101 protein-coding genes, 1 tRNA gene, 2 pseudogenes and 1 riboswitch (2 of these 105 only partly in view) are annotated in these 113816 nt (G+C 71.6%); of the genes and pseudogenes, 57 read left to right on the plus strand and 47 right to left on the minus strand.

What is annotated here, in order from left to right; all coding sequences use genetic code 11:
* From lysA to ACZ69I_RS16895, 3 genes are all read right to left on the minus strand, one after another.
* On the minus strand, positions 1-1062 hold the 5' portion of the coding sequence (gene lysA, locus ACZ69I_RS16885) for a diaminopimelate decarboxylase (protein ID WP_467671326.1). It extends 330 nt beyond the left edge of the window; the window shows 1062 of its 1392 coding nt (coding positions 1-1062); its start codon is at positions 1060-1062; its stop codon lies beyond the left edge, outside the window.
* 78 nt (positions 1063-1140) lie between these two features.
* A complete protein-coding gene (gene nrtL / locus ACZ69I_RS16890) occupies positions 1141-2235 on the minus strand; it encodes an ArgS-related anticodon-binding protein NrtL (RefSeq protein ID WP_470832920.1) in 1095 nt (364 codons plus the stop codon).
* 96 nt (positions 2236-2331) lie between these two features.
* Positions 2332-2943, minus strand: coding sequence for a response regulator (locus ACZ69I_RS16895; protein WP_470832921.1), 612 nt, complete (start codon positions 2941-2943; stop codon positions 2332-2334).
* Positions 2944-3142: 199 nt separating this feature from the next.
* Here ACZ69I_RS16895 and ACZ69I_RS16900 point away from each other — a divergent pair.
* Positions 3143-3214 (plus strand) — tRNA-Arg (locus tag ACZ69I_RS16900).
* A gap of 143 nt (positions 3215-3357) precedes the next feature.
* Here ACZ69I_RS16900 and ACZ69I_RS16905 read toward each other — a convergent pair.
* The 4 genes and pseudogenes from ACZ69I_RS16905 to tatA form a co-directional block, all read right to left on the minus strand.
* Positions 3358-4032, minus strand: coding sequence for a hypothetical protein (locus tag ACZ69I_RS16905; RefSeq protein WP_470832923.1), 675 nt, complete (start codon positions 4030-4032; stop codon positions 3358-3360).
* A gap of 103 nt (positions 4033-4135) precedes the next feature.
* Positions 4136-4627: pseudogene (locus tag ACZ69I_RS16910) on the minus strand (tyrosine-type recombinase/integrase); the annotation flags it as partial.
* Positions 4628-5124: 497 nt separating this feature from the next.
* Positions 5125-5406, minus strand: coding sequence for a hypothetical protein (locus ACZ69I_RS16915; RefSeq protein WP_467671320.1), 282 nt, complete (start codon positions 5404-5406; stop codon positions 5125-5127).
* A 135-nt stretch (positions 5407-5541) separates the two neighbouring features.
* Positions 5542-5730, minus strand: coding sequence for a Sec-independent protein translocase subunit TatA (gene tatA / locus ACZ69I_RS16920; protein ID WP_470832925.1), 189 nt, complete (start codon positions 5728-5730; stop codon positions 5542-5544).
* A gap of 105 nt (positions 5731-5835) precedes the next feature.
* On the opposite strand from tatA, the gene ACZ69I_RS16925 reads away from it, so the two are divergent.
* Positions 5836-7302, plus strand: coding sequence for an LCP family protein (locus tag ACZ69I_RS16925; RefSeq protein ID WP_470832926.1), 1467 nt, complete (start codon positions 5836-5838; stop codon positions 7300-7302).
* On the opposite strand, the gene ACZ69I_RS16930 is transcribed toward ACZ69I_RS16925, so the two are convergent.
* Positions 7293-10265 carry a cation-translocating P-type ATPase gene (locus tag ACZ69I_RS16930; RefSeq protein ID WP_470832928.1) on the minus strand — a complete coding sequence of 991 codons (2973 nt, stop codon included), beginning with the start codon at positions 10263-10265 and terminating at the stop codon, positions 7293-7295. The two genes, ACZ69I_RS16925 and ACZ69I_RS16930, sit on opposite strands and share 10 nt — an antisense overlap.
* 7 nt (positions 10266-10272) lie before the next feature.
* Positions 10273-10632, minus strand: a complete 360-nt coding sequence (locus ACZ69I_RS16935; RefSeq protein ID WP_470832929.1) for an ArsR/SmtB family transcription factor — start codon at positions 10630-10632, stop codon at positions 10273-10275.
* A gap of 344 nt (positions 10633-10976) precedes the next feature.
* Between ACZ69I_RS16935 and ACZ69I_RS16940 the strand changes: the two genes are divergently transcribed.
* Positions 10977-11741 carry a thioesterase II family protein gene (locus ACZ69I_RS16940; RefSeq protein WP_470832930.1) on the plus strand — a complete coding sequence of 255 codons (765 nt, stop codon included), beginning with the start codon at positions 10977-10979 and terminating at the stop codon, positions 11739-11741.
* A gap of 40 nt (positions 11742-11781) precedes the next feature.
* Here ACZ69I_RS16940 and ku read toward each other — a convergent pair whose 3' ends face one another.
* On the minus strand, positions 11782-12957 hold the full coding sequence (gene ku / locus ACZ69I_RS16945; protein WP_470832932.1) for a non-homologous end joining protein Ku: 1176 nt from the start codon (positions 12955-12957) through the stop codon (positions 11782-11784).
* A gap of 108 nt (positions 12958-13065) precedes the next feature.
* On the opposite strand from ku, the gene ligD reads away from it, so the two are divergent.
* On the plus strand, positions 13066-13950 hold the full coding sequence (gene ligD, locus ACZ69I_RS16950) for a non-homologous end-joining DNA ligase (RefSeq protein WP_470832934.1): 885 nt from the start codon (positions 13066-13068) through the stop codon (positions 13948-13950).
* Between the two features lie 134 nt (positions 13951-14084).
* Entirely contained in the window at positions 14085-14513 is a 429-nt protein-coding gene (locus tag ACZ69I_RS16955; RefSeq protein WP_467671304.1) for a nuclear transport factor 2 family protein, read from the plus strand.
* Positions 14514-14526: 13 nt separating this feature from the next.
* Here the strand turns inward: ACZ69I_RS16955 and ACZ69I_RS16960 are convergent, their stop codons facing one another.
* Positions 14527-15336, minus strand: coding sequence for a nuclease-related domain-containing protein (locus ACZ69I_RS16960; protein WP_470832935.1), 810 nt, complete (start codon positions 15334-15336; stop codon positions 14527-14529).
* 244 nt (positions 15337-15580) lie between these two features.
* Between ACZ69I_RS16960 and ACZ69I_RS16965 the strand changes: the two genes are divergently transcribed.
* The 7 genes from ACZ69I_RS16965 (at position 15581) to ACZ69I_RS16995 (ending at position 22134) form a co-directional block, all read left to right on the plus strand.
* Positions 15581-15940 (plus strand): hypothetical protein, encoded by a 360-nt coding sequence (locus ACZ69I_RS16965; protein ID WP_470832936.1) that lies wholly within the window; start codon positions 15581-15583, stop codon positions 15938-15940.
* A 149-nt stretch (positions 15941-16089) separates the two neighbouring features.
* Positions 16090-16680, plus strand: a complete 591-nt coding sequence (locus ACZ69I_RS16970) for a class F sortase (protein ID WP_470833146.1) — start codon at positions 16090-16092, stop codon at positions 16678-16680.
* Between the two features lie 52 nt (positions 16681-16732).
* A complete protein-coding gene (locus ACZ69I_RS16975) occupies positions 16733-17476 on the plus strand; it encodes a hypothetical protein (RefSeq protein ID WP_470832938.1) in 744 nt (247 codons plus the stop codon).
* On the plus strand, positions 17473-18774 hold the full coding sequence (locus ACZ69I_RS16980; RefSeq protein ID WP_470832940.1) for an ATP-binding protein: 1302 nt from the start codon (positions 17473-17475) through the stop codon (positions 18772-18774). The genes ACZ69I_RS16975 and ACZ69I_RS16980 overlap by 4 nt, the downstream gene beginning before the upstream one ends.
* Positions 18775-18875: 101 nt before the next feature.
* A complete protein-coding gene (locus tag ACZ69I_RS16985) occupies positions 18876-19226 on the plus strand; it encodes an SH3 domain-containing protein (protein WP_470832942.1) in 351 nt (116 codons plus the stop codon).
* A gap of 86 nt (positions 19227-19312) precedes the next feature.
* Positions 19313-20677 carry an FtsW/RodA/SpoVE family cell cycle protein gene (locus ACZ69I_RS16990; protein ID WP_470832944.1) on the plus strand — a complete coding sequence of 455 codons (1365 nt, stop codon included), beginning with the start codon at positions 19313-19315 and terminating at the stop codon, positions 20675-20677.
* Positions 20674-22134 carry a penicillin-binding transpeptidase domain-containing protein gene (locus ACZ69I_RS16995; protein ID WP_467671290.1) on the plus strand — a complete coding sequence of 487 codons (1461 nt, stop codon included), beginning with the start codon at positions 20674-20676 and terminating at the stop codon, positions 22132-22134. The genes ACZ69I_RS16990 and ACZ69I_RS16995 overlap by 4 nt, the downstream gene beginning before the upstream one ends.
* 7 nt (positions 22135-22141) lie before the next feature.
* On the opposite strand, the gene ACZ69I_RS17000 is transcribed toward ACZ69I_RS16995, so the two are convergent.
* Positions 22142-23248 (minus strand): ferritin-like domain-containing protein, encoded by a 1107-nt coding sequence (locus ACZ69I_RS17000; RefSeq protein WP_470832947.1) that lies wholly within the window; start codon positions 23246-23248, stop codon positions 22142-22144.
* Between the two features lie 125 nt (positions 23249-23373).
* Here ACZ69I_RS17000 and ACZ69I_RS17005 point away from each other — a divergent pair, with 125 nt between their 5' ends.
* The 4 genes from ACZ69I_RS17005 (at position 23374) to ACZ69I_RS17020 (ending at position 26726) form a co-directional block, all read left to right on the plus strand.
* Positions 23374-24312, plus strand: a complete 939-nt coding sequence (locus ACZ69I_RS17005) for an AurF N-oxygenase family protein (protein ID WP_470832948.1) — start codon at positions 23374-23376, stop codon at positions 24310-24312.
* Between the two features lie 80 nt (positions 24313-24392).
* The gene (locus ACZ69I_RS17010) at positions 24393-25118 is read left to right on the plus strand and encodes a TetR/AcrR family transcriptional regulator (protein WP_467671284.1); all 726 of its coding nucleotides are present in this window, start codon (positions 24393-24395) and stop codon (positions 25116-25118) included.
* Positions 25119-25154: 36 nt separating this feature from the next.
* Positions 25155-25460 carry a hypothetical protein gene (locus tag ACZ69I_RS17015; RefSeq protein WP_470832950.1) on the plus strand — a complete coding sequence of 102 codons (306 nt, stop codon included), beginning with the start codon at positions 25155-25157 and terminating at the stop codon, positions 25458-25460.
* A gap of 102 nt (positions 25461-25562) precedes the next feature.
* Positions 25563-26726 (plus strand): C40 family peptidase, encoded by a 1164-nt coding sequence (locus ACZ69I_RS17020; protein ID WP_470832952.1) that lies wholly within the window; start codon positions 25563-25565, stop codon positions 26724-26726.
* Here the strand turns inward: ACZ69I_RS17020 and ACZ69I_RS17025 are convergent.
* The 5 genes from ACZ69I_RS17025 to ACZ69I_RS17045 all read right to left on the minus strand — a co-directional run bounded on the left by ACZ69I_RS17025 (position 26696) and on the right by ACZ69I_RS17045 (position 32405).
* Positions 26696-27934 carry a styrene monooxygenase/indole monooxygenase family protein gene (locus tag ACZ69I_RS17025; protein ID WP_470832953.1) on the minus strand — a complete coding sequence of 413 codons (1239 nt, stop codon included), beginning with the start codon at positions 27932-27934 and terminating at the stop codon, positions 26696-26698. The genes ACZ69I_RS17020 and ACZ69I_RS17025 overlap by 31 nt on opposite strands.
* 68 nt (positions 27935-28002) lie before the next feature.
* A complete protein-coding gene (locus tag ACZ69I_RS17030; protein ID WP_467671276.1) occupies positions 28003-28620 on the minus strand; it encodes a GTP-binding protein in 618 nt (205 codons plus the stop codon).
* Positions 28601-29020, minus strand: a complete 420-nt coding sequence (locus ACZ69I_RS17035) for a DUF742 domain-containing protein (protein WP_389715147.1) — start codon at positions 29018-29020, stop codon at positions 28601-28603. The genes ACZ69I_RS17030 and ACZ69I_RS17035 overlap by 20 nt, the downstream gene beginning before the upstream one ends.
* A complete protein-coding gene (locus ACZ69I_RS17040) occupies positions 29017-29613 on the minus strand; it encodes a roadblock/LC7 domain-containing protein (protein ID WP_470832955.1) in 597 nt (198 codons plus the stop codon). Before ACZ69I_RS17040 ends, ACZ69I_RS17035 begins: the two co-directional genes overlap by 4 nt.
* An 8-nt stretch (positions 29614-29621) precedes the next feature.
* On the minus strand, positions 29622-32405 hold the full coding sequence (locus tag ACZ69I_RS17045) for a sensor histidine kinase (RefSeq protein ID WP_470832957.1): 2784 nt from the start codon (positions 32403-32405) through the stop codon (positions 29622-29624).
* 567 nt (positions 32406-32972) lie between these two features.
* On the opposite strand from ACZ69I_RS17045, the gene ACZ69I_RS17050 reads away from it, so the two are divergent.
* Entirely contained in the window at positions 32973-33818 is an 846-nt protein-coding gene (locus ACZ69I_RS17050) for a protein phosphatase 2C domain-containing protein (RefSeq protein WP_470832959.1), read from the plus strand.
* Positions 33819-33936: 118 nt separating this feature from the next.
* Here the strand turns inward: ACZ69I_RS17050 and ACZ69I_RS17055 are convergent, their stop codons facing one another.
* Positions 33937-34425: a MarR family winged helix-turn-helix transcriptional regulator gene (locus ACZ69I_RS17055; protein ID WP_467671267.1), complete on the minus strand. Its 489-nt coding sequence runs from the start codon at positions 34423-34425 to the stop codon at positions 33937-33939.
* A 259-nt stretch (positions 34426-34684) separates the two neighbouring features.
* On the opposite strand from ACZ69I_RS17055, the gene ACZ69I_RS17060 reads away from it, so the two are divergent.
* The gene (locus tag ACZ69I_RS17060) at positions 34685-35521 is read left to right on the plus strand and encodes a lysozyme (protein WP_467671265.1); all 837 of its coding nucleotides are present in this window, start codon (positions 34685-34687) and stop codon (positions 35519-35521) included.
* A gap of 60 nt (positions 35522-35581) precedes the next feature.
* Here the strand turns inward: ACZ69I_RS17060 and lon are convergent, their stop codons facing one another.
* Positions 35582-38002, minus strand: a complete 2421-nt coding sequence (lon, locus tag ACZ69I_RS17065) for an endopeptidase La (protein ID WP_470832960.1) — start codon at positions 38000-38002, stop codon at positions 35582-35584.
* A 228-nt stretch (positions 38003-38230) separates the two neighbouring features.
* Between lon and ACZ69I_RS17070 the strand changes: the two genes are divergently transcribed.
* Both ACZ69I_RS17070 and ACZ69I_RS17075 read left to right on the plus strand, forming a co-directional pair.
* Complete coding sequence (locus ACZ69I_RS17070; RefSeq protein WP_467671247.1) at positions 38231-39265, plus strand: methyltransferase; 1035 nt, start codon at positions 38231-38233, stop codon at positions 39263-39265.
* Between the two features lie 137 nt (positions 39266-39402).
* Positions 39403-40041, plus strand: coding sequence for a GNAT family N-acetyltransferase (locus ACZ69I_RS17075; protein ID WP_470832962.1), 639 nt, complete (start codon positions 39403-39405; stop codon positions 40039-40041).
* On the opposite strand, the gene ACZ69I_RS17080 is transcribed toward ACZ69I_RS17075, so the two are convergent.
* Entirely contained in the window at positions 39971-40759 is a 789-nt protein-coding gene (locus ACZ69I_RS17080; RefSeq protein ID WP_470833148.1) for a rhomboid-like protein, read from the minus strand. The two genes, ACZ69I_RS17075 and ACZ69I_RS17080, sit on opposite strands and share 71 nt — an antisense overlap.
* Before the next feature lie 459 nt (positions 40760-41218).
* Here ACZ69I_RS17080 and ACZ69I_RS17085 point away from each other — a divergent pair, with 459 nt between their 5' ends.
* From ACZ69I_RS17085 to ACZ69I_RS17100, 4 genes are all read left to right on the plus strand, one after another.
* Entirely contained in the window at positions 41219-41896 is a 678-nt protein-coding gene (locus ACZ69I_RS17085) for a spermidine synthase family protein (RefSeq protein ID WP_470832963.1), read from the plus strand.
* Positions 41897-41961: 65 nt separating this feature from the next.
* Positions 41962-42702 carry a response regulator transcription factor gene (locus ACZ69I_RS17090; RefSeq protein WP_062782102.1) on the plus strand — a complete coding sequence of 247 codons (741 nt, stop codon included), beginning with the start codon at positions 41962-41964 and terminating at the stop codon, positions 42700-42702.
* 13 nt (positions 42703-42715) lie between these two features.
* Positions 42716-43795 (plus strand): HAMP domain-containing sensor histidine kinase, encoded by a 1080-nt coding sequence (locus ACZ69I_RS17095; RefSeq protein WP_389715163.1) that lies wholly within the window; start codon positions 42716-42718, stop codon positions 43793-43795.
* A gap of 275 nt (positions 43796-44070) precedes the next feature.
* A complete protein-coding gene (locus ACZ69I_RS17100; RefSeq protein ID WP_470832965.1) occupies positions 44071-47868 on the plus strand; it encodes a multifunctional oxoglutarate decarboxylase/oxoglutarate dehydrogenase thiamine pyrophosphate-binding subunit/dihydrolipoyllysine-residue succinyltransferase subunit in 3798 nt (1265 codons plus the stop codon).
* 82 nt (positions 47869-47950) lie between these two features.
* Here ACZ69I_RS17100 and ACZ69I_RS17105 read toward each other — a convergent pair whose 3' ends face one another.
* The 4 genes from ACZ69I_RS17105 to ACZ69I_RS17120 are packed head-to-tail and all read right to left on the minus strand — an operon-like array spanning position 47951 to position 54735.
* Positions 47951-51118: an SAV_2336 N-terminal domain-related protein gene (locus ACZ69I_RS17105; protein ID WP_470832967.1), complete on the minus strand. Its 3168-nt coding sequence runs from the start codon at positions 51116-51118 to the stop codon at positions 47951-47953.
* A gap of 6 nt (positions 51119-51124) precedes the next feature.
* Positions 51125-52138 carry an AAA family ATPase gene (locus ACZ69I_RS17110; RefSeq protein ID WP_470832968.1) on the minus strand — a complete coding sequence of 338 codons (1014 nt, stop codon included), beginning with the start codon at positions 52136-52138 and terminating at the stop codon, positions 51125-51127.
* Between the two features lie 28 nt (positions 52139-52166).
* A complete protein-coding gene (locus ACZ69I_RS17115; RefSeq protein WP_470832969.1) occupies positions 52167-54377 on the minus strand; it encodes a VMAP-C domain-containing protein in 2211 nt (736 codons plus the stop codon).
* Positions 54378-54396: 19 nt separating this feature from the next.
* Positions 54397-54735 (minus strand): CU044_2847 family protein, encoded by a 339-nt coding sequence (locus ACZ69I_RS17120; protein WP_470832971.1) that lies wholly within the window; start codon positions 54733-54735, stop codon positions 54397-54399.
* 155 nt (positions 54736-54890) lie between these two features.
* On the opposite strand from ACZ69I_RS17120, the gene ACZ69I_RS17125 reads away from it, so the two are divergent.
* Positions 54891-55073 (plus strand): DUF6104 family protein, encoded by a 183-nt coding sequence (locus ACZ69I_RS17125; RefSeq protein WP_003961784.1) that lies wholly within the window; start codon positions 54891-54893, stop codon positions 55071-55073.
* A 90-nt stretch (positions 55074-55163) separates the two neighbouring features.
* Here the strand turns inward: ACZ69I_RS17125 and ACZ69I_RS17130 are convergent, their stop codons facing one another.
* Positions 55164-56012 (minus strand): hypothetical protein, encoded by an 849-nt coding sequence (locus ACZ69I_RS17130; RefSeq protein ID WP_470832972.1) that lies wholly within the window; start codon positions 56010-56012, stop codon positions 55164-55166.
* 201 nt (positions 56013-56213) lie between these two features.
* On the opposite strand from ACZ69I_RS17130, the gene ACZ69I_RS17135 reads away from it, so the two are divergent.
* Together ACZ69I_RS17135 and ACZ69I_RS17140 are read left to right on the plus strand one after the other, a co-directional pair.
* Entirely contained in the window at positions 56214-57164 is a 951-nt protein-coding gene (locus ACZ69I_RS17135) for a DUF4097 family beta strand repeat-containing protein (protein ID WP_470832973.1), read from the plus strand.
* 1 nt (position 57165) lies between these two features.
* Positions 57166-58347, plus strand: a complete 1182-nt coding sequence (locus ACZ69I_RS17140; protein ID WP_470832974.1) for a PadR family transcriptional regulator — start codon at positions 57166-57168, stop codon at positions 58345-58347.
* A 168-nt stretch (positions 58348-58515) separates the two neighbouring features.
* Here the strand turns inward: ACZ69I_RS17140 and ACZ69I_RS17145 are convergent, their stop codons facing one another.
* From ACZ69I_RS17145 to ACZ69I_RS17160, 4 genes are all read right to left on the minus strand, one after another.
* A complete protein-coding gene (locus ACZ69I_RS17145; RefSeq protein WP_470832976.1) occupies positions 58516-59139 on the minus strand; it encodes a Clp protease N-terminal domain-containing protein in 624 nt (207 codons plus the stop codon).
* Entirely contained in the window at positions 59139-59348 is a 210-nt protein-coding gene (locus ACZ69I_RS17150; protein WP_355802881.1) for a sigma factor-like helix-turn-helix DNA-binding protein, read from the minus strand. Before ACZ69I_RS17150 ends, ACZ69I_RS17145 begins: the two co-directional genes overlap by 1 nt.
* A 59-nt stretch (positions 59349-59407) precedes the next feature.
* Entirely contained in the window at positions 59408-60370 is a 963-nt protein-coding gene (locus ACZ69I_RS17155; protein WP_467671220.1) for a zinc-binding dehydrogenase, read from the minus strand.
* Positions 60371-60488: 118 nt separating this feature from the next.
* Entirely contained in the window at positions 60489-61703 is a 1215-nt protein-coding gene (locus ACZ69I_RS17160; RefSeq protein WP_470832978.1) for an NAD(P)-dependent malic enzyme, read from the minus strand.
* A 667-nt stretch (positions 61704-62370) separates the two neighbouring features.
* On the opposite strand from ACZ69I_RS17160, the gene ACZ69I_RS17165 reads away from it, so the two are divergent.
* From ACZ69I_RS17165 to ACZ69I_RS17175, 3 genes are read left to right on the plus strand one after another with little or no spacing between them, the layout of a single operon-like run.
* Positions 62371-63327, plus strand: coding sequence for an ABC transporter substrate-binding protein (locus ACZ69I_RS17165; RefSeq protein WP_470832980.1), 957 nt, complete (start codon positions 62371-62373; stop codon positions 63325-63327).
* A gap of 41 nt (positions 63328-63368) precedes the next feature.
* A complete protein-coding gene (locus tag ACZ69I_RS17170) occupies positions 63369-64313 on the plus strand; it encodes an amino acid ABC transporter permease (protein ID WP_467671214.1) in 945 nt (314 codons plus the stop codon).
* Complete coding sequence (locus ACZ69I_RS17175) at positions 64313-65074, plus strand: amino acid ABC transporter ATP-binding protein (RefSeq protein ID WP_467671212.1); 762 nt, start codon at positions 64313-64315, stop codon at positions 65072-65074. The genes ACZ69I_RS17170 and ACZ69I_RS17175 overlap by 1 nt, the downstream gene beginning before the upstream one ends.
* 126 nt (positions 65075-65200) lie before the next feature.
* On the opposite strand, the gene ACZ69I_RS17180 is transcribed toward ACZ69I_RS17175, so the two are convergent.
* Complete coding sequence (locus ACZ69I_RS17180) at positions 65201-65986, minus strand: class I SAM-dependent methyltransferase (RefSeq protein ID WP_470832981.1); 786 nt, start codon at positions 65984-65986, stop codon at positions 65201-65203.
* Between the two features lie 92 nt (positions 65987-66078).
* Between ACZ69I_RS17180 and ACZ69I_RS17185 the strand changes: the two genes are divergently transcribed.
* Positions 66079-66729: a CGNR zinc finger domain-containing protein gene (locus ACZ69I_RS17185; protein ID WP_467671208.1), complete on the plus strand. Its 651-nt coding sequence runs from the start codon at positions 66079-66081 to the stop codon at positions 66727-66729.
* On the opposite strand, the gene sodX is transcribed toward ACZ69I_RS17185, so the two are convergent.
* Positions 66612-67046, minus strand: coding sequence for a nickel-type superoxide dismutase maturation protease (sodX, locus tag ACZ69I_RS17190; RefSeq protein ID WP_470833150.1), 435 nt, complete (start codon positions 67044-67046; stop codon positions 66612-66614). The two genes, ACZ69I_RS17185 and sodX, sit on opposite strands and share 118 nt — an antisense overlap.
* Positions 67047-67190: 144 nt before the next feature.
* On the opposite strand from sodX, the gene sodN reads away from it, so the two are divergent.
* From sodN to ACZ69I_RS17205, 3 genes are all read left to right on the plus strand, one after another.
* The gene (sodN, locus tag ACZ69I_RS17195) at positions 67191-67586 is read left to right on the plus strand and encodes a superoxide dismutase, Ni (protein ID WP_078075133.1); all 396 of its coding nucleotides are present in this window, start codon (positions 67191-67193) and stop codon (positions 67584-67586) included.
* A gap of 179 nt (positions 67587-67765) precedes the next feature.
* Positions 67766-68509, plus strand: coding sequence for an ANTAR domain-containing protein (locus ACZ69I_RS17200; RefSeq protein WP_470832982.1), 744 nt, complete (start codon positions 67766-67768; stop codon positions 68507-68509).
* Positions 68510-68585: 76 nt separating this feature from the next.
* A complete protein-coding gene (locus tag ACZ69I_RS17205; RefSeq protein WP_470832983.1) occupies positions 68586-69317 on the plus strand; it encodes an ANTAR domain-containing protein in 732 nt (243 codons plus the stop codon).
* A gap of 24 nt (positions 69318-69341) precedes the next feature.
* Here ACZ69I_RS17205 and ACZ69I_RS17210 read toward each other — a convergent pair whose 3' ends face one another.
* Both ACZ69I_RS17210 and ACZ69I_RS17215 read right to left on the minus strand, forming a co-directional pair.
* Entirely contained in the window at positions 69342-70013 is a 672-nt protein-coding gene (locus ACZ69I_RS17210; protein WP_470833152.1) for a response regulator, read from the minus strand.
* Positions 70013-72538: a sensor histidine kinase gene (locus ACZ69I_RS17215; RefSeq protein ID WP_470832984.1), complete on the minus strand. Its 2526-nt coding sequence runs from the start codon at positions 72536-72538 to the stop codon at positions 70013-70015. The genes ACZ69I_RS17210 and ACZ69I_RS17215 overlap by 1 nt, the downstream gene beginning before the upstream one ends.
* Before the next feature lie 118 nt (positions 72539-72656).
* Here ACZ69I_RS17215 and ACZ69I_RS17220 point away from each other — a divergent pair, with 118 nt between their 5' ends.
* A complete protein-coding gene (locus ACZ69I_RS17220; RefSeq protein WP_470832986.1) occupies positions 72657-73844 on the plus strand; it encodes a lysostaphin resistance A-like protein in 1188 nt (395 codons plus the stop codon).
* Positions 73783-75625, plus strand: a pseudogene (locus tag ACZ69I_RS17225) (GTP-binding protein). The gene ACZ69I_RS17220 and the pseudogene ACZ69I_RS17225 overlap by 62 nt, the downstream one beginning before the upstream one ends.
* Before the next feature lie 65 nt (positions 75626-75690).
* On the opposite strand, the gene ACZ69I_RS17230 reads toward ACZ69I_RS17225, so the two are convergent.
* Positions 75691-76662 carry a sigma-70 family RNA polymerase sigma factor gene (locus tag ACZ69I_RS17230; protein WP_470832987.1) on the minus strand — a complete coding sequence of 324 codons (972 nt, stop codon included), beginning with the start codon at positions 76660-76662 and terminating at the stop codon, positions 75691-75693.
* Between the two features lie 79 nt (positions 76663-76741).
* Between ACZ69I_RS17230 and ACZ69I_RS17235 the strand changes: the two genes are divergently transcribed.
* The gene (locus ACZ69I_RS17235) at positions 76742-77218 is read left to right on the plus strand and encodes a carboxymuconolactone decarboxylase family protein (protein WP_470832988.1); all 477 of its coding nucleotides are present in this window, start codon (positions 76742-76744) and stop codon (positions 77216-77218) included.
* Positions 77219-77324: 106 nt separating this feature from the next.
* The gene (locus tag ACZ69I_RS17240) at positions 77325-78257 is read left to right on the plus strand and encodes an aminoglycoside phosphotransferase family protein (protein WP_470832990.1); all 933 of its coding nucleotides are present in this window, start codon (positions 77325-77327) and stop codon (positions 78255-78257) included.
* Positions 78258-78391: 134 nt separating this feature from the next.
* Here ACZ69I_RS17240 and ACZ69I_RS17245 read toward each other — a convergent pair whose 3' ends face one another.
* The 4 genes from ACZ69I_RS17245 to ACZ69I_RS17260 form a co-directional block, all read right to left on the minus strand.
* Entirely contained in the window at positions 78392-79021 is a 630-nt protein-coding gene (locus ACZ69I_RS17245; protein WP_470832992.1) for an HAD-IA family hydrolase, read from the minus strand.
* A gap of 618 nt (positions 79022-79639) precedes the next feature.
* Positions 79640-80290 carry a GNAT family N-acetyltransferase gene (locus ACZ69I_RS17250; RefSeq protein ID WP_470832994.1) on the minus strand — a complete coding sequence of 217 codons (651 nt, stop codon included), beginning with the start codon at positions 80288-80290 and terminating at the stop codon, positions 79640-79642.
* A gap of 248 nt (positions 80291-80538) precedes the next feature.
* A complete protein-coding gene (locus tag ACZ69I_RS17255; RefSeq protein WP_470832995.1) occupies positions 80539-81726 on the minus strand; it encodes a family 2 encapsulin nanocompartment cargo protein polyprenyl transferase in 1188 nt (395 codons plus the stop codon).
* A 111-nt stretch (positions 81727-81837) separates the two neighbouring features.
* Positions 81838-83244 carry a family 2B encapsulin nanocompartment shell protein gene (locus tag ACZ69I_RS17260; RefSeq protein ID WP_470832996.1) on the minus strand — a complete coding sequence of 469 codons (1407 nt, stop codon included), beginning with the start codon at positions 83242-83244 and terminating at the stop codon, positions 81838-81840.
* Positions 83245-83432: 188 nt separating this feature from the next.
* On the opposite strand from ACZ69I_RS17260, the gene ACZ69I_RS17265 reads away from it, so the two are divergent.
* The 4 genes from ACZ69I_RS17265 (at position 83433) to ACZ69I_RS17280 (ending at position 88138) form a co-directional block, all read left to right on the plus strand.
* Entirely contained in the window at positions 83433-86042 is a 2610-nt protein-coding gene (locus tag ACZ69I_RS17265) for a bifunctional lysylphosphatidylglycerol flippase/synthetase MprF (protein WP_470832998.1), read from the plus strand.
* Positions 86043-86177: 135 nt separating this feature from the next.
* Positions 86178-86414: a hypothetical protein gene (locus tag ACZ69I_RS17270; RefSeq protein ID WP_467671177.1), complete on the plus strand. Its 237-nt coding sequence runs from the start codon at positions 86178-86180 to the stop codon at positions 86412-86414.
* A gap of 139 nt (positions 86415-86553) precedes the next feature.
* Positions 86554-87144, plus strand: coding sequence for an N-acetylmuramoyl-L-alanine amidase (locus tag ACZ69I_RS17275; protein ID WP_470833000.1), 591 nt, complete (start codon positions 86554-86556; stop codon positions 87142-87144).
* A 79-nt stretch (positions 87145-87223) separates the two neighbouring features.
* The gene (locus tag ACZ69I_RS17280) at positions 87224-88138 is read left to right on the plus strand and encodes a 1-aminocyclopropane-1-carboxylate deaminase/D-cysteine desulfhydrase (protein ID WP_470833002.1); all 915 of its coding nucleotides are present in this window, start codon (positions 87224-87226) and stop codon (positions 88136-88138) included.
* Positions 88139-88355: 217 nt separating this feature from the next.
* Here ACZ69I_RS17280 and ACZ69I_RS17285 read toward each other — a convergent pair whose 3' ends face one another.
* The gene (locus ACZ69I_RS17285) at positions 88356-89954 is read right to left on the minus strand and encodes a Na+/H+ antiporter (protein ID WP_470833004.1); all 1599 of its coding nucleotides are present in this window, start codon (positions 89952-89954) and stop codon (positions 88356-88358) included.
* A gap of 44 nt (positions 89955-89998) precedes the next feature.
* Between ACZ69I_RS17285 and ACZ69I_RS17290 the strand changes: the two genes are divergently transcribed.
* The 3 genes from ACZ69I_RS17290 (at position 89999) to ACZ69I_RS17300 (ending at position 91944) form a co-directional block, all read left to right on the plus strand.
* The gene (locus ACZ69I_RS17290) at positions 89999-90259 is read left to right on the plus strand and encodes a UBP-type zinc finger domain-containing protein (protein WP_355802944.1); all 261 of its coding nucleotides are present in this window, start codon (positions 89999-90001) and stop codon (positions 90257-90259) included.
* 246 nt (positions 90260-90505) lie between these two features.
* Complete coding sequence (locus ACZ69I_RS17295; RefSeq protein WP_030780840.1) at positions 90506-90919, plus strand: ATP-binding protein; 414 nt, start codon at positions 90506-90508, stop codon at positions 90917-90919.
* Complete coding sequence (locus ACZ69I_RS17300; protein ID WP_467671168.1) at positions 90916-91944, plus strand: RNA polymerase sigma factor SigF; 1029 nt, start codon at positions 90916-90918, stop codon at positions 91942-91944. Before ACZ69I_RS17295 ends, ACZ69I_RS17300 begins: the two co-directional genes overlap by 4 nt.
* A 95-nt stretch (positions 91945-92039) precedes the next feature.
* On the opposite strand, the gene ACZ69I_RS17305 is transcribed toward ACZ69I_RS17300, so the two are convergent.
* The gene (locus tag ACZ69I_RS17305) at positions 92040-92498 is read right to left on the minus strand and encodes a hypothetical protein (protein ID WP_470833006.1); all 459 of its coding nucleotides are present in this window, start codon (positions 92496-92498) and stop codon (positions 92040-92042) included.
* 80 nt (positions 92499-92578) lie between these two features.
* On the opposite strand from ACZ69I_RS17305, the gene ACZ69I_RS17310 reads away from it, so the two are divergent.
* Together ACZ69I_RS17310 and ACZ69I_RS17315 are read left to right on the plus strand one after the other, a co-directional pair.
* Positions 92579-93547, plus strand: a complete 969-nt coding sequence (locus ACZ69I_RS17310; RefSeq protein WP_467671164.1) for a diacylglycerol/lipid kinase family protein — start codon at positions 92579-92581, stop codon at positions 93545-93547.
* A gap of 316 nt (positions 93548-93863) precedes the next feature.
* Positions 93864-94121 (plus strand): WhiB family transcriptional regulator, encoded by a 258-nt coding sequence (locus ACZ69I_RS17315; protein ID WP_016639615.1) that lies wholly within the window; start codon positions 93864-93866, stop codon positions 94119-94121.
* 219 nt (positions 94122-94340) lie between these two features.
* Here ACZ69I_RS17315 and ACZ69I_RS17320 read toward each other — a convergent pair whose 3' ends face one another.
* Both ACZ69I_RS17320 and ACZ69I_RS17325 read right to left on the minus strand, forming a co-directional pair.
* Positions 94341-95807 (minus strand): sensor histidine kinase, encoded by a 1467-nt coding sequence (locus ACZ69I_RS17320; RefSeq protein WP_467672014.1) that lies wholly within the window; start codon positions 95805-95807, stop codon positions 94341-94343.
* 388 nt (positions 95808-96195) lie between these two features.
* Entirely contained in the window at positions 96196-96816 is a 621-nt protein-coding gene (locus ACZ69I_RS17325; protein WP_470833008.1) for a TetR/AcrR family transcriptional regulator, read from the minus strand.
* A gap of 93 nt (positions 96817-96909) precedes the next feature.
* Between ACZ69I_RS17325 and ACZ69I_RS17330 the strand changes: the two genes are divergently transcribed.
* Both ACZ69I_RS17330 and nagB read left to right on the plus strand, forming a co-directional pair.
* On the plus strand, positions 96910-97668 hold the full coding sequence (locus ACZ69I_RS17330) for an SDR family oxidoreductase (RefSeq protein WP_470833009.1): 759 nt from the start codon (positions 96910-96912) through the stop codon (positions 97666-97668).
* 267 nt (positions 97669-97935) lie between these two features.
* Complete coding sequence (nagB, locus tag ACZ69I_RS17335; protein WP_470833010.1) at positions 97936-98721, plus strand: glucosamine-6-phosphate deaminase; 786 nt, start codon at positions 97936-97938, stop codon at positions 98719-98721.
* Between the two features lie 182 nt (positions 98722-98903).
* Here the strand turns inward: nagB and ACZ69I_RS17340 are convergent, their stop codons facing one another.
* From ACZ69I_RS17340 to ACZ69I_RS17355, 4 genes are all read right to left on the minus strand, one after another.
* Positions 98904-100403: a glycoside hydrolase family 3 protein gene (locus tag ACZ69I_RS17340; protein WP_470833012.1), complete on the minus strand. Its 1500-nt coding sequence runs from the start codon at positions 100401-100403 to the stop codon at positions 98904-98906.
* A gap of 6 nt (positions 100404-100409) precedes the next feature.
* Positions 100410-101240: a carbohydrate ABC transporter permease gene (locus ACZ69I_RS17345; RefSeq protein ID WP_467671154.1), complete on the minus strand. Its 831-nt coding sequence runs from the start codon at positions 101238-101240 to the stop codon at positions 100410-100412.
* Entirely contained in the window at positions 101237-102226 is a 990-nt protein-coding gene (locus ACZ69I_RS17350) for a carbohydrate ABC transporter permease (RefSeq protein WP_467671152.1), read from the minus strand. The genes ACZ69I_RS17345 and ACZ69I_RS17350 overlap by 4 nt, the downstream gene beginning before the upstream one ends.
* Positions 102227-102379: 153 nt before the next feature.
* Positions 102380-103654, minus strand: a complete 1275-nt coding sequence (locus ACZ69I_RS17355; RefSeq protein WP_467671150.1) for an extracellular solute-binding protein — start codon at positions 103652-103654, stop codon at positions 102380-102382.
* Between the two features lie 286 nt (positions 103655-103940).
* Between ACZ69I_RS17355 and ACZ69I_RS17360 the strand changes: the two genes are divergently transcribed.
* From ACZ69I_RS17360 to ACZ69I_RS17395, 8 genes are all read left to right on the plus strand, one after another.
* Positions 103941-104723 (plus strand): GntR family transcriptional regulator, encoded by a 783-nt coding sequence (locus tag ACZ69I_RS17360; RefSeq protein ID WP_467671148.1) that lies wholly within the window; start codon positions 103941-103943, stop codon positions 104721-104723.
* A 111-nt stretch (positions 104724-104834) separates the two neighbouring features.
* The gene (locus ACZ69I_RS17365) at positions 104835-106994 is read left to right on the plus strand and encodes a carbon starvation CstA family protein (RefSeq protein WP_470833015.1); all 2160 of its coding nucleotides are present in this window, start codon (positions 104835-104837) and stop codon (positions 106992-106994) included.
* A complete protein-coding gene (locus ACZ69I_RS17370; RefSeq protein ID WP_467671144.1) occupies positions 106991-107191 on the plus strand; it encodes a YbdD/YjiX family protein in 201 nt (66 codons plus the stop codon). The genes ACZ69I_RS17365 and ACZ69I_RS17370 overlap by 4 nt, the downstream gene beginning before the upstream one ends.
* A gap of 110 nt (positions 107192-107301) precedes the next feature.
* The gene (locus ACZ69I_RS17375) at positions 107302-107571 is read left to right on the plus strand and encodes a DUF3311 domain-containing protein (RefSeq protein ID WP_470833017.1); all 270 of its coding nucleotides are present in this window, start codon (positions 107302-107304) and stop codon (positions 107569-107571) included.
* Positions 107572-107651: 80 nt separating this feature from the next.
* Positions 107652-109211, plus strand: a complete 1560-nt coding sequence (mctP, locus tag ACZ69I_RS17380; RefSeq protein WP_470833154.1) for a monocarboxylate uptake permease MctP — start codon at positions 107652-107654, stop codon at positions 109209-109211.
* Positions 109212-109293: 82 nt separating this feature from the next.
* Positions 109294-109824, plus strand: coding sequence for a GNAT family N-acetyltransferase (locus ACZ69I_RS17385; protein WP_470833018.1), 531 nt, complete (start codon positions 109294-109296; stop codon positions 109822-109824).
* Positions 109825-109870: 46 nt separating this feature from the next.
* Positions 109871-109993, plus strand: a riboswitch (cobalamin riboswitch).
* Positions 109994-110124: 131 nt separating this feature from the next.
* Entirely contained in the window at positions 110125-112554 is a 2430-nt protein-coding gene (locus tag ACZ69I_RS17390; RefSeq protein WP_470833020.1) for a ribonucleoside-diphosphate reductase subunit alpha, read from the plus strand.
* Complete coding sequence (locus ACZ69I_RS17395) at positions 112554-113573, plus strand: ribonucleotide-diphosphate reductase subunit beta (protein ID WP_467671136.1); 1020 nt, start codon at positions 112554-112556, stop codon at positions 113571-113573. Before ACZ69I_RS17390 ends, ACZ69I_RS17395 begins: the two co-directional genes overlap by 1 nt.
* A 67-nt stretch (positions 113574-113640) precedes the next feature.
* On the opposite strand, the gene ACZ69I_RS17400 is transcribed toward ACZ69I_RS17395, so the two are convergent.
* Positions 113641-113816 carry the 3' portion of a bifunctional albaflavenone monooxygenase/terpene synthase gene (locus ACZ69I_RS17400; RefSeq protein WP_470833022.1) on the minus strand. It continues 1201 nt past the right edge of the window, so 176 of the gene's 1377 nt are visible here — the last part of the coding sequence; the start codon falls outside the window, past its right edge — the gene reads right to left on this strand; its stop codon occupies positions 113641-113643.

Here is a 113816-nt window from a genome sequence, read left to right on the forward strand (position 1 = left end):
GCCGCCGTCCACGGACACGTACGTCCGCAGCCCTTCGAGGGGCTTGATCGTGCCGACCTCGTAGAGGGTGAAAGCGGTCGGGCCGACGATGGCGCGCCCCGGCTCGACGGAGATCCGGGGCGTACGCAGGTTCGCGGCCGCGCACTCGCGCGAGACGATCTCGTTCAGCGCCTTCGCGATCTCGTGCGGCTCGCTGGGGTCGTCCTCGGAGGTGTACGCGATGCCGAGCCCGCCGCCGAGGTCGATCTCGGGCAGCTCCACGCCGTGCTCGTCCCGCACCTCGGCGAGCAGCTGCACCACGCGCCGCGCGGACACCTCGAACCCGGCCATGTCGAAGATCTGCGAGCCGATGTGGCTGTGGATGCCGATGAGTTCGAGCCCGTCGAGCTTGAGGGCGCGCCGCACGGCCTCGGCGGCCTGCCCGCCGGCCAGCGCGATCCCGAACTTCTGGTCCTCGTGCGCGGTGGCGATGAACTCGTGGGTGTGCGCCTCGACGCCGACGGTCACCCGGATCTGCACGGGCTGCCGCTTGCCGTGCCGCTCCGCGATGTGCGCGACGCGCACGATCTCCTGGAAGGAGTCGAGCACGATGCGCCCGACACCGGCCACCACGGCCCGCTCGATCTCGTCCGGGGTCTTGTTGTTGCCGTGGAAGGCGATGCGCTCGGCGGGCATGCCCGCGTCGAGGGCGGTGGCGAGCTCACCGGCGCTGCACACGTCCAGGTTGAGCCCTTCCTCGTGCAGCCACCGCACGACGGCCCGCGACAGGAACGCCTTGCCTGCGTAGAAGACGTCGGCGTCGTCGCCGAAGGCGTCGCGCCAGGCCTGGCAGCGGGCGCGGAAGTCGGCCTCGTCGACGAAGTACGCCGGGGTGCCGAACTCCTCGGCGAGCCGGGTCACCGGGATGCCGGCCGTGCTGACGACGCCGTCGGCGGAGCGGGTGACGGTGCGGGACCACACCTTGGGGTCCAGCGCGTTGAGGTCGGCGGGCGGCGCGCTGTAGTGACCCTCGGGGTACACGTCGGCGTGGCGGGGGCCGGCGGGGTGTGCGGAACGGCTCATGGCTCTGTCGTCTCGTCTCTCACGTATGTCACATCCGTAGCACTCATCGCGTCGGACTCGTCCTCTGGCTCACGGATGTCACAGCTGTTCGGGTGCGCTGATGCCGAGCAGGGACAGGCCACCGGCCAGCACCGTCCCGGCGGCTTCGGCGAGCGCGAGCCGGGCGCGGTGGGCGGCCGAGGGTTTCTCGTCACCCAGCGGCAGGACGGTCCCCTGCAGGGCGAGAACCTCGTCGGCGGTGGCCACGAGGTGCCGGGCGAGGCGGTCCGGTGCGCGGTGGCGCGCCGCGGCGGCGAGGACGGCCGGGTAGGCCTCGATCTGCCGCAGCAGCTCGGTCGCGTCGACCTCGCCGTCCCCGGGGACGGCGCCGAAGCCGAGGTCGGCGGCGTTGTGCACAAGCCTCCGACAGCGGGCGTGCGCGTACCGGACGCGGAAGAGGGGGTTGCCCTCCCGCTGCACGAGGTGCGCGTCGCCGCCCTGCTCGGAGGTGACGCGGGGGTGGTCGTGCGCGGCGGGATGCAGCAGCGCCCACCGTCCGGCGTCCCGGCCGAGGCGCAGGACGGCTCCCGCCGGGGCGGGGACGGGGCGCAGCGTGGGAAGCGGCTCGGGCGGCCGACCGTGCCCGTCGACGCGTACGCCGAGACCGCCCTCCCCCACCGTGCTGGTCCACGCGGGTTCCGGCGCGGCGTCACACGTCACACGGACGAGGACGCCTTGCGAGCGCAGAATCCGCCGGGCACTGTCGGCGACGACGACGGCCCGGACCTCGTGCGGCACGTGGATCTGGGCGAGCTCCCCGGTGTCGGGGTGGACGTGCCCGTAGCAGCGCCCCTGCTCCAGCACGTCGCGCACGAGCGCTTCGGCCGCTTCGCCGGGCGCCCCCGCGAGCGTGATGTTGAGGAACCCGCCCCCGGTGATGTCCACCCCAGCGATCCCGGGCTCGTCGACGAGCCGCGCGGACAGCACCTCGGCGACCTGCCGCGGCGGCCGCCCGACGGCACCGGCGATCTGCAGGGCGAGGTTGGTGGCGTAGTCCCCACACCCCCCGGGCCGCGGCCGCTCGACCCGCACGCGCCCGTCACCGAAGGCCGCGACATCCCCCCGAAGCTCCCCGGCATCGACGGCATGGCGCATGGCGCGCAGCACGGTGCGGGAGAGCTCGACGGGGGTCACGGCACCAGCGTATGGGAGGAGGGGGGTGGGGACGCGAGTCGGTTTGGCGGATGGTCCGGGATGTGGACGGGGCGTTGCCCCCCGGGGAGGGACGGCTCAGCCTCCGGGGTGTGCGGCGCGCTCGGTCTCGCCGGCGCAGCCGGAGCCCGCTTCTCCGGATCCATTGCCCCGGCACTCGCTCCCTACGGACCCGCGCTCACGCTCACGTACGTGCCCCGGGTGAGCCGGACAGCTCTGCTGCCCCTGCTGCCCCTGGCGCCCCTGTTGTCCGTACTGCTGCCCCAGATGGCCTTGGCGCCCGAGCCCGGCGCTGTCCCCGCTCTCCGCACTGTCCGCCCCCTCCATCAACTGCTGCACGATCCCGACGAGTTCGCTGGGTTCGAAGGGCTTGGCGAGAAACGCGTCGACGCCGACCTCGAGACCGTTCTCGACCTCGTACTGCGTACACGCACTGATGACGACGATCGGCAGATGGCGGGTCCCCGCGTCGGACCGCAACCGCGCCGCGGTCCGGAGCCCGTCGAGCCGGGGCATCACGACGTCGAGGGTGACCACATCGGGCTGGACCTGCTGCACGACGTCCAGGCACTCGACACCGTCGGCCGCGGTCACGACCTCGAAGCCCTCCAGCTCGAGGTTGACCCTGATCAGTTGCCGGATGACCTTGTTGTCGTCCACAACAAGCACGCGGCCGGGCACGCCTGGCACACCTCGAGAGTAGGTCCGCGCCCACGGCCGCGTCCCGGTTTTCCCCACTTCCGCCCCGCGCGCGGTGCCTGCGGGGGCCGGCGCAGGAGGGCGGGGGAGGCGCCGCCGAGCCTCCCTCGGGGACAACGAAATACCTGTTCATGGGGAGCCCCGGAGAGCTGGTAGGGTTCTACCCGTCGCCGCGCAAGCGGGTCGATACGCCCCCGTAGCTCAGGGGATAGAGCAACGGCCTCCGGAGCCGTGTGCGCAGGTTCGAATCCTGCCGGGGGCACTCGCCAGACCACCTACGAAAATCCGTAGGTGACCAGGGCGGATGCCGACACGAGAGAGCGGGAGTCAGTCTCACTGACTCCCGCTCTTTCTCGTTGCCTCTCAGTGTTCACGCACTATTTGCGATACGCCTCGACACAGCGCTCAGGGGTCCTTCCGGTTCCTGCCATCCGGGGTGCCCCCCTGCGCAATGACGCTGGCGGCCACGGCATCGAGTGCCTGCACCGCCGCCTCCGGACCGTCACCCTCCACAGCCTCGGGGACATTGCGATATGCGATGTAGTTGCCTGGGTGCACCAGGCGATCAGCGTGCCATGTGAAGGCAATGAGCTGACGCCAACCCTCCTCGTGCCCCACAAGCGCTTCGATCACGACTCGATACGGGCGCGCTTCCGGGACGAAATGGCGAGGCTTACTCGTACCGAACTCGATGAACAACTGCTCAGCCGTCCTACCTGGTACCGCAAAGGCAGCGGGCATCTTCACCTCATCGTTTTCGTCGGGACGGAGGTGGGACCGCGACGATGTCCACGGCAATGGCGTCGTTGACGCCAGTTCGTCGTCATGGAAGGCAAGCCGCAAGTCTCGGACGACAAGCGGCTTGGCGCCCGTGTTGTAGAGAACAACAGGGAAGCGGAGACGCGACTGACTGACCGTCACGGCCCCGGCGAAGGTGAGAGGCTCCCAAGACTTCAGCCGGCCTTGTCGTGCATTGAGCCACCAAAACGAGGCGACCGTGAACACAAGGGCACAGGCCGCGACGAAAGCAGCGGCTGGCAGGGACGACTGTTGCTCCGTAATGACCGCCAGTGAAAACATGGCACGAGTCTGCCAGTTTGAGTCGATCCTCGAAGAGCTCTCGGCCTTTTCCACGCGACCGTTAGCACTCGTCGAACGCTACATCGGAGGGCGCGAGCGACCATTAGGCAACGTCGCCATCGTCTTCTAAAGCAGCCGAGATTTTCGAGTTGGCCATTTCCTTGTGCCCATCGATACAGCCGTGGTACCGACGGTGTTTCACCTCCGGGGAGTTGCCGACCCGCCGGGCCACTTCCGCGATCGGGACTCCCGCGTTCAGCCACCGCGTGATGCACGCGTGCCGCAGGTCGTACGGGCGTCCGGCCAACGGCGAATCGACGCGCTCAGGCGGGATGGCGAAGCCTCGCTTCCTCCCACACACGCCAGTACGTGGATGAGCCGACGACTCCCCCGCGCTCGTTTCCGAACACCCGTCCTTCGGTGGCGGTCCCGAACTCCTTCAGGTGGGCCCGGAGGATGGCGACCAGGAGAGGCGGGACTTAGCGGAGACGGGACGTGTCTCCCGCAGCGTCAGCGTGCCCCACCCTGCGTCCGGCAGGTAGCAGTCTGCGCCCCTCAGCCCAACCGCCTCTGCGGGCCTGAGCCCCGCGTAGTAGTACAGCACGTCCTCGAACACCTGAAGGTCGACCAGGTCGGCAACCGGCCTGCGTGACGATAACCGGCACGGATACGCCGAGTGTTGTCACCGCCGATCCGGCCGCTCCCACCAGCCAGCGCACAACGGTCGGGCGCGGCTACGTGGCGCCTCGTCTCGCACTATCTGCGATACAGGTAGGCATCGACTATCTGTCACGATCAAGGAACCTGCTGCTCAGGCCGCATTCACAAGCCGAAATCTGATTGTGCTCCGGAGCCGTGTACGCAGGTTCGAACCCTGCCGGGCCACCTTGTATTAGGTGTCCAAGACCCCGTCACCAGTGGAAACGCTGAGGCCGGGGTCTTCGCGTATCTACGGGCACCCCCGGGCAGCTCCCGCCGAACGCCGAAGACCCCGGAAACATCCAAGGGCCCGCCATGGTGGCGCACCCGGTACCGTCACGGAGTCGACAGACTCCGCTGATCGCGTGGCAATTCCGAAACTCGGGCGCCCGATCACGCCGGAGGGGTGGCGCGCATAGGGCCGCCTGTGCGGTCGACCTCGGAGAGTGCCTTCTTGGTGATGACCTTGGACAGGTATCCGGAGCCGAACGCGATGTTCATCACGACATACCAAAACTTCTCCGCTCCCGTCATCTCGGTGAGACCGTATTCGCTGAGCGCCTTCTTGGCCGGGACCTTTGCGAAGTAGGACGCCCCAAAGGTGATGCATCCGAGGATGTACCAGAAGCTTTCAGCGCTCGTGGGGTGACCATTGCCGAGAGTCTGTTGCGTCATGGGGCTACCTCCGAACGCTGGCCGGTTCGACCGGGTCTAGGGCTCCATCTTGCGCCTGCTTGATGGACATGCGGCCCAGCCGTCTGCTGTCTGTTACAGACGCGCTCCGGCGGCAGGGGGAAAGTCAGCCTCGCCTCAGTCGTTGTGGGCCCGTTCGCGGGGCTCTTCGTTCTCCTCCCTCATCGCTTTCGTCTCGCTCTTGAGGATGCGGAGGGATTTGCCCAGTGAGCGGGCCGTGTCCGGGAGGCGTTTGGAGCCGAACACGATGATGACCACCAGCGCCACGATCAGTAGGTGCCAGGGCTCCAGGGCGTTGCGGATCACTGTTGGTCCTCCGGCTTCTCGGCGGTGCACGGGAAGTGATAGTTGCTATATTGCGCAACTGTACAACCATGGAGCGACGGGGCGGCAGTGAGGTGTGGTGGGCAGATGGGTGGGGTTCGGCGTAAGCGGGGGCGGGCTCGGCGGCGGAGGCGGGTGGGGCTTGGTGTCGTGGGGGTGCTGGTGGGGGTGGTCGTCGGCGGGGGTGGCTGGGTCTATCTGAAGTTGAACGGGAGCATCGAGACCTTCAGCGCCGACGGGGTGTCCGGGGACCGGCCACCGGCCGGGAGTTCGCGGGGGCAGAACGTTCTCGTCATCGGGTCCGACGCGCGGACCGGAGGCAACCGTGCGCTCGGCGGCGGGGATGCGGATGACGTCGGGCGGTCCGACACCGCCTTCCTGCTGCACGTCTACGCCGACCGGCAGCACGCCGTCGCCGTCTCCATACCCCGTGACGCCCTCGTCGACATACCGCCCTGCAAGCTGCCGGACGGGAAGTGGACCGAGCCGCAGCGTCACGTGATGTTCAACGCCGCGTACTCCGTCGGGGAGACCGCCCAAGGGAATCCCGCCTGCACGCAGAACACCGTGGAGAAGCTGAGCGGGCTACGGGTGGATCACACCGTCGTCGTCGATTTCAAAGGGTTCTCCGAACTTACCGATGTCGTCAGGGGCGTTGACGTCTGTCTGCCCAAGGATCTCTACGAAGGCGACCTCAATCCCCATCGCGGCAGCCCCGGCAGGCGCGTGTTCCGCAAAGGGGTGCAGAAGGTTTCCGGGCAGCGTGCCCTGGACTACGTACGCATTCGGCACGGCATCGGCGACGGGTCCGACATCGGGCGCATCAAGCGTCAACAGGCATTCGTGAGCAGTCTGTTGAAGAAGGTGAAAGGGGAAGGCCTCAGTCCCGGGAATCTGTTTCCCCTCGCCGATGCCGCCGTTCACTCCATGACCGTCGATCCCGGGCTCGGGTCCGCCGACAAGCTCATCTCCTTCGCCATGTCCCTGAAAGACATCGATCTGCACAACACCAAGTTCGTCACCCTTCCCTGGCGTTACGACGGCGCCCGCGTCGCCGTCGTCGAGCCCGATGCGTCGGAGCTGTGGGCTGCTTTGAAGAAGGACAAGGGGGTTGGGGGTGGTGAAGGTGATGCGGGTGGTGAAGGTGGTTCCCGGGGGGCCTCCGGAGAGGTTTCCGGAGAGGTTTCCGGAGAAGGTAGCGACGTCAGTGTTCTTAACGGCACCAGCGTTGACGGACTCGCCGCCAAGGCCGCCCGGTCGCTCACCTCGCACGGCTTCAACGTGACCGGCACCAGCACCGCCGCAGGGCAGGAACGCGCCACCACCGTGGTCGAGTACGGGGCCGGGAAAGGGATGAAAGCCCGGGCCCAGACCGTTGCCCGGCTCTTTCCCGGCGCCGAGGTGCGGGCAGTTGCCGAGGCGGGCGGGGTCAGGGTGGTCCTCGGGCAGTCGTACGCGCGGCCGTCCACGGCGGACGGTGCGGGTAGCGGTGGTCATCGGGGCAAGGCTCGGGCCGCCGATGACGGGCCCTGTTCCGATCTGTCCTACGGCTGAGCGGTGGAGCAGCGGCGCCGCAGCGTGTGCTTCAGGGTGGTCAGGGCCAGCGCGTACAGGGCCAGGACCGCGGCCAGGAGCAGGTAGTAGAGGGGCGGCAGCGGGGTCATCGCAAGGAGCGGGCCCAGGGGCGTGAGTGGGAGCAGGAGGCCCGTGACCGCCAGGGCTGTCGCCGCCCATGTGATCGGCGCGGGTCTGCCAGACCTGGCAGACCTGTCGGGGTTTCCGGGGTTGCCAGGCCTGTCGGGGTTGCCGGAGCCGGCGGGCCGCATGGTGCCGCGCGTCGTGCGCAGGAGCAGCATCACCAGTGCCTGGGTGAGCAGGTTCTCCGTGAACCAGCCCGAGTGAAACACCGATTCGTCCTCCGTGCCCGTCGGACCCGGCACCGCGAGCGCGAGGATCGCGAAGGTCGCCAGGTCCGCGACGGCGTTGAGGGCGCCGAAGCCCGTGATGAAGCGGAGGAACGCGCGCGGGCGCAGGGACGTGGGGCGGCGCAGGGCCTCGCGGGCGGGGCGTTCGTAGGCGAAGGCGAGTTGGGCCGCGTCGAAGCAGAGGTTCTGTGCCAGCACCTGTGCCGGGAGCATCGGCAGGAAGGGGAGCAGCAGACCCGCGGTGAGCATGGCTATGACGTTGCCGAGGTTCGAGGAGAGCGTGCTGCGCAGGTAGGTCGCGATGTTCGTGCCGGCGGCCCGGCCCGCCGTGACGGCGTGGTCGATCGCCGTCAAGCCTGCGGGGTCGGCGGGCGCCGTTTCCCCGGCGTCGCTCCCCGCACGCCTGGGCAGCACCAAATCCGCCGTCTCCCTCGCCACCGGAACCGCGTCGTGCGGTGCCACGCCCACGTCGGCCGCGCGCAGGGCCGGCAGGTCGTTGACGCCGTCGCCCAGGAAGCCCGTCGTGTGGCCGTGGGCGCGCAGGGCGGCCACGACGCGGGCCTTGTGCTCGGGCGTGCAGCGGGCGAAGACCGTGGTGCGGTGGGCCAGTTCGGAGAGGGCGGAGGGGGTGAGCCCCTCGATGTCGGCGGCGGTACGGACGTCTGCCTCGTCGACCTCCAGGCCCAGTTCACGGCAGGCGCGGGCCGCCGTGCCCGGGTGGTCGCCGGTCAGGATCTTGACCGTGACGCCCCGGTCCGCGAGGCCGCGCAGCGCCGGTCCCGCGGCGGGCGTCAACGCGTCCCGCAGGGTGACGAAGCCGCGAAAGGTCAGGCCCCGTACGTCCGCCGGGGTCCAGGCGCGGTGCCGTGCGGGGCGGTCGGCGGTGGCCACGGCCAGCAGGCGCAGGCCCGTCGCCGCGTGCCGGGCCGCGTCGGCGTGGAGGCGGGCGCGCTCCTCGGCGGGCAGGGCGCAGCGCTCCAGTACGTTCTCGACGGCGCCCTTGACCACCAGCGTGTGGACGCCGAGACCGGCGCCGGGGCGCGACACGACGGCCGTGGAGAGGCGGCGTACGGGGTCGAAGGGGAGAGCCTCTATGCCCTCGATGCCCTCGATGCCGTCGATGCCGTCGATGCCGTCGATGCCGTCGGCGCCCTCGTACTGCGTCGCCGTCTCCTCGTCGGCTGCGTCCAGGATCACCTCGTCCAGGGCGTCGGGCACGGGCAGGTCGGCGAGGTGGAGCGTCCACCAGGCGTTCACGGCCGCCCAGCGCAGCACCTCGGGGGCGTCCCGGCCCTCCGCGTCGACGGCCCGCTCGACGACCGGGCGGTCCTGGGTGAGCGTGCCGGTCTTGTCCACGCACAGGACGCCCATGGCGCCGAGGTCGTGCAGGGCGGGCAGCCGTCTGACGATGACGCCGTGGGTACGGGCGAGGCCTACGGCGGCCCGCGCCAGGCACGTGGTGACGACGACCGGCAGCATCTCGGGGGTGAGCCCGACCGCCACCGCCACGGCGAACGGCAGCGTCTCCAGGCCCCGGCCCCGCAGCGCGGCGTCCGCCATCAGCACCAGCGGGGGCGTCAGCAGCATGAAACGGATGAGGATCCAGGAAATGCCGTGCACGGAGCGGTCGAAGGCGCTGGGAGGGATCGGGGCTTCCCTCGGTGGGGCGGGTGCCTCGCGCGGTCGGGTGGGTGGTGCGGCGCCACTGGCCTCTCCGGCGGCTCCGGCAACTCCCTCGACGGCTCCGCCCGCTCCGACGATCCCGGCCGCTCCGCCCGCTCCGACGGTCCCGGCCGCTCCGCCCGCTCCGGCAAGCGCCGCGTACCCCGCCGCGAAGCGCGTCCCGCTCCCCGTCGCCGTCACCACCGCCGTCCCGCTGCCCGCCGTGACACTGCTGCCCTGGAAGCAGGCGTACGGGACACAGGCGTACGGGACACAGGCGTACGACGTGTCGCGCGGGGCGGCGGACGGCGAGGGCCTGGACCCCGTGTCCTTCGGTACCGGCGCCGACTCCCCCGTCAACGGGGCCTCGTTCACGTACAGGCCCTGGGACCTGAGCAGGTGGACGTCGGCCGGGACCAGGTCTCCCGCGCCGAGGCGGACGATGTCGCCGGGGACGAGCTGGTCCACCGGGAGTTCGCGGGGCACCGGCGGGGCGTCGGCGGCAGGGCGGCGTACGACCGTCGCCGTCGTCGTCACCAGGTCCCGCAACGCCGCCATCGCGCGGTCCGCGCGGTGTTCACCCGTCGCCCGGAGCGCGCAGCTGACCGCCACCAGCAGCGTGATCACGCAGGCCGTTCCCCAGGCCGCGACGGAGGCCGAGACCAGGCCGAGGCAGAGCAGGACGGCTGTGAAGGGGTCGCGCAGGCCGCGTACGAACCGGCCGGGCCACGGCACGGTCCGCCGGACCGGCAGGGCGTTCTCGCCGTGGCGGGTCAGCCGGGCTTCGGCCTCGTCCTCGGTGAGGCCGCGCGGTCCGGTGTCCAGGGAGCGCAGGACCTCCAGGGCAGTCGGCGCGGGTGCCCGGCCGCCGTGCTCGACGGCCACCGACCCCCCGTACACCGGTTCCTCGGGCAGCGGTTCCTCGGGCACGGGACCCTCAGGCACCGGTTCCGCGGAGGCGCCGGGCCGCGGGGGACGTCTCGGCCCGGGACGCGAGCTGGGTGACCATCAGGCGCACCACCGTCACCACGTCGGGGTCGGCGACGAAGTACACCACGCGTCGGCCCTCGCGTCGGGAGCCCACGAGTCCGGCGAGCTTGAGCTTGGTCAGGTGCTGGCTGACGGCGGGCAGCGCGCCGCCCACCCGTTCGGCGAGGCCGCTCACGTCGCTCTCGCCCTGGGCGAGGGCCCACACGATGTGCAGCCGCGCGGAGGAGGCGAGCAGGCCGAACGCGGCGGCCGCCTCCGTGAGCAGTTCGGCGGGCGGATCGTCGTAGCCGTCGGCGCCCGTCGTCACCTGTCGGCCTCCCGCTCCCACCACCGTCGTCCTTCTTCTCGTCGGTCCGGCCCGTCCGCACCGTCGGGACCGGCTCCGGTCGGGACCGGCTCTCCCGGCTCAGCGGTCAGTCTAGGTGGATGCGGTGCGGCCAGGGCCGCGGGCATGATCAAGACTGTGGGGGTGCCTTGAGGCATGCTGGCGGACGTCGGCGGAGCCGATCGGGCACAGGCCGTACGAGACGGCGGGCCCGATCGCGCGCGCCGTACGCGTCGGCCGACCGATGGCGCGTACGCCGTGCGCGTCCGCCCCCGACCACAGACACACGACGTCGCGCCGTACGCGGCCGCGAAAGGAGAGCGCCCGTGGGCAACTGGATACGTTGCTTCCACCCCGCACCCGATGCCGGGACCCGGCTGGTCTGCTTCCCGCACGCGGGCGGTTCCGCCAGCGCGTACCACCCGCTGTCGGCCGCCGTCGCCGGTGTCGTCGAACCGGTCGTCGTGCAGTACCCGGGCCGCCAGGAGCGGCTCGGCGAGCCGTTCGCCGAGCGGGCCGACGAGGTCGTGGACGCCGTGCTCGCCGCGCTTCCCGGGTGGGCCGCGGGCGAACCGACGGCGCTGTTCGGGCACAGCATGGGCGCGCTTCTCGCGTTCGAGACCGCGCGGCGCATGACGGCCGAGGGGCGGCCGCCCGCGGCCCTGTTCGTCTCCGGGCGACAGGCGCCCTCGCTGCCCTGGCGACCTGCCGCGGCCCGGGTGCCGGTGAGTGAGATGTCCGACCTCGAACTCGTCGAGGACATGCGGACGTTGTCCGGCACGGCCGACCGGCTGCTCTCCTCACCCGAACTGCTGCCGCTCATCCTGCCGCCGGTACGCGCCGACTACCGGCTCCTGGACGAGCACGTCCACCGCGGCGGGCCCCCGCTCGACTGTCCGGTCATCGCCCTGACCGGTGACGCCGACCCGCGCGTCGACGTCGAGAAGGTGCGGCGCTGGGAGAGCGAGACGCGGGGCGCCTTCTCCTGCCACGTGCTGGCCGGCGGCCACTTCTTCCTCGACGGGCACCTGCCGTACGTCGCCGAAGTCGTCGCCTCCTCGCTGCGGGGCAGGAGCGCTACGAGGCCCTGAGACGGGGCCGGGACGGAGGCGGCCAGGAGGGCGGGAAGCGTCAGGCGGATGCCCGGCGCTTCGAGGTCGATGCCGTAGTTGTCTTCTTCGCCGCCGCGGTCTTCTTGCCTGTCGTCGCCTTCTTGGCCGCCGTCCTGCCGGAGGCCGTCTTCGTCGATGCCCTGGACCCCGACCCCGCCGCCTTCGACACGGACGCCTTCGACACCGACGCCTTCGGCTCCGAGGGCTTGGCCGCCGCCGTCTTCGTCGTCCTCTTCTTGGCGGGGGCGGCCTTCTTCTTCGCCGAAGCCGCCGACGCCGACGATGCCGTCGACTTCTTGCCGCCCACCTGTTTCGGCGTCGCCCGGGACGACTTGCGCGCGATCGGGGTCACGTCGGCCACCTTCTCGTCCGCCGCGCCGCCGTCGTCCGCGTCGCCGCCGTCCGACGCCTCGCCCCGCGCCGTGCGGGCCGCCCGCACGCTGCTCTCCAGCGCCGCGATCAGGTCGATGACCTTGCCGCCGCCCGCCTCCGCCGCCGGGGTCCGCTCCGCCGGGGTCGCGCCCTCGACCTTCGCGGCGATGAGTTCCTCGACCGCGTCGCGGTAGTCGTCGTGCAGGGTGGAGATGTCGACCTCGCCGAGGGTGTCCATCAGGGCGTCCGCCAGGTCGAGTTCGGCGTCGCGGACGGTGACGTGCGTCTCGGGGGCCACCCCTTCCGGCGCCCGGATCTCGTCCGGCCAGAGCAGGCCGTGCATGGCGATCACGTCGTCGACCACCCGCAGCATGCCGAGCCGCTCGCGGCCCCGCAGCGCGTACTTCGCGATGGCCACCTTCTGGCTCCGCTTGAGCGCCTCGCGCAGCAGCGTGTACGGCTTGGCGGCGGGGACTCCGCTCGCCGAGAGGTAGTACGCGGCGTCCATCTGGAGCGGGTCGATGCGGTCCGCGGGGACGAAGGCGACGATCTCGATCGTCTTGGCCGTCGGGATGGGGAGCGCGGCCAGGTCCTGGTCCGTGATCGGGATGATCGAGCCGTCCGCGTCCTGGTACCCCTTGCCGATCTCCGCCGACGGCACCTCGCGCTCCTCCAGCTCGCACACCTTGCGGTAGCGGATCCGGCCGCCGTCCTCGGTGTGGATCTGGCGGAAGGAGACCGAGTGGTTCTCGGTCGCGTTCACGAGCTTGATCGGGATGCTGACCAGACCGAAGGAGATCGCACCGTTCCATATGGATCGCACGTCGACACCTCTCTGCGGGGAGGGGCAAGGGAAAGGCAGAGGCAAGGGCAAGGGACAGGTCTCGAAGGGTTTCGTGGCGTTATGGGTGTTTTATGGGACTCTCATCGTATGACGCCTATCACCGAGGTGGAGGGGCGACGGCTCCCGCTCAGCAACCTGGACAAGGTGCTGTATCCCGCGACCGGCTTCACCAAGGCCGAGGTGCTGCACTACTACGCGAGCACGGCCGAGGCCCTCCTCCCCCACCTCCGCGACCGGCCCGTCTCCTTCCTGCGCTATCCCGACGGACCCGACGGCCAGCGCTTCTTCGCCAAGAACGTGCCGCCGGGGACCCCCGACTGGGTGCACACGGCCGAGGTGCCCCGCTCCGAGGGAGGCGTGCGGCAGATCCTCGTACAGGACCTGCCGTCCCTGATGTGGGCCGCCAATCTGGTGACCGAGTTCCACGTGCCGCAGTGGCGGGCGGACACCCCGGCGCGGGCCGACCGGATGGTGTTCGACCTGGATCCGGGGCACCCCGCCACCGTCGTGGAGTGCTGCCGGGCGGCGCTCTGGCTGCGGGAGCGGCTGGCGGCCGACGGGTTCCACGCGTACGCCAAGACGTCCGGCAGCAAGGGCCTGCACCTGCTCGTACCGCTGGAGCCGACCCCCTCCGAACGGGTCACGGCCTACGCCAAGGGGCTGGCCGTCGAGGCCGAGCGCGAGCTGCCCGAGCTCGTCGTGCACCGCATGACGCGGAGCCTGCGCCCCGGCAAGGTCTTCGTCGACTTCAGCCAGAACGCCGCCGCGAAGACCACCGCCGCGCCCTACACGCTGCGGGCCCGCCCCGAGCCGACCGTCTCCGCCCCGGTGACCTGGGCCGAGGTCGAGGGCTGCGGGGAGCCGGGGCAGCTGGTCCTCACCGCGGACGACGTCACGGCCCGGCTGCGGCGGGACGGCGATCTGCTCGGCCCTCTCCTCGACCCCGAACTGGCCCGGCCGCTGCCCACATGAGCCACCACCCCGCGGCTCCTGCCACTCCTGCGGCTCCCCAGCGTGACCGACGTCACGACTAATCAAGTTTGACTAGGCGCCCATCGAGGCATACCTTCTTCATCAGTAGTCAAACTTGACGACGAGGAGACCGCGTGACCTTCCTTCCCGAGACCGGATACGTCCCGACCCCCGAGGACCGCGCGAGCCTGGACGCCTGGTTCGCCGAGTACGACGGGCACAGCGCACGGCGCGACGTGGAGCGCATGGCCGACCTGGCCGTTTTCCCGCTCAACCTGGTCAGCGACGACGCGGCGGGGGACGGGCGCTCGGCGCAGTGGGACCGGGAGCGGTTCGTGGCGACCATGACGCACGTGATGGGGAGCGGCGGCGACGACATCACCTTCGAGTCGACGCGCACGCCCGTCTTCCTCTCCCCCGCGATGGCCGTCGTCTTCACCGACTCGGTGATGACGGCGAACGGCGAGACGCAGCAGCTGCGCTACGCCGACATCCTGATCAGGCGCGGCGGGTCCTGGGCCTTCCAGACCATGATCCAGGGCGGCTGGGGCGACAACCTGTGACCTGACGGCCGGTTCAGACCTGCAGCCAGGTGCGGCGGTCCCTGGCCAGGGCGTGCAGCGCCTCCACGTCGGCCGGTTTCAGCACCCCGCCGAGGCGGGCGAGCCCCGGCAGGTCCGCCTCACCCAGCACCCGTACGTCGCGTGGCGGCGCCGCCACGGCGAGGTCGGCGGCGCCGGTCCCCGCCAGCGCAAGGACCGGGCGGACCTCGGCGGTCAGCGCGAAGGAGGCGCGGCCCGCGTCGGAGCGGATCGAGCGCAGCAGCGGCACCGGCTCCGCGCGGCCGACCGTGACCATCGGATCGGCGATGCGCACCCGCTGCCTGCGGACCGCCAGGGCGCCCACACAGAACAGGCCACCGGGGCCGATCAGCAGATGGTGGATGCGGGCGCCACCGGGCAGCGGTACGGAGTGCAGCACCCGCCAGCCCGCGCCTTCGAGTTCGTCCAGGGCCTCGCCGACCGCCTGCTCCGCGGCCAGCGCGCGGTGGCGGGCGTCGGCGCGGAGCCTGCGGGCGGGCGCCGGGTCGCGGTCGAGGGAGACGCGCAGGGCCTCGCCGGGGCGGTTGGGGGCCAGGTCGTCGTCCGGGTGGAGGGCGAGGCGGGCCAGCTCGGCGGGGGTGGGTACGGGCGGAGGCCCCACCGTGAACGGGCCGGTCAGAAAGGGGGCGAGGGCGTCGAGCACGTCCTCTTCGCGGTCCTCGCTGAGCAGGTTCACCCGGGACGAGTCCCGGTCGTACCAGGCCACGTTCCTGCCGTCCGCGAGACATACGTACAACCGCTCGTTCCCCTGCCGCCAAGCCGGTACGACGCGCAGTCCGGTCATGCGTCATCACCCCCTCGACCATGGGAACAGCCCGTGGCCTCCCGCGGCAAGAACCCGGTTGCGGCGGAGGCAAGTCGAGGGCGCCTCGCGCGGAGCACCCCTCCGGCCCCGTAACGGCACTGCCCGCACAGCTATGGCCTGCCGTTACATAGACGACGAATTGCCGCAATAGCGGACATCTAGCGTCGTAGCTGTCCACCGATCAGCCCGGAGCGCCCAGCCGACCGACCGTAAGGAACGTCCCGTGAGCACCCCTCGCCGCCACACCCTCCTGCGCGCCGCCGCCGTATCCACCCTCGTCGGCGGGGCGCTGCTCGTCCCGGCCGCGGGTGCCTTCGCGGCGGCCTCACCGGCCCCCGAACCGACGGCGTCGCAGAGCCGGGCGCCGCAGCCGGAGCAGGGGGACAGCAAGGACGTCAAGGCCGACAAGGACGGCGACCACGGCGGCAAGACCGTGGCCCCCAAGGGCGGCGTCAAGGCCGGTGCCGAGCACCTACGGGACGCCGGGGACCCCGCGTTCCTGGTGGCCGGGGGCGGCATGGCCGCGGCCGGTGCGGCGGGGCTCGGCTTCGCCATGATGCGCCGCGGCCGCAGCGAATCCTGATCCGCCCTCCCGGTACTCCCCCGCCCCCCTCCCCGGCCGTCCCTCCCTCCGCCCCACAGGAGTTCCCCGTGAGCACCTCCACCGGTTTCGAGCCCGGCGCCCCCGACGAGACGCAGGTCGCGGCCCGGCAGCGCCGTCGCACCACCCGCATCGCGGCCGCCGCGGCCCTGACCGCGGCACTCGGCATCGGCCTGATCGCCTGCGGCCAGGGCGGCACGGGCGACCCGGCCCCCGACGTCAAGGTGAACAGCGCCGCCACCACCCGGGCCGCGCAGGCCGTCTCTCCCTTGCGGGCGTCCAGGCCGACCGGGCTGCGCATTCCCTCGGCGGGTGTCGACGCGACGTCGATGCTCGACCTGGGCGTCGGCGCGGACCAGGAGCTGGAGGTGCCGCCGGTGAACAAGGCGGACGAGCCCGGCTGGTGGACCGGCGGGGTCACGCCCGGCGAGAAGGGCGCCGCCGTGATCGTCGCGCACTACGACACGGCGAACGGTCCCGCGCTGCTGAAGAACGTCGCGAAGGTGAAGGTCGGGGACACTGTCCAGGTCCCGCGCGCGGACGGCAGCACGGCGACGTTCAGGGTGCGGGAGATCCAGCAGGTCGACAAGAAGGACTTCCCCACCAATAAGGTGTACGGGGCGACGGGCCGGCCCGAACTGCGCCTGCTGACCTGCGGCGGGCCGATCGTGGACGGTCACCGCTCGGACAACATCATTCTCTACGCAGACCTGGTGTCGTAACAACAGGCCTGTTGACACGACAGGCCGCACCCCCGCGGCAGGCAGGAGTGCAGTGACCCGCAGCCGGCTCGCGCCCGCCGCCTTCGCCGTCCTCGCCGCGCTCCTCGTCGCGGGCTGCGGCGATCCCGGCGGGCTGCGGAGCGCCGGCGCGACGCCGACCGCCGACGGCCCCACCCACCTCTGGCCCGACCTGCCCTCGCCCTCGGTGCCCGCCGAGGACTACGGCGCCATAGAGAGCGTCAAGGTCAAGGGCGTCGAGGTGCCGAAGGGCGACCTGCACAAGGTGGACCCGGCCGACGTCGTGCGCGCGGACTTCGCCGAGAACCCGGGGACGTACGAACCCTCCGACCGCGCGTACAAGGAGACGGTCGAGCGGCTCAAGGACTGCGCCGAGGACGGCTCGCCGAAGCGCTGCCCGGTCCTCAAGGCGTACTACCGCGACCTGACGGGCGACGGCAGGGACGATCTGATCGTCGGCGTCTCGACGCCCGACGACAACCTCGACATCCGCGTCTACGCCGAGGAGAAGCGGCAGCTGACGCAGATCATGGAGATGAGCGACGCGGTGCTCGGCGTCGAGCTCGCCGGGCGGGACCTGATCATCCGCGCCGTCTCCAGCCTCGCGGGGTACGAGTACCACACCGTCTGGTCCTGGGACGCGCACCAGAAGGCGATGCTCCCGAGGAGCGACGAGATCGTCCGCTCCTCCCACGCGCCCCGCGCCAAGTCGCACCGGCCCAAGACGCCCGGGCCCGCCACGCCCCGCCCCTCCCCCTCCGCGGGCGGCGGGCGATGAGCCACCGGCAGCCGCGCGGGCCGCGGCTCCCCGCCTGGACGGCGACCCTCACCTGGAAGGCCGCCGTCTTCATCACCGTCATGTGCTGCGCGCTCGCCGCGCTGCTCGGCGCGCTCGTCCACGTCTCGGTGACCAACCAGACCGTCGGCCAGGCCCGCGAACAGGCCCTCGTCCGGCTGAGGGAGGTCACCGAGCGCTACGAGGCGGGCGACCGTCTCGGGCCCGGCGCGGGCGTCGATCCGGCGGGTCTGCCGGACAGGCTGCGCGACCTCGCGGCGGACGGGGAGCGCGGCACGATGGTCGCCGCCCACGAGTCGCGGCCGACGATGTGGGCGGCGGGGCCCGCCGACGGGCGGCGCGCCATCGCCGTCCAGGTCGACTACGCGCAGGGCGCCCGCACCATCGACGGCCTCGACCGGGCGATCCTCGGCTCCTCCGTGCTCGCGATCGGCGCGACGCTGCTCGTCGGCGCGTTCGCCGTGACGCGGGTGACGCGGCGGCTGCACCAGACGGCGCAGGTCGCGCGGCGGATCAGCGCGGGCGACCTGGACGCGCGCGTCAAGGATCCGCACTCCGGGCCGGGCGCGGGCGGGGCTCCGCGCCACCAGGACGAGGTGGCCGCGGTCGCGGGCGCCCTGGACACCATGGCCTCCACGCTGCAGGGCAAGCTCCTGAGCGAGCAGCGGTTCACCGCGGACGTGGCGCACGAGCTGCGCACTCCGCTGACCGGACTGCACGCGGCGGCCGAACTGCTGCCGCCGAGCCGGCCGACCGAGCTGGTGCGGGACCGGGTCGCCGCGCTGCGCACGCTGACCGAGGACCTGCTCGAGATCTCCCGGCTCGACGCGAAGAGCGAGCGGGTGGACCTCGACGCCCATCAACTCGCTCCACTGGCGGAGCGGGTGGTGCGTTCTTCCGGTGAGGGCACGGAGCTCGTCGTCGTGCGCGACGTGTGTGTGGAGACCGACCGGCGGCGCCTGGAGCGGGTGCTCGGCAATCTCGTCGCCAACGCGCACAAACACGGGCGGCCGCCGGTCCTGGTGACGGTCGACGGGCCGGTGGTGACAGTGCGGGACCACGGGGACGGCTACCCCGACTACCTGGTGGAGCACGGGCCGCAGCGCTTCCGCACCGAGGGCACGTCCTCCAAGGGGCACGGCCTCGGGCTGACCATCGCGCTCGGTCAGGCGGCGGTCCTCGGCGCGCGGCTGACGTTCTCGCAGGCCCCCGGCGGAGGCGCCGTGGCCTCGCTCCGGCTGCCGTTCGAGGAGGCCGACGCCTCGGGTGACGCGATGTGAGGTTGCGGGTGCGTATCGCGCCGCTTTAGGTGTGATTGCGGCCTGCGAGCGCCTTGCCCGAAGCCGCTCGACCCGCCCCTCCCTCCCCCCGAGGAGTCCCCATGTCCCCGCGGACCACCACCACCCGGCTCGGCGCCCTCACCGCGGCCGGCGCCCTCGCCGCGCTCGCCCTCGCCGGACCGGCCGCCGCCCTCGACGACTCCCCCCACAACCCGCGCGTCTACAAGGGCCGCGTCACCGCCAAGAACGGACTGCTGCTCCGCACCTCGCCGACCCGCGGCAGCAAGGTGGTCCGCACCGTGCCGCGCGGCAAGGTCGTCACCATCTTCTGCAAGAGCAAGGGCGACCGCGTGGGCCGCAGCAACCTCTGGTACCTGCTCACTGACGGGACCTGGGCCTGGGGCTCGGCGTACTACATCGCGAACATCGGCCCGGCGCCGCGCTGGTGCTGACGCCCCGCGGCGGCGTCCCGCACACCACTCGGCCGACATAGTCGACATAAGCGGACTTTAGGCCGATTGCTTGCTACGTTCCCGGCATGGCCGGAACGAGCACGGGCGCCGCACCCCCCGCGCTCCCCGCTGCCCGCGTCCCCCGGCGCCGGGGCACCGAACTCGCCCTGCTCGTCGTCGCCGTCCTGCTCTGCGTGTACGGCTACTGCGACGTCGGCCTCGCCCAGCACGGCACCGTCCCGCCCGGCGCCGCCGGTTACGGCGCCGGGCTCGGCGCGCTCGCCCTCCTCGCCCACCTCGCCGTCCGCTTCCGCGCCCCGTACGCGGACCCGCTGCTGCTGCCCATCGCGGTGCTGCTCAACGGCCTGGGCCTGGTGCTCATCTACCGGCTCGACCTGGAGACGCCGCACGACGAGGCCGCGCCCGCCCAGCTGATCTGGTCGACCGTCGGCGTGGGGCTCTTCACCGCCGCCGTCCTCTTCCTGCGCGACCACCGCGTCCTGCAGCGGTACGCCTACCTCTCCGTCGTCGGCGCGCTGATCCTGATGATCGTGCCGATCTTCTTCCCCGCGGTGAACGGCGCCCGGATCTGGATCAGGGTGGGCGGCTTCTCCATCCAGCCCGGCGAGTTCGCCAAGATCCTGCTCGCCGTCTTCTTCGCCAGCTACCTCGCGGACAACCGCAACGCCCTCGCGTACACCGGCCGCACCCTCTGGCGGTTCAAGCGCCTGCAGCTCCCCACCGGACGCGTCCTCGGCCCGATCGTCGCGATCTGGCTGCTGAGCGTCGGCGTCCTCGTCCTGGAGCGCGACCTCGGCACCTCGCTGCTCTTCTTCGGCCTCTTCGTGATCCTGCTGTACGTCGCCACGGGCCGCACCGGCTGGATCGCCGTCGGCCTGGTGCTCGCCGCGCTCGGCGCGTTCGCGGTCGGCTCCCTCGAACCGCACGTCCACAGCCGCGTCGAGGACTGGCTGCACCCCTTCGCCTCCATCGACGCGGGACAGGGAGCCAACCAACTCGCCCAGTCCCTCTTCGCGTTCGCGGCGGGCGGGATGCTCGGCACCGGCCTCGGGCTCGGGCACTCCATCCTCATCGGCTTCGCCGCGAAGTCCGACTTCATCCTGGCCACGGCGGGCGAGGAGCTGGGCCTATCGGGGCTCTGCGCGATCTTCCTGCTCTACGCCCTGCTCGTGGAGCGCGGCTTCCGTGCCGGGCTCGCCCTGCGCGAGCCCTTCGGGCGGCTGCTCGCGATCGGGCTCGCGTCCATCGTCGCGCTCCAGGTCTTCGTCATCGCGGGCGGCGTCATGGGCCTCATCCCGCTCACCGGCATGGCGATGCCCTTCCTGGCGCAGGGCGGCTCGTCGGTCGTCACCAACTGGATCATCGTGGCGCTGCTGATCCGGGTCAGCGACTCGGCGCGCAACCAGCCCGCGGGAGAGGGAGCCCCGTGACGCGGTACATCCGGCACGCGGCCGCGTTCTGCGCGCTGCTGCTCATCGCCCTGCTCGTGAACGCCACGCGCGTGCAGGTCTTCCGGTCCGACTCCCTCGACGCCAACCCGGCCAACCGCCGCAACGCCATCGTCCGGTTCGACCAGCCGCGCGGCGACATCCTGGTCGACGGGCGGCCCGTCACCGGCTCCAAGGACACCGGGGAGCAGCTCCGCTACGAACGCACGTACAAGAACGGGCCGTTGTACGCCCCGGTGACCGGCTTCGCCTCGCAGGTGTACGGCACGGCCTTCCTGGAGAACTCCGAGGACGGCATCCTCTCCGGCACCGATCCGATGCTCGCCCCGTTCCCCCTGTGGAACGACATCACGCGCACGCAGAACCCCGGCGGTCACGTGCAGACCACCATCAGGGCGGCGGCGCAGCGGGCCGCGTACGCGGGTCTGGGCGGGAAGCGGGGTGCGGTCGCCGCGCTCGAACCGTCGACGGGCAAGATCCTCGCGCTGGTCAGCGCCCCCTCGTACGATCCGGAGCGGCTCTCGGGGACCAGCGCGCCGGTCGCGCGGGCCTGGGCGGAGCTGAACGGCAGCGCGAGCAAGCCGATGCTGAACCGCGCGATCCGCCAGACCTATCCGCCCGGTTCGACGTTCAAGGTGGTCACCGCCGCCGCCGCGCTCGACGCGGACACGGTGACGGACCTGGACGCGCCGACCAAGTCCCCGAGCCCGTACACGCTGCCGGGCACCAGCACCCAGCTGACCAACGAGGTGGACGGCTGCGCCGACGCGTCGCTCCGCTACGCCTTCCGGTGGTCCTGCAACACGTTCTTCGCGAAGCTCGGCGTCGACACGGGGCTCGGCCGGATGTCGGGCACGGCGCGGAACTTCGGGTTCAACGACCGCGGTCTCAAGATCCCCTCGTCCGTCGCCCCGAGCAACTTCGACACCTCGATGGACAAGGCGCAGCTCGCGCTCTCCGCCATCGGGCAGTACGACACCCGGGCGACGCCGCTGCAGATGGCGATGGTCGCGGCGGCCGTGGCCAACGGCGGCTCGGTCAAGTCGCCGCATCTGGTGGACCGCACGACCACCGACGACGGCGACGTGGTCGACACCACGGGGGTCAAGTCCCTGCGCCAGGCGATGAACCCGAACACGGCGATGCGGCTGCGCGAGATGATGCAGCAGGTCGTCGAGGAGGGCACCGGCACGAACGCGGCGATCCCCGGCGTGACGGTGGGCGGCAAGACGGGCACCGCCCAGCACGGCATCGACAACTCCGGTACGCCGTACGCCTGGTTCATCTCCTGGGCGCAGGCGCCGGGCGACGGGGAGCCCTCGGTGGCGGTCGCGGTGGTCGTCGAGGACGCCTCGGCGGACCGCGGGGACATCAGCGGGGGCGGCAGCGCGGCGCCGATCGCCAAGGCGGTCATGGAAGCGGTGATCGGCGCCCGCTGACCCGGGTTCAGCCGGCCCCGCCGGACGCGATCGCGTCCGTCACCTCCGTCACGCGCTCCTGCTCCTCGGCGGCGAAGCGCTCCGCGTCGAGCTTCTCGGCGAGCTCCTCGTCCTGCGCCATGAGCTGGTCGAGGTTGGCGTTGCCCATCTCGAAGACGCCCATGTCGACGTACGCCTCCTGCAGTCGCTTGCCCCACAGGCCGATGTCCTTGACGCACGGCACGATGCGGGAGAACAGCAACTGCCGGAAGAGCGCGAGGTATTCGGAGTGCTCGCTGTACTCCTCGGCCTGCGCCTTCGGGATGCCGAAGTTCTCCAGGACCTCGGTGCCGCGCAGCCGGTCGCGCATCAAGTAGCAGCCCTCGATGACGAATTCCTCGCGCTCGCGCCGTTCCGCGTCGCTGAGCTGCTTGTAGTAGTCGCGCAGCGCCATCCTGCCGAAGGCCACGTGCCGGGCCTCGTCCTGCATGACATAGGTGAGGATCTGTCGGGGCAGCGGCTTGTCCGTGGTGTCGCGGATCATGCCGAACGCGGCGAGGGCCAGGCCCTCGATGAGGACCTGCATGCCGAGGTAGGGCATGTCCCAGCGGGAGTCGCGCAGGGTGTCGCCGAGCAGCGCCTGGAGGCTGTCGTTGATCGGGTAGAGCATGCCGATCTTGTCGTGCAGGAAGCGGGCGTAGACCTCGGCGTGCCGCGCCTCGTCCATGGTCTGGGTCGCGGAGTAGAACTTCGCGTCCAGGTCGGGGACCGATTCGACGATGCGGGCGGCGCACACCATCGCGCCCTGCTCGCCGTGCAGGAACTGGCTGAACTGCCAGGAGGCGAAGTGCTTGCGCAGCTCGCCCTTGTCCCTGTCGGTCATCTTGGCCCAGTGGGGCGTGCCGTAGAGCGTCATGGACTCATCGGGGATGCCGAGCGGGTCGAGCGGGTCGACCTCCAGGTCCCAGTCGATGCGCTTGGCGCCGTCCCACTGCTTGTCCTTGCCCTTCTGGTAGAGGGCGAGGAGCCGCTCGCGCCCTTCGTCGTACTCCCAGCTGAATCGGGCCGAACTCGCCGACGGTACTTGCCAGTTGAGATCCGCTGGTGGACTCGTGTAAAGCTCGTGCGTCGCCATGACGGCAGGCTCACACGTTGCTGGACAAGGGGTCAACAAGTCGTGCGCAAGGGATTGACGGCCTTACTGACAAGCAGTCTCATAAGACCTGACCGCCGGTAACCCGCGACAAGGCAGGAACAGTCATGAAGACCGTGACGGAAGACGTTTCCCTGGACGGGCTGCGGGACGCGCTCGGACTGCTCAAGGACCGGGAGCAGGTGGCCGTGCGGCTCCTGGAGTCGTCCGCCAAGCACTCCTTCGATCCGGACAGGGAGCTCGACTGGGACGCGCCGCTCGAGGAGGGCAAGTGGTTCTGGCCGCCCGAGCTCGTCTCCCTCTACGACACCCCGCTGTGGAAGCGGATGTCCGAGGAGCAGCGGCTCGACCTCGCCCGGCACGAGGCCGCCTCGCTCACCTCGCTCGGCATCTGGTTCGAGATCATCCTGATGCAGCTGCTCGTCCGGCACATCTACGACAAGTCGGTGACCAGCGCCCACGTGCGGTACGCGCTCACCGAGATCGCCGACGAGTGCCGGCACTCGATGATGTTCGCGCGGGTGATCGAGAAGGGCGGCGCGCCGACGTACCCCGTCACGCGCCTCACCCACAACCTCGCGCGCGTCCTCAAGACGGTCTCCACCACCCCCGGCTCGTTCGCCTGCACGCTGCTCGGCGAGGAGGTCCTCGACTGGATGCAGCGCCTCACGTTCCCCGACGAGCGCGTCCAGACGCTGGTGCGCGGCGTGACCCGCATCCACGTCGTCGAGGAGGCCCGCCACGTGCGGTACGCCCGCGAGGAGTTGCGGCGCCAGATGGTCACCGCCCCCCGCTGGGAGCGGGAGCTGACGCGCATCAGCTGCGGCGAGGCCGCCCGCGTCTTCTCCATCGCCTTCGTCAACCCCCAGGTGTACACGAACGTCGGGCTCGACCGGCGGGAGGCCCTCGCGCAGGTGAAGGCGAGTGGCCACCGGCGTGAGGTCATGCAGACGGGGGCGAAGCGGCTGACGGACTTCCTCGACGACATCGGGGTCATGCGGGGGGTCGGGCGGCGGCTCTGGCGCAGTTCGGGGTTGTTGGCCTAGCTCTTTCCGCCGCGGGCCGCTCGGAGCTGATCGCGCAGCTCCTCGCGCCCCTTAGAGCCTGCCCAAGTACGCTGCCAGGCATGACCTCGCCTGCCAGCACCCCTGCGTACCGCCGCCTGAGCGTCGAGGCGCGGCGGCGGCAGCTCCTGGACTCCGCGCTCACCCTCTTCGCGCACCGCGCGCCCGAGGAGGTCAATCTCGACGACGTCGCGGAGGCGGCCGGGGTCTCGCGACCACTCGTCTACCGCTACTTCCCGGGCGGGAAGCAGCAGCTGTACGAGGCCGCGCTGCGCTCCGCGGCCGACGACCTGGAGCAGTGCTTCGCGGAGCCGCCGGACGGTCCGCTCACCCGGCGGCTCTCCCGGGCACTCGACCGGTACCTGGCCTTCGTCGACCAGCACGACACGGGGTTCAGCGCGCTGCTGCAGGGCGGCAGCGTGGTGGAGACCTCCCGGACGACGGCCATCGTGGACGGCGTGCGCAGGGCCGCCGCCGAGCACATCCTCAGCCACCTGGACGTGCCGGAGCCGGGTCCGCGGCTGCGGATGACCGTGCGGATGTGGATCACGGCGGTCGAGGCGGCCTCGCTGATCTGGCTCGACGAGGACAAGCAGCCGCCGCTGGACGAACTGCGGGACATGCTCGTGGAGCAGTTCATGGCGGTGCTCGTGGCGACCGCGGGGCGCGACGCGCAGACGGCGGAGGTCGTGCGCCGGGCACTGACCCTGGAGACCCCGGAGGGGCCCGTCGGCGCCCTCGCCCGGCACGTGCTGCCCGTGGTGGCCGACGCGGCGCACCTGCTCTGACCTCCTCGGCGTGCCGCCGGGTGTGACACTGGGGGCGTGAAGAGCGAAGACACCCCTTTCGTGGGCGGTCCCCTGGACGGCCGGGTGCTCCCGGTCCTGCTCGGGCCGACCGGGCACCCTCCGAAGGTCTACCGCGTACCCGTACCGGACGACTCGGGCGGCCCGCCGACCGTCCTGGTGTACCGCCGGACGGCCGCCACCCCTGAAAGGCGCCTCTCCCTCACCCCGAAGTGGCACTACGAGTACGACGCCGAGGGCGACACGGGCGGCGGCCTGAAGTGGCCGTGGTCGAAACCGGACAGGCCGGAGGGCCGAAAGCACCCGACTGCCCCGGACGAGTGACCTCATTGCGCCGACCGCCCCCCGCCGGGAGGCGGCCCTCCTCGGCCGGGCCGATGCTCGCGGTGCGTGCCGGAGGTCCCGCCACGCACCGGAGGTGATGGCGTGTCAGGAAGGCTGTTGCGGTGGGTCTGTACGGGTGCCGCGGTCGGCGCCCTGGTCACCACCCCCCAAGGGGCGAGCGCGGCGCCCGCACCCGCACCGGGCCCCGGAGAGCGCCCGGTCTCCCAGCTCCTGACGGACCTTCAGCGGCTGTACCGGTCCGCGGAGGAGGCCACGCGGACGTACCACGCGACCGGCGAGAAGCTGAAGAAGCAGCGCGCCAGGGCGGCGGAGCTCGACAGGAAGCTGGCGAAGGCCCGTGCGTCGGTGCACGACAGCCGGGGCGACGCCGCCCGGTTCGCCCGGCAGCAGTACCAGGGCACCACCGAGCTCTCCCCCTACCTGCGCCTGCTGCTCGCCCACGACCCCCAGCGCGCCCTCGACCAGAGCCACGTCGTCCGGCGCGCCGCCACCCACCGCGCCGCCACGGTGCAGCGCCTCGTCGGCGGCGAGAAGAAGGCCGACGCCCTCGCGGCCGAGGCCAAGAAGGCCCTGGACACCGGGGCCGCCCTCGCCGCCCGGCAGAAGAAGCAGCGCGACGAGGCCGACGGCCGGCTGAAGGAGGTCGAGGAGCTGCTCTCCTCCCTCACCCCGGACCAGCTGGCGGCGCTGCGGCAGGCGGAGGAGACGGACACCACCGCGGCGCAGCGGCAGTTCGTGACGCCCGGCGCGCGGAGCGGCAGCCCGGCCCGGCGTGCGCCCTCCCGGCAGGGCGACAGGGCCCTCGACTACGCGGTACGGCAGATCGGACGGCCCTACGAGTGGGGCGCCGAGGGCCCCGAGAAGTTCGACTGCTCGGGGCTGACCCAGCGGGCCTGGGCGCACGCGGGCCGGGAGATCCCGCGGACCAGCCAGGAGCAGTGGGCCGAACTGCGCCACATTCCACTGGCGCGGCTGCGCCCCGGCGACCTGGTCGTCTACTTCCCCGAGGCCACGCACATCGCTCTCTACCTGGGCGACGGCAAGGTCGTCCAGGCGCCGCGGCCCGGCGCCCGCGTCAAGGTCTCCCCGATCGCGGCGAATCCGGTCCTCGGCGCCGTGCGGCCCGACCCCCGGGGCCGGGCCATGCACGGGTACACCCCGCCGAGGCTGCCCCCGGGCGCCACCGCGGGCAGCGACCTCGGGTACGGGTCGGCTCAGGCGCCGGGCGCGACCGACTCCAGGTAGGCGGCCGCCTTGTCCGGGTCGAAGAAGAAGTTCTCGAAGTCGGCCGGGTCGTTGAAGCCGTTGGCGAACCGGTCGGCGACCGGCTGGAGCTGACCGGCCGCGCCCAGGATGTTCAGGACGTGCTCCGGCGGGGCGCCCAGCATCGCGTTGGTCCACTTGGTGACGTGCCGCGCCGTCTGCCAGTAGCGGTCGAAGGCCGACTGCATCCACTCCTCGTCGAACGGCTTGTCGCCGTGCTCGACGATGGAGGAGAGGTACGAGGCGGCGCACTTGGACGCCGAGTTGGAGCCCTGGCCGGTGATCGGGTCGTTGGCGACGACCACGTCGGCGACGCCGAGGACCAGACCGCCGCCGGGCAGCCGCCCGATCGGCTTGCGCACGGTGGGGGCGTACCGCCCGGCCAGCGTGCCGCCCGCGTCGGTCAGCTCGACCTTGGTGGCGCGCGCGTACTCCCAGGGCAGGAACTTCTCCAGGAGTTCGAGGGTGAGCGCCAGGTGCTCGCTCGGGTCCTTGATGCCCTGGAAGACGTCGAGGGGGCCGCCGGGGATGCCCTCCCAGAAGAGGATGTCCGCGCGCCCGGAGGTGGTGAGCGTCGGCATGACGAAGAGTTCGCCGACGCCGGGCACCAGGTTGCAGCGCACCGCGTCGAACTCGGGGTGCTCGGGGCGCGGGCCGAGGCCGTGCACGTACGCGACCGAGAGCGCGCGCTGCGGCTCGGCGAACGGGGAACGCGCCGCGTCCCGCTCGAACATCGAGACCAGCTCGCCCTTGCCCGCCGAGACGAGCACCAGGTCGTAGGCGCGCGAGAAGTAGTCGAGGTCGCCGACCGCGGCACCGTGGATGACCAGCTGGCCGCCGCGCTGCGCGAACGTGTCCATCCAGCCCGCCATCTTCACGCGCTGGTCGACGGACTGGGCGTACCCGTCGAGCTTCCCCACCCAGTCGATGACGCGGGAGGAGTCGGGCCCGGCGACGGAGACGCCGACGCCCTCGATCCTCGGGGCCTGCGACTCCCAGAAGTTCGCCTGGATGTCGCGCTCGTGCTGCAGCGCCGTGTGGAACATGCACTGCGTGGACATGACCCGGCCCGACCGGATCTCGTCCGCCGTTCGGTTGGACATGAGGGTGACCTCGTACCCCTGTCCCTGGAGTCCGAGGGCGATCTGGAGCCCGGACTGACCGGCCCCGACGACAAGTATCTTCCGCATGCGGTCCTTCTCCTGCTCGGGCTCTTACTCGGGTGGTGCTGGGGGTACGTCTGCTGGGGGGGGTACGTCTACTCGGGGGTGACGTCGAGCGCGTGGCCGACCAGGGCCAGCAGCGACTCGATCGCCGAGATCCGGCGCCGTGCGTCCATGATCAGCACGGGGATGTGCGCGGGCACCGTCAGCGCCTCGCGCACGTCGGCCACCTCGAACTCCTCGCTGCCGTCGAAGTGGTTGACGGCCACGATGTACGGCAGGCCGCAGCTCTCGAAGTAGTCGAGCGCCGGGAAGCAGTCGGAGAGGCGGCGGGTGTCGGCGAGCACGACGGCGCCGATCGCGCCGCGCACCAGGTCGTCCCACATGAACCAGAAGCGCTGCTGGCCCGGCGTGCCGAAGAGGTAGAGCACCAGGTCGTCGTCGAGCGTGATGCGGCCGAAGTCCATGGCGACCGTCGTGGTCGTCTTCTCCGGGGTCCCGCTCAGGTCGTCGGTGTCGGCGCTCGCCTGCGTCATCAGCGCCTCCGTCTGGAGGGGCGTGATCTCGGAGACGGCGGTCACCAGCGTCGTCTTGCCGACGCCGAAGCCGCCCGCCACCACTATCTTCGTGGCGATCGGGGCACGTGACCTGTCCGTCTGCCAGGCCTGCAACTGACCCTCGTTCTCGAGGAGTTCAGAGACGGCGGAGTCCACTCAGCACCCTTTCCAGCAGTGCGCGGTCGGGCTGTCCCGGGCCGTGGCCCGTTCCGTACACCCGGATCTTTCCCTGGTCGGCGAGGTCGCTGAGCAGGACGCGGACCACGCCCAGCGGCATCTTGAGGAGCGCGGCGATCTCCGCGACCGTGCGCATGCGGCGGCAGATCTCGACGATCGCCCGCATCTCCGGCATGACCCTCGCCAGCGTGCCCTTGGGCAGCTCGCGGCGCTCCTCGGGCGCTTCGAGCGCGGCGACGAAGGTCTCGACGAGCAGGACGTGACCGAACCTGGTCCGCCCGCCGGTCAGCGAGTAGGGGCGGACGCGAGCGGGTTTTCGCTCGCCGCCGCGCTGCGGGAGCTTCGGCGGCTTGCGGCTGCCGCGACTGCTGCTGCTCATCGGGCGCTCTCCATCGACTGGCGCAGTTCGCTGCGGAGTTCGGGGGTGAGGACGTGCCCGGCGCGGCCGACGAAGAGCGCCATGTGGTACGCGACGACGCTCATGTCGCAGTCCGGGGTGGCGTGCACGCCGAGCAGCGAACCGTCGCTGATCGACATGACGAAGAGGCTGCCCTCCTCCATCGCGACCATGGTCTGCTTGACCGCGCCGCCGTCCATCAGCCTGGCGGCGCCGATGGTGAGGGAGCCGAGACCCGACACGATGGTGGCGAGGTCGGCGCTGGAGCCCCTGGGTCCCGTGGGGTTCGCGGCGGGGCGCTCGACGTTCCTGCCGGGGTCGGAGGAGAGCAGCATGAGCCCGTCGGAGGAGACCACCGCGACGGAGAGGAGCCCGGGCACCTCCTCCACGAGGTTCGTGAGCAGCCAGTGCAGGTTGCGGGCCTCGCTGCTCAGGCCGTACGCGACGGGTTCCGCGGGCTCCGGGGAGCCTGCGGATGCCGCGGGTCGTGCGGGTGCCGCGGGTCGTGCGGGTTCAGCGGGCCCTGCGGGTCCTGCGGATTCGGCGGGTGCGGCGGAAGAACTGGGCGTGCGCATGGGCGCAGTCAACTGCTTGCCTCCTCGACTGAGTCCCCCATTACGTCTGCGACTTGTGTGGTCTTTTCGTTACGTTCGGCCGGGTCTGCGGGGTCCGCCTCGGCGGCGAGCTCGGCCTCCACGTCCCGTCGGCCGCTCTGCGCGCCCTGGTGGAAACCGCCGAGGCGGCGCCGGAGCGCGTCGGCGTCCACGGAACCGCTGCGCGGCTTGGGCGGGGCGGCCGGGGCGGTGATCTTCGGCGTCCGCTTGGGCAGCCCCTTGTCGGTGACACGCTCCCACTTGGGCGCGGCGGGCGCTTGCTCGGGCTGGGGCTCGGGCTGGGGCTCCGTGTCCCGCTGTACCGGGTCGGGTGACGGCGGCTGCACGAGCTCCATGGTCGTCTCGGCCGACGGCTCGGGCTCGGAAGCAGGCTCATGTTCGGGTTCGGGTTCGGGCTCGGGTTCGGGCTCACGGGCAGGCGCGGGCCCGGCCTTCGGCAGCTCCGTCTCCAGCGTCCGCTCCGCCGCGGCGATCAGCGGATCCTCCCCCTCGCCGGAGGCGGGACCACCCACCAGCCGCCCCGGGATCACGTTGGAGTTGGCCTCGGCCTCCGAGCCGGGCAGGTGCACGAGCCCGGTCTCCGCGGCCCTCGGCACCCCGCCCACGTCGGAGGGCGCCGCCGCCAGGGTCGGCGCCTCCGCCAGGATCGCGGTGGGCAGCACCACGACCGCCGCGATCCCGCCCTGCTTCTGCTCCCGCAGCCGCACCCGCGCCCCGTGCCGGGCAGCGAGCCGCGCGACGACGTAGAGGCCGAGGCCGAGGCCGTCGCCGCTCTCCTGGTCGTACACGTCGTCGGGGTCGAAGTCCGCGAGGCGGCCGTTGAGCTCCCGCATCCGCTCCTGGGAGACGCCGATGCCCTCGTCCTGGACGGAGAGCATGACCTCGCCGTTCTCCAGGAGCCAGCCGGAGACCTCGACGGCGGCGTCCGGCGGCGAGAACGACGTCGCGTTCTCCAGGAGTTCGGCGGCGAGGTGGCTGATGTCGTCCGCGACGAAGCCCGCCACGTGCGCGTGCGGCGGCAGTGTGGCGATGCGGACGCGTTCGTACCGCTCGATCTCGGAGACGGCCGCGCGCACGACGTCGACGAGCGGGACCGCGCCGGGGTGCTGATGGCCGTGCTCGGCGCCCGCCAGGACCAGGAGGTTCTCGCTGTGCCTGCGCATGACCGTGGCCAGGTGGTCGAGCTTGAAGAGGGTGGCGAGCCGGTCGGGGTCCTGCTCGCGCTCCTCCAGGTTCTCGATGACGGCGAGCTGGCGCTCCACCAGGCCGAGGGTGCGCAGGGCGAGGTTGACGAAGGTGCCGTGGATGGATTGGCGCACCCGCTCCAGGTGTGCGGAGGCCTCGGCGAGCTCCTCGCGCAGCGCCGCGCGCTCGTCGGCCATGGACTGCCGCTGCCCGATGAGGTGCTTGCGGTCCGATTCGAGGGTGGCCAGGCGCTCGGCGAGGGCGGCCGCGTGGCCGTGCAGCGCGTTGACATGGCGGACGACCTGCGCGAACTCGTCGTCGCGGCCCGTGAAACGGATCGGCTCCTGGGGGGCGGGCTCGGTGGCGAGGCGGCCCGATCCCAGGCGCAGGACGGCGAGCGGCCGGGTCAGCGAACGGGCCGCGCCCATGGCGACCCCGACCGCGACGAGCAGGCAGACACCGACGAGCGCGATACGGATCTCCAGCGCCGTGACGTCGTCGTCGCGCAGCCGGGCGAGCTGCTTGGTGCGCTCGACGCCGAGCGCGGACTCGGCGCCGCGCATCGTCTCGATCCGGGCGGAGAGCGCGGCGTCGACCTTCTCGGCGCTGTAGTTCCGCTCGGCGGCGGAGAGCGTGGGCTGGTCGGTGAGGCGCTTGAGGTACTTCTCCGCGGCGGTGACCTCGGAGCCCGTCACGGTCGACTCGTACGTGGCACGGGCGGGGTCGCCCGCCGCGTCCCGGAAGTCGGCGAGCGCGGCGAGCTCGCGGACGCGGGCCTGCTGGGCGGCGGAGCTCAGCTCGTCGCGGCGCTTGGTCTCGGCCGGGGAGCCGTCGGTGGCGCCGGTCGGCAGGCCGGTGACCGGGTCGAGCGAGGTGGTGCCGGTGGAGTCGGGCAGGGCGAGGGCGGCGAGGAGGAGGCCGCGGGTGGCGGCCGCCTGCTCGACGGCGTGGTCGAGGTCGGCGAGGGCGAGGGCGCCGCCGTTCGCCTCGGGGGGCAGCCGTTCGGCCAGGTCGCGGGTCAGTCCGTGGAGTTCGGCGATGACCGCGGTGTACGCCTCATGGGCTTCGAGAGCGGTGCTCTTGCCGGTGAGCGCCGCTCTGCGCACGGCGGCGATGTCGGCGAGGTCGTCGCGAAGCCCGGCGGGCGCGTCGGCGCCGCGGAGCTCGTCGATCTGCCGGTCCACCCGGGCGCTGCGGCTCTGCGAGAGCCCCTTGCCCTGGGGGCGCCCCGACGCGATGAACGTGGTGACCTCGTCGCGCTCGTCGGCGAGGGAGTGACCGAGGGAGACCGCCTCCTGGGTCTGCTCGGCGAGCGTCACCAGGCGCTGCGTGTCGTTGAGGTGGCCGGACGCGGCGATGACGGCGGGCGCGCCCGCGCCCGCGATGGCGGCGGCCACGACGGCCACGGCGACGATCAGCCGATTGCGCACCCGCGCGGTGGGCGCCTTGTTGACCGGAGGCGCGGGGGCCGCAGCGGCGGCCGGTCCGGCGGAGGCGTCAGCAGCGGCGGGCGCGCTCTCGCCCGTTCCGGGGCCCGATCCCGAGCCCGATCCCGACCCTGCGCCCACTCCCGCGCTCGCTCCCGATCCGGAGCCTCCGCCCGTCCCGGATCCCGTCCCGGATCCCGCGCCAAGTCCCGCTCCGGCGTCCGGGGAGGGAGCCGTGGCGGTGCCCTCCGGCACACGCTCGGTCGGAGTCGTCGCGCCCGGCGTGGCCCCTTCCGGGGCCGTCTGCTTGCCTTTGCGCCGAGGCCGAATCTTCTGCACCGGTGCTCGCATTCTTGTTTTCGTCTGCCCTTGGGCCCGGGTGACGGCCTGTCAACACGAGCGCTCCCCCGGTACGGCTCCCGACCCTTCCAGTGCCGGTGAGTGACGTTCGTGCATCGCCTGCCCGGCCACCCGAAGGAGTGAACATCGGCGGGGAGTTGGCGAGCAAGTCCCGGCGGGAGGGCCGTGCGGCCGGTGCGGTGTGCCGGTTGGACGTCTCCCGAAGGCTTTGGCAGGATGCGCCGCCACACCCCGACGGAGGTGATCATTCCGGTCGAATTCCGACGGGTGCTCCGGCGGCAGAGGCCCTCCCCGCTCCCCTTTTCCACTCCCCCTGACCTCCGTGAAGGCCTCGGGCAGACTGGCCGGATGCGTATCGAACTCGCCACCGAGCCCGGCGACCCCGCACGCCCCAACGAGGACTTCGCCTCGGTCGCGCTTCCCGCGTCCGGACAGGGCGGTTCGCTCGTCCTCCTGGACGGCGTGACGCCACCCGAGGGGGCGGTGGGCTGTCCGCATTCCGTCCCCTGGTTCATCGCGCGACTCGGCGGCGCCCTGGGTGAACTGTCCGTTTCACGCCGGGATATGACGCTCACTGAGGTGCTCGCGGCCGCCATCTCGCGTACGGCCGACGCCCATCGTTCAACCTGTGACCTTTCTCACCCCCGCACCCCACAGGCAACCGTGGTGCTCGTGCGGTGGGACGCGGAGCGCGTGGAACACCTGGTCCTGTCCGACTCGGCGCTGCTCATCGCGGGCCGCGACGGCGCGGTAACCGCGATCCTCGACCGCCGCCTGGCCGAACTGCCGCCCACCGTGTGGGCCCTGCGCGACCAGGTGCGCGCCCTCCCGCGCGGCTCGGCCGAGCGGGACGTGGCGGCCCGCGCCTACGGAGCGGCGGTCGAGGCGCTGCGCAACGCGGAGGACGGCTTCTTCACGGCCGCCGCCGACCCCTCGGCCGCCCTGCGCGCGGTCACCGGCGAACTGCCGCGGGCCGACGTGACGGCGGTGGCGGCGCTCACCGACGGAGCCGGCCGGTGGGTCGAGACGTTCCACGAGGGCGACTGGGCCGACTGCTTCACGCTGCTGCGCAAGCAGGGGCCGCAGCACCTGGTGGACCGGGTGCGGGAGTTGGAGCGCGCGGACCCGGACCGCCTGGCCTTCCCCCGCGGGAAGCGGCACGACGACGCGGCGGTCGTGTACGCGGAGTGGTGAGGCGTAAGGACACCGGTACGGGCACGGGTGCGGGCACCGGTACGGGCATGGGTGCGGGCACCGGTACGGGCATGGGTGCGGGCACCGGTCCGGGTAGGGGCGCCGGTACGGGTACCGCTCAGTTGTCCGCGCTCTCGTTCAGCCGCCCGAGCAGCCGGGCGAGTTCGGCGACCTCCGCCCGGTCCCAGCTCGCCAGCCTGCGTACGTAGCGGGCACGGCGCCCGGCGCGCACCGTGCGGAAGCGGGTGCGGCCGTCCGGTGTGAGCTGGATGAGCCAGGCGCGGCCGTCGGCCGGGTCGGGCTCCCGGGAGACCAGGCCGAGCTCCTCGAGCGCCCGCAGCTGGCGGCTCATCGTGGCCTTGCCGACGCCGATGTAGGCGGCGAGTTCGGTGGCCCGCTGCGGTCCCGAGTCGTCGAGGCAGACGAGCAGTCCGTACGCGGCGGGCTCCAGGTCGGGGTGGACCTGGCGCGCCATCTCGCCCGACGAGGCCCGCGCGCGGCGCATCAGCAGGGACAACTCCCGTTCGAGGGAGAGGAACTCGCGGTCCGTCCCCTGCTCCACGTCGCCCTGTGCGCCACGCTTCGCGTCCTCTTCTGCAGCACCCATGTCCCGCTTTCCCGTTTCTGAAAGTTGTCGCCGGAAGGACCTCGCGCCACTGCCGTGGCGACAGCGGCCTGACCAGTATTTCGCAAGGTGACGCCCGTGCCGCCGCGAAGGCACCGTCACAGGAGTGGACCAACGGCAGAAGACGGACCCTCTTCCCTAGCCGCGGTCTACGTGCGTAGCTTTTCAAGTGACATGTTCACACCACTCACATGTCGACAGGTCCCCACCGAGCACCACCGAGGCCTTCGGAGGCACGCCCATGCCCGTGCACAGACCCGGAACGGCCCGCCGCTCGCGCTTGTCGCCGGCGGGGGTCCTCCTCGCAGCACTGTCCGCACTCTCCCTCCTCCTGACGCTCCCCACAGCGGCCCGGGCGGACGACGACGTCCCCGCGCGCGGCTCCGCCCGCCTCGGCCAGGGCGTCATCGAGCACGACGGCCAGGGCGGTCTGCCCGCCGGCGGTGACGCCACGCAGACCGAGGGCGTCGACGTCAGCAGCCACCAGGGCAACGTCGCCTGGTCGACGCTCTGGAACAGCGGCGTGAAATGGGCCTACGTCAAGGCCACCGAGAGCACCTCGTACAAGAACCCCTACTTCGCCCAGCAGTACAACGGTTCGTACAACGTGGGCATGATCCGCGGCGCGTACCACTTCGCGACGCCCGACACCTCCAGCGGCGCGACGCAGGCCAACTACTTCGCGAGCGGCGGCGGGGGCTGGTCGCGGGACGGCAGAACGCTGCCGGGCGCCCTCGACATCGAGTGGAACCCGTACGGGGCGGCCTGCTTCGGCAAGTCCCAGTCCGCGATGGTGAGCTGGATAAGCGACTTCCTCACCACCTACAAGTCCCGCACCGGACGCGACGCCGTCATCTACACCGCCACCAGCTGGTGGAAGCAGTGCACCGGCAACTACAGCGGCTTCGGCGCCAGCAACCCGCTGTGGATCGCCCGCTACGACACCGGCCCGGGCGAACTCCCCGCGGGCTGGGACTTCCAGACCATGTGGCAGTACACCTCGTCGGGACCGACGGTCGGCGACCACAACAAGTTCAACGGCGCCCTCGACCGGGTGGTGGCACTCGCCAACGGCTGAGCGCGCGGACGGCGGCCACCCCGGTGGGGTGACCGCCGTCTCCCTGTGCCGCCCCGGACCCTACGCCGCGACCGGGACCCGCACCTCGGCCTCCGTCAGGGCCAGTTCGAGCACCTGGCGGACGTCCGTGACCGCGTGCACGTCGAGCCTCTCCAGGACCTCCGCGGGGACGTCGTCGAGGTCCGCCTCGTTCCGCTTCGGGATGATCACCGTGGTGATCCCCGCGCGGTGCGCGGCGAGCAGCTTCTGCTTGACGCCGCCGATCGGCAGGACGCGGCCGGTCAGCGAGATCTCGCCGGTCATCGCCACGTCCGTACGGACAAGGCGTCCGCTGAGCAGCGAGGCGAGGGCGGTCGTCAGCGTGACGCCCGCACTCGGGCCGTCCTTCGGCACGGCGCCCGCCGGGAAGTGGATGTGCACGCCCCGGTCCTTCAGGTCGCCCACGGGCAGCTCCAGTTCGGCGCCGTGCGAGCGCAGGAAGCTCAGCGCGATCTGCGCCGACTCCTTCATCACGTCTCCGAGCTGACCGGTGAGCGTGAGCCCCGAGGCCCCGGTCTCCGGGTCGGCGAGCGACGCCTCCACGAACAGCACGTCGCCGCCCGCCCCGGTGACCGCGAGGCCGGTGGCCACGCCGGGCACCGCCGTGCGCCGCTCGGCCGGGTCCTGGGCGGACTCGGGCACGTGGTGCGGCCGCCCGATGAGCTCGCGCAGGTCCGCGTCCGTGACCGTGAACGGCAGCTCCCTGTCGCCCAGTTCGTGCTGGGCGGCGATCTTGCGGAGCAGCCGTGCCACGGAGCGCTCCAGGTTGCGCACGCCCGCTTCGCGCGTGTACTCGCCGGCGAGCTTGCGCAGCGCGCTCTCGTCCAGCGTCACCTCGTCCTTCTCCAGGCCCGCCCGCTCCAGCTGGCGCGGCAGGAGGTGGTCGCGGCCGATGACGATCTTCTCGTCCTCGGTGTAGCCGTCGAGCCTGACGAGCTCCATGCGGTCGAGGAGGGGCTCGGGGATGGCTTCCAGGACGTTCGCCGTCGCGAGGAAGACGACGTCGCTCAGGTCGAGCTCGACCTCCAGGTAGTGGTCGCGGAAGGTGTGGTTCTGCGCCGGGTCGAGGACTTCGAGGAGGGCGGCGGCCGGGTCGCCCCGGAAGTCCGAGCCGACCTTGTCGATCTCGTCCAGGAGCACCACCGGGTTCATCGACCCGGCCTCCTTGATGGCCCGCACGATCCGCCCGGGCAGCGCCCCCACGTACGTACGACGGTGGCCGCGGATCTCCGCCTCGTCGCGCACACCGCCGAGCGCGACCCGTACGAACTTGCGGCCCATGGCGTGCGCGACGGACTCGCCGAGCGAGGTCTTGCCGACGCCGGGCGGGCCGACGAGGGCGAGCACGGCGCCGCCGCGGCGGCCGCCGACGACCCCGAGACCGCGGTCCGTGCGGCGCTTGCGCACCGCGAGGTACTCGGTGATGCGCTCCTTCACGTCCTGGAGCCCGGAGTGCTCGGCGTCGAGGATCTCCTGGGCGCCCTTGATGTCGTACTCGTCCTCGGTCCGCTCGTTCCAGGGCAGTTCGAGGACGGTGTCGAGCCAGGTCCTGATCCAGGAGCCCTCGGGCGACTGGTCGCTGGACCGCTCCAGCTTGTCGACCTCCTTGAGGGCGGCCTCGCGGACCTTCTCGGGCAGGTCGGCGGCCTCGACGCGGGTGCGGTAGTCGTCGGACTCCTCGGCCGCGTCCTTGCTGTCGCCGTTGAGCTCGCGCAGTTCCTTGCGGACGGCGTCGAGCTGGCGGCGCAGCAGGAACTCGCGCTGCTGCTTGTCCACGCCCTCCTGCACGTCCTTGGCGATGGACTCGGCGACGTCCTGCTCGGCGAGGTGCTCGCGCAGCTGCTCGGTGGCGAGCTTGAGGCGGGCGACCGCGTCCTCGGTCTCCAGGAGCTCGATCTTCTGCTGGACGGTCAGGAACGGCGAGTACCCGGAGTTGTCGGCGAGCGCGGCGACGTCGTCGATCTGCGTCACGCGGTCCACGACCTGCCAGGCGCCGCGCTTCTTCAGCCAGCTGGTGGCGAGCGCCTTGTACTCCTTGACGAGCTCGGTGACGGCGCCCGGCAGGGGCTCGGGCACGGAGTCGTCGATCTTCTGGCCCTCGACCCAGAGCGCCGCGCCGGGTCCTGTCGTGCCCGCGCCGATGCGCACGCGGCCGCGGCCGCGGATGAGGGCGCCGGGGTCGCCGTCGGAGAGCCGGCCGACCTGCTCGACGGTGCCGAGGACACCGGTCGCGGCGTACGTCCCGTCGATGCGCGGAACAAGCAGCACCTTCGGCTTGCTGTCGCCACTGGACCGGGCGGCGGCCTGCGCGGCCTCCACCGCGGCCCGTACCTCCGCGTCGGACAGGTCGAACGGCACCACCATGCCGGGCAGGACGACCTCGTCGTCGAGCGGCAGCACGGGCAGAGTGAGCGGCGTGTACGTGGTGGACTCAGCAGCCATGATCTCCCCTTCGGCATTCAAGTTGAGCTATACCGACTCAATGCTTATGAGCTTCGGGATGTTCCCCCAAGCCTGTTCGCTGTGAGCGATCACCCGGAGACGCTCGGAGCGGGGCGCGTGGCGAGGGGCCGTTTCCAGTCACGCGGGGTGCGGATGTCCACCGGGCGGCGTTCCCCTGCGGCCGTTCCGTTGGGACCGTGGATACTCCGACTCTCACGGAGGGCAGCCATGGTGGACACACCGGGGACCGGCGACGGCGGCACGCAGGAGGTGGCCGGGGAGCTCGTGGAGCACGCGCTGGGGCACCTCTTCTCCGCGGCGCTGCGCACGGCGGCGCACTGCCGGATAGCCGACCGGCTCGCGGCGGGCCCGCGCACCGCCGGACAACTGGCCGAACTGACCGACACCCACGCCGGGCATCTGCGCCGCGTCCTGCGCTATCTCGCCACGCGCGGCATCTTCCGCGAGGACGCGACGGGCGCGTTCCACCTCACGCCGCTCGGGGACGCCCTGCGCACGGACGCGCCGAATTCCCTGCACGAGGCGGTCCTGCTGCTGACCGACACGATCTTCCTGCGGACCTCGGCGGGCCTGGAGGAGACGGTGCGCAAGGCGGGCCCGTCCTTCGAGCGCCTCTTCGGCAAGCCGTTCTTCGACCACCTCGCCGACGACCCGGCCCTCGAGGAGCTGTTCGACACCGGCATGGCCGCGCTCTCGGGCCCGATCGACGCGGTGATCGCCGGGACGTACCCCTTCCCGGAGAAGGGCACCGTGGTGGACGTGGGCGGCGGCCGCGGCGGGCTGCTGCGCGCGGTCCTGCGCGGGCGCCCCGGCCTGACGGGCGTCCTCTTCGACCGTCCTGCCGCGGTGAGCACCCACATGCTGGCCGACGACGACGCGTTGCGGGGCAGGTGGCGGGCCGACGCCGGGGACTTCTTCACCGAGGTCCCCGAGGGCGGCGACCTCTACGTGATCAAGCACGTCCTGCACAACTGGCCGGACGACGGCTGCCTGCGGATCCTGCGCAACTGCCGGGCGGCGATGGCACCGGACGCGCGCCTCCTGATCGTCGACGCCGTGCTGCCCGGCGGCAACGCACCGCACCTCGGCAAGACCCTGGACGTGGTGATGTCGGCCGTGCTCGGCGGCCAGGAGCGGACGGAGGACGAGTTCTCGGCGCTGCTGACGGTGGCGGGGCTGCGGCTCACGCGCATTCTGCCCACCGAGATGCACCCGTCGATCGTGGAGGCGGAGGCGGCATAGGCCGCGGCTGCTGTGCCCGTCCGCCCCGCGACGCCCACCACGTTCGCGGTGCGGGCGGCCCGCGTGCCCCGCCCGGGTCGCCCGCCATCGGGCGCGCTCCGACCCCCGCCCCTGTATCCAAGATCATCATGTGCAGAATGACCCGTATGCCGATGACGAACGTTCAGCAGCCGGGCCCTGTCGCCCCGAAGGCGGCGACGCCCGAGGACGCCTCACCGATCGGCCGCATACTGGCCCGCGCCTTCGACGACGACCCGATGATGCGCTGGTTCTTCCCCGACGGCGCGACGCGCGAGGCGGGCCTCGGCCGCTACTTCGCGACCCTCTTCACCCGGCAGTACGTGCGCCACGGCGTCTGCGAGCACACCCCGTCGGCGGCGGCCTACTGGGTGCCGCCGGGCGCGCAGGACAAGGCCGTGCCCGACGCGGAGACCGTCGAGCAGCTCGCGGAGATCCTGGGCGACCGGGCCGCGCTGTTCCGCGAGGCGGCGGCCGCGGCCGCCGGGCACGGTCCCCATGAGCCGCACTGGTACCTGGCCGTCCTCGGCGCCGACCCGGCCGCCCAGGGCCGGGGCCACGGCGCCGCCCTGCTCCGCTCGGGCCTCGCCAAGGCCGACGCGGCCGGCCTGCCCGTCCATCTGGAGTCCTCCAAGCCGGAGAACCTGCCCTTCTACGAGCACTTCGGCTTCACGGTGCTCGACGAGGTCAGGCTCCCGGGCGGTGGCCCGCTCCTGTGGGCGATGCGCCGCGCACCGGGCCGTCCGGCCGGCGCCTGAGCCCGATCAGCGGCCAGGTGGCGACGCCGATCAGGAGCGCGAGCAGGTGGCCCCAGTTGGTCATCGGATCGGTGAACGCGATCAGGTCCTGGACCAGCATGCAGCCGAACCCGGCGAGGACGGCCCAGCGCAGCCACGGCGTGAGGAGCCCCGCGAGCGCGCCGACGCTGGCGGCCACGCCGAAGCTGATGCCGTAGTCGAGCCGGTGCAGCGAACTGTCGGGCAGGTGGCCCGCCAGGACGGAGAGGGCCACGGGGACCTCGGTCACGAGCGTCGCGACGACGTGGCCGAGGAGGAAAACCGCCGCGGTGCGGATGCCGCCGATGCGGCGCTCCAGCGCGGTGAGCACCAGCAGGAAGCCGACCGCGTACGGGGACGTGATGCCGCCCGCGATCCACAGGGCGCTGGCGACCAGGACGAGGACGGGGTTCTGCGCGAGGTGCGCCACATCGGTGCTCGACCCGCGCAGGAGCGAGGAGACGAGGTCCGGGTCGGCGTACCGGGCGACCATCGAGGTGGCGGCGAGCACGAGCGCGTACCCGAAGGTGAACGGCGTCCCGGTGGGGGTGGGCAGCAACCGCCCGAGCCGCGCCAGGAAGCGCGAAAGGGGACGGCGCGGGAGGACGGCGCCGACGGCGGTGGCGCCGGGGGCGACGGTCACGGCGGCAGCGGCGCCCGCATCCGGGACGGCGGCGGCCTCGTCGGCAACGGCGCCCACGCCAGGGACAGCGGCGGTCACGACGGCGGCGGCACCCACGCCCGGGACGGCAGCGGTCACGACGGGGGCGGCACCCACGCCCGGGACAGCAGCATCCTCGACCGCAGCACCCACATCCGCGGCGGCAGCCGCCTCGACGGCAGCGGCGCCCGCATCCGGGGCGCCATCTCCGGCGTGCGCTGCGCGCGCCGGGTCCGGTGGGGGCCGGTGCGCCGGCTGGCGCGGTATTCCGTTCAGGGTGCCCGGCGTCGCCGCGTCGGACGCGGCCGCGGCGGGCCGCACGCTCTGGTTCACGGGTGAGGCGCTCCTTCCGTCCCACCCCACCCTTTGCCCACTTTTCCGCCGCTGTCTATGACGGGCGCCACGTGAGGTGCGTCTCACAGGCAACCCACGGGGTGGTTTCTGCGTCGCCGGGGAAATCGCCTGGGCCGCGGCGGCCCGTCGAAATACGCTGCCGCCATGCACACCCACACCACCGCCCCCGTCGTCCTCGACCGGCGCGAGGGCCCGTACGGAGAGGTCGTCCTGCGCCGCCACGGCGAGCTGTTGCAGATCATCGCCAACGGCTGCTTCCTGATGGACACCTCCGACGGCCGCTCCGAGCGGCTGCTCGTCGACGCGGCCCGCGACGCCCTCGACGACCGCCCGTCCCCCGCCGTCCTCATCGGCGGTCTCGGCGTCGGGTTCTCCCTCGCGCACGCCGCCGCGGACCCCCGCTGGGGACGCGTCGCCGTCGTCGAGCGCGAGCAGGCGATCATCGACTGGCACACCGCGGGACCGCTCGCCGAACTGTCCGGTGCCGCGCTCGCCGACCCACGTACGCAGATTCTTCACACCGACCTCGTCACATACGTCCGCGAGGCACCGGAGACGTACGACGCGCTCTGCCTGGACATCGACAACGGCCCCGACTGGACGGTGACGGAGGGCAACAACTCCCTTTACTCGCCTGCCGGTCTGGCCGCCTGCAAAGCCCGTCTGAACCCCGGCGGAGTGCTCGCCGTATGGTCCGCCCAACCCTCGTCCGCTTTCGACGACGCTCTACGGAATGCCGGATTCCAGAGGGTACGGACGGAAGAGATCCCCGTTGCCCGAGGCGTCCCGGACGTGGTCCATCTCGGCGTCAGGGCTGCGTAGCCGAGGTGCCTTCGCGACCCGTACTCTGCTGACCGAACACAAGCGATCAGTGTCAGGGGCGGGCGATGGAGCAGACACACACCTCCCAGAACGGCGCCACGGCGGCGACGCCGGGCGCCCAGCGCCGGGTGCTGGTGGTCGAGGACGACCCGACGATCGTCGACGCCATCGCCGCCCGGCTGCGTGCCGAGGGTTTCGTCGTGCAAACGGCGGTCGACGGTCCTTCGGCGGTGGACACCGCCCAGGCCTGGCAGCCCGACCTGCTGATCCTGGACATCATGCTGCCGGGCTTCGACGGCCTGGAGGTGTGCCGCCGGGTGCAGGCGCAGCGCCCCGTACCCGTCCTGATGCTCACCGCGCGTGACGACGAGACGGACATGCTGGTCGGGCTCGGGGTCGGCGCGGACGACTACATGACCAAGCCGTTCTCGATGCGCGAGCTCGCGGCCCGGGTGCACGTCCTGCTGCGCAGGGTCGAGCGGGCCGCGCTCGCCGCGACCACGCCCCGCAGCGGCATCCTGCGCCTGGGCGAGCTGGAGATCGACCACGCCCAGCGGCGTGTGCGAGTGCGCAGCGAGGACGTCCATCTGACGCCCACCGAGTTCGACCTGCTGGTCTGCCTGGCCAACACCCCGCGCGCCGTGCTCTCCCGCGAGCAGCTGCTCGCGGAGGTCTGGGACTGGGCCGACGCGTCCGGCACCCGCACCGTCGACAGCCACATCAAGGCGCTGCGCCGGAAGATCGGGGCCGAGCGGATCCGTACGGTGCACGGCGTCGGATACGCCCTGGAGACCCCCACCCCGTGAGGCGGGCCGTGCGATGAGCGGACCCTTCGGAGGACTGCGGCCGTTCTCCATCAAGACCAAGCTCGGCGCCCTGGTGGTCGTCTCGGTGTTCATCACCACGGGCCTGCTCCTGGTGGCGACGAAGACCGAGACCGAGCTGCGCTTCATCACCGTCTTCTCGGTGATCGCCACCCTGCTCATCACGCAGTTCGTGGCGCACAGCCTCACCGCCCCGCTGGACGAGATGAACGCGGTGGCCCGCGCCGTCTCGCACGGCGACTACACGCGCCGGGTGCGCGGCGCCGACCGGCGCGACGAGCTGGGCGACGTGGCCTCCACGATCAACGCCATGGCGGACGACCTGGAGGCCCAGGACACCCAGCGCAAGGAGCTCGTCGCCAACGTCTCGCACGAGCTGCGCACGCCCATCGCGGGGCTGCGCGCGGTCCTGGAGAACGTCGTGGACGGCGTCTCCGCGGCCGACCCCGAGACGATGCGCACGGCCCTGAAGCAGACCGAGCGCCTGGGCCGGCTCGTGGAGACGCTCCTCGACCTGTCCCGCCTGGACAACGGCGTCGTCCCGCTCAAGGCCCGCCGCTTCGAGGTGTGGCCGTATCTCTCGGGCGTGCTGAAGGAGGCCAACATGGTCGCCTCCGCGCGCGCGGGCATCGCTTCCGGCTCCGGCAGCCACACCCGTACGGACGTCCACCTGCACCTCGACGTCTCGCCCCCGGAGCTGACGGCCCACGCGGACGCGGAGCGGCTCCACCAGGTCGTGGCGAACCTCATCGACAACGCGGTGAAGCACAGCCCGCCCCACGGACGTGTGACGGTGCTCGCCCGGCGCGGCCCCTACCCCGAGTCCCTGGACCTGGAGGTGCTCGACGAGGGCCCCGGCATCCCGGAGTCGGAGTGGCACCGCGTCTTCGAGCGCTTCAACCGCGGCAGCCACGCGGGCGCCCTCGCGCCGGGCTCCGGCAACGACGGCGGCACGGGTCTCGGCCTCGCCATCGCGCGCTGGGCGGTCGATCTGCACGGCGGGCACATCGGGGTGGCCGAATCCCCTCGCGGCTGCCGGATCCAGGTCACCCTTCCGGGCCTGCCCCCGGCGTGAAGTTGACGTAGGGTTCGAAGTGGAAGCGGAGAACAGGGCTGCTCAAGGGCGCCTGGAGGCCGCCGCCGCGCGTAGACGTCGTACCGACGCACCCGCGCGGCCATCTGGCGTTGCGGAACCTCGCTTGTTTCCCGCCATTTACAGCGCCGAAACCATTGCTCCAGTGTGACTTACGCGACGGATGCCCGGCCCGGTCTGCACCTCGCGCTCCGGGAGGCGTAGCCTTTATTTCCGCTGTCCATCACCTTGTGAAGCGGAAGAGGGCGGTTACCGCCGTGTCGTCACAGTCCCCCAGTAGCTCGAGCATCTCGACCGACCAAGACGGGCAGGGCAAGGACCCTGCCGCAGCCTTCGGTCCCAATGAGTGGCTCGTAGACGAGATCTATCAGCAGTACCTCCAGGACCCGAATTCGGTCGACCGAGCCTGGTGGGACTTCTTCGCCGACTACAAGCCAGGCGCGGGCGCCTCCACGGCCGCCGCCCCGGCGAAGCCGGCGGGTGACGCGGCCGCGGGGGCTGCGGCCACCAACGCTCCCGCCGCCCAGGCCGCGCCCGCCCCGGCGAAGCCCGCGGCTCAGGCCGCGCCCGCCACCGCCGCCCCGGCCGCTCCCGCGAAGCCCGCGGCCGCCGCTCCGGCTCCCGCCGCGAAGCCCGCCGCTGCCAAGCCCGCCGCCAAGGCGGAGCCCGCGACGGAGGCCCCGGCCGGTCCCGAGTACGTGACGCTGCGCGGCCCCTCGGCCGCCGTCGCGAAGAACATGAACGCCTCGATCGAGGTCCCGACGGCCACGTCGGTCCGCGCGGTCCCGGTGAAGCTGCTCTTCGACAACCGCATCGTCATCAACAACCACCTCAAGCGCGCCCGCGGCGGGAAGATCTCCTTCACGCACCTCATCGGGTACGCCATGGTGCAGGCCATCAAGGCCATGCCGTCGATGAACTACTCCTTCGTGGAGAAGGACGGCAAGCCCACCCTGGTCAAGCCGGAGCACATCAACTTCGGCCTCGCCATCGACCTGGTGAAGCCCAACGGCGACCGCCAGCTCGTGGTCGCGGGCATCAAGAAGGCCGAGACCCTGAACTTCTTCGAGTTCTGGCAGGCCTACGAGGACATCGTCCGGCGCGCCCGCGACGGCAAGCTCGGCATGGACGACTTCACCGGCGTGACGGTCTCGCTGACCAACCCCGGCGGCCTCGGCACCGTCCACTCGGTCCCGCGCCTGATGCCCGGCCAGTCGGTCATCATGGGCGTCGGCTCGATGGACTACCCCGCGGAGTTCCAGGGCACCTCCCAGGACACCCTGAACAAGCTCGGCATCTCGAAGGTCATGACGCTCACGTCGACCTACGACCACCGGGTCATCCAGGGCGCCGCCTCCGGCGAGTTCCTGCGGATCGTCGCGAACCTCCTCCTCGGCGAGAACGAGTTCTACGACGAGATCTTCAAGGCGCTCCGCATTCCTTACGAGCCGGTCCGCTGGCTCAAGGACATCGACGCCTCGCACGACGACGACGTCACGAAGGCCGCCCGCGTCTTCGAGCTGATCCACTCCTACCGCGTCCGCGGCCACGTCATGGCCGACACGGACCCGCTGGAGTACAAGCAGCGCAAGCACCCCGACCTGGACATCACCGAGCACGGCCTCACCCTGTGGGACCTGGAGCGGGAGTTCGCGGTCGGCGGCTTCGCCGGCAAGTCGATGATGAAGCTGCGCGACGTCCTCGGCGTGCTGCGCGACTCGTACTGCCGCACCACCGGCGTCGAGTTCATGCACATCCAGGACCCGAAGCAGCGCAAGTGGCTGCAGGACCGCATCGAGCGGACCCACGCCACCAAGCCCGAGCGCGAGGAGCAGCTGCGCATCCTGCGCCGGCTGAACTCGGCGGAGGCCTTCGAGACCTTCCTGCAGACGAAGTACGTCGGCCAGAAGCGCTTCTCCCTGGAGGGCGGCGAGTCCGTCATCCCGCTGCTCGACGCCGTGCTCGACAGCGCCGCCGAGTCGCGCCTTGACGAGGTCGTCATCGGCATGGCCCACCGCGGCCGCCTGAACGTCCTCGCCAACATCGTCGGCAAGTCGTACGCCCAGATCTTCCGCGAGTTCGAGGGCAACATGGACCCCAAGTCCATGCACGGCTCCGGCGACGTGAAGTACCACCTGGGCGCCGAGGGCACCTTCACCGGCCTGGACGGCGAGCAGATCAAGGTCTCGCTGGCCGCGAACCCGTCCCACCTGGAGACGGTCGACCCGGTCATCGAGGGCATCGTCCGCGCCAAGCAGGACATCATCAACAAGGGCGGCACGGACTTCACGGTCCTGCCCGTCGCCCTGCACGGTGACGCGGCCTTCGCGGGCCAGGGTGTGGTCGCCGAGACGCTCAACATGTCGCAGCTGCGCGGCTACCGCACGGGCGGCACGGTCCACATCGTCATCAACAACCAGGTCGGCTTCACCGCCGCCCCGGAGTCGTCGCGCTCCTCCATGTACGCCACCGACGTGGCCCGCATGATCGAGGCGCCGATCTTCCACGTGAACGGCGACGACCCCGAGGCCGTCGTCCGCGTTGCCCGCCTTGCCTTCGAGTTCCGGCAGGCGTTCAACAAGGACGTCGTCATCGACCTCATCTGCTACCGCCGCCGCGGTCACAACGAGTCGGACAACCCGGCGTTCACGCAGCCGCTGATGTACGACCTGATCGACAAGAAGCGCTCGGTGCGCAAGCTGTACACCGAGTCCCTCATCGGTCGCGGCGACATCACCCTGGAAGAGGCCGAGCAGGCGCTGCAGGACTTCCAGGGCCAGCTGGAGAAGGTCTTCACCGAGGTCCGCGAGGCCGTCTCGCAGCCCGCGCAGGCCGACGTGCCCGCGCCGCAGGCCGAGTTCCCGGTGCACGTCGAGACCGCGATCTCCCAGGAGGTCGTCAAGCGGATCGCCGAGTCCCAGGTCAACATCCCCGACCGGGTCACCGTCCACCCGCGTCTGCTGCCGCAGCTGCAGCGCCGCGCGACGATGGTCGAAGAGGGCACGATCGACTGGGGCATGGGCGAGACCCTCGCCATCGGCTCGCTGCTCCTGGAGGGCACCCCGGTCCGCCTGTCGGGCCAGGACTCCCGGCGCGGCACGTTCGGTCAGCGCCACGCGGTCCTCATCGACCGGGCCACGGGCGAGGACTTCACGCCGCTGATGTACCTCTCCGAGGAGCAGGCGCGCTACAACGTCTACGACTCGCTCCTCTCCGAGTACGCGGTGATGGGCTTCGAGTACGGCTACTCGCTGGCCCGCCCCGAGTCCCTCGTGATGTGGGAAGCGCAGTTCGGTGACTTCGTCAACGGCGCGCAGACGGTGGTGGACGAGTACATCTCCGCCGCCGAGCAGAAGTGGAACCAGCACTCCGGCGTCACGCTGCTGCTGCCGCACGGCTACGAGGGCCAGGGCCCGGACCACTCGTCCGCCCGCATCGAGCGCTTCCTCCAGCTGTGCGCGCAGAACAACATGACGGTCGCGATGCCGACCCTGCCGTCGAACTACTTCCACCTCCTGCGGTGGCAGGTGCACAACCCGCACCACAAGCCGCTGGTGGTCTTCACCCCGAAGTCGATGCTGCGCCTGAAGGCGGCGGCCTCGAAGACGGAGGAGTTCACGACGGGCGGCTTCCGCCCGGTCATCGGCGACGACTCGGTCGAGGCGTCGGCGGTCCGCAAGGTCGTCTTCTGCTCCGGCAAGCTGTACTACGACCTGGAGGCCGAGCGGCAGAAGCGCGGCGCCAAGGACACGGCGATCATCCGCATCGAGCGGCTGTACCCGCTGCCCGGTGCCGAGCTCCAGGCCGAGATCGCCAAGTACCCGAACGCCGAGAAGTACCTGTGGGCGCAGGAGGAGCCGGCGAACCAGGGCGCGTGGCCCTTCATCGCCCTCAACCTCATCGACCACCTGGACCTGGCGGTCGGCGCGGACATCCCGCACGGCGAGCGCCTGCGCCGCATCTCGCGGCCGCACAGCTCGTCCCCCGCGGTCGGTTCGGCCAAGCGTCACCAGGCCGAGCAGGAGCAGCTGCTCAGCGAGGTCTTCGAGGCCTAGCCCCGGCTGTCGTACGTGGATGGGCCCGGCCCCGAGCACTTCTCGCTCGGGGCCGGGCCCATCGGCGTAACTCCCCGAGAGGTCAGCCGCCGAGCCGGGCGATCTCCTCGCGCAGGGCGGCCGCCTCCGGTGCCGCCGCACCGGCCGCCTCCAGGATCTCCAGGGCCCGCACGCAGGACGCCAGGGCCGCCTTCGGCCGCCCCGACCGCTCCAGCGCCCCGGCGCGGTCCCGGAACGCCCGGGCCGCCACCACGGGCTCCGCAGCGTCGAGGGCGTGGACCCCGGCCATGCGGAAGCAGTGCGCGATGTGGTCGAGCGTCGCGCCGCGGTCCGCCCAGGGCAGGCGCTGGTGCCCCACCTCGGCCCGCAGCAGCCAGGCCCTGGCGAGGCCGTGCGAGTCGTGCACCGCACGCAGCGACACCTGCATGAGCTGGTCCGCCTCTTCCAGATCGGCACGGTCGCCGTACCGCGCGTACCGGGCGAGGAGGGCCCGGCCGAACAGGAGGCGTCGCCGAACGGTCGCCGGATTGCCTTCCGGCGTGCCCCACAGGCACTCCCTGAGGACGATCACGGCCCGCGTCGCCACGTCGTAGTGCTCTGCGAAGCCGTCGACCGGGCCGTCCGCGTCGGCCGTGGCCGCGAGGTCGAGCAGCGTCTCGCCCCAGGCCTCGCGCACGTCCGCCGACTCCGGGGTGTGCTCCGTCACCTCCTCCATCGCCGCCTCCTGAACGGCGAGCGCGCGCCGCAGCGGTTCGGCGTCCGGTGCGCCGGGACGGTACGCGGCCCGCAGCGACCGCGCGACGCGCAGCAGGAGCGCCACCCGGTTCTCCGGGTCCGCGTACACGACATCGCGCAGCGCGTCGTCGAGGGTCCGCGGCAGCGCGTCGTGGCCGCCGCTCAGGTCGTGGGCCTCCGCCAGTTCCAGGAGCAGCGCCGCGCTGTGGCGCAGCCCGTCCGGCTCGGCGACGAGCAGGTCACGGGCGAGCGCCAGCTCCTCCACCGCGTCCGCCGCGTACCGGGCCGCGCGGGCCGGGCGCCGCTCCGCGCGGGCGAGGGACAGCAGGGTCTGCCCCAGCCGGCGGTGCACGTCCGCCATGCGCGGCGCCCAGCTCAGCCCGGCCCCCGCCACGGCGCGCAGCCCGCCCACCGCCTCGTGCAGCGCCTGGACGTCGTCGGGGCGCAGCTCCCACAGCTCCCGGAGCAGGTCGGCCCGTTCGAGCACGGACTCCAGCACGGTCCCGGGGCCGGGCGCGGGCAGCCGGGCGGCCCGGTCGAGCTCCCTGATCGCGGACTCCAGGAGCTGTTCGGCGCCGGGGACGTCGCCCCGGCCCAGCCTGGTCCGCGCCCTGGCCCGCAGCACCCGTGCCGTCAGCCGCCGCGCCACGGCGCCGCAGGGTTCCGTCCCGGGGCCCGCATCGGCCCCCTCGGCCGCGGCCTCCATCGCCTCGTCGAGCAGCGTCTCGTCGCCCTGGTACTCCCAGAGGCTCAGCAGCGCCCCCGCGAGTTCGGTGGCGGCTTCGGCGCGGGCCTCCGGAGTCGCGGCGCCGGACACCAGGGGACGCAGCACGTCCACCGCGCCCTGCAGGGCGTCGGGGCCTGCGCCGCGGCTGTGGCGCGCGAGCAGCTCACGCGCCAGGGCGAGGTGCCGGTCCGGCGTGCCGTCAGGGAGGCCGGGCTCCGGCAGGTAGCGGCGGAGCACCCGGGCCGAGACCCAGGCGAACGGCGGCGGGACGGCGTCGTCCGGGCCCTGCGCCACCAGCGGTACCCGCCACTCCGTGCCGTCGCCGGGCTCGACGCCGGTCAGCCGGGCGTGCGCCAGCGCCGGAAAGTTCGGGGCACCTCGTCCCATCGCCCGCTCGACGTAGCGCGAACACTCGCTCAGGATGGCCGCCGCCTCGTCCCTGCCGAGCCTGCGGAGCAGCGCCTCCTGCACGTCCGGGGCGAACTCGTACCACTGGGCGCCGTCCGTACCCGTGGGGTTGGAGTGCGAGAGCAGCCCGCTGAGCAGGACCTCGGCCATCGCCTCGGGACCGGTGTCCGGCAGCATGACCCGCTGCACGATCGTCATCAGCGGCAGCACCAGCGGAACGGCCGCCAGGTAGGTGGCCAGTTGCTGGGCCGCGGGTGACGCGCCGGCCCGGAACCGGGCCACCCGGTCCGGCCCCGGGAGCGGCGTCCTGCCCTGCCCGGCGTCGCCGAGCGGCGGGTGGTCGGGGCGTACCCAGGCGGCCGCGGCCCTGATCCGCGTGGGCGCCGTTCCGGTGAGCAGCCGTGCCCAGACGCCGAGCGCCTCGACCGTGGGCGGCAGCACGGGGACGGGCGCCCCCTCGGCGGCCGCCCGCGGATCGCCCTCGGGGGTGAAGCGGAAGCCGAGGCCGGACGCCGCGCGCAGCCGCAGGGTGCCGGGCCGCGGCCGCAGGGCGGTCCGCGACCAGAGCCGCTGGGGCAGCGGCTGCAGCACCGCGACGGGCGCGCCGAGCGTCGTCAGGCGGTGCAGGAACCGCTGGGCCCGGCCGGTGCGCCACACCGGCCCCGCGCAGTCGCTGATGACCAGCGTGAACGTGTTTCCGGTGGGGTCGCAGAGCTGGTCGGCGGAGCCGAGCACCTGGTTCTGCCCCTGTCCCGCCCCCACCAGGAGTCCACTGTCCGGGCCTTGATGCAGCCGGTAGAGCCGTACGTCCTGGAACGCCCCCGTGCTGGCACACACCTGCCGCAGCTCCTCGGCCATCCGCGACCAGACGACCATCGAGGAGGAGGAGTCGAGGATCACCTGCATGGCGGCGGACCTGCGCTGTCGGCTGGCCCGGAAGACAGGGGTGACGATGCCGGTGCGGGCCAGGTGCTCGGCCGTGGCCTCTTCGTCCAGGACGTGCCAGGAGGGCCGCGACGCGCCCCGGTGGCGCTGCAGCGGACGCAGGGCCCGCTGCGCGCCGAGCAGGCCGGGCAGCGCGCTGGGCACCTCCGCCGCCGTGAACGGCACATGGCGCGGCGGGTCCCCGCCCCGGCGCGGCAGGGCCGGCGGGGCGAGCGGTTCCCGGGCGGGGGGCTCGGGGGCGGTCTCGTCGGGGGCGGCCGGGTCCGGCCGCCCCTGGAACGGGGAGGACCGTCCGGGGAGCGAGTGGGAGGTCCGCCCGGGGGCGGGCACCGACCACCGGGCCAGCCAGAGCGCGTCGGCGAGCGAGACGGCGTCCGGGTCGTGGCCGAGCCCGCGCAGCCCCGCGATGAGTTCGGCGAGTGGCTCCCGCTCCATCAGCGGTTACCTCGGCCGGTTCAGGGGGCGCATCAGCATCTCCGCGAGCCTCTCCCTGCTGCTCCGCCCGGAGGCGGAGAACGTGGTCAGGTAAAGGGCGTTGAGCAGTTGGTCGGCGGCGAGCAGCTCTTCCCGGTCGCGGGACAGGAAGAGGTCGATGAGGTCCTCTCCGGCCCGCGCGACCTCGTCGCCCAGGTGTGCCCGCACCATGGCGGCGAGCCTGTGCTGGTCGGGCCTGGCGAGTTCCAGGTGCAGACACCTGCGCATCAGCGGCGCGGGGAAGTCGCGCTCGCCGTTGCTGCTCAGGACGACGAACGGGAACGCGCGGCAGCGGACCCGCCCCGCCCTGACCTCCACGCGGCCGCCGTCGTCGGTCATCACCCGCACCGACTCCTGGCCCGGCTGGTCGGCGACGCGCTCCAGCTCCGCGATGGCGAACTCCCCCTCCTCCAGGACGTTGAGGAGGTCGTTGGGCAGATCGACGTCACTCTTGTCGATCTCGTCGATGAGCAGCACGCGCGGCCTCTCGTACGGAAGCAGCGCGGTGCCCATGGGGCCGAGCCTGAGGTAGCTTCCGATCCCGCCGACCCCCGCTCCCCCGGCCGCGGCCGCGCTCCCGAGCTGCGAGTCCTGGAGGCGGCCGAGGGCGTCGTAGTCGTACAGCCCCTCCCTGAGCGTGCTGCGGCTCGTGATCGGCCAGCGAAGAACCCGGCCGAGGCCCAGTTCGTACGCCACGGAGTGCGGGATGGTGCTCTTGCCCGTGCCGGGGCTCCCGGTGACCAGGAGCGGACGGCGCAGGTACAGGGCCGCGTTGATGATCTCCAGCTCCTCGGCGCGCGGGCGGAACGCCTCGACCATCCCCCGCCAGGCGCCGAGGCGGCGGGACGAGGCCGAGTCGAGCCCGGCGTCGGGCGCGACCGCCGGGCCGCCGTCGAAGTCGCGCCACGGCGGTGGCTCGGGCAGCCTCTCGATGCCGTCGTGCGGCTCTCCCGCTCCCCGGTAGATGAGCCATTCGTTCACTGTCGCTCCTCGGCTTTCGGTGCGGACGTCACGGTGTGTCCAGGAGGTCGAGGACTCCGGAGAGGCGCTGGCCGGAGTCGTGGTGCAGCAGCGCGATGTCCCGCGCCCACCGGGCCGCGGGGTCGCCGTCGCGGGCTCGGGCCCGCAGTCCGACCGTGTCCGGGGCGAGGTGCGCGAGCGTCCGCCTGCCCTCGACCCAGGCCCGGGCCGCGCTCTCGAAGGCGGCGCGCTCCGCGGGTGTGCCCGCGCTCCTGCGCCACAGCAGGGTGGTGGCACCGGCGTCGAGCGCCTCGCGCAGCAGCCCGGCGGCGGGCCCGCCACCGACGGGACCGCAGTGGGTCAGCACGGTGCCGGGAGCCGTACGGTGCCCGGACGCGCCGAGCGGGACGGCGACCGGGCTGTCGGCGCCGCACACGTCCGGTCCCGGGGCGGGTGGCGCCTCGCCCGAAACGAGCCGGTCCACGTACGCCTGGTCGACCACGATGACGCTCCTGACCTCGCCCAGGGGCGTGGGAGCGGCGCGGTCGTGGGGGCCGCGGGAGGGCCACCGGTCGACGGGCAGGTCGAACAACTCCTGGGGAAGCAGTACGTGGAGGGGCGCCACGTGGCTCCCGGCGTCGGCCCGGAGGAAGGCGTCGGCGAGCGCCCCGGCCAGGGCCCGCGGCGGGTCGGTCAGCGCGCGGACGTCGAGGGCGCCGGCGCCCTCCTCGATGGCCATGAGCTCGACGCCGCCCGCCTGGTCGACGAGGCGCACGCTCCAGGCGTACCGCCGCTCGGCCCACCAGTCGGCGCGCAGTTCGAGGACGGCGGCGCCGCGTTCGCCGACCTCGAAGACCTCGATGCCGAGCTCCGGGAGGGGCGGGTGTGCGGCGGCCGCGGCCGGTTCGGGCCACGGCAGGGCCGCCGGTCGGGGGTGCGGCCGGGGGGCGGGTACGAGGGCGGGTCCGGCGGCGGTCGCGGGGGCGGGGCGCGCGTCCGGCACGGGGGCGGGCACCGGCTCGGGGGCGGGAACGGGCGGCGCTCCGGGGTCGAGGGCGGGCGCGGGCTCACGGGCCGTGACCGGCTCCGGGACCACCTCCCTCACCACCACCGGCATCGCGGCCAGCCGCGACAGTTCCCTGCGCCAGACCGGCTGGAGCGCGTGCCCCCGCTCGACGGCCCACCTCTGGAGGGCCTCGGCGGCGAGCGGCTTCTCGGCGTGCACGCTGCGGGCCACCCGGAGCAGGAAGGAGAGGAACACCCCCAGCTCGTCCTTGGCGGGCGGGTCGTACAGCAGCCCCGCCCCGTCACGCCAGCCGCGCGGCGGCGCCGCACGGGGCAGGAGCTGGTCCGCGCACGTCTCGGCCACGAGACGTTCGACCGTGCCGACGTCCGGCGCGTGCGGCAGATCGGCGAGCATGGCGAGCGCCCGGGCCCGGTCGGTGGGCAGCCAGAGCCGGTTCGGCGGGGTCAGCTCGGTCTGCGCGTCGGCCCAGGTCGGCCCCGCGTCCTCGTGGGGGCGCTGGCTCGCCCAGTGCCAACGGTCGTGGTCGGCGACCAGTTCCTGGTAGGGGTCGGGCCCCGGCCCCTCGGGCCCCGGCTCGCCCCCCGGCAGCTTCCTGAGGGCGGTGAGCTGCACGGCCTTGCCGCCGTCCGCCTTGGTGCGCTGGGCCTTGATCACGCCGATGACGGCGCCCTTCTCCAGGTCGACGACCGGGCCGCCCGAGACGCCCAGTTCGATCTGCCCGGCCTCGCCCCCGAGCCGGAAGGCGTGGTCACCGACGACACCGGCGACGCCGCACTCCCCGGTCCAGCTCTCCACCCCGCCGTCGCCGTCGGGCGCGAAGCCCTGCAGGAGCAGCCTGCCGCTCGCCCCGTTCGGCCGGGAGGACAGGTCCGACAGCCATACGCAGGGGTGGTCGGCGGGCTCTGTCAGCTCCAGGACGGCGAGGTCGGGCAGGGGCCAGGAGCGCCCCGGTTCGCGCGGCCTCTCCTCGGCTGCGGGCAGACAGTGCCGCAGCCGCGCCGCGGCCGTGCGCAGGCCGCCGCTCCCCCAGTAGCTGATGCCGCACTCGGCGTCGCCCGCCCAGACGTTCCCGCGCTGGAAGACGTGCGCGCAGGTCAGCACCTTGCCGGGGGCGACGAAGAAGCCGCTGCCCCACAGGTCGCGGGGCGCGTCCGCGCCGGGAGCCGGTGCGCCGTGGATCCAGACCGTGGCGCCGTACACCAGGTCGCGCAGCATCTCGTCGGCGGCGGCCACCGGGACCCCGGGCCTTCCGTCAGTGCCCGCCGCCGTCGCGCCAGGTGAGGGTGACGGTGACCGAGCCCTTCAGCTCACCGTCCGCCAGCACGCTGACGACCCTGCCGGGCTTCGCCGCGAGCTCCACGCCGAAGGCGACGGTCACCTCGTCGGGCGCCGCCGCCCTGGTGGCCGCCCGCATGGTCGTGGCGACCCCCTTCACGAGCTCGGTGAGCCCTTCGACGCGTGCCGTGAACGTCTCCGCCAGGCCGGTGTCCGTGTAGTCGCCCGCGCCCTGCCGGAGCACGTCGGCATCGGAGACCCGGGCCGACACGACCGTGCCGTCCGGCAGCTCCACCTGAGTCACTTCGTCGGCCATCGGCCCACCCTCCCCGCATGCGACGGTCAACTGACCTTGTAGCACAGGCTTTTGGCCGTACGGGCGATTATCCGGCGCCCGGCCCTCGACGGGCGAGACGGCTGCGCCGGTTAACCTTGCGGAGCACATCCACCACATCCCCGACGGAGAGCGTCTTGTACTTCACCGACCGTGGCATCGAGGAGCTGGAGAAGCGGCGCGGCGAGGAGGAGGTCACCTTCGAGTGGCTCGCCGAGCAGCTCCGTACCTTCGTGGACCTCAACCCCGACTTCGAGGTGCCCGTCGAGCGCCTGGCCACGTGGCTGGCGCGGCTGGACGACGAGGACGAGGACGAGTAGCGCTCCCGCAGAGCCCGTGGCCCGGACGGGGAGCCTGTAGCCCGGACGGGGAGCCTGTAGCCCGGACGGGCGGGGGTACGACGCGGGCTCTCAGTCCCCGCGGCCGCGCGCCCGCAGCCGGTCGTACGCGAGTCCGGCCGCCCCCTGCGCCAGCAGCAGCGCGGCCGCCGCGGCCCAGCCACCACTGCGGCGCCGTACGGACCACACCGCGAGCGGCAGACCCGCCGCGACCTGGGCGGCGGCCAGCGCCCGCGCCCTCGGCCCGCGCACCCAGGGGCCGAGCGGCCCCTTGTCGACCTGGCCGAGTTCCGCGCGCACCACGTCCCGCCAGCCGGGCCAGTCGACCTGCCGCGCGCCCCGCTGGGCCCGCGCGGCCTCGCGCAGCCGGTCGGCCGGTTCACCGGGGCCCAGGCCGGGCGGCAGCCGGAGGCCCGTGCGCGTGAGGACGGCGAGGAGTCCGAGCATCCGGGCGCGCGCGTCGGCTTCGGTGTCGGGCCGGGTGAGCGCGTCCAGGGACTGCAGGTCCAGTACGGGGTCCAGGGCCAGCCGGGCGGCGAACGTCCGCATCGCCTCGCCCTCCCCGACGGGCGTCCCGTTCGCCAGCCACTCGTATCCGACGGTCCTGCGGAAGCCCGCCGCGAGGGTATAGCCGGACCGGTCGCCGTCCCACCACAGGGCGAGCACGGGCCAGCCCGAGCCGACGGCGAGCGCCGTGGCCCACCCGGTCAGGACGCGGTCGACGGGCTCGTCGCCGTGCAGCCACGGCTTGCCCTCGGGGACCAGCACGCTCCAGCCCGCACCCGCCTCGGCGAGCAGCATCCGCTCGCGGAGCAGCTGGGCGGCGGGCTCGACGACGTCGGGCTCGGCCCGGCAGAGCAGCAGCGCGCCCGCGGCCCTGGCGTCCGCCGGGGCGCGGGGCGGAGAAGCGTCGAAGGACATGGCCCCACGCTAGGACAGATCCGGTCATTTGGCGCATAGATCCTGCGTTCACCCTTCCGGACCCCGCATGCGCCTTCCCGGACCCTGCGTTCACCCTCCCGGGTGTCTTGACTTCCCGTATCCGCGATATATCGTGAATGACAGAGAACGCGATATGGCGCGTCACATGCGGCCGCCGAGGCCCGTCAAGGAGGTCAGCTCATGTCCGAGTGGTCCGTCGCCGAGCCGCGGAAGCTCACGTTCGAGGCCCCCGTGACCGCACTGCACGTGCGCATCGTCAACGGCACGGTGAACGTGGTGGGGACGGATGAAGGTTCCGCCCGCCTTGAGATCTCCGAGATCGAGGGCCCGCCCCTGCGGGTCACCGTGGAGGACGGCATCCTCACCGTCGCCTATGAGGACCTGCCCTGGAAGGGCTTCCTCAAGTGGCTCGACCGCAAGGGCTGGCGCCGCAGCGCGGTGGTGTCCCTGGCCGTGCCCGCCGGGACCGATGTCGAGGTGGGCGTGGTCGGCGCGGGCGCCGTGGTCTCCGGCGTCGAGGGCCGCGCGCAGGTGAAGGGCGTCACCGGCGACACGACCCTGCTGGGACTCGCCGGGCCGGTCCGCGCGGACACGGTCTCCGGGAGCCTGGAGGCGCAGGGCGTCACCGGCGACCTCCGCTTCAACTCCGTCTCCGGCAACCTCACGGTGGTCGAGGCCGCGGGCCCCTCCGTCCGGGCCGACTCCGTGAGCGGCTCGATGGTCGTGGACCTCGACCCGGCGGGCACCCCGACAGATGTCGCCCTGACGAGCGTCTCGGGCGAGATCGCGATCCGGCTCCCGCACCCGGCGGACGCCGAGGTCGAGGTGGACACGGCGAGCGGATCGGTGTCGAACGCCTTCGAGGACCTGCGGGTCGGGGGCCAGTGGGGCGCCAAGCGGATCACCGGGCGGCTGGGCACGGGCCGCGGGCGGCTCAAGGCGACGACCGTCTCCGGATCCATCGCGCTCCTGCGCAGGCCACCGACGGAGGACGACCCGTACGACGACGTCCCACTCGATGTCGCCCCGGCGGACGCCGTCCCCTTGCAGACGGACGGCTCGACCGAAGGCCCGATCGACGGCCCGACCCAAGGCCCGACCCAAGGCCCGACCGACAAGAAGGTGCTCTGACATGCCCCCCGTGTTCGCCCACGGCCGCCTGCGCCTGTACCTCCTCAAGCTGCTCGACGAGGCCCCCCGCCATGGGTACGAGGTGATCCGTCTCCTCGAAGAGCGCTTCCAGGGGCTGTACGCACCCTCCGCAGGCACGGTCTACCCCCGCCTCGCGAAGCTGGAGGCCGAGGGCCTGGTCACCCACACCACCGAAGGCGGCCGCAAGGTCTATGCCATCACGGACGCCGGCCGCGCCGAACTGGCAGGCCGCAGCGGCGAGCTGGCCGATCTGGAGCTGGAGATCCGCGACTCGGTCGCCGAGCTCGCCGCCGAGATCCGCGACGGCGTCCAAGGCGCGGCCGGTGAGCTGCGCCGCGAGATGCGGGCGGCCGCCAAGGAGGCGCGCGCCACGAGCGGTCCGGCCGTGCCTCCGCCCTTCCCCGACCCGGCCGACTTCTTCGACGGCACCCTGGGCGACAAGGAGAGCTGGCGCCAGGCCAAGGAGGAGTTCAAGCGGGCCAGGCAGGAGTGGAAGGAGCAGGCCCGGCGGGCGAAGGACGAGAGCCGCCGCGCCCGCGAGGAGGCCCAGCGGGCCCGCCGCCAGGCCAAGGACGCCCAGGACAGGGCCCGCGCCCAGGCCCAGGAGGCCCGGGAGGAAGTGCAGCGCATCGCCAGGCGGGTCCAGGAGCAGGTCCAGGACCACTTCCAGCGGGGCGACTGGCCCACGGGAGTACGAGAAGGCCTGACGGAACTGGCCAAGGAGTTCGGCGAGTTCGGCAAGGACTTCGGCCGGGACTTCGGCAAAGGCTTCGGCTCCCGCCCCGAGGAGGGCGCCGGAACCGGCACAGGCACCGGCACGAGCACCGGCACGAGCACTGGTCCGGACACCGACACGCGCACCGCGGCGCCGCATGACGCCGCCGAGGAGGCTGCCGAGCGGAAGGCCGCCGCCGGAGCCGGTCCCAAGTTCAGCTCCGCCCCCGAGGACTTCCCCGTGGAGTACGCCCCCGAGTGGTCCCACGAGGACTCCACGGGCAACCCCGGCAGGGACCTCGACCGCCTCCTGGACCGCTTCCGCGACGACATCCGCGACGCGGCCCGCGACCACGGCGTCACGGAGGACCAACTCCGCGAGGCCCGCAGCCACTTGTCCCGGGCGGCGGCACACATCGGCGCCACCCTGCGCACGCCGAGCCACTGACACCGGCGGCACGCGGTGGGCGTGGCCCCGCCCCGAACGGGGTCGCACCCACCGCACCCGACAGAGCACCCCAAGCCCGTGCGGGCCCGCGCAGGCTCACGCCGGAAGCCCCACCCATCAGGCCCTGCTCAAGAAGCCACCCAGCAGGCCCCACCCGACAAGCCCCGCTCAGGAAGCCGAGCCGAAGAGGATCCGCTCCAGGTCCGTGTACGTCACCCCGTGATCCGCGAGCGTCTCCGAGGCCACCCCGGGCCGGACCGTGATCGCCAGAAGAATGTGGTGCCCCCCGATGGTCCGGTCGCGCCGCGCGGTGGCGATCCGCAGGGACTTCACGAGGACCTCCTTGGCGTCCCGGCCGAACGGCACCCGGCCGAGCCGGGCCCGCCAGCCCTTCCGCTCACCGCTCGCCCCGACTCCCCCGCCCTTCCCGGACGCCCCACTCGCCGCGGCGCCCGCACCGGCCAACACTCCGGCCCCGTGCGCCTCTTCGACCCTGGCGACGATCTCGTCGACGTCGATGCCGAGTCCGGCGAGCGCCTCGGTGTCGGCCTGCGAGAGCCCGCCCCTGCGCCGCGCCTCCTCAAGGGCCCGCTCGATCGACTCGCGCCGGTCCGCGGCCCCCAGCGCCGTCAGGGCGAACGCGGCACGGCCGGCGCCGGGTCCCTGGTCGATCTGGGCGAGGAGCGAGAGCAGCAGGTGACCGTCGTCGACCGACGCGGCCCCCGCCCGCTCCGCCTGTTCGATCGCGCCCACGACCACGGCGCGGGACTCCTCCGTGAACCTCTCGAACATCACTGCCTCCCGTACTTCTTGTGCACGGCCTGCCTGCTCACCCCGAGCTCCGCGGCGATCTCCTGCCACGACCAGCCCTGCAGGCGCGCGCTGCGCACCTGCACGGCCTCCAGCTGCTCCACCAGCTTCCGCAGCGCGGTGACGGCCCGCAGCCCGATCCGTGGGTCGCGATCGCCCGCGCGCTCGGCGAGATCCGTTGCTTCGGTCATACGTGTCAACTTACGTTGACGCGAGGCGAGTGTCAACCGAAGTTGACATGAGGTGGGGTTCAGACCTCCAGCACGATCTTTCCGAACTGCTCGCCCGAGGCAAGGCGTTCGAAGCCCTCGCGGGCCCGGTCCAGGGGCAGCACCTCGTCGACCACCGGCCGTACGCCCGTGGCCGCGCAGAAGGCGAGGAGGTCCTCCAGCTCGTCCTTGGTCCCCATCGTCGAGCCGACCACCTTGAGTTCCAGGAAGAAGATCCGGGTCAGCTCGGCGTGCGAGGGGCGGTCGCCGCTGGTCGCCCCGGAGATGACGAGCGTGCCGCCCGGCTTCAGGGACTTGACCGAGTGGGACCAGGTCGCCGCGCCCACCGTCTCGATGACGGCGTCCACCCGCTGCGGGAGCCGCGCGCCCGCCTCGACCGCCTCGACGGCGCCCAGCTCCAGCGCCCGCTTGCGCTTGGCCTCGTCCCGGCTCGTCGCGAAGACCCGCAGTCCGGCCGCCTTGCCGAGCACGATCGCGGCCGTGGCGACGCCGCCGCCCGCGCCCTGCACGAGGACCGAATCCCCGGGCCGGACCCCGGCGTTGGTGAAGAGCATGCGGTACGCGGTCAGCCACGCGGTCGGCAGGCAGGCGGCTTCCGCGAAGGACAGTTCCTTCGGCTTGGGCAGCACGTTCCAGGTGGGGACGGCGACGCGTTCGGCGAAGGTCCCCTGGTACTTCTCGGTGAGGATGGAGCGGCCCTCGCGGGGCCCGACGCCGTGCCCCGACTGTCCGATGACGGAGTGGAGCACCACCTCGTTCCCGTCCTCGTCGATGCCGGCGGCGTCACAGCCGAGGATCATCGGCAGCTTGTCCTCGGCCAGGCCGACCCCGCGCAGCGACCACAGGTCGTGGTGGTTGAGCGAGGCGGCCCTGACGTTCACGGTCGACCAGCCGGAGCGCGCCTCGGGGGCGGGCCGCTCCCCCAACTCGAGGCCGTCGAGCGGCTGGTCACGGTCGATACGGGCAGCGTAGGCAGCGAACATGAGGCGACCCTAGGCGGCAGCGGCGCCCCGGCGGAACCTCGTACGGCTGTGACACGCGCCGCGCCCCCTGCCGCACGAGGTGCACGGCAGGGGGCGCGGTGGAGGCTCGGACCCGGTGTCAGCTCCGGGCCACGCCCTCGGCGCGGGCGGCGGCGGCGACCGCCGCCGTCACGGCCGGGGCGACCCGCTCGTCGAACGGCGAGGGGATCACGTAGTCCGCGGAGAGCTCGTCCCCGACGACGTCCGCGAGGGCGTCGGCCGCGGCGATCTTCATGCCCTCGGTGATGCGGGAGGCCCGCACCTGGAGCGCGCCCGCGAAGATGCCGGGGAAGGCGAGGACGTTGTTGATCTGGTTCGGGTAGTCCGAGCGCCCGGTCGCCACCACGGCCGCGTACTTGTGCGCGACATCGGGGTGGACCTCGGGGTTCGGGTTGGCCATGGCGAACACGAAGGAGTTCGGCGCCATGGAGGCGACGGCCGGCTCGGGGACGGTGCCGCCCGAGACGCCGATGAAGACGTCGGCGCCGTCGAGGGCCGCCTCCAGCGAGCCGCTGATGCCCGCCTTGTTGGTCAGCTCGGCCAGCTCGCGCTTGACCGGAGTGAGGTCGTCCCGGTCGCGGCTCACGATGCCCTTGCGGTCGGCGACCGCCACGTCGCCGAGTCCCGCCTCCAGGAGGAACTTGGCGATGGCGACCCCGGCCGCACCGGCGCCGGAGATGACGGCGCGCAGCTCGCCGAGCGAGCGCCCGGTCAGCTTCGCCGCGTTCCGCAGCGCGGCCAGCGTCACGACGGCCGTGCCGTGCTGGTCGTCGTGGAAGACGGGAATGTCGAGCCGCTCCTGGAGCTTGCGCTCGATCTCGAAGCACCGGGGTGCCGAGATGTCCTCCAGATTGACGCCGCCGAACGACGGGGCGAGGCGCACGACCGTCTCAACGATCTCGTCGGCGTCCGTCGTCGCGAGCGCGATCGGCACCGCGTCCACGCCGCCGAACTGCTTGAAGAGAATGGCCTTGCCCTCCATCACGGGGAGGGAGGCCTCGGCGCCGATGTCCCCGAGACCGAGCACCGCGGTCCCGTCGGTCACCACGGCGACGACATTGGATTTCCACGTGTAGTCGTGGACGAGCTCCGGCCGCTCGGCGATCGCGCTGCACACTTTCGCGACGCCGGGCGTGTAAGCCAGGGACAGGTCGTCCTTGTCGCGGACCGGCACGGTGGCCTGCACGGCCATCTTGCCGCCGCGGTGCAGCGCAAAAGCCGGATCGAAGGGCTCGTCCGCGCCCTCGTGATCCGTACTGCTGTCGCTGCGAGGATTGACGATCTCCGCTGCCACTTGTCTGACCCCTTAAGTCTTATTCATCAGTTGAGGGTGTCCACTCCCGGTTGAGAAGTGGGCGGGCACCGCGTCCGTTCCCCGCCTGTCGGCGGAGGGAGGTACGGACACGCGGGCGCGCCGCACACGCGCCCTGGGCCCCGGATGAGGGGTGTAGCCAACCTTTGTACCCGAAGGCAGTGGGCACGGGCGAGTGACATTGGTTGCAGCATGCTTCGCAGACGTCCCTCGAGGCCGGGCCGAATGTCACTCGGCCGGGCGGGTGACCTCGCGGCGGTCGCGCCGGGGGCCGCCGGCCGCGCACATGAGGCGATCAAGAACCGCGTAACCGCTCTTTTCCGACATCGGGCTTCCGCCCCGTAAAGGAACACTCTCCACCGGTCACTATCGAGCGATGTCCGAATTCTCCGAATAGTGCACTCCAGCGGTCCGCATAGCGAGATTCACCGGATATCTCTTGGTTAACAACGATTCGATCCGACCCCCATACGCCCCTGCCGTACCGGGATCGTGCGATTCGAGGCTCGCCCGTTATCCGATTTTGACATCTCCGGCACCCAGAATCGGACGGTCCGAATGGCAAGATGCCGTCATCACACGAGGTCGCGACACCCGAAGGTGTGTGCCCGACTCATCGGCAACTCCCTCATCCGCCGGAGGACCCACCATGACCGCCAGCTCCATTTGTCGTAGGACCGCAGCGAAGTCCGCTAAGTCACGGATTACGGCGGTCGGCGCCATCGCGGTCGCGGGCACGCTGCTGCTTTCCGGCTGCGGCGACCAGACCAACGACAAGGAGAGCAACTCGGTCAGCAATGCCCCGCTCGCCGACAAGCTTCCGAAGGACATCCGCGACAAGGGCGTCCTCAAGGTCGGGTCCGACATCGCCTACCCGCCGGTCGAATTCAAGGACAAGTCCGGCAACACCGTGGGGATCGACCCCGACCTGGGCGCGGCGCTCGGCAAGCAGCTCGGGGTGAGGGTCCAGTTCGACAACGGCACGTTCGACACGCTCCTCGGCGGCCTGCGCTCCAAGCGCTACGACATCGCGATGTCGGCCATGACCGACACGAAGAACCGCCAGGAAGGCGTCGACGAGGAGACCGGCAAGAAGGTCGGCACGGGCGTCGACTTCATCGACTACTTCACCGCGGGCGTATCGAACTACACCAAGAAGGGCCAGACCCAGGGGATCGAGACCTGGGCGGACCTCTGCGGCAAGAAGATCGTCGTCCAGCGCGGCACCGTCTCGCACGACCTGGCCAAGGCCGAGTCCAAGAAGTGCAAGGGCGGCAAGAAGATCTCGATCGAGCAGTACGACAACGACCAGCAGGCCCAGGCCCGGCTGCGCTCCGGCGCCGCCGACGCGGGTTCCTCCGACTTCCCCGTGGCCGCGTACGCGGTGAAGACCTCGGGCGGTGGCAAGGACTTCCAGCTGGTCGGCGAGCAGGTCGAGGCCGCCCCGTACGGCATCGCGGTGTCCAAGAAGAACCCCGAGCTGCGGGACGCCATCAAGGCCGCGCTCGACGCGATCATCAAGAACGGCGAGTACGGAAAGATCATCAAGAAGTGGGGCGTCGAGGACGGCGCGGTCAAGAAAGCCAAGGTCAACGGCGGCAAGTGATCCACCTCCCCCTCCCTCCCCGTCGCTGAAAGGCCACTCACGTGACCCCCGACATCTCCAAGAAGGGCCCGGCGGACGACGTCCCCACGGCCCGCACCGCGGAGGCCATCAAGGCCATCCCGGTCCGGCACTTCGGCCGGTACGTAGCCGCCGTCCTGGCGATCGGCGTCCTCGCCTCGATCGTCTTCGCCTTCGCGCAGGGCGACATCAACTGGGGCGCGATCCCCGACAACTTCTTCGACGAGCGCATCCTCAAGGGTGTCCGCGAGACGCTGATCCTCACCTTCCTGTCGATGCTCATCGGCGTGGTCGGCGGTGTGCTGCTGTCGATCATGCGGCTGTCGAAGAACCCGGTGACCCAGTCGATCGCCTGGTTCTACATCTGGTTCTTCCGCGGCACGCCGGTCCTGGTCCAGCTCTTCGTCTGGTTCAACCTCGGCTTCGTCTTCGACTACATCAACCTCGGTCCGATCTACAAGGACGAGTGGTCGGACTTCATGACGCCGATGCTGACGGCGCTGCTCGGCCTGGGCCTCAACGAGGCCGCGTACATGGCGGAGATCTGCCGCGCCGGTCTGCTCTCGGTCGACGAGGGCCAGACCGAGGCGGCGCACGCGCTCGGCATGAGCCACAACAAGACGCTGCGCCGCGTCGTACTGCCGCAGGCCATGCGCGTCGTCGTGCCGCCGACGGGCAACGAGTTCATCAACATGCTGAAGACGACGTCGCTGGTCGCGGCCGTCCAGTACTACGAGCTCCTCAAGTACGCCCAGGACATCGGCACCTCGTCGGGCGCGACGGTGGAGACGCTGCTGCTCGCCGCCTGCTGGTACCTGATCATGACGTCGATCCTCAGCGTCGGTCAGTTCTACCTGGAGCGGTACTACGCCCGCGGCTCGTCCCGCTCCCTGCCGGACACCCCCTTCCAGAAGATCAAGGCCAACATGCTGTCGCTGAGCAACCGCGGCGCCGGAGGTGTGCGCTGATGACCGCCATGGTGAAGGCCGAGGGCGTCCACAAGTCCTTCGGCAACGTAGAGGTCCTCAAGGGCATCGACCTGGAGGTCGAGTCGGGCCAGGTGTTCTGCCTGATCGGCCCGTCCGGCTCCGGCAAGTCGACCTTCCTGCGCTGCATCAACCACCTGGAGAAGGTCAACGCCGGGCGGCTGTACGTCGACGGGAACCTGGTCGGCTACCGGCAGAAGGGCGACAAGCTGTACGAGCTCAGGGACAGCGAGGTCGCCCTGCAGCGCCGGGACATCGGCATGGTCTTCCAGCGCTTCAACCTCTTCCCGCACATGACGGCCCTGGAGAACGTCATGGAGGCGCCGATCCAGGTCAAGGGCGTCGCCAAGGCGCAGGCCCGGGAGCGGGCCGGTCAGCTCCTGGAGCGCGTGGGCCTCGGCGACAAGGCGGGCAACTACCCCTCGCAGCTCTCCGGCGGCCAGCAGCAGCGCGTGGCGATCGCCCGCGCGCTCGCGATGGACCCGAAGCTGATGCTCTTCGACGAGCCGACCTCCGCGCTCGACCCCGAGCTCGTCGGCGACGTGCTCGACGTCATGCGCGACCTCGCGGAGTCCGGCATGACGATGGTCGTCGTCACGCACGAGATGGGCTTCGCCCGCGAGGTCGGCGACAGCCTCGTCTTCATGGACGAGGGCGTGGTGGTCGAGTCGGGCCACCCGCGCGAGGTCCTGACCAACCCGCAGCAGGAGCGGACGCAGTCGTTCCTGTCGAAGGTGCTGTAGCGCTTCGCCGATGGGGCGAGCGCGAAGGGGCCGGTACGGATTCCGTACCGGCCCCTTCGGCGTGCCCTGTCAGGGGCCCGGGGAACCGCGCGACGGGCCCCCACCGGGGCCGCGGCCGGAGTTCCGCTACTTGAGACCGAGAACCATCGCGTCGGAGGGCGACGCCCACACCGTCCGCGCCTCGCCGAAGCCCGCCTCGCGCAGCGTGCGCGCGTGCCACTCGGGCGACGGGGTGTCGCCGTCCGCGTGTTCGCCGTAGATCTCGAACCGCTTGGCCGTGGGCTCGGCGAGCACCGGGTCCTCGGCGGCGAGCTGCCACCATTCCTTCCAGTCCACGGCGCCCTCGGCCTTGGCGCGGTCCATCCGGGCGTGGCGCTGGGCACGGTCGGCCTCGTTCAGACGCGGCGTCGCGGGGTCGGGCATGTGGTCGGCGTTCATGAAGACGCCGCCGTCCCTGACGAGGCCCGCGACCTGGCCGTAGAGCGTGGCCAGGGGCTCGCTGAAGAGCCAGTGCAGCGCGGTGGCGGTCAGCACCGCGTCGTACGAGTCGTGCGGCAGCGCGGCGGTCCAGTCCGGGTCCTTCAGGTCGGCGGTGACGAAGGTGACCCGGTCGTCCCCGGCGAAGGTGCCCTCGGCGATCGTGAGCAGCGCGGGGTCCAGATCGACGCCGACGCTCGTCGCCTCCGGGAACCTCTTGAGCAGCCGGTCCGTAATACTTCCCGTACCGCACGCCAGATCGAGGACGCGCGGCGCGGTTCCGACCACGGCCTCGACCATGTCGAGCATGATCCCGAACCGCTCCTCGCGGTCGGGCAGGTACCACTGCTGCTGCCGGTCCCAGCTGTCCTGCCAGGCGCGCCAGTCGGTGCCAAGCCCGGCGGCCGCCTCTGTTCCGGTCCCCGTATCCGTCATCAGAACCCCTCCACTCCGTAATACCCTGGTACCGCAATCGGCTATTACCGGCCGACGAGAATGACCATAGCCCGCCCCCGTAAGGACTACAAGTGGAACTGGCCTATTACTCGGACTACGCCGTACGTCTGGTCAACAGCGAGGAGCCGGGCCGCAACAAGGACACGCTGACGTCCGTCGAGGCGATCAGGGAGCTCTTCGGGCCGAGCACGCAGATGGCCCGGCGCGCGACGGACTCCGACGTCACCCGCTTCCGGTCCGTGCGGGGCAGGCTCCGGGCGGTCTTCGAGGCGGCGGACGGCGGCGACGAGACGCTCGCGGTCGACCTCCTGAACTCACTGCTCCTGGAGTTCCCCGTCAGCCCGCAGATCTCGGGCCACGACCACCGGGACGACGACGGGCGCCCGCTGTGGCACATGCACCTGGCCGACCACCCCTCGAACGCGACGGCGGGGTACGCCGCGATCGCCGCGATGGGGCTCGCCTTCCACCTCACCGAGCACGGCGTGGAGCGCCTCGGCCTGTGCGAGGCCGCACCGTGCCGCAACGCCTACCTCGACACCTCCACGAACCGCTCCCGGCGCTACTGCTCGGACCGCTGCGCGACCCGCGCCAACGTCGCCGCCTACCGCGCCCGCAAGCGCCTGGAGACCGAACGTTCCGCCACGACCGGCCGTACGGCACCCACCGCCCAGCGCGCCAGCGTGAGCGGCGAACGGCGCCCGGGCGCCGGCGGGCGGTAGCGGAACCACACCTTCCCCAGGACGAGTTCCTCGGGAACCACGCCGTAGTCCGTACTGTCCCCGCCCGCGAAGGTGTTGTCGCCGAGCACCCACCAGCCGCCCTCGCGCCGCTCCTTGGCCCGCTTGACGACCAACAGGTCCTGCTGGAAGGGGTGGCGCAGGATCACCACGTCACCCGGACGCACGCGCGCGCCCCACCGCACGAGCAGACGGTCCCCGTGATGCAGCGTCGGCACCATCGAAGGGCCCGTCACCTCCGCCGCGCCCCACGGCACAAGGGCCCTTCCGCGCTCGCTCTCCTGCGACAGCTCCGGCATCACCGGCACCTCCCCGGTCCTATCCTCCACCAGTCCCAGTCTGACCCTGGACTTTTGTCCTAAGCCCATGGGGGCACTCGCGAAAACCCGTCTCTCACGGAGTAATGTCCCACCTGAGAAGACGATCACGAGGAGGACAGCACCATGCTTTCCCGCCTGTTTGCCCCCAAGGTGAAGGTCAGCGCCCACTGCGACCTGCCCTGCGGTGTGTACGACCCGGCCCAGGCCCGCATCGAGGCGGAGTCGGTCAAGGCCGTGCAGGAGAAGATGGCCGGCAACGACGACGCGCACTTCCAGGCGCGCGCCACGGTCATCAAGGAGCAGCGCGCCGAGCTCGCGAAGCACCACGTCTCGGTGCTCTGGAGCGACTACTTCAAGCCCCCGCACTTCGAGAAGTACCCGGAGCTGCACCAGCTGGTCAACGACGCCCTCAAGGCCCTCTCGGCCGCGAAGGGCTCGACCGACCCGGCCACGGGCCAGAAGGCGCTGGACTACATCGCGCAGATCGACAAGATCTTCTGGGAGACCAAGAAGGCTTGATCCTCACCGGGCCACCGACCCGCCCTTTCGCGGGTCGTGCCGCCCGTCCGACCGCACCCGGTCCGCAGGCCGCCGTGAGAACGGCGTGCACGGCGGTCCGGGTGCGGTCTTTCGTTTCACGCGTCCCCCTGCCGGCCTGTGGGAAGGTGGACCCGGGTCACCCTGGGAGGTGTGTGAGCATGCTGGAACCGCCACGCGAGGAACAGCTCGCGTCTGCGTTCGTCGACCTCGCCGACACCCTGGTACGGGACTTCGACGTCATCGGCTTCCTGCACACACTCGCCGAGCACTGCGTGGCCCTCCTCGACATCGCGGCGGCCGGAGTGCTGCTCGCCACCCCGGACGGCCGGCTCGTGGACGCCGCCGCCTCCGACGAGCGCACCCGCCTGCTGGAGTTCGCCGGCACCGAGTGGGACGAGGGCCCCTGCCGGGACTGCTACCGGACCAGGACGCAGATGTCCGACGTGCCGCTGGGGACCGAGGCGGCCCGGGAGCGGTGGCCCCGGTTCGCGCCCAGAGCTGTGGAGGCGGGCTTCACCTCGGTCGTGGCCGCCCCGCTGCGCCTGCACGACCAGGTGATCGGGGCGCTGAACCTGTTCAGGGACCGGCCGGGACCGCTGGACGCATCGCAGGTGCGGCTCGGCCAGGCGCTGGCCGACACCGCGACCATCGGTGTCCTGCAACAGCGGGCGGTGCGTGAGCAGATGACGGTGTCCTCGCAACTGCAGGCCGCCCTGGACAGCCGCATCATCATCGAACAGGCCAAGGGCTACCTGGCGCACCGCCGCGACACCGGAGCCGAGGAAGCGTTCACGCTCATGCGCCACTACGCACGCAGTCACCAGATGCGTCTCACCGAGGTCGCCCGGCAGGTCCTCCAGGGCACCGCCGACACCTCGCTCCTCACGCGGCGCGACCCGTGAAGCGTCGGCCCATCGGCGCTGCCCGCTGGGCCGGACACCGGCTGACCTGCACGGCGCACGGAACGGAGCGTGTTCGGTGACCCACCCGGTGATGGCCGACTACCTGCGCGCCCTCAGCTCGCACGAGGGGCCCGGTCTCGCACCCCTGCCCCTCGCGGCCTGCGCCGACATGCTCGGACTCGACGGCCTCGGCCTGGTGCTGACCCCGGGGGACGGCCCCGCCGAACTGGTTCAGTCCCACGGAGAGCGCACGCTCGCCCTGGAGGACCTGCAGCAGGTCCAGGGCCAGGGCCCCAGCCTGGACTCCGCCCGCCACGGAGCGCTGATCCTGCTGCCGGACGTGACCGACGGCTCCGCGTTCGCACCCCAGCACTGGCCCGGCCTGCCGGTCGCCATGGAGGCACTGGGCGTCTGCGCGGTGTTCTCCTTCCCGCTGCGCATCGGGGTCATCTCGCTCGGCGCCCTCACCGGCCACCGCACGCGCTCCGGCCCGATGACCACCGGTCAGCTCACCGAGGCCTTCCAACTGACCGAGACCATCGCCCAGATCACCATCGCCACCGCCACCGCCACCGGGCTCGAGCGGACTCCGCTCCTCGACGATCCCGGCCTGCACTTCGCCGAGGTCCACCAGGCCACCGGCATGCTCGCCGCCCAGCTCGCCATCGACTGCGACCACGCCCTGATCCGGCTGCGCGGTTACGCCTACAGCCACGACAGGCCCCTGCTCGACGTCGCCCGCGACGTACTGGGGCGCAGGCTGCGCCTGGACAGGGACGACGGCGGGGACGGGTACGGCTCGCCCTGATCCGCGCGACGCGTCGTTCGGCGGTCAGTACGTGTTCCGGGGCCGGGCGAGGCCCAGGTCGTAGGCGAGGATCGTGGCCTGCACGCGGTCGCGCAGCCCCAGCTTGCTCAGCACGGCGTTGACATGGGACTTGACCGTGCCGGTCGTGACGCCCAGGGCGGCCCCGATCTCCGCGTTCGTGTGGCCCGCGGCCACCAGGGCGAGGACCTCGTGCTCGCGGGGCGTGAGGGCGTCGAGGAGTTCGGGGTCCGGGGCGGGGGCCGTGCCGGCGAAGGCGTCGATCAGGCGGCGCGTGACGGTGGGGGCGAGCATGGCCTCGCCCGAGGCCACGACGCGGATACCGGCGAGGAGCTCCTCGGGCCGCGCGTCCTTCAGGAGGAATCCGGAGGCGCCGGCGCGCAGGGCGTCGTGGACGTACGCGTCCTGGTCGAAGGTGGTCAGGACCAGCACGCGGGGGGCGGGGGCGGTGGTGCCGGGGGCGGTGGTGCCGGGGGCCGCCGTGAGCAGGCGGGTCGCCGTCAGACCGTCCATGCCGGGCATCCGGATGTCCATCAGGACGACGTCCGGTACGAGTTCGGCGGCCAGCTGCACCGCACGGGCGCCGTCCGCCGCCTCGGCCACCACGTGCAGGTCCGGCTCCGCGTCGACGATCGCCGCGAATCCGGCACGGACCACGGCCTGGTCGTCGACGACCATCACTCGGGTGGGCGAACTCCCTGCGGGGACATGGTCGGTGCCGGGTCCGGTGTCCGTACCGCGGTGGCCGGGCGCGCGCTCGGTAGTGATGGCGGTGCCTCCTTCGGGCTGTCGGGGGGTGTGGGCTTCTTGAACGGGCCGGGGGCGGGGGCGGGGGTGTGTACGGGGGCGGGGGCGGGGGCCGCGCCCGCGGGGCGGCCCGGGTTGGGGCCGGTGGCCGGGCCCGGCCCGGAGGCAGGTGCGGGGGCGGACCTCGCCGCCCCTGTCCCGTCCGGCCCGGAAACAGGTGCAAGACCAGGCCCCGCCGCCTCCCGGCCGCCCGGCCCAGAGACAGGCGCAAGGCCGGACCCAGCCGCCTCCCGGCCGCCCGGACCGGAAACAGGCGCAAGGCCGGACCCAACCGCCTCCCTGCCGCCCGCCCCAGAGACAGGCGCAAGACCAGGCCCAACCGCCTCCCTGCCGCCCGCCCCAGAGACAGGCACAAGACCAGACCCCGCCGCCTCCCTCAGCACCGCGAGAAGCCCCCGCATCGCCGCCAGACCCGCCCGCGCCGCGTCGGCGACCCCGTCCAGGTCGCCCGCCTCGGCCCGGACGACCACCGCCTCGGCGTGCCGCAGGACTTCGCCGCGCAGTTCCCCGGCGATGCGGCGGCGCTCCTCGTGCGCCTCGGCCACCGCCGACCACACCGTCGCCGTGAGCGCGTGGTCCTCCCAGGCCCTGACCCGCTCGCGCCGCGTCCGTACGCCCGCGCCGAGACCCCACAGCGCCGCCATCGGCAGCAGGAACACCGCCCCGAGCACCACCGCGAGGAACACCAGGACCCCGACGCCGCCGTCCGTCGCGAGGTCCTGGATGCCGTCGGCCGACGCGAGGGCGATCGAGGATAGGGACAGCCCCGCGGCCCCCACCGCCATCACCGGCCAGGTACGGCCGACCGGCCCGCCGAACGCCCCCACCGCGTACACCGCCACGCACTCCGCGGCCCCGCCCGCCATCAGCAGGCACAGGGCGACGGCGGGCGACAGCAGGCCGAAGGCGAGGCCGAGCGGCGCGAGCCATGCCGTGGCGAGGACCGCGCACAGCACCGCCCAGGGCGCCCGGCGTCGCCACAGCAGCGGGAGGGCGTGCGCGGCGGCCGGGCCGCAGGCCAGGGCGGTCGCGGTGGGGTCCTCGGCGAGGACCACGACGAGCGGGAGTGCGGCGGCGGCGAGGGCGACCGCCCCGTCGGACAGGTCGAGGCCGCGCAGCGCGGGGTGGCGGGCGGCCCGGTCTCGCAGGGCTCCGGTGGGGCGTGGGGCGTCCGGGGCGCGCGGCAGGCGGGCCCGCACCGACCACCCCGGGCCGTCGTCGCGCGGCCCCGCCGTCAGGGTGCCGCCGAGCGCGGCGGCCCGCTCCCGCATGCCCGCCGTGCCGCGCCCGGAGCCGAGCCGCTGCCCGGCGGGAAGGCGAGGCCCGCCGGTCCCGGTCCCACCCGACGAGCCCGCCCCGTCGTCCTCGACGGTCAGGTACACCGTACTGTCGGGTCCACTGGGCCCGTTCGGTTCACCGGGTTCGCCGAGTTCACCGGGTCCACCGGGCCCACCCGCCGCCCGGAGCCGGACCCGTACCGCCGCCTCGGGGGCGTACCGCAGCGCGTTGGTGAGGGCCTCGCGCACGATGCCGAACGCCGCGTCGGCGACCGGTCCCGTCAGCGCCGCCAGGTCCGGCGCCACGTCGACGGCGGGCCGCAGGCCCAGGCGGGCGAATCCGTCGGCCAGTTCGTCGACGCGGTCCCGCAGCGCGCTCCCCTCGTCCGCCGCCGCGGTCCGCGCCATCGCCACCAGGCGGTGCAGCGCCGCCAGCGTCTCGCGTCCGGTGTCGGCCGCGAACCGCAGGGCCTGTGCCCTCAGGTCGGGCTCGCGGTCGCCGAGCCGCAGCGCGGCGGCCGCGGTGACCACGACCGATGTGAGGTGGTGGGCGCTGACGTCGTGCAGGTCGCGGGCGAGACGCTCGCGTTCGGTGAGGGCGGCGCGGGCCCGTTCGGCCTCCGCCCGCGCGAGATCCCGCGCGGCGGCCCGGCGGCCGGCGAGCCAGCGACGCCGGGTGCGGCCCAGGCCCGCGACGGACAGGAAGAGCACGCAGTTGATGACGGCCTCGCCGCCCGCCTCGACCCCCGATTCGAGGTGTACCGCCGCACGGCCCGCCTCGCAGACGGCAAGGGCGGCGCCGACGAGGACCGCCGTCCGCCCCGGGCAGCGCACCGCCACCGAGTACAGGGCGACCAGCGGAGCGAGGCCGTGCAGGAGCGTCGCGTCCTCCGGGAGCGGCAGGCAGGCGAGCAGGGCGGCCTCGACGGCGAGCGCGGCGACGACCGGACGGCCGCGGCGCACACCGAGCGCCACGGTGACCACGACCGCGGCGACGAGCCCCGCCACCGGCTGGAGCACGCCCACCGGGTCGTCGTCGCGCAGGGCGCGGCCGGGCCAGAAGGCCAGCTGCTGGATCGCCAGCAGGACGGGCAGCAGCCAGTTACGTATCCGCTCCATGGTGGCCTCGATGATACGGAGGGGTGTCTTCCTGTCGGCCGCGTCTATCCCTGGTTGGAGAGCACGATCGTGCGGGCGGCCGACGCCACGGCCCGGCGCCGCCGGAATGCTGGTGCCCATGACCACGAAGCCCTCCGCGGACCGGCCGGCCCCCACGAACGAACCCGCGCACGGGCCGCACCACCCGTACGGGCCCCACGAGCCGACGGCCTGCGCCCCCGCCCCTCCGCTCCCCTACCACCGCCTCGCCCTGGCCACCGGCCGGCACGGCTGGTGGCGCCCGCTGGCCGGGACCGGGCTCGTGCTCGTCGGCGCCGTCGTCGCGTCACTGGTGGTGCTGCTGGCGGGCGAGGTGGCGGGGGCGGTCCTGGACCGGCCCGTCGGCAAGGACGGGTTCCGCGCCTGGGGCGGCATCGGGGAGACGGGGCAGGCGCTGCTGTCGCTCGCCCTGCTCACGCCCGTCGTCTTCCTGGCCGCCCGCTGGGCGCAACGGCGGCCCGCGGGCACCCTGTCGTCGGTGACCGGACGGCTGCGGTGGCGCTGGCTCGTACGGTGTCTGGGGGTCGGACTGCCGGTGGTCACCGCGTCGATGGGGCTCATGCTGCTGCTCCCGGAGCAGGCGGGCGACGGCGCGGACGCCATGGAGTGGGCGGGTTTCCCGGACTTCCTGCTCGGGCTCGCGATGGTGTGCGTACTCGTGCCGTTCCAGGCGTCGGCCGAGGAGTACGCGTTCCGGGGCTGGCTCACCCAGGCGGTCGGCGCCTGGTGCCGTTCGCCGTGGGTGGCGATCCTGCCGCAGGCGGTCCTGTTCGCCGCGGCCCATGGATGGGGTACGCCGTGGGGCTTCGCGGACCTCGTCGTGTTCGGGCTGGTCGCGGGCGTGCTGACGGTCCGTACGGGCGGACTCGAAGCCGCGATCGGCCTGCACGTGCTCAACAACCTCCTCGCGATGGGGCTGTCGGCCGCGATCGCCGGAGCACTCGCCTCCGAGGAGACGGCCGCGGACATGGAGGGGGCGGCCGTGGGCGTCGACGTGCTGGCGGTCTGCGCGTACGCGGCGGTCGTCCTGTGGCTGGCGGGACGCGGCACCCTCGTCCTTAATCATTTGCCGCGTCCGACCGCCGACTGCTGCACTGGGGGACGTCGGCAGGAGTCGGCGGAATCTGCGGAGGAGACGGAAATGCGGCGTTCGTGCATGTCCCACACGAATGGAATTCCCACTTCCGCAAAGGACATGACCGTACGTGCATGCAACTGCCCCGCAGATTCTGAATCTGGGCATTCTGGCCCACATCGATGCCGGTAAGACCAGCCTGACCGAGCGGCTCCTGTACACCGCCGGTGTCATCGACCAAGTCGGCCGCGTCGACGACGGAAACACCCGGACCGACTCGCTCGCCCTGGAGCGGCAACGCGGCATCACCATCAAATCCGCCGTCGTCTCCTTCGTCATCGACGCCCCGCAGACGCACGGGGGAACGGGCGGCGTCACCGTCAATCTCATCGACACCCCCGGCCACCCGGACTTCATCGCCGAGGTGGAGCGGGTCCTGAGCGTGCTCGACGGCGCCGTGCTCGTGGTCTCCGCCGTGGAGGGCGTGCAGGCGCAGACCCGCGTCCTGCTGCGGACGCTGCGGCGCCTGCGCATCCCCACGCTGATCTTCGTGAACAAGACGGACCGGGGCGGCGCCCGTTACGAGGGCGTCCTGCGGCACATCACCGAACGGCTGACCCCGGACATCGTCCCGATGGGCACGGTCTGCGGCCTCGGCACGCGCGCGGCACGCTTCACGGCGTTCACCGCGCAGGACGCCGCGTCCCCGGCCGGGGGCGGCTTCACCGCCCGCCTCACCGAGCTGCTCGCCGCGCACGACGACGCGCTCCTCTCCGCGTACGCAGAGGACGCGACGCCCCTCCCGTACGACCGTCTCCGCACCGAACTGGCCCGGCAGACCCACCGCGCGCTCGTGCACCCGGTGTTCTTCGGCTCGGCGGTGACGGGCGTCGGCGTGGCCGAACTCATGGACGGCGTCCGGGAGTTCCTCCCGGCCTCCGCCGGTGACGCCGACGGGCCGGTCTCCGGGAGCGTGTTCAAGGTGGAGCGCGGGGCGGCCGGGGAGAAGATCGCGTACGTACGGATGTTCTCGGGCACGGTCCGTACGCGCGACCGTCTGGACATCGGTACCGCCGCCGACGGGGACGGAGTCCGTCGCGAAGGCAAGGTCACCGGCGTCAGTGTCTTCGACCGGGGCGAGGACGTGCCCGGCCAGGAGGTCCGCGCGGGCCGCATCGGCAGGCTCCGGGGGCTCGGCGACGTCCGGATCGGGGACGTGATCGGCGTACCGCGCAAGGGGATCGAGCCCGGCGGTCACTTCTTCGCGCCGCCCACCCTGGAGACGGTCGTCTCCCCGCTGGACCCCGCCGACCGGGGCGCCCTGCACCTCGCGCTCACCCGGCTCGCCGAGCAGGACCCGCTGATCGACCTGCGCCAGGACGCCGTCCGCCAGGAGGTGTCGGTCTCGCTCTACGGCGAGGTGCAGAAGGAGGTCATCCAGGCGACGCTCGCCGAGGAGTTCGGCCTCGACGTGTCGTTCCGTGCGACCACGACGATCTGCGTGGAGCGGGTCGTCGGCACCGGCTCGGCGTTCGAGATCATCGACAAGGACCCCAACCCGTTCCTCGCCACGGTCGGGCTGCGGGTGGAGCCCGCGCCGGTGGGCGCCGGTGTGCGGTTCCTCCTCGGGGTCGAGCTCGGCTCGATGCCGTACGCGTTCTTCCGCGCGGTCGAGGAGACCGTCGAGGAGACGCTGCGTCCCGCACACGCCGACGACGAACGGCTCGTCGTACCGTCTGGAAGGAGATATCCCCGCGCAGCAGGTGCACGCGCTGGAGCAGCTGCTGCCGGGACTGACGCGCGGCGAGGGCGAGTTGGAGTCCGCCTTCGACCACTACGAGCGGGTACGCGGCGGCACGCCACCGACCCGCGAACGGACGGACCACGACCCGCTCAACCGCAAGGACTACCTGCTGCGGGTGGTACGCCGGACGAACGGCGGCAGCGGCCGGGACGGCGTCGCCGGTCGGTGACGTCTCGGTCGTGGCCCCCGCCGCGCGCCCGGCGCGGGGCGGGGGTCATCGCCGCGCACGCACCACTAGCCCCCCAGCACCGGCAGGTTGAGCCGGTTCAGGCGCTCGCGGTCCGCGATGATGTTGATCTCCACGATCCTGCCGTCCACCACCGTGAAGGACCCGAGCGAGACGGCCTCGCCGTCGGGGAGCGCGACCAGGCCCGGCAGGCCGTTGACGAGCACCAGGTGCTGGTCCGCCGCGACCCGCGCGAACATCTTCGCCTGCCCGGCCACCACCGCGGCGCCCCGCACCACCTTCGACAGACCCGACGACAGCTCGCCGGTGTCCGCGCGCAACACGACGTCCGGGTCGAGGAGTTCGAGCAGCGCGTCGAAGTCACCGGTACGCGTGGCGGCCATCCACGCCTCGACGACCTCGCGCTGCTTGGCCACGTCCGTCTCCGCCGCCGGCGTGGAGCCCTGCACGCGGCGGCGCGCCCGGCTGGCCAACTGGCGCGTCGCGGCCGGCGAACGCTCCACGACCGGCGCGATCTCGTCGAACGGCACGGCGAACATGTCGTGCAGCACGAACGCGAGCCGCTCGGCGGGCGCCAGCGTCTCCAGTACGACGAGGAGCGCGAGGCCCACCGAGTCGGCGAGCAGCACCTCCTGCTCGGGGTCGACCGCGTCCACGCGGGTGACGACCGGGTCCGGGATGTGCGTCTCCCCGAAGGTCTGCAGCGAGGCGTCCAGGGAGTCCTCGCGGCGGGACTGCCGCGAACGCAGCAGGTCGAGGCAGATGCGGCCGACGACCGTGGTCAGCCAGCCGCCCAGGTTCTGCACCTGCCCCGGCTCCGGCTCCGCGCCGCCCGCCTCCGACCCCGCCCCCGTATCCGCCCCGGCCACGGTACGGCTCAGCCGGAACCACGCCTCCTGCACCGCGTCCTCGGACTCGCTCAGCGAGCCGAGCATGCGGTACGCGACCGCGTTCAGACGCGGCCTGTGCTCCTCGAACCTCGCCGCGAGCGCGACCTGTGCCGATCCGTTCTCGTCCATCTGTCACTTTCTCCCGTCGCGGCCCGTCATAGGTATGACGGGCAACCCCACACATACGTGACAACCGAGGAGAACAGTAATGATCATCGGGATGAGGAATCCGACCGAGGTCCTCCCCGACGTCGCGCCGGCCCTCCGGAGCCTGTGGGAGAGCACGCGGGCCGCGGGCGTGCCCGAGGCCACGCTCGCCCTCGTCCACCTGCGCACGAGCCAGATCAACGGCTGTGCCGCGGGCGTCGAACTCGGTGTGCGCGGCGCCCTGCGGAACGGCGAGAGCGACGAGCGCCTGCACGCCGTGGCCGCCTGGCGCGACACCTCCTGCTTCACCGGCGCCGAGCGGGCCGCACTCGCGCTCGCCGAGCACGCGGCGCGCCTCGCCGACCGCCCGGACGCCGTCCCGGACACCGTCTGGAACGAGGCCGCCGCGCACTACGACGAACGCCAACTCGCCGCGATCGTCCTCATGATCGGCATGACCAGCCTCTTCAACCGCCTCGACATCACCACCCGTCGGCGGGCGGGCGAGGGCGCCGAGCCGAGGGGGGCGCGAGCCTAACGCCCGTGAAATTCGGTGGACCAGGGTTGCTGGAGCAGGTGAGATGAGGCATCCCACGCCATCCGAAGTGCCCAGCCTCAAAGAGGAGTTGCCAGAGTTGTCACCCGTGTCGTCGTCCGAGTTTCCGTCCGTGCAGATCGACGCCGACCTCGTCCGCCAACTGCTGGCCGAACAGTTCCCGCAGTGGGCCAACCTGCCCGTCGCGTCGGTACCGCTCCCCGGCATGGACAACGCGACGTTCCGACTCGGTGACGACCTGTCCGTACGGCTGCCGCGGTACGCCCGTTGGACCGGCCAGGTCGAGCGCGAGCAGCGGTGGCTCCCATGGCTGGCCCCGCAGCTGCCGCTCACGGTCTCGACACCGGTCGCCGCGGGACGGCCCGGACAGGGCTACCCCTTCCCCTGGTCGGTCTACCGCTGGCTCGACGGTACGGCCGCGACCACCGAGGGCCTCGCCGACCCGATCCGCACGGCACGTGAACTCGCCGCGTTCATCGGCACGTTGCAGGAGATCGACGCGACCGGCGGCCCCGCACCGGACCTGAGCAACGCCTTCCGAGGCGAGCGCGTGGGCACCGAATGCGACTCGCTGGCCGCCGACTCCCTCGTACGGTCCAAGATCGAGAAGCTGGACGGCATCGTCGACACGGGCGCCGTCACAGCGGTCTGGGAGGCGGCCCTCGCGGCGCCCGCCTGGGACCGCGACCCCGTGTGGCTGCACGGCGATCTCGCGACCGGCAACCTCCTCTCCGTCGACGGTCACCTCAGCGCCGTCATCGATTTCGGCACCCTTGCCGTGGGTGACCCCGCCTGCGACCTGATCCCCACCTGGATGTTCCTGCCCGCCGAGGCGCGGGAGACCTTCCGCGCGGAGGTGGGCATGGACGACGCGACGTGGGCCCGGGCCCGGGGCCTGGCACTCGCCGGGTCGCTGCCGGTGCCCGACGACCCGTTCTTCGCCATCCCGGCGCGGGTGACGGCGGCGCTGCGACACCTGAACGCGGTGCTGGACGACTTCGCGGAGCACGGGGGCTCGTAGGGGCGATGGAGCGGGAGGGCGCGCCCGTGCCTTGAGGGCAGGTTCAGGCCAGGCCGCCGGGCCAGGCCGGTTCAGGCCAGGCCGCCGGGTCAGGCCGGTTCAGGCCAGGTCAGGTCAGGTCAGGTCAGGTCAGGTCAGGTCAGCGGGGCCAGTGCCGCCCGGAGGTCCTCCGGTTCCCGGTAGAGCAGGCCGGTCATCCCGAGGGCGACGGCGGCGTCCACGTTCTCCTGGCGGTCGTCCACGAAGAGGCAGCGGCCGGGAGCGGTCCCGGCCCGCGCCGCCGCCGTCTCGTAGATACGGCGGTCCGGCTTGGTGATGCCGAGATCGGCACTGCTGACCACGTCGTCCAGCAGGCCCTCCGGCCCGGTCAGCCCCAGCAGGGCGAGGTCGTCGGCGAGCCACGGGGTCGCGTTCGTGACGAGCAGGACCGGCAGCCCGGCCGCGCGGACCTGCCGGAGCAGCCCCACGACCACCTCGTCGGCCCAGAACTTCGCCTCGGCCAGCGTCGTCCCGAGCTCATGCCCACGCGCCCGCGGCACCCGGTCGACGAGCCCGTCCGCGATCGACTCGATCCACCGCTCCTTGGTGCTCTCCCCGCGCATCAGCGGCATGTCGGTCGCGGGCCGGAAGGCCACCTCCGCCGTGCTGCCCTGCGGCAGGCCGAGCGAACGCTCCAGCTCCTCCAGCTCCGCCATGTCGTAGAAGCGGATCACGCCGTCGAGGTCACTCAGTACGGCGTCGAACGCCCGGCCGCAGCTCGTCATCCCACGTGTTTATCACGCTGGCACCACCGCCCCCACAGGCCTCCTCCCCGAGCCACACCCGCCGTCCCGCCCCGCTCGATCCTCGTCTCGACCGATACCGGACACGCACCTCACCCACCCCGGCGCGCACGCGCGTCTGGTTCTCACCCACGGCCTCGTACCGCGACTTGTGCGGCTCGATGCGTGCCCGGTCTCGGTCGACACGGCGGCCGACCCGCGAGGCGTCACGTGCTGCCGCTGCCGCCCTCTCCGCGAGGAGCCGCGCTTCCGCCCTCGCCCCTGCCCCCGCGCGCGACGTACCTCCTGCCGTACCGCGGCCGGGGCCGCGACCGGAGCCGTTTGCCCTCCGCGCCTTCGCCGCCACCGGCCCGGCCACCCGATTCCTCGTCCTCATCGTCCTCATCGAGGACACATGCCTCACACTCCGCGTTGCGGCACGGCCCCGGGCCCCACACGGGGACGAACACCCCGAGCACCTTGCGCCGCCGGATCGCCGTACCCACCGGCCCTCCGCAGACCTTGCACACCGGCTCGCCCTCGTTCTGCGGCGCAAGGTCGGGCCGTGGCTCTTCGCTGCCCATACCTCCACGCTATTCCGATACGGCCGACCGAGCAGTCCTACGACGTCGACCTCTTCGCCGCCGCCCCCGGCTCCCGCCACATCGGCCACATCCGCGGACCGTCCGGCAGATCGAGCGTCGTACTCATGACCTCGAACCCCAGGCGTGCGTACAGGTCACGGCTCCGCGTATTGCTCGCCTCCAGGTACGCGTGCCTGCCCTCGCGATCGCACCGTTCGAGCACCGCGGCGACGAGCTCCGTCCCGAGCCCCTCGCCCTGCCGGTCCGGGTGCACGGCTATGAGGTGCAGGTATTCGTGCGCCCTGACGGTCGGATGGATCGCGTCCGTCAGCCGCCCGATCACCTCGACGCGCTCGTTGTCCGGATCAACGATCTGGCGCAGCAACGCCGGACCGTCCTCGCCCCCCTCGCCCTCGCCCTCGCCACCTTCCCCTTCCCCCGTCCCTCCGTCACCCACGGACACGGACCACCACAACGCCACGGCCGCGCCGTCCTCGGTGACGTCGACGTACCCCTCGTCGAGCGCGATGTCGAAGAAGGCCCCCATCAACCCACCGTGCAGACGCAGGCGCCGCTCCTCTTCCGGAAAGATCCAGCTGCTCACCGGGTCCTGCATGAACGCCGCATCGAGCAGCCGGACCACGCCTTCCCGGTCGCCCTCCCCGGCCCTCCGGATCGCCACGCCCACAGCCCGCCCCTCACCACTCGTCCGCTTCCGACGACGCGCTCACGGACCCGTCAACCCCTGGGCGCGGCACGTCGGTTGCAGCGTAAGTGATCGTCGGGCGTACACCGGAGGGCGGCTGGTCCCCCACGGCCCGGCGGGCCCGGACCTCCCCAGGCCGAGCCGCACCGGGCTGTGTCCCACCTCCTCACCCCAACGCCACCCATCTCAGGCCTTCATCCCGTCCCCCTATGCCCCCTCCCGTCCCCCTCTCAGTACGTACGCCGCGTCACGAACTCCGCGAGTGCCAGCAGGCCGCCCGCCGATTCCGGATCCGGCACCGCTCCGGCGAGTTGACCCACCGCCCTGGACATCCGGTCCGCCGCGTGCCCCTGCGCCCAGTCCCGACCCCCCGCCCGCTCCACGGCACGGGCCGCACGCGCCGCGAACTCCCGCCCGTCGCCTGCCTCTCCTGCCTCGCCTGCCTCTCCTGTTTCTCCTACCTTTCCTGCCCCTCCTATCCCTCCTACGTACAACTCGGCCAGTTCGGCCGCGGCCGGTGTGCCCGAGGCCAGGGCCGCGACGACCGGCAGGGACTTCTTCCGTGCCGCCAGGTCGGCGCCCGCGGGCTTTCCCGTGCGGCTGGGGTCACCCCAGATGCCGATGACGTCGTCGATGAGCTGGAAGGCGAGGCCCGCCTCCCGGCCGAACCCGTCCAGCGCGTCGGCCTCCTCCTTGCCCGCCCCCGCGTACACCGCCCCCAGCGCACAGGCACACCCGAGCAGTGCCCCGGTCTTGGCCTCGGCCATGGCGAGGCACTCCTCCAGCGTGACCTCGTCCGGACTTCGGGCCTCCAGCGCGGAGTCCGCGAGCTGGCCCGCGCAGAGCTCCACGACACAGGCGGTGAGCCGGGCGGCGGCTGCCGGGGCCCCCGGGTGGGGGTCCTCGGCGACCAGCCGCTGTGCCAGTGCCTGCAGGGCGTCGCCGGTGAGGATCGCGCCCGCCTCGCCGAACACGGTCCAGGCGGTGGGCCGGTGCCTGCGCGTGGTGTCGCGGTCCATCACGTCGTCGTGCAGGAGTGTGAAGTTGTGGACCAACTCCACCGCGGCCGCCGCCCGTACGGCCGCGGCGGGCTCCCCGCCGAGTGCGCGCACCGCGGTGAGCACGAGCGCGGGCCTGATGGCCTTGCCCGCGTTCCCCGAGGCGGGTGTGCCGTCCGCGTGCTCCCAGCCGAAGTGGTAAAGCGCGATCCGGCGCAGCGATCCGGGCAGCGAGTCGATCGCCCTGCGCAGTTCCGGATCGACGTGCGTCCGGGCCGACGCCAGAATCTCCGCGGCTTCGTGCCCCTCGCCCGGCCCGGCCCCCGGGCCACGCCCCGAGGCGTCCGCCGTCACGTCCGCCGATCCAGCCGTGCCCACCGTCGTCGCACCCGCCGTCGTGCCCGTCGTCATGTCCGTCATGGGCTCACCCCGTGAAGGATGAGGACGGTGGCGGTTCCTCGGCCTGTGGGCGCGTACGGAGGGGGTGTACCCCGCGCCGCGCCCGGAGACACGACGGCCGGCTCGGCCGACTCACTGCCATCGGCCGATCTCTACGTTCTCCAGGACGCCGAGCGCGTCGGGCACGAGCACCGCCGCGGAGTAGTACGTCGAGACCAGGTACGAGATGATGGCCTGCTCGCTGATGCCCATGAACCGTACGGACAGGCTCGGTTCGATCTCGTCGGGGATGCCGGTCTGGCGCAGGCCGATGACACCCTGCTCCTCCTCTCCCGTACGCATGCAGATGATGGACGTCGTACGGGCCTCGGTGACCGGGATCTTGTCGCACGGGAAGATCGGCACCCCGCGCCAGGTGGGGATCCTGGTGCCTCCCACGTCAATGGTCTCCGGGGCGAGCCCCCTCCCGTTGATCTCACGGCCGAACGCGGCGATCGCGCTCGGGTGGGCGAGGAAGAGCTTGGATCCGCGCCTGCGGCTGAGCAGTTCGTCCAGGTCGTCCGGGCTGGGGGCGCCGTTGTGGGGCTGGATCCGCTGTTCGTACTCGCAGTTGTTCAGGAGGCCGAACTCTCGGTTGTTGATGAGCTCGTGCTCCTGGCGCTCCTTGAGCGCCTCGACGGTCAGCCGCAGTTGCTGCTCGGTCTGGTTCATCGGCTGGTTGTAGAGGTCGGCCACGCGCGTGTGGATGCGCAGCACGGTCTGGGCGACGCTCAGCTCGTACTCACGCGGTGCCGATTCGTAGTCCACGAAGGTGCCCGGGAGCACGGCCTCGCCGACATGGCCGGCCGACAGGTCGATGGCCGCCTCGCCGTACCCGTTGGTGCGCTGGGCGGGGAGGGACCGCAGCTGCTGGAGGTGGTCGCGGAGCGTGTCGCTGCGCTCCGCGACCTGTTCGAGTTCCTGCCGGGGCAGGGTGAGGACCGTGCACGCGGTCACCGCACGCGCGGTGTACTCCCAGATGCTCTCGGAGTCGATGAGTGCCTGTTCGCCGAAGTAGGAGCCGTCGGCGAGCGTTTCGAGCACGGTGTCGTCCCCGTACGGACCCGCGCCGATCTTCTCGACGCGGCCGTGCGCGAGCAGGAACACCTCGTCCGCCTGGCTGCCGAAGGAGGCCAGGACCTCTCCCTCGGCGAATTCCCGCTGATGGCAGCGCTGCGCCAGCTCCCCCAGCACCTCCTCGTCCTCGAAGTCCCGCAGCACCGGCAGCTCGCCGAGCTCGGCCGGGATGACCTGCACGCGGTCGCCGGTCTTCACGAAGGTCACCCGGCCGTCGCCGACCGAGTAGCTCAGCCTGCGGTTCACCCGGTACGTGCCACCCTGCACCTGGACCCAGGGCAGCATCCGCAGCAGCCAGCGGGAGCTGATCTCCTGCATCTGTGGTGCGGATTTGGTGGTGGTGGCCAGATTCCGCGCGGCGGATGTGCCGAGACTCTGCTGCGGCTTCTCCGACTCTGTACGGATCTCTTCGCCTACCGACATTGGCTTTGCCCTCCCGAATACCTGCATGCGGTGATCTGCCCGCCCAAACTCTTCCAGCACCGAGCGTGGTCGCGCCATTACACAAACGAGCGGGAATGGATCACGCTTCCGCTGGGCAGTAGGTGCGTTTCCACCCGTTCGGGCCAACTCGGGAGGTGCCGGGCCGGGCAGCCTGGTGGGCTCGGGAGATGACCACCTCCGAGGCCGCCGGCACCGGTGCGCGGGAGCCGGCCCCGGCGGCGCCGGTCGCGCCGCCGGGCGAGCGCGGTCCGGTGCGCTGGCTGCGTGCCGTCGGCCGGGCCTTCGAACCGGTGCGGCGCGCGCCGGTGACCGTGTTCGTGGTCGTGGCGCTGTGGGCCGTGGGCTTCTTCACCGGGAGTCTCGGCGCCGGTCCGTCCCGCACCCTTCTGAACGACATCGGCGTGGGCGTGCCCGCCCTGGCCGAGGGTCGCTGGTGGACACCGCTCACCTCGATCCTCTGGTGCCCGGGCATCGGCAACTACATCGGTTCCACCCTGTTGTTGCTGCTCCTGGGCTCGGCGGCCGAGCAGCGCATGGGTTCCGTACGCACCGCCGTCGTCCTGGTCCTGGGTCAGGTCCTGGGCGCCCTGCTCGGCACCGGCGTCGTCAAGCTGGGCGCGCTGGCCGGTGAGGACTGGCTGGACGACCTCTCGCGCGGCCTGACGGCGACGCCCGGGATCGGCGCCTGCGCCGTCGGCGCGTTCCTCAGCTTCCGGCTCGGCGCCCTGTGGCGGCGCAGGCTCCAGCTGTGCCTGGTCGTGTTCCCGCTGATGCTCGCGCTGTACGTCGGCCATCTCCAGGGCGTGCTGCGGCTCGGCGGCGTCGTGGTGGGCCTCGGGCTCGGCTCCCTCGCGCACCGGCACACGCACCGGCTGCGGATGCCGCACGCCTCGCACTCCGAGGGGCGGGTGCTTGTGGCGCTCGTGGTGGCCGCCTCCGCCGTCGGCCCACTCGTCGCCACCCTCTACAAGGACTCGCTCGGCCCCTTCAACGTCCTCGACCTGTACGTCTCCGGCGGGCCCAGCCCCGAGGACATCGCGGACGCCTGCGTCCGGGCGGACAGCACGGACTGCGCGCGTATCCACGCCCAGGACCACTTCTACGACTCGCCCGCGATGCTCATGGGCATCGCCATTCCGCTTCTGCTGCTCGTGCTCGCCGAAGGGCTGCGCCGGGGCCTGCGGCTGTCCTGGCGGATCACCGTGGCCGCGCAGCTGGTGTGGCTGGGGCTCATGGCGTACCTGCTGAGCGACATCGCCTCGCACCCGGACCGGTACGTACTGGAGGGCAGCGACCTCTCCGACCAGAAGGCCGCGCTGATCCAGTCGGTCGTCGAGCAGATGATGCTGCCGCTGCTCGTCCTGGTGCTGCTCCTCCTCGCCCGGCGCCTCTTCGACCAGTGCCTTCCGCGGACCACCGTGACGTGGCTCGCGGGCGCCGTGGGCGGCACGCTGCTGCTGGCCTGCCTGGCCTACGTGGGCATCGGTTACGCGGTGCGCGGCCAGTTCACGCCTGACGCCACCCTCTCGAAGCTGGTCTCGGGCATCCCCGCCCAGTTCCTGCCGCCGAGCTACGAACCGTTCTTCTTCCGGGGCCGGGCCCCCGTACCGGTCGGCGGCACGGCGCTGTCCCTGTACGAGTACTGCGGGATGCTGTTCTGGGTGGTCACCCTGATCGCCCTCGTCGTGGCGTTCCGGCGGCCCCTGCTGCATGCCGACGCCGACGCGGCCACGCGCGCGCGTGCCCTGCTGGCCGCGCACGGCGGCTCCACGCTCTCGTATCTGACGACGTGGCCGGGCAACCACTACTGGTTCTCGGCGGACGGCCGGGCGGCGGTGGCCTACCGCGTGCATTCCACGGTGGCGCTCACGACGGGCGATCCCTTCGGGGAGACGTCCGCGCGCGCGGAGGCGATCGGCGGGTTCGCCGAGTACTGCGACCGGAGGGGCTGGACACCGTGCTTCTACAGCGTGACGGCCGACGCCAAGCTCCGTACGGACGCGCTGGGCTGGAGCTCCGTGCAGGTCGCCGAGGACACCGTCGTGCCGCTGCCCGAACTGGCCTTCACCGGCAAGAAGTGGCAGGACGTCCGCACGGCCCTGAACAAGGCCAAGAAGGAGGGCATCACCGCGGAGTGGCACACCTTCCCGGAGGCGCCCCTCGCGCTCACCGACCAGATCCGCTCGATCTCCGAGGAATGGGTCGCGGACAAGGGCCTCCCGGAGATGGGCTTCACGCTCGGTGGCCTCGACGAGCTCGACGACCCCCATGTGCGCTGCCTTCTCGCCGTCGACGAGGAGCGCACGGTGCACGGCGTCACGAGCTGGATGCCCGTCTACGGAGACATCGGAAAGGCCGCCGACGGCGCGCCCGCCCCGCCGGTGGGCTGGACCCTGGACTTCATGCGGCGCCGCTCCGACGGGTTCCGGGGCTCGATGGAGTTCCTGATCGCGTCGGCCGCGCTCGGCTTCAAGGAGGAGGGCGCCCGGTTCCTCAGCCTCTCCGGGGCGCCGCTCGCCCGCTCCTCCGACACCGGCGAGCCGCCCGCCGCGCTGCAGCGCCTGCTGGACTACGCGGGCCGCACCCTGGAGCCGGTCTACGGCTTCCGTTCGCTGCTCAACTTCAAGGCCAAGTTCCAGCCCCAGTACCGGCCCATGTACATGTGCTATCCCGACCCGGCGGCCCTGCCCAGCATTACGCGGGCGATCGGCAAGGCCTATCTGCCGCACATGAAGCCCGCCCAGGGGGTGCGTTTGATGCGCAAACTGACCTCCTAGACAGCGACTGACCCCGTGGACACCGAAACGCGGCCAGCGCACGGGCCGGGAACTCCAAGATCCGTACGACCGTTGGACCCATCACGGGGCACCCGCACCATCCGCCCCCTTCGCACCCATCGGCAGGAGAACGCAATGGCAGGCTTTCTGGATCGCGCCAAAGAGCAGGCCCAGCGGGGCCTCACGCAGGGCAAGCAGAAGATCGACGAGGTCCAGGAGAAGCGCGCGGGCGACGCCCTCCTGAAGAAGCTGGGCGCCGCGTACTACGCGGAGCGGCGGGGCACCGGCTCCGCCCAGGCCACTCAGCAGGCGCTGCAGGCCCTGGAGTCCCACATCGCGACGCATGGCGACGGCTTCCTGCACGCCAACTGACCGGATCGGCTCGCACGCTGCCCGAACAGGCCCCGAATCGGTTCCGAACAGCTGGTTACGGCACCGGAGTTCCGGTACAAGCAGGGCGTACGAGACGGTCCGCGACCGGCGGCCGTCGCGCCTTGCGAAGAAGGCCGCCATGTCCCCACCCATGTCCGCGGGCCGGTTCCTGGACATCCTGCGAGACGAAGGCGTGACCGTCGTCGAAGTCGGCGACTGGGAGCACCACAACCGCAACCACAAGGGCCCCTGGGGCCCCATGCACGGCGTGATGATCCACCACACCGTGACCTCGGGCAGCCAGCGCACGGTGGAGATCTGCCGCGACGGTTACGCGTCGCTGCCGGGTCCGCTCTGCCACGGCGTCATCACCAAGGACGGCCACGTCCACCTCGTGGGCTACGGCCGCGCCAACCACGCGGGGCTCGGCGACGACGACGTGCTGCGCGCCGTCATCGCCGAGAAGCGGCTGCCTCCGGACAACGAGGCGAACACCGACGGCAACCGCCACTTCTACGGCTTCGAGTGCGAGAACCTCGGCGACGGCGAGGACCCCTGGCCCGACGAGCAGCTCGAAGCGATCGAGAAGGTCTCGGCGGCGATCTGCCGCCAGCACGGCTGGACGGAACGCTCCGTGATCGGCCACCTGGAGTGGCAGCCGGGCAAGATCGACCCGCGCGGCTTCACGATGGACTCGATGCGCGACCGCATCGAGGAACGCCTCAAATAACCCCACCCCGAGGAACGCCCGGGGAGCCCCGGCACAGGGCTCCCCTGCCGGACGCCGTCCCGCGGGGGACAATGGCGGGGTGCGTCCCACCCCGCCCGCAGGCCTGCGCCCCCGGCTGCCGTCCCCGTTGCAGCCCCTGGAGGACGACCGTTTCGCCCGGCGCGGCGTACGGCTGCTGCTCAAGCGCGACGACCTGATCCACCCCGACCTGCCGGGCAACAAGTACCGCAAGCTCGTCCTGAACCTCCGGGCCGCGGCCGAGGCGGGCCACGACACGCTCCTCACCTTCGGCGGCGCCTACTCCAACCACCTGCGCGCCACCGCCGCGGCGGGCCGCCTCCTGGGTTTCGCCACGATCGGCGTCGTCCGCGGCGACGAGCTCGCCGGGCACCCCCTGAACCCCTCCCTGACGCGCTGCGCGGCCGACGGCATGCGCCTGCACTTCGTCGACCGGACGACGTACCGGCACAAGGCCCAACCCGACACACTGGCCGCGCTCCTGCGCGCGACGGACGCCCCGGACGCGTACGTGATCCCCGAGGGCGGCAGCAACAGCCTTGCCGTACGGGGCTGTACGGCACTCGGCGAGGAGCTGCGCGAGCACACCGATGTGGCGGCCGTGGCGTGCGGCACGGGAGGCACCCTCGCGGGCCTGGCCGCCGGCCTCGGCCCGGACCGTCACGCCCTGGGAATACCCGTCCTCAAAGGCGGCTTCCTGGGCGGCGACATAGCGGACCTGCAGCGGCGGACGTTCGGCGAGCCGACCGCCAACTGGCACCTCGACGACCGCTTCCACTGCGGCGGCTACGCCCGCACCCCGCCCGAACTGCTCGAATTCGCCGAGGACTTCGAGGCCCGCCACGGCCCCGCGACGGGCCTCTCCGTGGAGCGGCTCTACGTCGCCAAGCTCCTGTACGCCCTGACCGCCCTCTCCGAAGAGGGCGCCTTCCGGCCCGGCACCCGCCTCACCGCGGTCATCACCGGGACGGCCTAGGGTCTTTCGTTTGGATCAGGCCGGATCAGGGAGCGGGGCCTGGTGCGTGCGATCGCAAGGCGGAGGAGGGCGGCAACGCGATGGGGGTGCCCCCTGCTCGAGCGAAGCCTCGAGCTTGGGGGAGTTGACAACCGACGACAACGCCGCGAGCGTGCGTGCCAGGCCCCGCGAGCCCGGCCTGATCCAAACGAAAGGCCCTAGACCGCTCGGCCCCCGCTCAGTCCTCGAGCTCCCGGTGGGCGGCGGCCTCCTCCAGGTCCAGCTTGCGCAGCAGCGTCCTCATCATCTCGTCGTCGATGCGCCGCTCGTCCCGCATCTTCACGAACACCTCGCGCTCCGCTTCGATCGCCTCGCGCGCCAGCCGGCGGTAGGTGTCGTCCGCCGACTCCCCTGTCACGGGGTTGGATTGGCCCAGCCGCTCCCACACGGAGTTGCGGCGCCGCTCCAGAACGGTGCGCAGACGGTCCTGGAGGGGCTCTGGCAGGCGATTGCGCTCCTCCCGCATGAGTTCCTCCACCCGTGCCTCCGCGGCCTGTGAGGCGGCGTTCTGCGCCTGCGCCTCCGCGAGCGTCTGCGCCTGCGCGTCACGGCCGGGCAGTTTCAGGACACGGATGAGCCACGGCAGCGAGAGGCCCTGCACGACGAGCGTGCCGATCACCGTGGTGAACGTCAGAAACAGGACAAGATTGCGCGCCGCGAAGGGCTGCCCGTCGTCCATGACCAGCGGGATGGAGAAGGCGATGGCGAGCGAGACCACGCCCCGCATCCCGGCCCAGCTGACGATCAGCGGCCGCCGCCAGTCCAGATCGCCCTCACGCTCCCTGATCCGGGCCGACATCCCGCGCGGCAGGTACGTCGCCGGATACGACCACACGAAGCGCACCACGACGACGAAGACGAAGACCCCGACCGCGTACCAGACCGCCTGCCCCACGCTGTACTCGCCGAGCCCCTTGAGCACGACGGGCAGTTGCAGGCCGATGAGCGCGAACACGGTCGACTCCAGGATGAACGCGACGACCTTCCACACCGCCGCCTCCTGCAGCCGCGTCTCGAAGTCGACCTGCCAGGACCGGTGGCCCAGGTAGAGGGCGACGACGACCACGGCGAGCACTCCGGAGGCGCCGACCTGTTCCGCGGCGGCATACGCGACGAAGGGGATGAGCAGCGACAGCGTGTTCTGCAGCATCGCCTCCTTCAGGTGGGTGCGCAGCCAGTGGATCGGCACCATGAGGAGCAGCCCGACGCCGACCCCGCCGACCGCCGCCATCAGGAACTCCCGGATGCCGCCCGCCCAGCTCGCGCCCTCGCCGACCGCTGCGGCGAGCGCCACCTTGTAGGCGGTGATCGCGGTCGCGTCGTTCACCAGGGACTCGCCCTGCAGGATCGTGGTGATCCGCGAGGGCAGCCCCACCCGGCGCGCGACGGCGGTCGCCGCGACCGCGTCCGGGGGCGCGATCACCGCGCCCAGGACGAGTGCGGCGGTCAGCGGCAGGTCGGGGATGAGCAGGTACGCGAGCCAGCCGACGGCGACCGTGGCGAACAGGACGTACCCGACGGAGAGCAGGGCGACGGGCCTGAGGTTGGCGCGCAGGTCCAGGTAGGAGCTCTCCAGGGCGGCCGTGTGCAGCAGCGGGGGCAGGATCAGCGGCAGCACGACGTGCGGGTCGAGGTGGTAGTCGGGCACTCCGGGGACGTACGAGGCGATGAGCCCCGCCCCCACCAGGAGCAGCGGGGCCGGCACGGGCGTCCTGCGCGCCACCCCCGCCACCACGGCGCTCGCCGCGATCAGTGCCACCAGGGGCAATACATCCATCGCCGGACTCTCCGCCCTCCGCGTTCCGTCGTAACCTGGCAATCATGAACGAGTGCCCGCACGTCGCCGCGCTGCCGCACCCCGAGGTGTCACCGCTGAGCGAAACGTGTCTCGAGTGCCAGGCGGCCGGCAGTCACCCGGTCCAGCTCCGGCTCTGCCTGGAGTGCGGGCACGTGGGCTGCTGCGACTCGTCGCCCTTCCAGCATGCGACGGCGCACTTCAAGGAGACCTCACACCCAGTGATGAGGACCTTCGAGCCGGGCGAGAGCTGGCGCTGGTGCTTCGTGGACGGTTCGATCGTCTGACGCCTGGGTACGTCAACCCGGCACCCGTTCTTTCCAATTGGGCCTGCGCGACCCCTAGCCACTGTCCGTACTCATAGGCTTACTATGAGTGACAGCATCGGGTGGGGTCCCCGGGACACGGAACTGGGGAGCGCGGTAGCGTCACCGCAGAAAGAAGTGGTGCGTTACCCGTGTGACGCAGTCCGGACCACCGCTGGACGTTGGGCCCGGAACCCCGAAAGTGCTTGTACCACCTTGGAGGTGAGGGTGTCCCAGATCGCAGGCGAGCCCGGGAATCAGGACTTCGTGGAAGTCCGTCTTCCGGCTGCGGGTGCCTACCTGTCTGTGCTGCGGACGGCGACCGCCGGCCTCGCGGCGCGTTTGGACTTCACTCTCGACGAGATCGAGGACCTCCGTATCGCGGTCGACGAAGCCTGCGCGATCCTGCTCCAGCAGGCCGTGCCCGGCTCCGTGCTCAGCTGCGTCTTCCGCCTCGTCGACGACTCGTTGGAGGTGACGGTCTCGGCGCCCACGACCGACGGCCGGGCCCCGGAGCGGGACACCTTCGCCTGGACTGTGCTGTCGGCCCTCGCGGGCCAGGTCGACTCCACCGTCGCCGAGGACAACACCGTCTCGATCAGCCTCTACAAGAAGCGCGGCGCGGGACCCGGGCCGGCGTGAGGAACGGGGACGGGCCGGTGCGGGACGAAGAGCGCGGCACACAGGGTCTACCCGCCGACGGCAGGGAGGGGACGCGCCGCATGACCACCGGAATCCCCGAGCAGCAGGCCAAACCGCACCCTGAGGAACCGGGCCCGGTTCCGCTCAGGGTGGCCGATGTGTCGGAGCAGGCAGAGCCGACCGCCAAGGACGAGCTCAAGCGGCTCTCCGGCCGGGGCGGCGGGCGACGGGTGGGAAACATGAGCGAGCACGAGCACGGCCGGCACGATCCACAGGACCGCAGCGGCGCACGCGCGATGTTCATCGAACTGCGTTCCCTGCCGGACGGCAGTCCGGAGTACGCGGAGCTGCGCAACAGGCTGGTCCGCATGCACCTGCCGCTCGTCGAGCACCTGGCCCGTCGCTTCCGCAACCGCGGCGAGCCCCTCGACGACCTCACCCAGGTCGCCACGATCGGGCTGATCAAGTCCGTGGACCGGTTCGACCCGGAGCGCGGCGTGGAGTTCTCCACGTACGCGACACCGACGGTCGTCGGCGAGATCAAGCGGCACTTCCGCGACAAGGGGTGGGCGGTCCGCGTCCCGCGGCGCCTTCAGGAGCTGCGTCTGGCGCTGACGACGGCGACGGCCGAGCTGTCGCAGTTGCACGGCCGCTCCCCCACCGTGCACGAGCTGGCCGAGAAACTGGCCATCTCCGAAGAGGAGGTCCTTGAGGGCCTGGAGTCGGCCAACGCCTACTCCACGCTGTCCCTGGACGTCCCCGACACGGACGACGAGTCCCCTGCCGTCGCGGACACCCTGGGCGCCGAGGACGAGGCCCTGGAGGGCGTCGAGTACCGCGAGTCGCTCAAGCCCCTCCTGGAAGACCTGCCGCCGCGCGAGAAGCGCATCCTGCTGCTGCGCTTCTTCGGCAACATGACCCAGTCGCAGATCGCGCAGGAGGTCGGCATCTCCCAGATGCACGTCTCCCGCCTGCTGGCGCGGACGCTCGCGCAGCTGCGCGAAAAGCTGCTGGTCGAGGAGTAGTCACTCCCCGTAGTCACCCTGCGGGGATCACTCCTGGTAACCGCTTACGCGGGGACGCTCCCCGCGGTCACTTCCTCCTACCGGACGCGTACCCGCTACTTCTGGTCCTGAACGTTGCCGGGGCCCTGGATCCCGAGGGCCTCGGTCGTCGCCGGATTGATCAGGAGCACGAGCGAGGCGACGGCCGCGACGGCCAGGACGATGCCGGCCGGAATCGCCACGCTGTCGGCCTGGAGCATCTGCCAGGCCACCGGGAGCGCCATGATCTGCGTGATGATCGCGGGCCCGCGGCTCCAGCGGCGCAGCTTCATCAGTCCGCGGGCGGCGAGCAGCGGAAGCAGCGCGAGGACGATCAGCGTGACGCCGCCCGTCTCGGCCTGCCGGGCGTCGTCGGGTGATCCCGCGAGACCCATCGCAAGCATGTACACACCCCCGGCGAGGAGGGCGAGACCCTCCAGTGCGACCAGGGCCGCGGCGGCGGTCACCCGTGCGGGTCGGGGGCCCGGCTCGGGCGGCTCCGGGGTTTCGGGGGTGGATTTCCGCTCAGTACTCACCCCAGCAGGGTAGCTCCGGGCGCCCTCGCCCCGGCACCTCGGTCTAGGCCGGGTAAAGACGGCTAGGTAGTCTGCTGCGCATGCGTGCACTCCTCGTGGTCAACCCGGCGGCAACCACCACCAGTGCGCGTACGCGTGATGTGCTGGTCCACGCCCTGGCGAGCGAGATGAAGCTCGACGCGGTCACCACGGAGTACCGCGGGCACGCCAGAGACCTCGGCCGGCAGGCCGCGGAGAGCAAGGACATCGAGCTGGTGGTCGCCCTCGGCGGCGACGGCACCGTCAACGAAGTCGTCAACGGACTGCTGCACCACGGCCCCGATCCGGACCGCCTGCCCCGCCTGGCCGTCGTCCCCGGCGGCTCCACCAACGTCTTCGCGCGGGCCCTTGGGCTGCCGAACGACGCCGTGGAGGCCACCGGCGCCCTCCTGGACGCCCTGCGTGAGGGAAGCGAGCGCACGGTGGGCCTGGGCATCGCGGGCGGCACACCGGGCACGGAGGACGAAGCCGTGCCCTCGCGCTGGTTCACGTTCTGTGCGGGCCTCGGTTTCGACGGCGGCGTCGTCGGCAGGGTCGAACAGCAGCGTGAACTCGGCCGCCGCTCCACCCATGCCCTCTATGTGCGCCAGGTGCTGCGCCAGTTCATCGACGAACCGCACCGCAGGCACGGAATGATCACCCTGGAGCGGCCCGGCGAGGACCCGGTGACCGACCTCGTGATGTCGATAGTCTGCAACACCTCTCCCTACTCCTACCTGGGCAATCGCCCCTTGTACGCCTCCCCGCTCGCCTCCTTCGACACAGGTCTGGACGTCCTCGGCCTGAAGAAGCTGTCCACCGCGGCGGTGGCCCGTTACGGCACTCAACTGCTGACGTCGACGCCGGATCGCGGACCGCACGGTAAGCACGCGGTTACGCTCCACGACCTCACGGACTTCACCTTGCAATCGAAGGTGCCCCTGCCCCTCCAGATGGACGGTGACCACTTGGGGCTGCGGACGAGCGTGACGTTCACAGGCGTACGCCGTGCACTGCGTGTGATTGTGTGAGTAGAAGGGCCTAAAGTCCTTTCACTCGAACGTTTAGGCCAGGGTCCACCCCATAGAAGTACGGCTGTGACCCAGCCGACACTGAGGAATCAAAAAAAACTTTCCTGAAGGGGTTGTATCCGCCGCCGAGGTTTGCGAATCTCTACATGGCGATCGGGACGGCCCGCAACATCGGCCCCACAGAAAGCCAGAACCCCTCCTCCACCACAGGTCCACACCAGGCAACTGGGCGTCGGCCCTTCCCGTGCGGGGGGATTCGTGAAAGCGTTCACATTCACAAGCAACCTGCATGTAATACCAAGGAGAGGTAGCAGCCATGGACTGGCGTCACAACGCCGTTTGCCGCGAGGAAGACCCCGAGCTCTTCTTCCCCATCGGCAACACCGGTCCTGCGCTGCTGCAGATCGAGGAAGCCAAGGCCGTCTGCCGCCGCTGCCCCGTCATGGAGCAGTGCCTGCAGTGGGCGCTCGAGTCCGGCCAGGACTCCGGCGTCTGGGGTGGCCTCAGCGAGGACGAGCGCCGCGCAATGAAGCGCCGTGCCGCTCGCAACCGTGCACGCCAGGCCAGCGCCTGACGTTCACGCCCCCCACGAGCCTGAGCTTGGCGGCGCGTACAGCGAGTACGCAACTCCCGCCCCCGAGCCGCAGCCGCGCAGTACCCCCGATGCGCATCGCAACGTGAGCAGTGAGCCCCGGACCTCAGGGTCCGGGGCTCACTGCTTTCGTCTGTCCGGCCGTCGGCGCCCGCCCGGCCGTTTGCCGCTGCTACGTGTTGTCGCTGCTACGCGCTGTCGCTACTTGTCGCCGCGCACCGGAACGTCGAGGACGACCTGCGTGCCGCGCTCCGGAGCCCGGACCATGTCGAAGGTGCCGCCCAACTCGCCCTCGACGAGCGTGCGGACGATCTGCAGGCCGAGATTGCCGGACCGGTGCGGGTCGAAGTCCTCGGGAAGTCCGACACCGTCGTCCTGGACGGTGATCAGCAGCCGCGCTTCCTTGGTGGTGCCGCCCCGCACGGCGGACACCTCGACCGTGCCGGTGTCGCCCTCGCGGAAACCGTGCTCGAGCGCGTTCTGCAGGATTTCCGTGAGCACCATCGACAGCGGCGTCGCGACCTCCGCGTCGAGGATGCCGAAGCGGCCGGTGCGCCGGCCCGTGACCTTGCCGGGTGAGATCTCGGCGACCATCGCGAGCACCCGGTCGGCGATCTCGTCGAACTCCACGCGCTCGTCCAGGTTCTGGGAGAGCGTCTCGTGGACGATGGCGATGGAGCCCACGCGGCGCACCGCCTCCTCCAGGGCCTCACGGCCCGTGGCGGAGTCGATGCGGCGGGCCTGCAGGCGCAACAGCGCGGCGACCGTCTGGAGGTTGTTCTTCACCCGGTGGTGGATCTCCCGGATGGTGGCGTCCTTGGTGATCAACTCCCGCTCGCGGCGGCGGAGTTCGGTGACGTCACGCAGGAGGACGAGCGATCCGATGCGGGGGCCCTTGGGCTTGAGCGGGATCGCACGCAGCTGGATCACGCCGTCGCCGCCCTCGATCTCGAACTCGCGCGGCGCCCAGCCGCTCGCGAGCTTGGCCAGGGCCTCATCCACCGGGCCGCGGGACGGGGCGAGTTCGGCCGTCGCCGTGCCGAGGTGGTGGCCGACGAGGTCGGACGCGAGGCCGAGACGGTGGTACGCGGAGAGGGCGTTCGGCGACGCGTACTGCACGACGCCGTCGGCGTCCAGGCGCACCAGACCGTCGCCCACGCGCGGGGAGGCGTCCATGTCGACCTGCTGCCCCGGGAAGGGGAACGATCCTGCGGCGATCATCTGCGCGAGGTCGGACGCCGACTGGAGGTAGGTCAGCTCCAGGCGCGACGGTGTGCGCACGGTCAGCAGGTTGGTGTTGCGGGCGATGACGCCCAGGACGCGCCCTTCCCTGCGTACGGGAATGGACTCGACGCGCACCGGGACCTCTTCGCGCCACTCCGGGTCGCCCTCGCGCACGATGCGCCCCTCGTCCAGGGCGGCGTCGAGGAGGGGCCGGCGGCCGCGCGGCACGAGGTGGCCGACCATGTCGTCCTGATAGGAGGTGGGGCCCGTGTTGGGCCGCATCTGCGCCACGGAGACGTAGCGGGTTCCGTCGCGCGTGGGGACCCAGAGCACCAGGTCGGCGAAGGAGAGGTCGGAGAGCAACTGCCACTCCGAGACCAGCAGGTGCAGCCACTCGAGGTCGGAGTCACCGAGGGCGGTGTGCTGGCGTACGAGGTCGTTCATGGAGGGCACGTGCGCGAGCGTACCTTTCGCTTCCGGCGGGTCCGCTCCGTGGAGTTTCCGGCGGGAGGCCGGGCGAGGCGGGAGGGCTCCGGCGGTCCCGACGAGCCGCGGCGCCAGGGCGGGACCCTCAACCCGCCCACGGCACCGCAGCCCTTCAGGTGCATCGGCCGCCAGAATGTGCGGTACTGAACAGCCGATCGGGAGGATCCGACGCAGTCAGGGCAGAGAGCGCCGGTTCCTCGATCCGCTCTCCTGTGCGGGAAGAGCGGAGGCTTTACCCACGCATTGTGGACTAGACCATTCTCCCATGTCTATGCGTCTACAGATGTTTGTCGTTGTCTCTTTCTCCGACGTGTGGACGAGGCATGGACTCGACCGGACTCGACGGTCAGGCCCCATTGTCCACCGGGGTGCGCGCCTGTGGCCACGCCCGCATCGCGAGATCGGCGACCGCCTCCAGGTCTTCCCTGGTGGCCCCGTCCCTGGCCTGCTGCGACATGCCCTGGAAGACCGCCGCCGTGTACCGGGTGAGGGCGGTGGGGTCGGTGTCGCCGGGCAGCTCCCCCGCCGCGACGGCCGCGCGGATACGGGACTCGATGACCGCCACGTTGGCGTTCCGCCGCTCGCGCAGGGCTTCCTCCACCTCCGGCGTCGTGCAGTTGGTGGCCGCCGAGATGACGAGGCAGCCGCGGGGGCGGCCCGGGTCGGTGAACTCGGCCGCGGCCTCGCGCAGCATCCGTGACACGGCGCCGCGCGCCGTCGGCTCCTCGTCGAGGGCGCGGCCGCCGAAGGCGCCGTGGGTGAGGCCGTACCGCACGACGACCTCGTCGAAGAGGCTGCGCTTGTCGCCGAAGGCGGCATAGAGGCTGGGCGCGCCGATCCCCATGGCGCGCGTCAGGTCGGAGACCGAGGTCCCCTCGTATCCGTGCTCCCAGAAGACGCGGATCGCCTGCTCCAACGCCGTGTCGCGGTCGAAGGAGCGGGGGCGGCCGCGCTGTTTCGTCGCCATGGAGTGAATTGTATAGCGGGCGCTAGTAAATGGTGCCGGAGTCGGGTACGGTCCTTTCTGTAGCGACCACTAGAGAAAGAGGGGGCGCCTGACATGAGTGCGTCTACGGGCAGGCTTGCGGGGAAGACGGCGCTGGTCACGGGCGGGAGCCGGGGCATCGGCCGAGGCATCGCCGAGCGACTCGGGCGGGACGGCGCACGGGTGGCCGTGCACTACGGCAGCAACGAGGTGGCCGCGAAGGAGACGGTCGCCGCGATCGAGGCGGCGGGCGGGTCCGCCTTCGCGATCGGCGCGGAGCTGGGGGTGCCCGGCGACGCCGAGGCGCTCTGGTCGGAGTTCGACCGGCACGCGGACGGCCTGGACGTCCTGGTGAACAACGCGGGCATCGGCCTGTACAGCCAAGTGGGAGAGGTCAAGGAGGAGGATTACGAACGGGTGTTCGCGGTCAACACCAAGGCGCTCTTCTTCGTCGTACAGAAGGGGCTCAGTCGGCTGCGCGACGGCGGCCGCATCATCAACATCTCCTCCGGTGTCACCCGGATCGCCTTCCCGATCACCATCGCGTACTCGATGACGAAGGGCGCGGTGAACGTCTTCACCCACACGCTGGCGCAGGAGCTGGGACCGCGTGGGATCACGGTCAACGCGGTGGCCCCGGGGATCATCCAGACGGAAATGATGGACGGGCTCCCCGAGGGACAGCAGGCGGAGATGGCGGGGTACTCGGCCTTCAACCGGATAGGCCAGCCCGGCGACGTGGCGGACATCGTCGCCTTCGTCTCCTCGGACGACGCCCGCTGGATCACCGGGCAGTACATCGACGCGACGGGCGGGTCGGTACTGGGGGTGTGATGACGGCGACCTGAGAGGCCGGTCGCCCGGAGCCGGGCCCGGCTCCGGGCGGGATGGGGCTGTCCGCCGGGGATTGTTCGACGGGGGTTCGACGGGGATTCGACAGGGATTGTTCGACGGGCGGAGGCGGCGGGGAGGGCCGAGCATGGACTGGAGGAATCGACTGTTCTGGCGGCACAGCTCTGCTAGATTGGTCTATACCACCAGCCCCCGGGAGTTCCTCTCACTCCTCCCGCAGTCCACCCTCTCCAGATCGGCAGGCCCAGCGTGGAAGTTGTCATCGTCCCGGACGCCAAGGCAGGCGGCGAGCTCATCGCGGAGGCCATGGCCGCCCTGGTGCGCCGTAAGCCTGACGCCCTGCTCGGTGTCGCCACCGGGTCCACCCCGCTGCCCATCTACGAAGCGCTGGCCGCCAAGGTCGCCGCCGGTTCCGTGGACGCCTCGCGTGCGCGCATCTGCCAGCTCGACGAGTACGTGGGGCTGCCCACCGGGCACCCCGAGTCGTACCGCTCCGTCGTCCTGCGTGAGGTCGTCGAGCCGCTGGGGTTGAGCGAGGCCTCCTTCATGGGTCCGGACGGCAGCGCCGAGGACGTGCAGGCGGCGTGCGTGGCGTACGACAAGGCGCTCGCCGAAGCCGGGGGCGTCGACCTCCAGCTGCTGGGGATCGGCACGGACGGGCACATCGGGTTCAACGAGCCGTGCTCGTCGCTCGCTTCGCGTACGCGGATCAAGACGCTGACGGAGCAGACGCGGGTGGACAACGCGCGCTTCTTCGACGGGGACATCGAGCAGGTGCCCCACCACGTGATCACCCAGGGGATCGGGACGATCCTGGAGGCGCGGCACCTGGTGCTGCTCGCCACGGGTGAGGGCAAGGCGGACGCGGTGGCCGCGACGGTCGAGGGCCCTGTCGCCTCGGTCGTGCCCGCCTCCGCGCTTCAGCTGCACCCGCACGCCACGGTCGTCGTGGACGAGGCCGCCGCCTCCAAGCTGAAGCTGGCGGACTACTTCCGGCACACGTATGCGGACAAGCCCGACTGGCAGGGTCTGTAAGCGAGTTGGGATACGGGGGTCCGGATACAGGTTTTCGGGCACGGGCCCGGATACGACCCGGATACGACCCGGATACGAAAGGGGCGCCCCCCCACTCGGGGGCGCCCCTTCGTCTTGCCCGGTGAGCCCGATGCGGCTCGGTGAGTCCGGTGCGGCTCGGTCGGCCGGATGCGGCTCGGGGGTCAGGCTCCCGTGACGGCCTCCGCCGCCGCCTCGCCGCAGACGCGCGACGCGCCCCGCGTGGCGATGTGGATCGCGCCGGTGGGGGCGGACTGCGGGACGCCCATCTCGACGACGACCGTGTCGGGGCGGGCCGAGACGAGCGTGGTCAGGGCATCGGCCATCCACGCGTGGCGGTGGGCGTCGCGGACCACGGCCACGATGCGGCGCTCCCCCGCCGCCGCGAGGGCCCGGGCGCCCGAACCGTCGCCGGAGAAGGTGCCCGACGTCGTGCCGGGGAAGCGGCGCTCCAGCTCGGCGGTCACGCCCCAGGGGGTCTCGTCGCCGACCGCGATGTTCGGCACCGGGGAGAAGGTCGCGACGTAGGGGGCCTCGCCGACCGGAGCCGCGTAGGTGGCGCCGCGGGTGACCGTCAGGGCGCGGCGGGCCGCGACCAGTCCGATCCCGGTGTCGGGCGCGCCCCCCGAGAGATCGGTCGCGCCCGACACCGAGGTCCAGCCCGCCAGGGCGCGCACGCGGTCGGCCGCCTCGGCGAGCCGTTCCTCGGGCAGTTCGCCCGAGCGCACCGCGGCGACGAAGGCGTCCCGCAGCCGCAGCACGGTCCCCTCGTCCGAGGGGCCGCCGCCCGTGCAGATCGCGTCGGCTCCGGCGGCGATGGCGAGGACACAGCCGCGCTCGAAGCCGTACGTGCCGGCGATCGCCTGCATGTCCATGCCGTCGGTGACGATGAGTCCCTCGTAGCCGAACTCCTCGCGGAGCAGGCCGGTCAGGATGCGGCGGGAGAGCGTTCCGGGGTTGTCCGGGTCCAGGGCCGGGGCCAGCACGTGGGCGCTCATCACGGCCCGCGTGCCGGCGGCGATCGCGGCGCGGAACGGCGCCAGGTCACGGGAGTTGAGGACGTCCCGGTCGACGTCGATGACCGGCACGGAGTGGTGCGAGTCGATCGCCGTGTCGCCGTGGCCGGGGAAGTGCTTGGCGGAGGTGGCGACGCCGGAGGACTGCATGCCCTCGACGTAGGCGGCGGTGTGCCGGGCGACCAGTTCGGGGTCCGCGCCGAAGGAGCGTACGCCGATGACGGGGTTGTCGGGGTTGGCGTTGACGTCCGCGGACGGCGCCCAGTTGAGGTTGACGCCGCAGGCGGCCAGGCGGCGGCCGAGGTCGGCGGCCACCTCGCGGGTCAGCGCGGTGTCGTCGACGGCGCCGAGGGCGTGGTTGCCCGGGTAGGAGGAGCCGGTCCGCACCTCCAGGCGGGTGACGTCGCCGCTCTCCTCGTCGATGGCGACCAGGAGGTCGTCGCGCTCGGCGCGCAGCTGCGCGGTGAGGGCGGCGACCTGCTCGGCGGTCTGCACGTTGCGGCCGAAGAGGCTGACGGAGGCGAGGCCTTCGCCGATCCGGCGGCGCACCCAGTCCGGCACCGTGGCGGTGCCGTCGAAGCCGGGCTGGAGAACGGCGAGGGCGTTGCGGGTGAGGGTGTCACCGGCGTGCGTCGTGACTGTCGTCATCAGGCGTTATCCCTTCACTGCGCCGTCGGTCAGGCCGCTGACGGCCCTGCGCTGCAGGAAGACGAAGAGGATGAGGATCGGGATGGCGAAGAGCGAGGCGGCCGCCATCGTGGCGCCCCAGTCGTCGCCGAAGGCGGTCTGGAAGCTGGACAGCCACACCGGCAGGGTCTTGGACTCGGCTTCCTTGTTGAGCACCAGGACCAGCGGGAACTCGTTCCAGGCGGTGATGAAGCCGAAGAGCGAGGTCGACATGAGGCCCGGGGCGAGCAGCGGAAGGATCACGCGGACGAAGGCCTGCATGCGGGTGCAGCCGTCGACCATGGCGGACTCCTCCAGCTCCTTGGGCACGGCGGCGACGAAGCCGCGCAGCGTGAGGAGGGTGAAGGGGAGGATCATCACCATGTAGAAGAGGGTCAGCGGGATCAGGCTGTTCAGCATGTCCGCGTCGCGCACGATGATGTAGATCGCGATGACCATGACTTCCCACGGCGCCATCTGCGCCAGCATGAAGCCGATGATGAAGCCGCGCCGGCCCTTGAAGCGCATCCGGGCGAGGGCGAACGCCGCGGTCACGCCGATGATGAGGGAGAAGAGGACCGCGAGGATCGTCACGGTGAGGGAGTTGCCGACCATGGTCCAGAAGTGGTCGGCGTCGATCGCCTTCTTGAAGTGTTCGAGGGTGACGTCGGTCGGGATCCAGACCGGGTCCTCGGCGATGATGTCGCCGGTCGGCTTGAACGCCGTCGCGAACATCCAGTACACGGGGAAGACGCAGAAGACGAAGATGACGACAGCGGTCAGGTTGGGCCACAGCCGGCCCATCAGCGAGCGCTTCACAGCTCGTCCTCCTCTTGCTTGAGCACGATCCGCAGGTAGAACGAGGTGATGGCCAGCAGGATGATGATGGTGAGCAGCGCGATCGCGGCGCCCATGCCGAAGTGCTGGTTGCCCATGCCCTCGATGTAGGCGTAGACGGGCAGGATCTCGGTGAGCCGGTCGGGGCCGCCCTCGTTGATCGTGAAGACCTGTACGAACGCCTTGAAGACCCAGATGATCTCCAGGAACGTCGTGGCGTAGAGGAAGGGCCGCAGGTACGGCAGCGTCACCTGGGTGAACTGCTTCCAGGCACCGGCGCCGTCCAGGGCCGCGGCCTCGTACAGCTCCTTGGGGATGGTGGTCGTGGCGGCGTACAGGTTGATCGCCACGAAGGGGATCGACATCCAGACGATGAGCAGCAGGACGACGAAGAAGGTCGAGGCTTGCGTGGCCAGCCAGTCGTGGTCGGCCATCGAGTCGAAGCCGATCTTGGCGAGCACCCAGTTGACGACGCCGAAGCGCTGCGCGAAGAGCCACTGGTAGACGGTGCTCGCCGCGACGACGGGCATCGCCCAGGCGAGCACGAGGCCGACCAGGAGGAACGTGCGCATCTTCCGGCCGAGGCGCGCGAGCAGCAGGCCCACCAGCGTGCCGAGGACCATGATCAGCACGACGTTGACGGCGGTGAAGGCGACCGAGCGGCCGGTGACCCGCCAGAAGTCCTCGCCGGTGAGGACCTCCTTGTAGTTGTCGAATCCGTTCCACTCGGTCAAGTGCAGAATGAACTGCCGCATGTTGAGGTTCTGGAACGACAGCATCCCGTTGTTGACCAGCGGCCAGCCGAGCAGCAGCAGGGTGGCGATGATCGCGGGGGCAAGGAGCAGATAGGGCGTCAGGCCGGCGCGACGCTCCGAGGAACCGCGTGGGCTTTTTGGCTTCGGCCCGCCTTCGAGTGTCTGCACCTCCGTCGGGCCGGAGGGCGGCCGTTCGGTCTTCTGCACGGTCATGCTCGCCATCTCTTTCGTGGGCAACGCGGAGCGCTGGGGGCAGCGCGGAGAACGCAGAGAGCGCAGAGTGCGCATGGATGCGCTGGAGAGCGCATGGATGCGCCGGGGGCAGCGGGGTCGTGTCACCCGCCGCCCCCGGCAGGACGCGCGTTCTTACTGCTTCTGCGCCAGGCGCTTGTTGAGCTCGCCCTCGACCTGCTTGGCCGCGTCGGCAGGCGACTTACCGTTGAGCACCGCGGTCATGTAGTTCTTGATCGGGTTCGGCGGGTTCTCGACCGCGCCCCACTCCGGGATCAGCGGGGTGGTGCCGCCGCCGGAGGTGGCGGGGGCCGCGGCCTCGGCGGCCGGGTTGCCCTTGAGGTTGGACTCCAGCGCCTTCTTGTTCGGGATCGTGCCGCCTTCCTTGGCGAACTGGCCCTCGAACTTGTCGGACAGCGCGATCTTCAGGAACTCCTTGGCGAGCTCCTGCTTCTTGCTGGTCGCGGCGATGGCGAGGTTGGAGCCGCCGAGGAAGACGCCCTCGGGCTTGTCGGCCGTGGCGCCGGGGATCGTGAAGAAGCCGATGTCCTTCTCGATCTTCGGGTTGGCCTTGACGGCGGTGGGGGCTTCCCAGCTCATGCCGATGAAGGCGCCCGTCTTGCCCTTGGCGAAGACCTCGGCCTGCTGCGGGGTGGCCTCGTCCTTGTTCTTCGGCGCCTTGGAGAGGTCCGCGAACTCCTTGTACGTCTTCATGGCCTTGGCGACCTTGGGGTCGCCGAGGTTGGAGACGTACTTGTCGCCGTCCTTCTTGACCAGCTCGGCGCCCTCACCGATGGTCAGGCCGACGAAGTGGTACCAGTTCTGGCCCGGCATGTAGATCGGCTCGGCGTCGGTCTTCGAGCCGATCTGCTTGAGGTCCTTGAGGAACTCGGCGCGGGTCTTGGGAAGCTCCTTGATGCCGGCTTCGGCCCAGATCTTCTTGTTGTAGACCACGACGCGGTTGAGGACGAACCACGGGGCGGCGTACTGCTTGCCGTCGATGACCGAGGCCTTGTTCATCGAATCGGTCCAGTCGGCGCCGATCGACTTCTTGAGGTCGTCGAGCTCGGCGAGGCCGCCCGTCTTGGCGTACGCGGCGGTCTGGGTGTTGCCGATCTCGAAGACGTCCGGGGGGTTCTCCTCGGAGAGGGCGGTGGTCAGCTTCTGCTGGATGCCGTTCCACTGCTGGACTTCGAACTTCAGCTTCGCGCCGGTCTTCTTCTCGAAGGCGGCCGTGACGTCCTTCTGCCACTGGTCGGGCGTCGAACCGTCCATCGCCCAGAGCGTCAGGGTCTCGCCCTTGAAGCTGTCGGCTCCCCCGGCCTTCTTGTCGTCGTCGTCACTGCCGCACGCAGCGACCGAGACCAACATGCCCGCGACACCGATGGCCGCTATGAGCTTGCGCTTCACGTCACCCTCCTCAAGGGATGCCAGTCAACCCCCCACCCGCAGCGACCGAATGGACCGAGATCTGCCCGTGGGACTGGAACCTGGTCTTTAATGGTGTAGACCAGTACGGGGAGCTTGGCCTAGACCTTTAGGGGTGTCAAGGGTGTATAAGAAGGGCTGTCGCGTCCGTTATCGGACCGACACCTGAGCAGGCGGAGTCTGCTCGGCCCGTACCGTGCCACGATGTGAGCCGCGACAGACGGAGGAGCCGGTGACGGCAGCAGCACAGGAGCCGGGAAGGTCAATCATGGGCACCGAAGCGGGCAGCACAGGGGCCGATGTGGGGGTGTCCGCGGAGGGCACCGGCGTCGGCCGCACCGCGCGCGTGCCCAAGTACTACCGCCTCAAGCGGCACCTCCTCGACATGACCGAAACCCTGCCGCCCGGCACCCCCGTCCCGCCGGAGCGCACGCTCGCCGCCGAGTTCGACACCTCCCGCACGACCGTGCGCCAGGCGCTGCAGGAGCTGGTCGTCGAGGGCCGCCTGGAGCGCATCCAGGGCAAGGGCACCTTCGTCGCCAAGCCCAAGGTGTCGCAGGCCCTCCAACTCACCTCCTACACCGAGGACATGAGGGCCCAGGGCCTGGAGCCGACCTCGCAGCTCCTCGACATCGGCTACATCACCGCCGACGACACCCTCGCGGGCCTGCTCGACATCAGCGCGGGCGGCCGGGTGCTCAGGATCGAGCGGCTGCGCCTGGCCAACGGCGAGGCGATGGCCATCGAGACCACGCACCTCTCGGCCAAGCGCTTCCCGGCCCTGCGCCGCTCCCTGGTCAAGTACACCTCGCTCTACACCGCGCTCGCCGAGGTGTACGACGTCCATCTCGCGGAGGCCGAGGAGACCATCGAGACCTCGCTCGCCACCCCGCGCGAGGCGGGCCTGCTCGGCACCGACGTCGGCCTGCCGATGCTGCTGCTCTCGCGCCACTCCCTGGACGGCGCCGGCCAGCCGGTGGAGTGGGTGCGCTCCGTGTACCGCGGCGACCGGTACAAGTTCGTCGCCCGCCTCAAGAGACCCACCGACTGACGCCCCGCCGCACCGCTCTTTCCTGGTCTCCACCCGTCCGAGGTCTGGCGCGGGTCACGCGGCTGTTCTACGTTCCTCCCGTCATCGCCTGATGAACGGGAGGACGACCCGGTGCGCGGAGCGAACCCACGATCCATCGTCATCTGGTCCCTCGTCGCGCTGGTCGGCGCCGCGGGCTGGACCGTCCTGGCCCTCGCCCGCGACGAGGAGGTGTCGGCCGCCTGGATGGTGGCCGCGGCCCTCGGCTCGTACGCCGTCGCGTACCGCTTCTACTCCAAGTTCATCGCGTACCGGGTCCTGAAGGTCGACGAGAAACGGGCCACCCCGGCCGAACGGCTCGACAACGGCATCGACTTCCACCCGACCGACCGCCGGGTCCTGCTCGGCCACCACTTCGCGGCGATCGCGGGCGCCGGGCCGCTGGTGGGCCCGGTCCTCGCCGCCCAGATGGGATACCTGCCCGGCACCATCTGGATCATCGTCGGCGTGATCCTCGCGGGCGCCGTGCAGGACATGGTCGTGCTGTTCTTCTCCACGCGGCGCGACGGCAAGTCGCTCGGGCAGATGGCGCGCGAGGAGATCGGCCCGTTCGGCGGGGCCGCCGCGCTGCTCGCCACCTTCGCCATCATGATCATCCTGCTCGGGGTGCTCGCCCTCGTCATCGTCAACGCGCTGGCCGACTCGCCGTGGGGCACCTTCTCCATCGCGATGACCATTCCGATCGCCCTCCTCATGGGCTTTTACCTGCGGGTGCTTCGCCCCGGCCGGGTCAGCGAGGTCTCCTTGATCGGCGTCGCGCTGCTGCTGCTCGCGCTCGTCGGCGGGCGCTGGATCGCCGAGTCCTCGCTCGCGGACACCTTCACCCTGGCGCCCTCGACGCTGGTGATCTGGCTGGTGGCGTACGGGTTCATCGCCTCGATCCTGCCGGTGTGGATGCTGCTCGCGCCGCGCGACTACCTCTCCACCTTCATGAAGATCGGCACCATCCTGCTGCTCGCGCTCGGCGTCGTGATCACCCTGCCGACGCTGAAGATGGACCCGGTGACCGACTTCGCCGCGCGCGGCGACGGCCCGGTCTTCGCGGGCTCGCTCTTCCCCTTCGTCTTCATCACCATCGCCTGCGGCGCCCTGTCCGGCTTCCACGCGCTGATCTCCTCGGGCACGACGCCGAAGATGATCCAGAAGGAGACGCAGGTCCGGATGATCGGCTACGGCTCCATGCTGATGGAGTCGTCCGTCGCGGTCATGGCGCTCGTCGCGGCCTCGGTCATCGACCCGGGCCTGTACTTCGCGATGAACGCGCCGGCCGGCGTCGTCGGCCAGACGGTCCAGGAGGCGTCGAAGGCCGTCGCGGGCTTCGGGTACTCCATCTCGCCGGCCGACCTGGCGCAGGCCGCCAAGGACGTCGAGGAGTCCTCGCTGCTCTCGCGGACCGGCGGCGCGCCCACGCTCGCGGTGGGCGTCTCGGAGATCTTCTCGAAGGTCACCGGCGGCTCGATGCGGGCCTTCTGGTATCACTTCGCGATCATGTTCGAGGCGCTGTTCATCCTGACCGCGCTCGACGCGGGCACGCGCGTGGGCCGCTTCATGCTCCAGGACATGCTCGGGAACGTCTACAAGCCCTTCAGGAACCTGAGCTGGAAGCCGGGGCTGCTCCTGACCAGCGCGGCGGTCACCGGGCTGTGGGGCTACTTCCTGTGGGTGGGCGTGCACGAGCCGCTCGGCGGGATCAACCAGCTCTTCCCGGTCTTCGGCATCGCCAACCAGCTCCTCGCCGCCGTCGCCCTCGCCGTCTGCACCACGCTGCTCGTGAAGTCCGGTCGCCTCAAGTGGGCCTGGATCACCGGGATTCCGCTCGCCTGGGACGCGACGGTGACGCTCACCGCGAGCTGGCAGAAGGTGTTCTCCAGCGATCCGCGCGTCGGCTTCTTCCAGCAGCGCGCGAAGTATCAGGACGCCATCGGCGAGGGCAAGGTCCTGCCGCCCGCCAAGTCGATGGACGACATGCACACCGTCGTCACCAACTCCACGGTGGACGGCGTCCTTTCGGCGGCGCTCGCACTGCTCATCGTCATCGTGATCCTGGACGCGGCGCGGGTGTGCCTCAAGCACCTGCGCGACCCCGGGGCCACCCGCCTGAAGGAAGCGCCGTACGTGGAGTCGAAGGTGACCGCGCCCGCCGGGCTCTTCGCGACCCGCGAGGAGAAGCGCGAGGCCCAGGAGGCCCTGGAACGGCAGCGCGCCACCACCGGCCCCGGGGCGTCCTCGTGACGGCGCCGCTGCTGCGCGGCCTGCGCTGGATCCGCTGGTACGTCAGGGAGTTGACCGACGAGTCGGCGTACGAACGGTACGTGGCTCATATCCGCAAGGACCATCCCGCCGCAACCGTCCCCAGTCGCCGCGCATTCGAACGCATGCGGACGGACCAGCAGGAGTCGGACCCCCGTCGGGGGTTCCGCTGCTGCTGAGCAGGGACATTCATCCGTCCGTTATCCGGACGGGGGTTCCATACCGCGAGACTGTGGCTTAGATTTCCCGCACGTTAAGCATGGGATAAGTGAGGGAACGGAGCCGCGCTATGTCAGATGCGCCTGAAGTGAACAGACCGGTCGTCACGCCGGTCCGCGTGGTCGTCGCCGTCTGCCTCGTCGCGCCCTTCGTGGCGATGCTGTGGGTGAGCTCCTACGCCAAGGTCGACCCGACACTGATCGGCATTCCGTTCTTCTACTGGTACCAGATGCTGTGGGTGCTCATCTCCACGGCGCTGACGATGATCGCGTACAAGCTGTGGCAGCGTGACCAGCGCGCCCGCAAGGCCGAGCAGGCCTCGGGGGGTGCCGGAAAGTGACCACACTCGCATCGGGGACGGGCGGCGTGAACGGCATCGCGCTGGCCGTCTTCATCTTCTTCTTCGTGGCCGTCACGGCGATGGGCTTCCTGGCCGCGCGCTGGCGCAAGGCCGAGACCGAGAGCCTGGACGAATGGGGCCTGGGCGGCCGGTCGTTCGGCACCTGGGTCACCTGGTTCCTGCTCGGCGGCGACCTCTACACGGCGTACACCTTCGTGGCCGTCCCCGCGGCGATCTACGCGGCGGGCGCGGCCGGCTTCTTCGCCGTGCCGTACACGATCCTCGTCTACCCGCTGATCTTCACCTTCCTGCCGCGCCTGTGGTCCGTCTCGCACAAGCACGGATACGTGACCACGTCCGACTTCGTGCGCGGGCGGTTCGGCTCCAAGGGGCTCTCGCTGGCCGTCGCGGTCACCGGCATCCTCGCCACGATGCCGTACATCGCGCTCCAACTGGTCGGCATCCAGGCCGTGCTGGACGTCATGGGGGTGGGCGGCGGACCCGACACCAACTGGTTCGTGAAGGACCTGCCGCTCCTCATCGCGTTCGCGGTGCTCGCCGCGTACACGTACTCGTCCGGTCTGCGCGCGCCCGCGCTGATCGCGTTCGTGAAGGACGGCCTGATCTACCTGGTCATCGCCGTCGCGATCATCTACATCCCGATCAAGCTCGGCGGGTTCGACGAGGTCTTCCGGGCGGCGAGCGACAAGTTCTCTGCGTCCAACGAGGCGGCGGGCAAACCCGTCGCGGGCCTCGCGCCGGGCGAGGCCGGGCAGTGGACGTACGCGACGCTCGCCCTCGGCTCCGCGCTCGCGCTGTTCATGTATCCGCACTCGATCACGGCGACGCTCTCCTCCAAGAGCCGCGACGTGATCCGCCGCAACACCACGATCCTGCCGCTCTACTCGCTGATGCTCGGCCTGCTCGCGCTGCTCGGGTTCATGGCGATCGCGGCCGGGGTGAAGGTGGAGAACGGCCAGCTGGCGATTCCGCAGCTGTTCGAGAACATGTTCCCCGACTGGTTCACGGGCGTCGCGTTCGCGGCGATCGGCATCGGCGCGCTCGTCCCGGCGGCGATCATGTCGATCGCGGCCGCGAACCTCTTCACCCGCAACATCTACAAGGACTTCCTCAAGCCGGACGCGACGCCGCAGCAGGAGATGAAGGTCTCCAAGCTGGTCTCGCTCCTGGTGAAGGTCGGCGCGCTCGCCTTCGTCCTCACCATGGACAAGACGGTCGCGATCAACTTCCAGCTCCTGGGCGGCATCTGGATCCTGCAGACGATGCCCGCGCTGGTCGGCGGCCTGTTCACCCGGTGGTTCCACCGCTGGGCGCTGCTCGCGGGCTGGGCGGTCGGCATGGCCTACGGCACGCTCGCCGCGTACGGCGTCGCCTCGCCGACCCAGAAGCACTTCGGCGGCTCGTCCGACGAGATCCCCGGCATCGGCGAGATCGGCTACATCGGCCTGACCGCGTTCGTCCTGAACGTGATCGTGACCGTGGTCCTCACCTTCGTCCTGAAGGCCCTGAACGCCCCCGACGGCGTCGACGAGACGTCCCCGGAGGACTACACGGCCGACGCGGGCGACCCCGGCGTCATAGAGGAACTGCCGAAGGCGACGGCGGGCGCCGGACACTGAGTCCCGCCCCCTGCGCACAGCGAAAAAGGGCCGCCGGAAAACCGGCGGCCCTTTGCCGTACCCGTATTGCACACTGCGCCGCATGGACATCACGATCAGGCGGGCACGGCCCGAGGAGTACGGGGCGCTGGGCGATCTCACCGCGCAGGCCTATCTCGACGACGGACACCTGGACTTCGGGGCGGAGGACCGCTATCTGCCCGTGCTGCGGGACGTGGCGGGGCGCGCGGCGCACGCCGAGATCCTGGTGGCCGCGGCGGACGACACGGACGGCGGGCTGCTCGGCGGCGTGACCTTCGTGCCGTCCTGCGGCCCCATGGCCGACATCGCGCGGGAGGGCGAGTCGGAGATCCGCATGCTGGCGGTCTCGCCCGCGGCGCGCGGCCGCGGTGTGGGCGAACTCCTGGTGCGCTCCTGCGTCCAGCGGTCCAGGGACGCGGGCCGCGACCGGCTCGTCCTGTCCTCCTCGCCCTCGATGCGCACCGCCCACCGGCTCTACGAACGCCTCGGCTTCGCACGCACCCCGGAGCGCGACTGGTCCCCGATTCCCGGCCTCCCGCTGCTCACCTACGCGTTGACACTTCAGGGGCCACCGGCCGGGCCCGCAGCGTGATCCGACACAAGATGTGGGCCTGCTTCAGTAGTGCGACACAAGATGTATGCTCGTGCTCGCTGTCGCCGCAGGGGAATCCGGTGCAAGTCCGGAACTGTCCCGCAACGGTAGACGTGTGCGCATTTGTCGTACGCGGAGTCCGAAGACCTGCCGGCAGTGCACCCGAGTCGTCCGGCCCGGGTGCCGACCGTCCGGGCCTCGTGGAATGGGCCGGTGGACGCGGTACGCCGCCCTGCCCGGGTGCGCCCGTGTGTGCCGCCCCCTCCCCCAGGCCCAGAGCCGAGCGAGGGAGAGCTCCACGTGACCATCGCGCCCGCCGAACCTGCGTCAGTGCCGGCATCGCGACCCAGTGACAGCGCCGAAAGCACTGAGGGTACCGACGCGCCGGGGACCGCGCTGCTGCGCACCCTGACCGACCTCACCGCCGACCTCCCCGACGCCGACCCTGGCCGGGTGGCGGCCGCCGCGCTGCGCGGCCGGTCGGCCAGGGCCGACGAGAGCGAGCTCCGCGAGCTCGCGACCGAGGCGGCGGCGGGGCTCATCTCCGAGGACCCGGCGTACTCCAAGCTCGCCGCCCGGCTGCTCTCCCTCTCCATCGCCGCCGAGGCCGCCTCACAGGGCGTGCGCTCCTTCACCGAGTCGATCGCGGTCGGCCACCGCGAGGGCCTGATCGCCGACCGCACCGCCGCGTTCGTGACCGCGCACGCGGCCCGGCTCGACGCGCTCGTGGAGAGCGCGCTCGCGGACGGCGCCGACTTCCGCTTCGGCTACTTCGGCCTGCGCACGCTGCACAGCCGCTACCTGCTGCGCCACCCGATCACCCGGCAGGTCATCGAGACGCCGCAGCACTTCATGCTGCGCGTCGCGAGCGGTCTCGCGGAGACCGACTGGGACACGGCGGCGGACAGCGGCCGCGCGGTCGGCGAAGTAGCCTCGCTGTACGGGCTGATGAGCCGCCTGGACTACCTGCCGTCCTCGCCGACGCTCTTCAACTCCGGCACCCGGCACCCGCAGATGTCCTCCTGCTACCTCCTCGACTCCCCGCTGGACGAGCTCGACTCGATCTACGACCGCTACCACCAGGTCGCGCGGCTCTCCAAGCACGCGGGCGGCATCGGCCTCTCGTACTCCCGCATCCGGTCGCGCGGTTCGCTGATCCGCGGCACGAACGGGCACTCCAACGGCATCGTGCCGTTCCTGAAGACCCTCGACGCCTCGGTCGCCGCGGTGAACCAGGGCGGGCGGCGCAAGGGCGCGGCCGCGGTCTACCTGGAGACCTGGCACTCCGACATCGAGGAGTTCCTGGAGCTGCGCGACAACACCGGTGAGGACGCGCGCCGCACGCACAACCTCAACCTCGCGCACTGGATCCCGGACGAGTTCATGCGCCGCGTCGCCGCCGACCGGGAGTGGTCGCTGTTCTCGCCGTCCGACGTGCCCGAGCTCGTCGACCTGTGGGGCGAGGAGTTCGACGCCGCCTACCGCGCGGCGGAGGCCGCGGGCCTGGCCAGGAAGACGATGCCGGCCCGCGACCTCTACGGCCGCATGATGCGCACCCTCGCGCAGACCGGCAACGGCTGGATGACCTTCAAGGACGCCGCCAACCGCACCGCGAACCAGACCGCGGAGCCCGGCCACACCGTGCACTCCTCCAACCTCTGCACGGAGATCCTGGAGGTGACGGACGACGGCGAGACGGCCGTCTGCAACCTCGGCTCGGTCAACCTCGGCGCGTTCGTGGAGGACGGCGACCTCGCGTGGGACCGCCTCGACGAGACCGTCCGTACCGCCGTCACCTTCCTCGACCGCGTCGTCGACATCAACTTCTACCCGACCGAGCAGGCGGGCCGCTCCAACGCCAGGTGGCGCCCGGTGGGCCTCGGCGCCATGGGGCTCCAGGACGTCTTCTTCCAGCTGAAGCTCCCCTTCGACTCCCCCGAGGCACGGGCGCTCTCCACCCGCATCGCCGAGCGCATCATGCTCGCCGCGTACGAGACGTCCGCGGACCTCGCCGAACGCAGCGGACCCCTCCCGGCCTGGGAGAAGACCCGCACCGCGCGCGGGGTCCTGCACCCCGACCACTACGACGTCGAGCTGGCGTGGCCGGAGCGCTGGGCGGCGCTGCGGGAGCGCATCGCCGTGACCGGGATGCGCAATTCGCTGCTGCTCGCCATCGCGCCGACCGCCACCATCGCGTCCATCGCGGGCGTCTACGAGTGCATCGAGCCGCAGGTCTCCAACCTCTTCAAGCGCGAGACGCTGTCCGGCGAGTTCCTCCAGGTCAACGCGTACCTGGTCCAGGAGCTGAAGCGGCTCGGGATGTGGGACGCGCAGACCCGTGAGGCGCTGCGCGAGGCCAGCGGCTCGGTGCAGGGGTTCGACTGGATCCCCGCGGAGGTGCGCGCGCTGTACCGCACGGCGTGGGAGCTCCCGCAGCGCGGCCTGATCGACATGGCCGCCGCGCGCACCCCCTTCCTCGACCAGGCGCAGTCGCTCAACCTCTTCCTGGAGACGCCGACCATTGGCAAGCTCTCCTCGATGTACGCGTACGCCTGGCAGCAGGGCCTGAAGACCACGTACTACCTGCGCTCGCGCCCCGCGACGCGCATCGCGCGCGCGGCCGGCGGCTCGAACGCGGCCGCCACCGCCCCCGTCCCCGCCCAGGCCACGGCCGAAGAAGCCGTCGCCTGCTCCCTGGAAAACCCCGAGTCCTGCGAGGCCTGCCAGTAATGAGCACCACCCACTCAGAGAAGAACCTGCTCGACCCTGGCTTCGAGCTGACCCTGCGCCCGATGCGCTACCCGGACTTCTACGAGCGCTACCGGGACGCGATCAAGAACACCTGGACCGTGGAGGAGGTCGACCTCCACTCCGACGTCGCCGACCTCGCCAAGCTCTCGCCCGGCGAGCAGCACATGATCGGCCGTCTGGTCGCGTTCTTCGCGACCGGCGACTCGATCGTCTCCAACAACCTCGTGCTCACCCTCTACAAGCACATCAACTCCCCCGAGGCGCGGCTGTACTTGAGCCGCCAGCTCTTCGAGGAGGCCGTGCACGTCCAGTTCTACCTGACGCTGCTCGACACCTATCTGCCCGACCCGGAGGACCGCGCGGCGGCCTTCGACGCGGTCGAGGAGATCCCCTCCATCCGCGAGAAGGCGGAGTTCTGCTTCCGCTGGATGGACTCGGTCGAGAAGCTGGACCGTCTGGAGAGCAAGGCCGACCGGCGCCGCTTCCTGCTGAACCTGATCTGCTTCGCCGCGTGCATCGAGGGCCTCTTCTTCTACGGCGCCTTCGCCTACGTCTACTGGTTCCGCTCGCGCGGTCTGCTGCACGGCCTGGCCACCGGCACCAACTGGGTGTTCCGCGACGAGACGATGCACATGAGCTTCGCCTTCGACGTGGTCGACACCGTCCGCAAGGAGGAGCCCGAGCTCTTCGACGACGCGCTGCGGCAGCAGGTCACGGACATGCTGAAGGAGGCCGTCGAGGCCGAGCTGCAGTTCGCGCGCGACCTGTGCGGCGAGGGCCTGCCCGGCATGAACACCGACTCGATGCGCGAGTACCTGCAGTGCGTCGCCGACCAGCGCCTGCAGCGCCTCGGCTTCGCGCCGGTCTACGGCTCGGAGAACCCCTTCTCCTTCATGGAGCTGCAGGGCGTGCAGGAGCTGACCAACTTCTTCGAGCGGCGGCCCTCCGCCTACCAGGTCGCGGTCGAGGGTTCGGTCTCCTTCGACGACGAGTTCTAGCCTCGGCGTCCGGCGCCCCCGGTGTGCCCGTCCCGTCCGATGTGACGGGGCGGGCACACGGGCGCGCTCAGCGCGGCCGGGCCCGCAGGACGAGCCGCTTGGGGTGCAGGGTGATGCCGACGCGGGTGCCGGTGTCGGTCTCCTCGACCCGCTCCAGACGCCACTTCGGGACCACCGTCCCCAGGATCAGGGTGAGTTCGGCCAGGCTGAAGTGGTCGCCGGGGCACTTTCGGTTGCCGACGC

Source organism: Streptomyces sp. NPDC036815 (assembly GCF_055609205.1).

Coding starts and splice junctions, on each gene's coding strand:
- ACZ69I_RS16905 (WP_470832923.1), bottom strand. CDS start 4,032: ATGTTTTCACTGGCGGTCATTACGGAGCAACAGTCGTCCCTGCCAGCC.
- ACZ69I_RS16915 (WP_467671320.1), bottom strand. CDS start 5,406: ATGACGCAACAGACTCTCGGCAATGGTCACCCCACGAGCGCTGAAAGC.
- ACZ69I_RS16925 (WP_470832926.1), top strand. CDS start 5,836: ATGGGTGGGGTTCGGCGTAAGCGGGGGCGGGCTCGGCGGCGGAGGCGG.
- ligD (WP_470832934.1), top strand. CDS start 13,066: ATGACGCCTATCACCGAGGTGGAGGGGCGACGGCTCCCGCTCAGCAAC.
- ACZ69I_RS16960 (WP_470832935.1), bottom strand. CDS start 15,336: ATGACCGGACTGCGCGTCGTACCGGCTTGGCGGCAGGGGAACGAGCGG.
- ACZ69I_RS16980 (WP_470832940.1), top strand. CDS start 17,473: ATGAGCCACCGGCAGCCGCGCGGGCCGCGGCTCCCCGCCTGGACGGCG.
- ACZ69I_RS16985 (WP_470832942.1), top strand. CDS start 18,876: ATGTCCCCGCGGACCACCACCACCCGGCTCGGCGCCCTCACCGCGGCC.
- ACZ69I_RS16990 (WP_470832944.1), top strand. CDS start 19,313: ATGGCCGGAACGAGCACGGGCGCCGCACCCCCCGCGCTCCCCGCTGCC.
- ACZ69I_RS17000 (WP_470832947.1), bottom strand. CDS start 23,248: ATGGCGACGCACGAGCTTTACACGAGTCCACCAGCGGATCTCAACTGG.
- ACZ69I_RS17005 (WP_470832948.1), top strand. CDS start 23,374: ATGAAGACCGTGACGGAAGACGTTTCCCTGGACGGGCTGCGGGACGCG.
- ACZ69I_RS17010 (WP_467671284.1), top strand. CDS start 24,393: ATGACCTCGCCTGCCAGCACCCCTGCGTACCGCCGCCTGAGCGTCGAG.
- ACZ69I_RS17025 (WP_470832953.1), bottom strand. CDS start 27,934: ATGCGGAAGATACTTGTCGTCGGGGCCGGTCAGTCCGGGCTCCAGATC.
- ACZ69I_RS17035 (WP_389715147.1), bottom strand. CDS start 29,020: ATGAGCAGCAGCAGTCGCGGCAGCCGCAAGCCGCCGAAGCTCCCGCAG.
- ACZ69I_RS17040 (WP_470832955.1), bottom strand. CDS start 29,613: ATGCGCACGCCCAGTTCTTCCGCCGCACCCGCCGAATCCGCAGGACCC.
- ACZ69I_RS17050 (WP_470832959.1), top strand. CDS start 32,973: ATGCGTATCGAACTCGCCACCGAGCCCGGCGACCCCGCACGCCCCAAC.
- ACZ69I_RS17055 (WP_467671267.1), bottom strand. CDS start 34,425: ATGGGTGCTGCAGAAGAGGACGCGAAGCGTGGCGCACAGGGCGACGTG.
- ACZ69I_RS17060 (WP_467671265.1), top strand. CDS start 34,685: ATGCCCGTGCACAGACCCGGAACGGCCCGCCGCTCGCGCTTGTCGCCG.
- lon (WP_470832960.1), bottom strand. CDS start 38,002: ATGGCTGCTGAGTCCACCACGTACACGCCGCTCACTCTGCCCGTGCTG.
- ACZ69I_RS17070 (WP_467671247.1), top strand. CDS start 38,231: ATGGTGGACACACCGGGGACCGGCGACGGCGGCACGCAGGAGGTGGCC.
- ACZ69I_RS17075 (WP_470832962.1), top strand. CDS start 39,403: ATGACCCGTATGCCGATGACGAACGTTCAGCAGCCGGGCCCTGTCGCC.
- ACZ69I_RS17085 (WP_470832963.1), top strand. CDS start 41,219: ATGCACACCCACACCACCGCCCCCGTCGTCCTCGACCGGCGCGAGGGC.
- ACZ69I_RS17090 (WP_062782102.1), top strand. CDS start 41,962: ATGGAGCAGACACACACCTCCCAGAACGGCGCCACGGCGGCGACGCCG.
- ACZ69I_RS17095 (WP_389715163.1), top strand. CDS start 42,716: ATGAGCGGACCCTTCGGAGGACTGCGGCCGTTCTCCATCAAGACCAAG.
- ACZ69I_RS17105 (WP_470832967.1), bottom strand. CDS start 51,118: ATGGAGCGGGAGCCACTCGCCGAACTCATCGCGGGGCTGCGCGGGCTC.
- ACZ69I_RS17120 (WP_470832971.1), bottom strand. CDS start 54,735: ATGGCCGACGAAGTGACTCAGGTGGAGCTGCCGGACGGCACGGTCGTG.
- ACZ69I_RS17130 (WP_470832972.1), bottom strand. CDS start 56,012: ATGTCCTTCGACGCTTCTCCGCCCCGCGCCCCGGCGGACGCCAGGGCC.
- ACZ69I_RS17135 (WP_470832973.1), top strand. CDS start 56,214: ATGTCCGAGTGGTCCGTCGCCGAGCCGCGGAAGCTCACGTTCGAGGCC.
- ACZ69I_RS17140 (WP_470832974.1), top strand. CDS start 57,166: ATGCCCCCCGTGTTCGCCCACGGCCGCCTGCGCCTGTACCTCCTCAAG.
- ACZ69I_RS17145 (WP_470832976.1), bottom strand. CDS start 59,139: ATGTTCGAGAGGTTCACGGAGGAGTCCCGCGCCGTGGTCGTGGGCGCG.
- ACZ69I_RS17150 (WP_355802881.1), bottom strand. CDS start 59,348: ATGACCGAAGCAACGGATCTCGCCGAGCGCGCGGGCGATCGCGACCCA.
- ACZ69I_RS17155 (WP_467671220.1), bottom strand. CDS start 60,370: ATGTTCGCTGCCTACGCTGCCCGTATCGACCGTGACCAGCCGCTCGAC.
- ACZ69I_RS17165 (WP_470832980.1), top strand. CDS start 62,371: ATGACCGCCAGCTCCATTTGTCGTAGGACCGCAGCGAAGTCCGCTAAG.
- ACZ69I_RS17175 (WP_467671212.1), top strand. CDS start 64,313: ATGACCGCCATGGTGAAGGCCGAGGGCGTCCACAAGTCCTTCGGCAAC.
- ACZ69I_RS17180 (WP_470832981.1), bottom strand. CDS start 65,986: ATGACGGATACGGGGACCGGAACAGAGGCGGCCGCCGGGCTTGGCACC.
- sodX (WP_470833150.1), bottom strand. CDS start 67,046: ATGCCGGAGCTGTCGCAGGAGAGCGAGCGCGGAAGGGCCCTTGTGCCG.
- sodN (WP_078075133.1), top strand. CDS start 67,191: ATGCTTTCCCGCCTGTTTGCCCCCAAGGTGAAGGTCAGCGCCCACTGC.
- ACZ69I_RS17200 (WP_470832982.1), top strand. CDS start 67,766: ATGCTGGAACCGCCACGCGAGGAACAGCTCGCGTCTGCGTTCGTCGAC.
- ACZ69I_RS17210 (WP_470833152.1), bottom strand. CDS start 70,013: ATGGTCGTCGACGACCAGGCCGTGGTCCGTGCCGGATTCGCGGCGATC.
- ACZ69I_RS17215 (WP_470832984.1), bottom strand. CDS start 72,538: ATGGAGCGGATACGTAACTGGCTGCTGCCCGTCCTGCTGGCGATCCAG.
- ACZ69I_RS17220 (WP_470832986.1), top strand. CDS start 72,657: ATGACCACGAAGCCCTCCGCGGACCGGCCGGCCCCCACGAACGAACCC.
- ACZ69I_RS17230 (WP_470832987.1), bottom strand. CDS start 76,662: ATGGACGAGAACGGATCGGCACAGGTCGCGCTCGCGGCGAGGTTCGAG.
- ACZ69I_RS17235 (WP_470832988.1), top strand. CDS start 76,742: ATGATCATCGGGATGAGGAATCCGACCGAGGTCCTCCCCGACGTCGCG.
- ACZ69I_RS17245 (WP_470832992.1), bottom strand. CDS start 79,021: ATGACGAGCTGCGGCCGGGCGTTCGACGCCGTACTGAGTGACCTCGAC.
- ACZ69I_RS17255 (WP_470832995.1), bottom strand. CDS start 81,726: ATGACGGACATGACGACGGGCACGACGGCGGGTGCGACGACGGTGGGC.
- ACZ69I_RS17260 (WP_470832996.1), bottom strand. CDS start 83,244: ATGTCGGTAGGCGAAGAGATCCGTACAGAGTCGGAGAAGCCGCAGCAG.
- ACZ69I_RS17265 (WP_470832998.1), top strand. CDS start 83,433: ATGACCACCTCCGAGGCCGCCGGCACCGGTGCGCGGGAGCCGGCCCCG.
- ACZ69I_RS17270 (WP_467671177.1), top strand. CDS start 86,178: ATGGCAGGCTTTCTGGATCGCGCCAAAGAGCAGGCCCAGCGGGGCCTC.
- ACZ69I_RS17275 (WP_470833000.1), top strand. CDS start 86,554: ATGTCCCCACCCATGTCCGCGGGCCGGTTCCTGGACATCCTGCGAGAC.
- ACZ69I_RS17285 (WP_470833004.1), bottom strand. CDS start 89,954: ATGGATGTATTGCCCCTGGTGGCACTGATCGCGGCGAGCGCCGTGGTG.
- ACZ69I_RS17290 (WP_355802944.1), top strand. CDS start 89,999: ATGAACGAGTGCCCGCACGTCGCCGCGCTGCCGCACCCCGAGGTGTCA.
- ACZ69I_RS17310 (WP_467671164.1), top strand. CDS start 92,579: ATGCGTGCACTCCTCGTGGTCAACCCGGCGGCAACCACCACCAGTGCG.
- ACZ69I_RS17315 (WP_016639615.1), top strand. CDS start 93,864: ATGGACTGGCGTCACAACGCCGTTTGCCGCGAGGAAGACCCCGAGCTC.
- ACZ69I_RS17320 (WP_467672014.1), bottom strand. CDS start 95,807: ATGAACGACCTCGTACGCCAGCACACCGCCCTCGGTGACTCCGACCTC.
- ACZ69I_RS17325 (WP_470833008.1), bottom strand. CDS start 96,816: ATGGCGACGAAACAGCGCGGCCGCCCCCGCTCCTTCGACCGCGACACG.
- ACZ69I_RS17330 (WP_470833009.1), top strand. CDS start 96,910: ATGAGTGCGTCTACGGGCAGGCTTGCGGGGAAGACGGCGCTGGTCACG.
- ACZ69I_RS17340 (WP_470833012.1), bottom strand. CDS start 100,403: ATGACGACAGTCACGACGCACGCCGGTGACACCCTCACCCGCAACGCC.
- ACZ69I_RS17350 (WP_467671152.1), bottom strand. CDS start 102,226: ATGACCGTGCAGAAGACCGAACGGCCGCCCTCCGGCCCGACGGAGGTG.
- ACZ69I_RS17360 (WP_467671148.1), top strand. CDS start 103,941: ATGGGCACCGAAGCGGGCAGCACAGGGGCCGATGTGGGGGTGTCCGCG.
- ACZ69I_RS17375 (WP_470833017.1), top strand. CDS start 107,302: ATGTCAGATGCGCCTGAAGTGAACAGACCGGTCGTCACGCCGGTCCGC.
- mctP (WP_470833154.1), top strand. CDS start 107,652: ATGGGCTTCCTGGCCGCGCGCTGGCGCAAGGCCGAGACCGAGAGCCTG.
- ACZ69I_RS17385 (WP_470833018.1), top strand. CDS start 109,294: ATGGACATCACGATCAGGCGGGCACGGCCCGAGGAGTACGGGGCGCTG.
- ACZ69I_RS17395 (WP_467671136.1), top strand. CDS start 112,554: ATGAGCACCACCCACTCAGAGAAGAACCTGCTCGACCCTGGCTTCGAG.